General features: G+C 36.8%; 64 protein-coding genes, 3 tRNA genes and 4 pseudogenes. 50 read left to right on the top strand and 21 right to left on the bottom strand.

Annotated elements, in window-relative coordinates; genetic code table 11:
- The 13 genes and pseudogenes from ACFINF_RS05800 to ACFINF_RS05860 all read left to right on the top strand — a co-directional run.
- Positions 1-65 (top strand): annotated as a pseudogene (locus ACFINF_RS05800) (elongation factor Tu); the annotation flags it as partial.
- A gap of 47 nt (positions 66-112) precedes the next feature.
- Positions 113-188: transfer RNA gene (locus ACFINF_RS05805), tRNA-Trp, on the top strand.
- A 204-nt stretch (positions 189-392) separates the two neighbouring features.
- Positions 393-605: a preprotein translocase subunit SecE gene (gene secE, locus ACFINF_RS05810; RefSeq protein ID WP_273790652.1), complete on the top strand. Its 213-nt coding sequence runs from the start codon at positions 393-395 to the stop codon at positions 603-605.
- Between the two features lie 20 nt (positions 606-625).
- The gene (gene nusG / locus ACFINF_RS05815; RefSeq protein ID WP_375620054.1) at positions 626-1,156 is read left to right on the top strand and encodes a transcription termination/antitermination protein NusG; all 531 of its coding nucleotides are present in this window, start codon (positions 626-628) and stop codon (positions 1,154-1,156) included.
- 149 nt (positions 1,157-1,305) lie between these two features.
- Positions 1,306-1,734, top strand: a complete 429-nt coding sequence (gene rplK, locus ACFINF_RS05820; RefSeq protein ID WP_375620055.1) for a 50S ribosomal protein L11 — start codon at positions 1,306-1,308, stop codon at positions 1,732-1,734.
- 4 nt (positions 1,735-1,738) lie between these two features.
- Positions 1,739-2,443, top strand: a complete 705-nt coding sequence (rplA, locus tag ACFINF_RS05825) for a 50S ribosomal protein L1 (RefSeq protein ID WP_375620056.1) — start codon at positions 1,739-1,741, stop codon at positions 2,441-2,443.
- A gap of 357 nt (positions 2,444-2,800) precedes the next feature.
- A complete protein-coding gene (gene rplJ / locus ACFINF_RS05830) occupies positions 2,801-3,319 on the top strand; it encodes a 50S ribosomal protein L10 (protein ID WP_012755027.1) in 519 nt (172 codons plus the stop codon).
- A gap of 101 nt (positions 3,320-3,420) precedes the next feature.
- On the top strand, positions 3,421-3,792 hold the full coding sequence (gene rplL, locus ACFINF_RS05835) for a 50S ribosomal protein L7/L12 (RefSeq protein WP_012755028.1): 372 nt from the start codon (positions 3,421-3,423) through the stop codon (positions 3,790-3,792).
- 291 nt (positions 3,793-4,083) lie between these two features.
- Positions 4,084-8,232, top strand: coding sequence for a DNA-directed RNA polymerase subunit beta (rpoB, locus tag ACFINF_RS05840; RefSeq protein ID WP_375620057.1), 4,149 nt, complete (start codon positions 4,084-4,086; stop codon positions 8,230-8,232).
- 172 nt (positions 8,233-8,404) lie between these two features.
- Positions 8,405-12,616 (top strand): DNA-directed RNA polymerase subunit beta', encoded by a 4,212-nt coding sequence (gene rpoC / locus ACFINF_RS05845; protein ID WP_375620058.1) that lies wholly within the window; start codon positions 8,405-8,407, stop codon positions 12,614-12,616.
- A 544-nt stretch (positions 12,617-13,160) separates the two neighbouring features.
- Positions 13,161-13,448, top strand: a complete 288-nt coding sequence (locus tag ACFINF_RS05850) for a MerR family transcriptional regulator (protein WP_375620059.1) — start codon at positions 13,161-13,163, stop codon at positions 13,446-13,448.
- 302 nt (positions 13,449-13,750) lie between these two features.
- Positions 13,751-14,440 carry a nitroreductase gene (locus tag ACFINF_RS05855; protein WP_375620060.1) on the top strand — a complete coding sequence of 230 codons (690 nt, stop codon included), beginning with the start codon at positions 13,751-13,753 and terminating at the stop codon, positions 14,438-14,440.
- Between the two features lie 345 nt (positions 14,441-14,785).
- Entirely contained in the window at positions 14,786-16,177 is a 1,392-nt protein-coding gene (locus ACFINF_RS05860; protein ID WP_375620061.1) for an L-serine ammonia-lyase, read from the top strand.
- Between the two features lie 1,804 nt (positions 16,178-17,981).
- Here ACFINF_RS05860 and ACFINF_RS05865 read toward each other — a convergent pair.
- The gene (locus ACFINF_RS05865) at positions 17,982-18,260 is read right to left on the bottom strand and encodes a hypothetical protein (RefSeq protein WP_375620062.1); all 279 of its coding nucleotides are present in this window, start codon (positions 18,258-18,260) and stop codon (positions 17,982-17,984) included.
- 32 nt (positions 18,261-18,292) lie between these two features.
- On the bottom strand, positions 18,293-19,642 hold the full coding sequence (locus tag ACFINF_RS05870) for a D-alanyl-D-alanine carboxypeptidase (RefSeq protein WP_375620063.1): 1,350 nt from the start codon (positions 19,640-19,642) through the stop codon (positions 18,293-18,295).
- Positions 19,643-19,875: 233 nt separating this feature from the next.
- Here ACFINF_RS05870 and clpS point away from each other — a divergent pair, with 233 nt between their 5' ends.
- Together clpS and clpA are read left to right on the top strand one after the other, a co-directional pair.
- Positions 19,876-20,247 carry an ATP-dependent Clp protease adapter ClpS gene (gene clpS, locus ACFINF_RS05875; protein WP_375620064.1) on the top strand — a complete coding sequence of 124 codons (372 nt, stop codon included), beginning with the start codon at positions 19,876-19,878 and terminating at the stop codon, positions 20,245-20,247.
- Positions 20,248-20,253: 6 nt separating this feature from the next.
- The gene (clpA, locus tag ACFINF_RS05880) at positions 20,254-22,605 is read left to right on the top strand and encodes an ATP-dependent Clp protease ATP-binding subunit ClpA (RefSeq protein ID WP_375620065.1); all 2,352 of its coding nucleotides are present in this window, start codon (positions 20,254-20,256) and stop codon (positions 22,603-22,605) included.
- A 7-nt stretch (positions 22,606-22,612) separates the two neighbouring features.
- On the opposite strand, the gene ACFINF_RS05885 is transcribed toward clpA, so the two are convergent.
- Both ACFINF_RS05885 and ACFINF_RS05890 read right to left on the bottom strand, forming a co-directional pair.
- Positions 22,613-23,035: an HIT family protein gene (locus ACFINF_RS05885; protein WP_012755038.1), complete on the bottom strand. Its 423-nt coding sequence runs from the start codon at positions 23,033-23,035 to the stop codon at positions 22,613-22,615.
- A gap of 133 nt (positions 23,036-23,168) precedes the next feature.
- Positions 23,169-23,630, bottom strand: a complete 462-nt coding sequence (locus ACFINF_RS05890; protein WP_375620066.1) for a RidA family protein — start codon at positions 23,628-23,630, stop codon at positions 23,169-23,171.
- A gap of 145 nt (positions 23,631-23,775) precedes the next feature.
- Between ACFINF_RS05890 and ACFINF_RS05895 the strand changes: the two genes are divergently transcribed.
- The 13 genes from ACFINF_RS05895 to lpxB all read left to right on the top strand — a co-directional run bounded on the left by ACFINF_RS05895 (position 23,776) and on the right by lpxB (position 37,874).
- Positions 23,776-24,612, top strand: a complete 837-nt coding sequence (locus tag ACFINF_RS05895; protein ID WP_375620067.1) for an EipB family protein — start codon at positions 23,776-23,778, stop codon at positions 24,610-24,612.
- A 167-nt stretch (positions 24,613-24,779) separates the two neighbouring features.
- The gene (gene rpsB / locus ACFINF_RS05900) at positions 24,780-25,559 is read left to right on the top strand and encodes a 30S ribosomal protein S2 (RefSeq protein WP_273788135.1); all 780 of its coding nucleotides are present in this window, start codon (positions 24,780-24,782) and stop codon (positions 25,557-25,559) included.
- Positions 25,560-25,661: 102 nt separating this feature from the next.
- A complete protein-coding gene (gene tsf / locus ACFINF_RS05905; RefSeq protein WP_375620068.1) occupies positions 25,662-26,585 on the top strand; it encodes a translation elongation factor Ts in 924 nt (307 codons plus the stop codon).
- A gap of 157 nt (positions 26,586-26,742) precedes the next feature.
- On the top strand, positions 26,743-27,462 hold the full coding sequence (pyrH, locus tag ACFINF_RS05910; RefSeq protein ID WP_012755043.1) for a UMP kinase: 720 nt from the start codon (positions 26,743-26,745) through the stop codon (positions 27,460-27,462).
- A gap of 37 nt (positions 27,463-27,499) precedes the next feature.
- Complete coding sequence (frr, locus tag ACFINF_RS05915; RefSeq protein ID WP_375620069.1) at positions 27,500-28,060, top strand: ribosome recycling factor; 561 nt, start codon at positions 27,500-27,502, stop codon at positions 28,058-28,060.
- Positions 28,061-28,795: 735 nt separating this feature from the next.
- Positions 28,796-29,611: a phosphatidate cytidylyltransferase gene (locus ACFINF_RS05920; protein WP_375620070.1), complete on the top strand. Its 816-nt coding sequence runs from the start codon at positions 28,796-28,798 to the stop codon at positions 29,609-29,611.
- Positions 29,612-29,626: 15 nt separating this feature from the next.
- On the top strand, positions 29,627-30,775 hold the full coding sequence (locus ACFINF_RS05925) for an RIP metalloprotease (RefSeq protein ID WP_375620071.1): 1,149 nt from the start codon (positions 29,627-29,629) through the stop codon (positions 30,773-30,775).
- A gap of 203 nt (positions 30,776-30,978) precedes the next feature.
- On the top strand, positions 30,979-33,375 hold the full coding sequence (gene bamA / locus ACFINF_RS05930; protein ID WP_375620072.1) for an outer membrane protein assembly factor BamA: 2,397 nt from the start codon (positions 30,979-30,981) through the stop codon (positions 33,373-33,375).
- Between the two features lie 70 nt (positions 33,376-33,445).
- Complete coding sequence (gene lpxD / locus ACFINF_RS05935; RefSeq protein WP_375620073.1) at positions 33,446-34,492, top strand: UDP-3-O-(3-hydroxymyristoyl)glucosamine N-acyltransferase; 1,047 nt, start codon at positions 33,446-33,448, stop codon at positions 34,490-34,492.
- A gap of 1 nt (position 34,493) precedes the next feature.
- Positions 34,494-34,961: a 3-hydroxyacyl-ACP dehydratase FabZ gene (gene fabZ / locus ACFINF_RS05940; protein ID WP_012755049.1), complete on the top strand. Its 468-nt coding sequence runs from the start codon at positions 34,494-34,496 to the stop codon at positions 34,959-34,961.
- Between the two features lie 24 nt (positions 34,962-34,985).
- Positions 34,986-35,810 (top strand): acyl-ACP--UDP-N-acetylglucosamine O-acyltransferase, encoded by an 825-nt coding sequence (lpxA, locus tag ACFINF_RS05945; RefSeq protein ID WP_375620074.1) that lies wholly within the window; start codon positions 34,986-34,988, stop codon positions 35,808-35,810.
- A gap of 2 nt (positions 35,811-35,812) precedes the next feature.
- Positions 35,813-36,685, top strand: coding sequence for an LpxI family protein (locus ACFINF_RS05950; RefSeq protein ID WP_375620075.1), 873 nt, complete (start codon positions 35,813-35,815; stop codon positions 36,683-36,685).
- Entirely contained in the window at positions 36,678-37,874 is a 1,197-nt protein-coding gene (lpxB, locus tag ACFINF_RS05955) for a lipid-A-disaccharide synthase (RefSeq protein WP_375620076.1), read from the top strand. The genes ACFINF_RS05950 and lpxB overlap by 8 nt, the downstream gene beginning before the upstream one ends.
- Before the next feature lie 20 nt (positions 37,875-37,894).
- Here lpxB and ACFINF_RS05960 read toward each other — a convergent pair whose 3' ends face one another.
- The 7 genes from ACFINF_RS05960 to gltX (ACFINF_RS05990) form a co-directional block, all read right to left on the bottom strand.
- Positions 37,895-38,668 carry an amino acid ABC transporter ATP-binding protein gene (locus ACFINF_RS05960; RefSeq protein ID WP_012755053.1) on the bottom strand — a complete coding sequence of 258 codons (774 nt, stop codon included), beginning with the start codon at positions 38,666-38,668 and terminating at the stop codon, positions 37,895-37,897.
- A 78-nt stretch (positions 38,669-38,746) separates the two neighbouring features.
- Positions 38,747-39,454: an ABC transporter permease gene (locus ACFINF_RS05965; protein ID WP_375620077.1), complete on the bottom strand. Its 708-nt coding sequence runs from the start codon at positions 39,452-39,454 to the stop codon at positions 38,747-38,749.
- Positions 39,451-40,173, bottom strand: a complete 723-nt coding sequence (locus ACFINF_RS05970; RefSeq protein WP_375620078.1) for an ABC transporter permease — start codon at positions 40,171-40,173, stop codon at positions 39,451-39,453. Before ACFINF_RS05970 ends, ACFINF_RS05965 begins: the two co-directional genes overlap by 4 nt.
- Positions 40,174-40,252: 79 nt before the next feature.
- The gene (locus tag ACFINF_RS05975; protein ID WP_375620079.1) at positions 40,253-41,005 is read right to left on the bottom strand and encodes a transporter substrate-binding domain-containing protein; all 753 of its coding nucleotides are present in this window, start codon (positions 41,003-41,005) and stop codon (positions 40,253-40,255) included.
- 490 nt (positions 41,006-41,495) lie between these two features.
- The gene (locus tag ACFINF_RS05980; RefSeq protein WP_375620080.1) at positions 41,496-42,248 is read right to left on the bottom strand and encodes a transporter substrate-binding domain-containing protein; all 753 of its coding nucleotides are present in this window, start codon (positions 42,246-42,248) and stop codon (positions 41,496-41,498) included.
- 716 nt (positions 42,249-42,964) lie between these two features.
- Positions 42,965-44,260 carry a citrate synthase gene (gene gltA / locus ACFINF_RS05985; RefSeq protein ID WP_375620081.1) on the bottom strand — a complete coding sequence of 432 codons (1,296 nt, stop codon included), beginning with the start codon at positions 44,258-44,260 and terminating at the stop codon, positions 42,965-42,967.
- Positions 44,261-44,521: 261 nt separating this feature from the next.
- Entirely contained in the window at positions 44,522-45,952 is a 1,431-nt protein-coding gene (gltX, locus tag ACFINF_RS05990; protein ID WP_375620082.1) for a glutamate--tRNA ligase, read from the bottom strand.
- A 113-nt stretch (positions 45,953-46,065) separates the two neighbouring features.
- Between gltX (ACFINF_RS05990) and ACFINF_RS05995 the strand changes: the two genes are divergently transcribed.
- From ACFINF_RS05995 to gltX (ACFINF_RS06025), 7 genes are all read left to right on the top strand, one after another.
- Positions 46,066-48,330 (top strand): ComEC/Rec2 family competence protein, encoded by a 2,265-nt coding sequence (locus ACFINF_RS05995; protein ID WP_375620083.1) that lies wholly within the window; start codon positions 46,066-46,068, stop codon positions 48,328-48,330.
- Positions 48,331-48,801: 471 nt separating this feature from the next.
- The gene (gene rpiA / locus ACFINF_RS06000; RefSeq protein WP_273788125.1) at positions 48,802-49,506 is read left to right on the top strand and encodes a ribose-5-phosphate isomerase RpiA; all 705 of its coding nucleotides are present in this window, start codon (positions 48,802-48,804) and stop codon (positions 49,504-49,506) included.
- A 105-nt stretch (positions 49,507-49,611) separates the two neighbouring features.
- Complete coding sequence (locus ACFINF_RS06005; protein WP_375620084.1) at positions 49,612-50,181, top strand: DUF2059 domain-containing protein; 570 nt, start codon at positions 49,612-49,614, stop codon at positions 50,179-50,181.
- A gap of 205 nt (positions 50,182-50,386) precedes the next feature.
- Positions 50,387-51,778, top strand: coding sequence for a glutathione-disulfide reductase (gor, locus tag ACFINF_RS06010; protein ID WP_012755063.1), 1,392 nt, complete (start codon positions 50,387-50,389; stop codon positions 51,776-51,778).
- A 68-nt stretch (positions 51,779-51,846) separates the two neighbouring features.
- Positions 51,847-53,226, top strand: coding sequence for a class II 3-deoxy-7-phosphoheptulonate synthase (locus ACFINF_RS06015; protein WP_375620085.1), 1,380 nt, complete (start codon positions 51,847-51,849; stop codon positions 53,224-53,226).
- Between the two features lie 123 nt (positions 53,227-53,349).
- Positions 53,350-55,011, top strand: coding sequence for an NAD+ synthase (locus tag ACFINF_RS06020; protein ID WP_375620086.1), 1,662 nt, complete (start codon positions 53,350-53,352; stop codon positions 55,009-55,011).
- 10 nt (positions 55,012-55,021) lie between these two features.
- Complete coding sequence (gene gltX / locus ACFINF_RS06025) at positions 55,022-56,395, top strand: glutamate--tRNA ligase (RefSeq protein WP_375620087.1); 1,374 nt, start codon at positions 55,022-55,024, stop codon at positions 56,393-56,395.
- Positions 56,396-56,454: 59 nt separating this feature from the next.
- Here the strand turns inward: gltX (ACFINF_RS06025) and ACFINF_RS06030 are convergent, their stop codons facing one another.
- The gene (locus tag ACFINF_RS06030) at positions 56,455-57,858 is read right to left on the bottom strand and encodes a DEAD/DEAH box helicase (RefSeq protein ID WP_273788120.1); all 1,404 of its coding nucleotides are present in this window, start codon (positions 57,856-57,858) and stop codon (positions 56,455-56,457) included.
- Positions 57,859-58,004: 146 nt separating this feature from the next.
- Positions 58,005-58,778: an NAD kinase gene (locus ACFINF_RS06035; protein WP_012755068.1), complete on the bottom strand. Its 774-nt coding sequence runs from the start codon at positions 58,776-58,778 to the stop codon at positions 58,005-58,007.
- A gap of 263 nt (positions 58,779-59,041) precedes the next feature.
- Between ACFINF_RS06035 and ACFINF_RS06040 the strand changes: the two genes are divergently transcribed.
- The 6 genes and pseudogenes from ACFINF_RS06040 (at position 59,042) to ACFINF_RS06065 (ending at position 62,522) form a co-directional block, all read left to right on the top strand.
- A tRNA-Arg gene (locus ACFINF_RS06040) sits at positions 59,042-59,118 on the top strand.
- A 562-nt stretch (positions 59,119-59,680) separates the two neighbouring features.
- Positions 59,681-59,866, top strand: coding sequence for a hypothetical protein (locus ACFINF_RS06045; protein ID WP_375620088.1), 186 nt, complete (start codon positions 59,681-59,683; stop codon positions 59,864-59,866).
- Positions 59,867-59,898: 32 nt separating this feature from the next.
- The gene (locus tag ACFINF_RS06050; protein WP_375620089.1) at positions 59,899-60,087 is read left to right on the top strand and encodes a YbfB/YjiJ family MFS transporter; all 189 of its coding nucleotides are present in this window, start codon (positions 59,899-59,901) and stop codon (positions 60,085-60,087) included.
- Positions 60,088-60,210: 123 nt separating this feature from the next.
- Positions 60,211-60,774 (top strand): annotated as a pseudogene (locus ACFINF_RS06055) (hypothetical protein).
- A gap of 1,012 nt (positions 60,775-61,786) precedes the next feature.
- The gene (locus ACFINF_RS06060) at positions 61,787-62,032 is read left to right on the top strand and encodes a hypothetical protein (RefSeq protein ID WP_375620090.1); all 246 of its coding nucleotides are present in this window, start codon (positions 61,787-61,789) and stop codon (positions 62,030-62,032) included.
- A gap of 211 nt (positions 62,033-62,243) precedes the next feature.
- The gene (locus tag ACFINF_RS06065; RefSeq protein ID WP_375620104.1) at positions 62,244-62,522 is read left to right on the top strand and encodes a DUF6990 domain-containing protein; all 279 of its coding nucleotides are present in this window, start codon (positions 62,244-62,246) and stop codon (positions 62,520-62,522) included.
- Positions 62,523-62,956: 434 nt separating this feature from the next.
- Here the strand turns inward: ACFINF_RS06065 and ACFINF_RS06070 are convergent, their stop codons facing one another.
- On the bottom strand, positions 62,957-64,549 hold the full coding sequence (locus ACFINF_RS06070; protein ID WP_375620091.1) for a TerC family protein: 1,593 nt from the start codon (positions 64,547-64,549) through the stop codon (positions 62,957-62,959).
- A gap of 437 nt (positions 64,550-64,986) precedes the next feature.
- Here ACFINF_RS06070 and ACFINF_RS06075 point away from each other — a divergent pair.
- Positions 64,987-65,062, top strand: a tRNA-Lys gene (locus ACFINF_RS06075).
- 1,564 nt (positions 65,063-66,626) lie between these two features.
- Here the strand turns inward: ACFINF_RS06075 and ACFINF_RS06080 are convergent.
- The 4 genes from ACFINF_RS06080 to ACFINF_RS06095 form a co-directional block, all read right to left on the bottom strand.
- Positions 66,627-67,580, bottom strand: a complete 954-nt coding sequence (locus tag ACFINF_RS06080) for a YbhN family protein (protein WP_375620092.1) — start codon at positions 67,578-67,580, stop codon at positions 66,627-66,629.
- A 24-nt stretch (positions 67,581-67,604) separates the two neighbouring features.
- Positions 67,605-69,347, bottom strand: a complete 1,743-nt coding sequence (gene ybaL / locus ACFINF_RS06085; RefSeq protein ID WP_375620093.1) for a YbaL family putative K(+) efflux transporter — start codon at positions 69,345-69,347, stop codon at positions 67,605-67,607.
- A 99-nt stretch (positions 69,348-69,446) separates the two neighbouring features.
- Entirely contained in the window at positions 69,447-71,960 is a 2,514-nt protein-coding gene (secD, locus tag ACFINF_RS06090) for a protein translocase subunit SecD (protein WP_375620094.1), read from the bottom strand.
- Positions 71,961-72,052: 92 nt separating this feature from the next.
- Positions 72,053-72,430, bottom strand: a complete 378-nt coding sequence (locus ACFINF_RS06095; RefSeq protein ID WP_375620095.1) for a hypothetical protein — start codon at positions 72,428-72,430, stop codon at positions 72,053-72,055.
- Positions 72,431-72,611: 181 nt separating this feature from the next.
- Here ACFINF_RS06095 and ACFINF_RS06100 point away from each other — a divergent pair, with 181 nt between their 5' ends.
- The 8 genes and pseudogenes from ACFINF_RS06100 to ACFINF_RS06135 all read left to right on the top strand — a co-directional run bounded on the left by ACFINF_RS06100 (position 72,612) and on the right by ACFINF_RS06135 (position 81,733).
- Positions 72,612-74,987, top strand: coding sequence for a mechanosensitive ion channel family protein (locus tag ACFINF_RS06100; protein ID WP_375620096.1), 2,376 nt, complete (start codon positions 72,612-72,614; stop codon positions 74,985-74,987).
- Positions 74,981-75,253, top strand: a complete 273-nt coding sequence (locus tag ACFINF_RS06105; RefSeq protein ID WP_375620097.1) for a hypothetical protein — start codon at positions 74,981-74,983, stop codon at positions 75,251-75,253. The genes ACFINF_RS06100 and ACFINF_RS06105 overlap by 7 nt, the downstream gene beginning before the upstream one ends.
- 561 nt (positions 75,254-75,814) lie before the next feature.
- A complete protein-coding gene (locus ACFINF_RS06110) occupies positions 75,815-76,753 on the top strand; it encodes an outer membrane protein (protein ID WP_375620098.1) in 939 nt (312 codons plus the stop codon).
- Between the two features lie 681 nt (positions 76,754-77,434).
- Positions 77,435-77,572: pseudogene (locus tag ACFINF_RS06115) on the top strand (integrase); the annotation flags it as partial.
- Between the two features lie 165 nt (positions 77,573-77,737).
- Positions 77,738-78,391, top strand: coding sequence for a hypothetical protein (locus ACFINF_RS06120; RefSeq protein ID WP_375620099.1), 654 nt, complete (start codon positions 77,738-77,740; stop codon positions 78,389-78,391).
- Complete coding sequence (locus tag ACFINF_RS06125) at positions 78,384-80,168, top strand: MFS transporter (RefSeq protein ID WP_208433112.1); 1,785 nt, start codon at positions 78,384-78,386, stop codon at positions 80,166-80,168. The genes ACFINF_RS06120 and ACFINF_RS06125 overlap by 8 nt, the downstream gene beginning before the upstream one ends.
- Positions 80,158-80,772 (top strand): hypothetical protein, encoded by a 615-nt coding sequence (locus ACFINF_RS06130; RefSeq protein WP_375620100.1) that lies wholly within the window; start codon positions 80,158-80,160, stop codon positions 80,770-80,772. The genes ACFINF_RS06125 and ACFINF_RS06130 overlap by 11 nt, the downstream gene beginning before the upstream one ends.
- Complete coding sequence (locus ACFINF_RS06135) at positions 80,741-81,733, top strand: hypothetical protein (protein WP_375620101.1); 993 nt, start codon at positions 80,741-80,743, stop codon at positions 81,731-81,733. The genes ACFINF_RS06130 and ACFINF_RS06135 overlap by 32 nt, the downstream gene beginning before the upstream one ends.
- 897 nt (positions 81,734-82,630) lie before the next feature.
- On the opposite strand, the pseudogene ACFINF_RS06140 reads toward ACFINF_RS06135, so the two are convergent.
- The 3 genes and pseudogenes from ACFINF_RS06140 to ACFINF_RS06150 form a co-directional block, all read right to left on the bottom strand.
- Positions 82,631-84,133 (bottom strand): annotated as a pseudogene (locus tag ACFINF_RS06140) (YfjI family protein).
- A 16-nt stretch (positions 84,134-84,149) separates the two neighbouring features.
- Positions 84,150-85,037, bottom strand: coding sequence for a toprim domain-containing protein (locus ACFINF_RS06145; protein WP_375620102.1), 888 nt, complete (start codon positions 85,035-85,037; stop codon positions 84,150-84,152).
- A gap of 98 nt (positions 85,038-85,135) precedes the next feature.
- Positions 85,136-85,321: helix-turn-helix transcriptional regulator (locus ACFINF_RS06150; RefSeq protein WP_375620103.1), on the bottom strand; the 186-nt coding region annotated here is incomplete at its 5' end.

Here is an 85,321-nt window from a genome sequence, read left to right on the forward strand (position 1 = left end):
GTTTTGCTATTCGTGAAGGTGGTCGTACTGTTGGTGCCGGTATCGTCTCTAAGATCATCGAATAAATAATGCTTGTTTAAGGGGTGTTAAAAGTGTTTTAGTTTTGAGAGTTAGGGGTATAGCTCAGTTGGTAGAGCGGCGGTCTCCAAAACCGCAGGTCGCGGGTTCAAGTCCTGCTGCCCCTGCCAAAGGGGAATAGAATTTTACATATAAGGGAGTAGATTTTGCTGCCTTTTTCGCTTTTTTTGATATAGGGCTTGTTTTTTTGTGTATGAAACGGTATTGAATAGGAAATAAGGAAATTGCATAAGTCTGAAAGTTGGCTTTTGCATTTTTTTCTGTTTATTTTATTGTATAAAACACGATAGGGCTAGAGAGAGTATAGTGTGACGATGGCATCTAAAACCAATCCGATTACCTTTTTGAAGCAGGTTTATGCAGAGACAATTAAAGTGAAATGGCCTACACGTCGTGAGACGGTTATTTCTACTATTATGGTTTTGTTGGTAACTGCGTTGGCTTCAGCTTTCTTTTTTATTGTGGATCAGGTTATGCATTTTGGTGTTTGGCGGGTTATTGATCTTCTGAAATATCTTTTTAGTTGAGAATGTAAGGAAGTGTGACTGTGGCAGCTCGTTGGTATATTGTTCAGGCATATTCAAATTTTGAAAAGAAAGTAGCGGAGGCTATTGATAAGGAAGCAAAGCAAAAAGGACTTGATCATCTTTTTGAAAAGATTTTTGTTCCAACAGAGCGTGTTGTAGAGGTTCGTCGTGGACGCAAAGTTGATGCTGAGCGAAAATTTTTTCCTGGTTATGTTCTTGTTCATGCTGAGTTAACAGATGAAGTTTATCATCTTATTAAGAATACACCTAAAGTGACAGGTTTTTTAGGATCGGATGCGCGTCCTGTTCCCATTTCTGATCGAGAGGTTGAACAAATTCTCAAACAAGTTCAAGAAAGGGTTGAGTCTCCAAAGTCTTCTGTATTGTTTGAGGTTGGAGAGCAGGTTCGCGTTGCTGATGGTCCTTTTGTTTCGTTTAATGGTATTGTTCAAGAGGTTGAAGAAGAGCGCTCTCGTCTTAAGGTTGAAGTGCTTATTTTTGGGCGTCCTACGCCTGTTGATTTGGAATTTGGTCAGGTTGAAAAACTCTGATTAAACTTAGAGTAGTTTTAATTACTTTAAGGAAGGAGTGGGAGGTGATTTATGGCTTTTGTCGGCTTAATGATCCGAACCACGTAACTGCAGCGGGTAGCGGGCAAGATAAATTGTCAGTATACCAGTGAGATTAAAGGCAGATTGTTATGGCAAAAAAAAGTATAGGTCAGCTTAAGTTGCAGGTTCCTGCAGGGGCTGCTACTCCATCTCCACCGATTGGTCCAGCTCTTGGGCAACGCGGTATTAATATCATGGAATTTTGTAAGGCGTTTAATGCAGCTACACAAGAAATGGAAAAGGGAGCACCGATTCCAGTTGTTATTACGTATTACCAAGATAAGTCTTTCACATTCTCTCTCAAGACGCCTCCTGTATCATTCTTTTTAAAGAAGGAAGCAAACCTCAAATCTGGTTCAAAAGAGCCTGGTAAAGTGTCTATAGGAAGCATTTCTCGCGATAAAATTCGTTCGATTGCGGAATCAAAGATGAAAGATCTTAATGCGAATGACATTGAGGCAGCAATGCGTATGGTTGAAGGTTCTGCTCGCTCGATGGGCTTGGAAGTGGTGGGCTAATATTATGGCAAAAGTAGCAAAAAGAATAAGAAATATCCGAAAAGATATTAATTTTAATGAACTTTACGCTTTAAAAGATGCCGTTTCAATGGTTAAGGAGCGTGCAGTTGCTAAGTTTGATGAAACAATTGAAATTTCAATGAACTTGGGTGTTGATCCTCGTCATGCTGATCAAATGGTTCGAGGAGTTGCTCATTTGCCTAATGGAACAGGGAGAAATATTCGTGTTGCCGTTTTTGCTCGTGGGGATAAGGCTGAGGAAGCTAAGGCGGCAGGAGCTGATATTGTGGGGGCCGAAGATTTGTTTGAAAGCATTAATGGAGGGACTATAGACTTCGATCGTTGTATTGCAACACCAGACATGATGCCTCTTGTTGGTCGTCTTGGTAAGATTCTTGGTCCGCGGAGTTTGATGCCGAATCCGAAAGTTGGTACTGTAACACTTGATGTTGCCGGTGCTGTCAAAGCTTCTAAAGGTGGTGCTGTTGAGTTTCGTGTGGAAAAAGCTGGTATTGTGCATGCTGGTATTGGTAAGGCTTCTTTTGGTGTTGAAAAAATCGTAGAAAATATAAAGGCCTTTGCAAGTGCAGTTATTAAAGCCAAACCGCAAGGTGCAAAAGGTGAATATATTAAGCGCGTTACTGTTTCTTCGACTATGGGGATTGGTATTAAAGTTGATCCAGCAACAGTTCGTTCAGAGCTAATATAAGCTGATTTATAATTTTATTTTGAGGTGTGTGAATATCAAAATTGTATTTAAAATGCTGGTTTTGATCAGCATTTAGCTATCTAAGCTTTATAGGGCTTAGGTTATACCGGAAGAAATTCCGGAATATCCTGTCCGAGATTGTAGGTGATGCTTTTAAGTATCTTAATCAAAAAAACCTGCATGAGACTGGGGTAAAAACTGAGAGTTAAAAGACTTAAAGGGTTTGAGCCAAGGTTGCCTTTGAACGCTGTGCGTGAAAAAGGGGACAGGATCCTCATCGGTGACATGAAGTATTTTATGTTATCAAAGGTAACCAACAGGTTTGTTTTAAGTAAATCTGTTAAATGGAGAGAGACAGTGAATAGAGCGGAAAAACGCGAATTTGTTACATGGCTTAACGAGGCTTTTCGGAAGTCTGGTTCTGTTGTTGTTGCACATTATTCCGGTCTGACAGTTTCACAGATGAATGATCTACGTTCGAAAATGGGTGAAGCTGGCGGTGCCGTTAAAGTCGCCAAAAACCGTCTTGCTAAAATCGCTCTTCAGGGCACGGAATCTGAATCGATAGTGGGTTTGTTTACTGGACAAACACTTATTGCTTATTCAGAAGATCCAATCACAGCACCGAAAGTTGCTGTTGATTTTGCGAAAAGCAATGACAAATTTGTCATCCTTGGCGGTTCAATGGGTGCAACAAGTTTAACTGTAGATGCTGTGAAGTCATTGGCTTCATTGCCTTCATTAAACGAGTTGCGTGCAAAACTTGTGGGTATGATTTCTACCCCTGCGACCCGTATTGCACAGGTTGTTAATGCTCCTGCTGGTCAGGTTGCACGTGTCATTGGAGCATATGCTCAGGAGGATAAGGCGGCTTAAGGCTGTTTGTATTCACGTTTATGGAAGGGCTTTAATGCTTTTCTGTTTTTTTGGATAAGATTTAATAATGGTTCAAATCTTTTAATTGAAGGAATTTAAAAATGGCTGATCTAGAGAAGATCGTAGAAGACCTTTCTAATCTAACCCTTTTGGAAGCCGCTGAGCTTTCTAAGTTACTTGAAGAGAAGTGGGGAGTTTCGGCTGCTGCTCCTGTAGCTGTCGCTGCTGTTGCTGGTGCTGCTGCTCCAGCTGCTGAAGAAAAAACAGAATTTGATGTTATTCTTGTTGAAGGTGGCGCGCAAAAAATTAATGTTATTAAGGAAGTTCGTGCTCTTACTGGACTTGGTCTTAAAGAAGCTAAAGATCTGGTTGAAGGGGCACCTAAGCCTATTAAAGAGGGTGCTTCTAAAGAAGAAGCAGAAAAAATTAAATCTCAACTTGAAGCTGCTGGTGCTAAAGTGGAACTTAAGTAAATTTAATTTTATCGGCGGGCATTTATGTTCGCCGATTTTCTTTCTCTTAATACAAAGAGAAAAAATAATGAGTAAAAAAACCTTTTCCCAACGGTTTCGTAACAGTAACGGGATAGGTTGGCACTACCCGTCCCTTCATCATAGAGTCAAAAAGATAAATGGCTTATGTTGATGGGGAAAGTTAAAGATGCTCATTATTGAGTATCAAGTGAACTGGTCTGCATATGCAGGTTAATGATATAAGGCTTTCAAGGTTGGTCTACCTTGAAGAGTAAAGATCAAGGAGCGACGATGGCTCAGACTCACGCAATGATGTCTCAATTCAATGGTCGTAAGCGCGTACGCAAATTTTTTGGTAAGATTCCTGAAGTAGCAGAAATGCCGAATCTTATTGAGGTTCAAAAAGCGTCATACGATCAGTTTCTCATGGTTGAGGAACCGAAAGGTGGACGACCAGATGAAGGTTTGCAAGCTGTTTTTAAATCGGTTTTTCCTATTTCAGATTTTTCCGGTACAGCTATGCTTGAGTTTGTTGGTTATGAATTTGATTTACCAAAATTTGATGTTGAGGAGTGCCGTCAACGTGATTTAACTTATGCTGCCCCATTAAAGGTCATATTACGTTTGATTGTTTTTGATGTTGATGAGGATACTGGCTCCAAAGATATCAAAGACATTAAAGAGCAAGGCGTTTATATGGGCGATATGCCTTTAATGACGACGAATGGTACCTTTATTGTTAATGGTACGGAACGTGTTATTGTTTCGCAGATGCATCGTTCTCCTGGTGTCTTTTTTGACCATGATAAAGGAAAGTCCCATTCATCAGGAAAGCTTCTTTTTGCTGCTCGTGTTATTCCATATCGTGGTTCTTGGCTTGATATTGAGTTTGATGCTAAGGACATCATTTATGCGCGTATTGATCGACGGCGCAAGATTCCTGTTACTAGTCTTTTGATGGCACTGGGTATGGATGCGTCAGATATTTTATCGACGTTTTATGATAAAGTGACTTATGAGCGTGATGGAGAAGGATGGCGAGTTCCTTATTCTGTTGATCGCTTTAAAGGAATGAAGCTCATTTCTGACCTTATAGATGCAGATAGTGGTGAAGTTGTCGCGGAGGCTGGTAAAAAATTAACAGTTCGTACTGCGAAGTCTTTGGCAGAAAAAGGACTTAAAGCGGTTAAAGTTAGTGAAGATGATTTATTAGGTTGTTATCTAGCCGAAGATATCGTCAATTACGAAACAGGTGAAATTTACCTTGAAGCTGGTGATGAAATTGACGAAAAAGTATTAAAGGTTTTGCTTGATGTTAGTGCTGATCAAATCAATATCCTTGATATTGATCACATGAATATTGGCGCTTATATCCGCAATACTTTAAAGGTGGATAAAAATGAAAGTCGGCAGGATGCGTTATTTGATATTTACCGAGTGATGCGTCCAGGTGAGCCCCCAACAATCGATACAGCAGAAGCAATGTTCCATTCATTGTTTTTTGATCCAGAGCGTTATGATCTTTCAGCCGTTGGGCGTGTTAAGATGAATTTGCGTATGGATCTTGATTGTCCAGACACAGTTCGCATTTTACGCCAAGAGGATATTCTCGCTGTTGTTAAGATGTTGGTTGAATTGCGTGATGGTCGTGGCGAAATTGATGATATTGATAATCTTGGCAACCGTCGCGTTCGTTCCGTTGGGGAGTTAATGGAAAATCAATATCGCATTGGTCTTCTTCGTATGGAGCGTGCGATAAAAGAGCGTATGTCATCGGTTGAAATTGATACAGTTATGCCACAGGATTTGATCAATGCAAAGCCTGCTGCAGCAGCAGTTCGTGAGTTTTTTGGGTCTTCGCAATTGTCGCAGTTTATGGATCAAACTAATCCATTGTCGGAGATTACCCATAAGCGCCGTCTTTCTGCTCTTGGTCCAGGTGGTTTGACTCGTGAACGTGCGGGTTTTGAAGTCCGTGACGTACATCCTACGCATTATGGTCGTATTTGTCCGATTGAAACACCGGAAGGCCCCAATATTGGTCTCATTAACTCCTTAGCAACATTTGCGCGAGTTAACAAATATGGCTTTATTGAAAGCCCATATCGAAAAATTGTTGATGGAAAAGTCACAAAAGAAGTTATTTATCTTTCAGCGATGGAAGAAGCAAAGCATTATGTCGCTCAAGCTAATTCGTCATTAGATAGTGAAGGTCGTTTTACAGAAGAGTTTGTTGTTTGCCGTCATGCTGGTGAAGTTTTAATGGCGCCGCGTGATCATGTTGATTTGATGGATGTTTCACCAAAACAGTTGGTTTCAGTTGCAGCAGCGCTTATTCCTTTTTTGGAAAATGATGATGCGAATCGTGCGCTTATGGGATCGAACATGCAGCGTCAGGCAGTTCCTCTTGTACGTGCTGAAGCGCCATTTGTTGGGACGGGAATGGAAGCCATTGTTGCGCGCGATTCAGGAGCTGCTGTGAGTGCAAAACGTAGTGGTGTTGTTGATCAAGTCGATGCTACCCGTATTGTTATCCGTGCAACAGAAGATTTAGATCCTTCAAAATCAGGCGTTGATATTTACCGCCTACAGAAATTTCAGCGTTCTAATCAGTCCACTTGTATTAATCAGCGTCCTCTTGTACATGTCGGTGATAGGGTAGAGAAAGGTGATATCATTGCAGATGGCCCATCCACGGATCTTGGTGATTTAGCTCTTGGGCGGAATGTTCTCGTAGCCTTTATGCCTTGGAATGGATACAATTATGAAGATTCTATTTTGTTATCCGAGCGCATTGTTGCTGATGATGTTTTTACTTCAATTCATATTGAGGAATTTGAAGTTGCAGCACGCGATACAAAACTTGGGCCTGAGGAAATTACGCGCGACATTCCTAATGTTGCGGAAGAAGCGTTAAGAAATCTTGATGAAGCTGGCATTATTTATATTGGTGCTGAAGTTCAACCAGGTGATATTTTAGTTGGAAAGATTACCCCAAAAGGTGAAAGTCCCATGACGCCGGAAGAAAAGCTTCTGCGTGCAATTTTTGGGGAAAAGGCATCCGATGTTCGTGATACTTCTATGCGTATGCCTCCTGGAACTTTTGGTACTGTTGTTGAAGTTCGCGTTTTTAATCGCCATGGCGTGGAAAAAGATGAACGTGCGATGTCAATTGAGCGTGAAGAAATTGAGCGTTTAGCAAAAGACCGTGATGATGAGCAGTCTATTCTTGATCGCAATGTTTATGCGCGCCTTACTGATATGTTGACAGGTAAAGTTGCTGTAGAAGGTCCGAAAGGCTTTTCGGGAAGCAAAAAGCTTGATAGTACAGTAATGGGGCATTATCCACGATCCCAGTGGTGGCAATTTGCTGTTGAGGATGAAAAGCTTCAAAATGAAATTGAAGCTTTGCGCAAGCAATATGATGAATCAAAAGAAGCATTACAACGTCGCTTTATGGATAAAGTTGAAAAGGTCCAAAGAGGTGATGAAATGCCTCCTGGTGTCATGAAAATGGTGAAGGTTTTTGTGGCTGTGAAGCGCAAAATCCAACCAGGTGATAAGATGGCAGGACGTCACGGGAATAAGGGTGTTGTTTCACGTATTCTTCCCGTAGAAGATATGCCATTTCTTGAAGATGGGACTCATGCTGATATCGTCTTGAATCCGCTTGGTGTGCCTAGTCGTATGAATGTTGGACAAATTCTTGAGACGCATCTTGGTTGGGCATGTGCGGGGATGGGCAAGAAGATTGGTGATTTGTTAGAATTGTATCAAGAGACTGGAGATATATTGCCGTTGCGTCAGCGTATTGAAAATCTTATGCCTGATGATAATCAAAATGAACCAGTCCGTCAGTATGATAATGAAAGCCTTTACAAATTGGCATTACAGATGAAGAAAGGGGTTTCAATTGCAACGCCTGTTTTTGATGGAGCACATGAGTCTGATATTAACATGATGCTGGAGGACGCAGGCTTAGATAGTTCAGGGCAGGTTACGCTTTATGATGGTCGTACTGGAGAGCCTTTTGATCGTCCAGTAACGGTGGGATATATTTACATGTTGAAATTGCATCACCTTGTTGATGATAAGATTCATGCACGTTCTATTGGTCCCTATTCACTTGTTACGCAGCAGCCATTAGGAGGCAAGGCACAGTTTGGTGGTCAGCGTTTTGGTGAAATGGAGGTTTGGGCACTTGAAGCTTATGGTGCTGCATATACTTTGCAGGAGATGCTAACAGTAAAATCAGATGATGTGGCTGGTCGAACGAAAGTCTATGAGGCAATTGTGCGTGGTGATGATACATTTGAGGCGGGTATACCCGAAAGCTTTAATGTGTTGGTAAAAGAAATGCGCTCACTTGCTCTTAATGTGGAGCTTGATGATGCGCGTGAACTTATTGCACAGCGGGCATTGTCTGATACAGCAGAATAATAATTCAAGGAGCGCAGTAGAAAAAGGCTGCGCTCTGATTATTTTAAGAGGCTCAATAACCTTATTAAGGTTATACAGGTCATTTTTAAAAGTAAATGTATTTTAAAGAAGATCTGTTATAAAACAAATGAGATATTACAACAGGTTCTAAGAATCTTTGAAGGAGAACAGCATGAACCACGAGGTCATGAATCTTTTCAATCCTCAAGCGCCAGCGCAGACATTTGACTCTATTCGCATTTCTATTGCGAGTCCTGAGAAAATTTTGTCCTGGTCGTATGGTGAGATTAAGAAGCCTGAGACTATTAATTATAGGACTTTTAAACCAGAGCGTGATGGTCTTTTTTGTGCACGTATATTTGGCCCTATTAAAGACTATGAATGTCTATGTGGCAAATATAAACGCATGAAGTATAAGGGCATTATTTGTGAAAAATGCGGTGTAGAGGTTACTCTTTCGCGCGTACGTCGTGAGCGTATGGGGCATATTGAACTTGCGGCACCTGTTGCGCATATATGGTTTCTTAAATCATTACCAGGTCGTATTTCTACACTTTTAGATTTAACTTTAAAGGATATTGAGCGGGTTCTTTATTTTGAGAATTATATTGTAACCGAACCAGGATTGACATCTCTTAAGCTCCATCAGCTTCTTTCTGAAGAAGAATATATGCTTGCTATTGATGAGTTTGGAGAAGATCAGTTTACAGCTATGATTGGCGCTGAAGCTATTTACGAGCTTTTAGCTGGTATGGAGTTAAATAAAATCGCCAATGATTTGCGTCTCGAATTAGCTGAAACAACTTCAGAGTTAAAGCAGAAAAAATTGATTAAACGACTTAAAATCGTTGAAAATTTTCTTGAATCTGGAAATAAGCCAGAGTGGATGATTATGAAAACAATTCCGGTTATTCCACCGGATTTGCGTCCATTGGTTCCGCTTGATGGTGGGCGTTTTGCGACATCAGATCTGAATGATCTTTATCGGCGGGTTATTAATCGTAATAACCGCTTGAAACGGTTAATTGAATTGCGTGCTCCTGGAATTATCGTGCGCAATGAAAAGCGTATGGTACAAGAAGCTGTTGATGCATTGTTTGATAATGGACGGCGTGGGCGTGTGATTACTGGAGCCAATAAACGTCCTCTCAAGTCTTTATCAGATATGTTGAAGGGCAAGCAAGGACGTTTTCGTCAGAACTTACTTGGGAAGCGTGTTGATTACTCAGGGCGTTCTGTTATCGTGACTGGTCCTGAATTAAAATTGCATCAATGTGGTCTTCCCAAAAAAATGGCTCTTGAATTGTTTAAGCCTTTTATTTATGCGCGGCTTGATGCAAAAGGCTATTCATCAACGGTAAAGCAGGCAAAGAAGCTTGTTGAAAAAGAACATCCAGAAGTTTGGGATATCTTGGATGAGGTTATTCGTGAACACCCTGTTTTACTCAACCGTGCGCCAACATTGCACCGTTTGGGGATTCAGGCTTTTGAACCTATCTTAATTGAAGGCAAAGCTATTCAACTTCATCCACTGGTGTGTACTGCTTTTAATGCGGATTTTGATGGAGATCAGATGGCGGTTCACGTTCCGCTTTCTCTTGAAGCACAGCTTGAAGCCCGTGTTTTGATGATGTCGACCAATAATATTCTTCATCCGGCTAACGGTGCCCCAATTATTGTTCCCTCACAGGATATGGTTCTTGGTCTTTATTATCTTTCAATTGTTTCTGAAAAAGAACCAGGTGAAGGAATGGCTTTTTCTGATATAGGTGAGCTTCATTATGCCTTGGAAAATAAGGTTGTAACGCTTCATACGAAGATTAAAGGCCGCGTTAAGAATATGGGGAAGGATGGAAAAGAAGTTTCTAAACTTTATGATACGACACCTGGTCGTTTGATTATCGGTGAGCTTTTGCCAAGAAATGCGGATATCTCATTTGATATTGTCAATCAAGAAATGACGAAAAAGAATATTTCCAAAATGATTGATCATGTTTATCGGCACTGTGGACAAAAAGAGACGGTTATTTTTTGTGACCGTATTATGCAGCTTGGCTTTTCTTATGCTTGTCGTGCAGGAATTTCATTCGGTAAGGATGATATGGTTATTCCTGATAGTAAGTCGCGTTTAGTTGCAGAGACAGAAGCTTTGGCTAAGGAGTACGAACAGCAATATAATGATGGTTTGATTACACAAGGTGAAAAATACAATAAGGTTGTAGATGCTTGGGGTAAATGTACAGATCGCGTTGCAGATGAAATGATGAAACGTATTCAAGCCGTCGATTTTGATCCTAAAACAGGTCGTCAACGGCCGATGAATTCGATCTATATGATGTCACATTCTGGAGCACGTGGTTCTGCTAACCAGATGAGACAATTGGCCGGTATGCGTGGATTAATGGCAAAACCATCGGGTGAAATTATTGAAACCCCCATTATTTCAAATTTTAAAGAAGGTCTAACTGTTAATGAATACTTCAATTCCACGCATGGTGCACGTAAAGGACTTGCTGATACTGCGTTAAAGACGGCGAACTCTGGTTATTTAACACGGCGTCTTGTTGATGTTGCACAGGATGCTATTATTTCAGCAGTTGATTGTGGTACCGCAAAAGGGCTTACTATGCAGCCAATTGTTGATGCAGGACAAATTGTTGCCTCCCTTGGGCAAAGGATTCTTGGTCGTACAGCGCTTGTTGATATTCTACATCCTGTCTCTGGAGAGGTTATCCTTGAAGGTGGAGCGATGATTGAGGAAGCTGATGTCGCGAAGATTGAAGAAGCTGGGATTCAATCTGTTCAAATTCGTTCTGCTTTAACATGTGAAACACGTCTTGGTGTTTGTGCAAAATGCTATGGGCGTGATTTGGCGCGTGGAACACCTGTTAATCAGGGAGAAGCCGTTGGTGTTATTGCTGCTCAATCCATTGGTGAGCCGGGAACACAGCTTACTATGCGTACTTTCCACTTAGGAGGAACTGCGCAGGTTGTTGATTCATCTTATTTAGAGGCATCTTATGAAGGTAAGGTGGAGATTCGTAATCGTAATGTGGTTCGTAACTCTGAAGGACATTTGGTTGTGATGGGGCGTAATATGGCTATCCTTATCAAGGATGAGTTAGGAAAAGAACGCGTTGTACATCGTGTTAGCTATGGTGCTCATATTTTTGTTGATGATGGTGATATGGTTAAACGTGGCCAACGTATAGCAGAATGGGATCCTTACACACGTCCAATTTTAACGGAAGTTGAAGGCTATGTGGGTTTTGAAGATATGATTGATGGTTTATCTGTCACTGAAACAGCTGATGAATCTACGGGTATTACGAAGCGTTTGGTGATTGATTGGCGCGCTAATCCACGTGGTGCGGATCTTAAACCAGCCATTATTATCCATGCAGATAAAGAAGGTGAATCCATTGCTAAATTGTATAAGGGAGGTGAAGCCCGTTATATGATGTCAGTGGAAACTATTCTTTCTGTTGAGCTTGGTGCTCATGTTAAGGCTGGTGATGTTATTGCTCGTTTGCCAATGGAAAGTGCCAAGACGAAAGATATTACGGGTGGTTTACCACGTGTGGCTGAGCTTTTTGAAGCGCGTCGTCCAAAGGATCATGCGATTATTGCTGAAGTAAGTGGTACGATTCGATTCGGCCGTGGTTATAAGAATAAACGTCGTATCATTATTGAACCAAATGATGAAACTCTTGAGGCAGTAGAATATTTGATTCCAAAAGGTAAGTTGTTTCACTTCCAAGAAGGTGATCAAATTGAAAAGGGAGATTATATCCTTGATGGTAATCCAGCACCTCATGATATCTTGGCAATTAAGGGGGTTGAAGCTTTGGCATCTTATCTTGTTAATGAGATTCAGGAGGTTTATCGTTTGCAGGGAGTTCTTATTAATGACAAGCACATTGAAGTGATTGTTCGTCAAATGTTGCAAAAAGTTGAAATTACTGAATCTGGAGATTCTGGTTATATTCCAGGTGATAATGTTGATCGTATTGAGCTTGATGAAATCAATGATAATTTGATTGCAGAAGGGAAGAAACCTGCCTCTGGTAATCCCATTCTTCTTGGAATTACAAAAGCTTCTCTTCAAACGCCTTCTTTCATTTCGGCGGCATCGTTTCAGGAAACAACTCGTGTTCTTACTGAAGCAGCAGTTTCTGGTAAAATTGATACTTTGCAAGGACTTAAAGAGAACGTTATTGTCGGTCGTCTTATTCCAGCAGGTACGGGTGGTACGATTTCTCAAATCCGTCGTATTGCTGCCGTTCGTGATGATTTGATTGTAGATGAGCAGCGTAAGTCTAGTAATAACGAAGTGGCTAAGGCTATGTTGACAAATATGACAACTGGGGCAGTTGCTGAATAATTTAAATACAACATCACATACTAAAAAAGACGTCTGAATAGAAAGTTCAGACGTCTTTTTATCTCGAACTGCAGAAGTTACATATTTTCCTGAAAAATATCAAAAATTATAAGGCGATAGTTATTTTAAACATCTTTAGTAGCTTATTGTTTTGTAATGATGCTTATCTCTTTTGTTATTTTATTTTAAAGTTTCTTAATTGCTAAAAGCAGTATAGAATTTTTCCAAAATATGTGAAAATCAAAAGCCATATTTAAGGAAAAGAGTTGATTATCTACAAATCAAATAATGATTGATTTTGAATTTTAGGAAGATTGTTGATTGATATCTTCTATAAAGATTTAAAAGGACTTATAATGAAAGATTGATAGTCTTTTCTGTAATCTAAAAAATAATTAATTCTCTACTATACAATATTTGTATGACAAGAATGTATTTTCTTCTAAATTAGATGTAGGAGAGTAGAGATTAGGGTGCTCATAAGTGTTATAAAAAATAGACATATTTCTTATAACACTGTGATCTATGAAGACAGAATGAAAAAATGTACGAATATTATTCAATTGGAAAATTAACACGTGAGTTTTCAATGACAGCGTGGACTTTGCATTATTATGAAGAAGAGGAACTTCTTATTCCTTTTCTGTGTGGAAATACACGGCTTTATACACAAACGGATCGTCATAAGTTAAAACAAATACTGCGTGCTAAAAGAGTTAAATTTTCGTTGTCTGAAATATCTGATATGTTAACAATGCTTGGAAAACCACCTGATGATGAGAAAAAGCTTAAGAAATTAATTGCAGGAATTCATAAAAATGAGCTGATTTAAAGCAGATGTGGCATGATATTGATGATCTTCTACAGGATTTAGAACGAATTGAGAAGAGTTTTTTTGAGAGCCTAGTGGAGTTGGGGATTAATCATTGATTATAAAATTTATTTCATCTGCTTTTAGACAATTTTCTTTCTATTAAAAAAGATAGGTTATACTATCTCTAAGGGGAATTTTTAACACTACGTGAAATGTGTAAGTAATTTAAAGAAATAGTGTGTTCGAAAAAAGCTGCGAAGGTATTTTCGCAGTATATTGTTCTTGATAAGCAATTATTTTTCATAAAGAAAGTAAAAGCAATGGCAGTTTCTCCTATGAATGTTTTTCAATCTATTTTGTCACGAAAGTCAATTCGCGCTTTTACTGATCAGCCAGTTAGTTTGGAAACAATCAAAGAAATCTTAAAACTTGCAGCACGTGCACCATCTGGAACAAATATTCAGCCATGGCAAGTGATTGTGCTTACAGGAAGTGTATTACAGAAAGTAGGGCAAGAGCTTTCACAACTTGTGCTTTCAGGTGTAAAAGGAGAGCGTGAGTATAGTTATTATCCACGTCAGTGGCGTGAGCCTTATATTTCAAGGCGTCGAAAAGTTGGTTTGGATCTTTATCAGAGTCTTGGAATTCAAAAAGGTGATGAAGAAAAAATACTTCATCAAAAGGCGCGAAATTTTTTATTTTTTGATGCACCTGTAGGACTCTTATTTACAATGGATCACGACATGGAAATGGGGAGTTGGCTTGATTTGGGTATGTTTATGCAGACCATTATGTTAGCTGCACGTGGATTTGGATTAGATACCTGTCCTCAAGCTGCTTTTGCTGATTATCATAAACAGATTCGTACGCTTTTATCTATTCCTTCTGATCGCCATATTATCTGTGGTATGGCACTTGGTTATCGCGATATGAGTGCTCCAGAAAACAATTTTGAGACAGAACGAGAACCGTTAGAAAACTTTGTATGTTTCATTGAAACATACCCATAAAATATTTTATATAATTAAGCATACGTTTTGAAGAACTTGGTGCATTATGAAAAATATTTCCGATAAGAATTTCGCATCCTTATTGAATTTTAATATTGCATATTAACACTTATTTTACTACGTTTGAAATATTAAGAGCGGTGGCTCTAGGGGCATTGTCCGTTTTTTGAAGGTGAGTCTAATGGAAAACACTATAGAGAGAAAGTGTTGGGTGGTAGCAAGACGAGCGACATTCGTGTTTATTGCTGTCATTTTTTTAGTTTATCTCGCAATTTGATTTTAAACGGGACAAACGTTATGAAAAAGCATATATGCTCAAGCTGTACTATAGTTTTGAGGTGATACGTGTTTCTATCTGTTTTTGAACTTTTTAAAATTGGGATTGGTCCTTCTAGCTCACATACGATGGGACCGATGACAGCTGCTAATATGTTTTTGCAAAAGATAGGAGATTTTTCTCGGTCGTCTGATATTCAAGTTTCTCGTATACGTGTTTATCTTTATGGTTCTTTAGCTTTCACGGGTATTGGTCATGCAACAGATAGGGCTATCATATTAGGACTTTTAGGAGAAAAAGCTTCTACTGTTGATCCTGATAGCATGGGGGGATTGTTAGAAAAAGTTATACGTGAAAAAAAAGTGCAACCAGAAGGACATCCCGCTTATCAGTTTGATGTGCAGCATGATCTTATTTTTGAACGAAAGAAAATCCTCCCAGGACATACAAATGGACTAGCCTTTGAAGGACTTAATACTGATGGGAATGTTCTGTTGCGGCAGATTTATTATTCTATCGGTGGTGGCTTTGTTGTGACTGAGGATGAGTTAAGCCATATGAATGATAATATACAACCAGAAACATTAGAGGTGCCATATCCATTTGATTCTGCTGGTGCAATGTTATCAATGGCAGAAAAATCAGGACTTTCAATTGCTGAAATGAAGCGCTTAAATGAAGAAACAAAGATAGAGCGTTCTTCTCTTGATACAGGGCTTGATGAAATTTTTTCAGCGATGACAAATTGCATTGATAGAGGTCTTTCACAAGAAGGTGAGTTGCCTGGTGGATTGCGTGTTCTAAGGCGTGCTAAAAAGCTGCATGAAACGCTTTTGGAAAATCAAAAGAAAAATCGCAATTATCCACTTTGGGCAAATGATTGGCTTTCGGTATATGCTATAGCAGTCAATGAGGAAAATGCAGCAGGTGGTCGTGTTGTTACAGCCCCAACAAATGGGGCAGCTGGTGTTGTCCCAGCAGTTTTGCGTTATTATCTTCAATTTAATGATGATTCAGATCGAGAGGGAATACATAATTTTCTATTAACGGCAGCAGCTATAGGCGGTGTTATCAAACATAATGCCTCTATTTCTGGTGCAGAAGTTGGGTGTCAAGGTGAAGTTGGAACGGCATCTTCAATGGCCGCAGCAGGGTTGACTGCAGCGTTAGGTGGAACGCCAGCTCAAATTGAAAATGCGGCAGAAATTGCGCTTGAACATCATTTGGGAATGACATGTGATCCTGTTGCAGGTCTTGTACAAGTTCCTTGTATTGAGCGTAATGCAATGGGAGCTGTTAAGGCGGTAACGGCTTCTTCTCTTGCATTATATGGTAATGGAGATCATTTTGTTTCTCTTGATGCTTGTATAGAAACAATGCACCAGACTGGTCATGATATGAGTGAACGCTATAAAGAGACAAGTAAAGGTGGTCTTGCAGTCAATACAATATCTTGTTAGGAGCTGAAACATTTTTCAATCCATAACTGGAATTTTTGGGAGGGGGATCGTATTTCCTGATAAAGCTTATGTTTTTTTGTTACTTATAAATCAAAATTCCACTTTAATGCAACAGCAGCTTGAAATAAATTTGAGATGATTCAGTGTTTTCTTAACGAATAGTAGTTTTGGCATGCAAGTTTGGAGGGGGAGTAGTATCAGTATCTATCTGATTTGTTTCTAAAATGGGAAAAAAGTCTAATTTAGAAAAAATAAAAAAGCGTAAAGTAAAATTAGTGATCAGTCTGCCATTATTTTTTAGCTGGGTTTTATGGCTTTTAAAAGTTTCCATAGCCATATCTTTTAAGTAATGGAAGATTATGCCTGAGTATCCAAGGAAAATTTGTGTTAAATCTGAATAATTATGATGAGGAGAGAGAATTTTAAAGATTTTAATTTTTAGAAGTGAAGATTTTTTGGTACCTAGTATGGTAAAAAAATACCTTGAAAAGAAACGCTAATTTACAATAATTAAGAGATATATTGGAAATATCTTTTTTATTTATAATTCTGTACCATCAAAAAAACTAAAATAAATAATAACGTATACATTAAAAAATATTTATCAAAATTCTTATGAGAATAGAATGCACACGATAGAACATTATCGTGTTACTCATTCATGAGTTTTTTTTAAAAGAAATATCTCTTAACGCTTCCAAACTCATTTCGCGATGGCATTTGTGAATGGTATAACGATAAATCCATTGAGCTATCCCCATCTTTATACTTAATAAAAAGAGTACGCCGGCACGATTACCAACTCTGCCAGCCCCCCTTTATGGGGATCAAAGCCTTTGGCATTTGAAACAGTTCATTATAGACATTTTGAATCTTTTTTGTACAGATTACTAATCTCGCTCATAACATGCAATAGAAGGGGTTTGATTGATTCAACATAAATAAATTTCAAATGAGAGAATCTTAAGATATTCGAGATTCTCATCTAACATAAAAAATAATGAACTATCTTTATAAATCAGTATTTTGCATATGAATAATACAATGTAAGTTTTCCATGAATGGTATAAAATCTATAGAGTATAAGCATCTTTATTTATAGACGGAAAAAACCAACACTATCATCCTTTTTTTCAACTTTCAATGTTACAAAAGATCCTAGAGTATTTGAAATGATTCATAAGAGATATTTTGATTTCTTTTTTAAATAGTTTATATGCCAATCTTGCTCGTGATGAGCAAGCGAACGACTTTGACTGATTCAATAAAAGAAAATAAGAGAATTTTACGAAAACCTCTTATTCAATATACAAAAAATAAATTATAAATTAAAATCTTATGGAAATCGTTATCACGATATTTAATCTGATAATTTCTTTTACGTTTTTTCATCGATGTATTTGTATTTTCCAATTTGCTTTGTCTGTTGAAAGAAATAAAAGTAAGAGGAATTAGATTATTTTTTACAGCGTTTATGTTGTAGAGGCACCATTATTAAGAGGGACTTCCTTTATTGAACTTTTACAATAATCCCTAAAATGATAAGCTTTCATCCAATGAAACTATTCATTTTTTCCAAAAAGATATCAAGGATAATTTTTATATTAAATCCAGAAGTGGAAAAATATTGGGTGTTTTTTATGTCTTTAATAATGGTTTTATTGAAAGCTTGGAGGCATTAGATAGTTGGAAAAGCTGTCAGCACATTCCATAATTTAAGAAAAAAGTATGTTTATCAAAGGGCTTCCTAAGGCTGTAGATAATGGTTAGTAATAAAATAATTTTTTAGAGATGGTCTGTAGAATTAGATATTTGTTGCTCCTAGACGGATTTTAATAGGCACATTACCAGTTTGGCTAGCAACGCGTAAGTGAATGCGTACAGGAGGCATTATGAGACGACGGTTGCGTATTGTTTGGCAAATGAGAAGGTTAACAAGAGATTGTGTATCTAATGCAGTCGAATTACATTTTAAACCAGTAAGTTTTGCGGCAGCATCGTGAAGAGAACGCAATGAAAGGAGGGATGATTGCTTCAATAAAATTTCTTTTTTATGGAATGAAGCAAAAGCATTATCTGTCATAATACTATCCTTAACGCAGAATTCAAAAATTTTTAGTAGGCTACAGTATAGCAGTTAAAATTTGCTTTCTTTAATGTAGAGCAAGCATCAAATGCAGCTTTTTTTGATTGAAACCCTGTAAAGCGGGCTCGGTAATAACGCTGCCCACTTTTTTCAAACAGTTGCATGTGTGAAGATGCGCGCTTTAAAGTAGAAAAAGCTATATTTTTTGCTTTTAAAAGTAAAGTTTTTGCTTGTTCCTCACTAGGAAGAGAACCAATCTGGATAGCCCATCCGGCATTTGTGGACAAAGAGGCTGTTACAATTTTATGAGTCTCAACCGGTATAGTTTTTTGAGGGTTTGGTATTGGTATAATTACCTTGTTTACAGCCGTTATTGCGATATTGGAGTTTTTAGGTTGTTCTGCAAATGCTGTCAACATAGTTGCAATTTCATCGTCAAAATTACTTGAATCAGCTTTAATGGTCGGTATAGGAGTATTGGCGCCAGTCGGTAAGTGGTAGCGTACAGAAGCCATTAAACGTTCACCACTTTTCATTTGGCTTGCTTTGGGTAAATATTGATTCAATAGGCTAGCCATATGCTCGTCACGTGCAGTAGATGATTTACCTCCCATAACAACAGCGACAACAGAGCGCCCATCAAGACGCATTGAAGTTGCTAAATTAGAACCTGACATTTGTGTGTATCCTGTTTTAATTCCATCGACACCTTTCATTATTTTAACGAGTTTATTGTGGCTGTTAATTTTATGTCCACGGAAATTAAAACTTTTTGTTTTGAACAATTTATATTGTTTTGGAAAATGTTTACGTAAAGCTAATGACAAAGTCGCTATATCTCGTGCTGTAGAATAATTGTGCACATCCGGAAGTCCTGAAGCATTTGCGAAATGTGTATGTTTCATGCCAAGTTTACGAGCTTTTATAGTCATCATTTGAGCGAATTTTTTTTCACTACCTCCAAGATATTCTGCAATGGCAGCAGCAACATCATTTGCGGATCTTGTAATGAGTGCTTTAGCTGCTGATTCTGCAGAAATTGTTTGGCCTGCTTTAAACCCAATTTTTGTCGGTGGACGCATTGCTGCATAATGTGAAACAGGAATTGGTGTATTTGGTGTCACACGACGCATCTGCATAGCTTCAAAGAGTAAGTACAATGTCATCATTTTTGTTAAAGAAGCAGGATAACGTTTCAGTGTTGCATTGGCTTGAAATAGAGTTTTTCCCGTAGTAGCATCTATAACAATAGCCGCATACTTATCAGGATAGGCTCCTTGAGGTGTGGCTGATGCCCAACAGTAAGAAAAAGCTAACACAACAAAAGAAATTGCTATTGTTTTACAGTAGCGCATAATTTTTTGATAATTAATATACACTTGCAGTATCCTATTTCTCCATTTATCCAGAAAAACTTCTATAAAGCTTCCTTTTCTGTAATTTGTTGATGCAGTTTAGACGAATGGTATTACTAATTTGTTTACAGAAGTTATTTTATGAGTGAGGGATTGAAGTCTAACCATAGAGGGAATCTTTTCCTAATACATACAGGTATTGCAATAGCTATGAAAGAATTTAAAATTAATAAAAATGTGCTGCATGGAGAACGGTAATGGGACAGACGCTCATAATAAACTCTATAGCTCATATTATGCATAATGAAAAGGGCAAGAATTGGGATGAAGTTAGGCATGGTGCGGTTATAATGCCTAAGGCTAGAGCAAAACTCGAAAAACCTAAATTATGTCGAGTTTTTTTGCTTAATGATGATTACACACCTATGGATTTTGTTGTTTTCGTTTTGAAGAACTTTTTTAAAAAAAGTTTCGAAGAGGCAACGCAAATAATGTTAAATGTTCATCACAGTGGGATAGGAGAATGTGGAACTTATACTTATGAAGTTGCTGAAATGAAAATATTACAAGTGAGGGAGTGTGCGCGTCAAAATGAACATCCGTTACAATGTGTAATGGAATGGAAGTGAGGAATTATGCCATCTTTTACACCTAGTCTTGAAGAGGTTTTGCATCGTGCATTAACAATTGCTACTCAAGCACGGCATGAATACGCAACATTAGAGCATCTTCTACTTGCGCTATTAGATGATGCCGATGCAAATTCTGTTATTCAGGCTTGCCAGGTAGATGTGGAGGAATTGCGAGAGCGCTTAACCAATTATCTTCGCTCAGAGTTAGATGAACAGATTAGAACTGATGAGGATACGAAGCCTACAGCTTTTTTCCAGCGTGTTATCCAACGTGCGGTGATTCATGCACAATCAGCTGGAAAAGATGAAGTATCGGGGGCAAATGTTCTTGTTGCAATTTTTTCTGAACGTGAAAGCCATGCAGCATATTTTCTTCAAGAAATGGGAATGACACGCTATGATGCTGTACGTTTTATTTCGCATGGTATCACACGTGATGATGGGTTATCCATGTTACTTGAAGGACTTGAAGAGCAATTAGATCAGCAGATTTCGGATAATGGTGAAAGAGGAACAAGTGCTTTAACGAATTATTGTGTTGATCTCAATTGTAAAGCGCTTAATGGAAAAATTGATTTATTAATTGGCCGTGAAGTAGAAATTTCACGCATGATTCAGATTTTATGTCGAAGGTCAAAAAACAATCCGCTTTTGGTTGGTGATCCTGGAGTGGGGAAAACCGCTATAATTGAGGGATTGGCAAAGCGCATTGTTGATGGGCAAGTGCCTGAAGTTTTATCAAATGCAACAATATTTTCTCTTGATATGGGGGGGCTTGTTGCTGGTACACGTTATCGCGGTGATTTTGAAGAACGCTTAAAGCAAGTTATTAAAGAGTTTGAGCTGTATCCAGATGCTATTTTATTTATTGATGAAATTCATACCTTAATTGGAGCAGGAGCGACATTAGGAGGAAATATGGATGCAGCAAATCTTTTAAAACCTGTATTATCTTCTGGAACTATGCGATGTATTGGTTCGACGACTTACAGAGAATATCGCAAATTCTTTGAACAGGATCGTGCTTTAGAGCGTCGTTTTCAGAAGATTGATATTAATGAACCTTCTGTTACAGATGCGATTAAGATTTTGCAGGGAATGAAGCCTTACTTTGAAGATTTTCATCAGATTAAATATACAGATCAGGCGATGAAGGCATCGGTAGAATTATCTTCGCGTTATATAATTGACCGTAGGTTACCTGACAAAGCAATTGATATTATTGATGAAAGTGGCGCAGCGCAAAAGCTTTTGCCACAAAAACAACGCAAGAAGAGTATAGGTGTTAAAGAAATTGAAGCAACTGTTGCTACAATTGCAAGAATTCCACCAAAAACAGTTTCTCGGAATGATCAGAAGATACTGAGTAAGCTTGAAAGAGAACTCAAACATGTTGTTTATGGGCAAGATCAGGCAATTTCCGTCTTAGTTTCATCCATAAAATTGGCGCGAGCAGGTTTACGCGAACCGGATAAACCAATAGGAAGTTATTTATTTTCAGGACCAACAGGTGTAGGAAAAACTGAAGTTGCGAAACAGCTTGCATCATATTTAGGCATTGAATTATTGCGTTTTGATATGTCAGAATATATGGAACGGCATACGGTAGCACGTTTAATCGGAGCTCCTCCAGGTTATATAGGGTTTGATCAAGGAGGTCTCCTTACAGATGCTGTTGATCAGAAGCCTCACGCAGTCCTATTGCTAGATGAGATTGAGAAAGCACATCCAGAGTTATTTAATATTTTATTGCAGGTAATGGATTATGGTAGATTAACAGACCATAATGGTAAGAAAATTGATTTCCGCAATGTTATTTTGATTATGACAACCAATGCTGGTGCTTCAGATATGGCAAAATCAGCTATTGGATTTGGGAAAGTACATCGTGATGGTGAGGATATAGAAGCAATCAATCGGTTATTTCCACCAGAGTTTCGTAATCGGTTAGATGCAATTATTCCGTTTGCACCTTTATCTCATTTAATCATCAATCAGATAGTGCAAAAATTTATTTTTCAGCTTGAAGCACAATTAGCTGATCGGGGAATTTGTTTTGAATTAAGCCCTTCTGCAACTTTATGGCTTTCCAATAAGGGATACGATTCTCAGATGGGAGCACGCCCATTAGGGCGTGTTATACAAGAATATATTAAAAAGCCATTAGCTGATGAAATTTTATTTGGAAAGTTACGCAACGGTGGCATTGTTCGCGTATTGACACAAAAATCAAATGGCAAAAAAGAAAGCTTACAGTTAGAAATTTCATCTTCCGATATATCTGCAAGTTCAAAGAAAAGTAAAATGGAAAATTTTACAAAAAAACGTGTAGGAAAAAAAAGCACAACAACTTAAGAGTGTGTTATAAGGCTGCACGGATTTTCTTTGCATTCTCTTCAAGTATTTCTGTAGGCGTTATTATATTATTATGAGGGGTAAGTTCTATTCCCTCCATACGTGGTATAATATGGAAATGGAGGTGATAAACGGTTTGTTGACTAGCTGCTTCATTAAATTGCATGACAGTTATGCCATCTGCTTGAAAGGCTTTTTTGACGGCATTTGCAATTTTTTGAACAGCTTTAATAACAGGAAATAATGTTTCAGTATCTGCATCAAGTAAGTTTCTAGAGCCTTTTTTAGGAATGACCAGCGTATGACCTGGTGCCTGTGGCATGATATCCATAAATCCAATAACATCATCATCTTCGTAGACACGAACAGAAGGGATTTCATTGCGAATCAATTTAGCAAAAATATTGTTATTGTCATAAGCTTGTTTCATACAAATATTTCCTTTTATTGTAAGTTTAAGATTTTAATTAAAAACGAAAAAATACAAAGTTTATCAGAGTTTAAGACAAAGAAGTATTTTGACTTTAGTTATATTTAGGATGGTGCACTGTCTTAATGAAGGCTTAGATTTCTATGATGGCTTCAACTTCTACAGGAACATCCATAGGAAGAGAGGCAACACCAATAGCAGAACGGGCATGTTTTCCAATTTCACCAAGGATATTGACGAATAAATTAGAAGCTCCATTGGCAACAAAAGGAATATCGGTAAAATGAGAATCTACAGCCACAAAAACAGTAATTTTTACCACACGTTTTATTTTATTTAAGTCACCTAGAGTTGCCTTGAGTTGAGCGAGAATATTGATAGCGCAAGCTTCTGATGCTTTTTGGGCTTGTTCGGTATTCACAGTTTCACCAACTTTACCGATGGCTATTGGTTTTCCATTAATAAGAGGGAGTTGTCCAGAAATAAAGAGTTGATTGCCACTTTGTGAAGTGGTGATGTAATTGGCAAGGGGGGGGATTACTTCAGGAAGAGTGATTCCGAAATTCTCTAAGTTTTTTTCAATCATATTGGTCATAATTTAAACTCCATAGCTACTCTATAATACATTCATTGTATAATCTATTTTTTGATTTAAGGAAATGTGTGGTTAATTGAGAAATTAGCCTTTTTTGCCTTATTGTATGATGTTATGCAACGGGGATAAAGTTCGGAATTTGGGAATGATTAGATCATTATTTATAATAATTTTATATATTGTTTTTTTATGTACAGCGAGAGCTGAAGAGCCTATTTTTATTGTGCCTCATCGAGCAATTTATGATTTTCATCTTGATAGCGTTTCTCATGACATGACAATTTCTGCGATGTCAGGGCGAATGGTTTACGAGCTTACTGGTTCGGCATGCCAAGGCTATAGCACACGTTTTCGTTTTATTAGCCGTGTTCACATTGAAGATATGCCGGTACGTTTAACGGATCAACAGACGACGAGTTATGAAACAGGAGACAGCCGTACATTTCGTTTTAATATTACAGATCAGGAGGGAGAAGAGGTTGCGCATCGTGCTGAGGGGGTCGCGGAGCGTACTCAAGATGGTATTACAGTTACTTTAAAAAAGCCAAAGGAAAAAAAGTATAAGCTTGCAATGGCTGAATTTCCAATGATGCAACTAAAAAATATTATCCGCCATGCAAAAGCAGGACATCATTTTTATAATGTTACTGTATTTGATGGGACAAATAAAGCAGATAAAGTTATAAAAGAAAGTATCGTCATAGGGGAAAAGAAGGCGCTTTTATCTGATAGCGAAACGGAAAAAGTGAGAAAATTGGATGAAGACAAATATTGGCCTGTGACAATTTCTTATTTTGATGATGGAGAAAATAAAGATGGTTTGCCGGTTTATCGTAGCAGTTTTCTCTTACATGAGAATGGTATCATGCGTGATCTTCATATAGATTATGGAACTTTTTCAGTGCGTGCAAAATTGAACAGTCTTGAATTCTTGGAGCTTGGAAAAGATCTTAATCAATGTGAAAATGCAAATATTAAATGATTAAAGAAAATGACTTGAAAAAGAATCAAATATTAGTATGTTTGCGCTATTCCACACGCGGAGTTTGGGTGTTTGAAAATAATTTGTGAGAAAATTCTAGCAAGCATCCGCCGGTAGTAGGTTTTCCTGCTTTTTCCGCGGAGGTTGAACCGGAAAGGATAAAATTTATGGCACTACCCGATTTTACTATGCACCAGCTTTTAGAAGCAGGTGTGCATTTTGGTCACCAGACTCATCGTTGGAATCCCAAAATGACTCCTTATATTTATGGTCAGCGTAATAATATCCATATTATTGACCTTGCTCAGACCGTTCCGCTTTTACACCAAGCGCTTAAACTTGTTTCAGATACTGTTGCGCGTGGTGGTCGTATTCTCTTTGTTGGTACGAAACGGCAAGCATCTGATATTATCGCTGACGCAGCGAATCGTTCTGCCCAGTATTACGTTAATGCACGTTGGCTTGGCGGCATGCTCACAAACTGGAAAACGATTTCCAATTCAATACATCGTTTGCGAAAGCTTGACAAAATTCTTGCTGCTGAGGCGCAAGGTTTTACTAAAAAAGAACGTTTAAATCTTGAACGTGACCGTGAAAAGCTTAATCGTGCGCTTGGTGGTATTAAAGATATGGGATCTGTTCCAGATCTTATATTTGTCATCGATACGAATAAAGAAAATATTGCTCTTCAGGAAGCAAAACGTTTAGGCATTCCTGTTATTGCTATTATTGATACCAATTGCGATCCTGATGACGTAACGCATCCGATACCAGGTAATGATGATGCTTCACGTGCAATTTCTCTTTATTGCGATCTTTTTGCTCGTGCCGCCCTTGATGGTATTGCACGTCAGCAAGGAGCAATGGGTATTGATTTAGGAGCTCAAGTTGATGCGCCTGTTGAGCCTATTTTGGAAGAAAATGCGGTTTCAGAAGTTTCTGAATAATATAAAACGCCTAATTAAGGTACTTTTATTATCTAGAGAAGAAGTTATAGGCGTGCAGAGGGGTTTTGCACGCTTTCACTATTACAAAATAAAGAGGCAAATATGAGCATTACTGCTGCACAAGTAAAAGAACTTCGAGAACTATCTGGCGCTGGTATGATGGACTGTAAAGCCGCTCTAGCTGAAACCAGTGGTGATATAGAAGCTGCTGTTGATTGGCTTCGTAAAAAAGGAATAGCTAAAGCAGATAAAAAGGCTGGTCGTACAGCGGCTGAAGGATTAATCGGAGTCGTATCAAAAGATTTAAATGCGGTTTTGGTTGAGATTAATTCTGAAACAGATTTTGTTGCACGCAATGCCGGATTCCAAGACATCGTGCGAAATGTAGCAACTGCTGCTTTAGATACGCCAGGTGATGTTGAATCTGTTTCTGTTTCTCTTTATCCTGGTTCTGAGAAGACTGTAGAGCTTACGATTAAAGATGCAATTGGTACAATTGGCGAAAATATGACATTTCGTCGTTCCGCTAAATTGTCTGTTGAGAATGGTGTTGTTGCGACTTATATACACAATAGTGTAGCTGATGGTCTTGGTAAGCTTGGTGTTTTGGTTGCGATTGAAACAACAGGAAATAAAGAGGCTGCTCTTGCTTTTGGTCGGCAGGTTGCGATGCATATTGCAGCAACCAATCCCTTAGCGCTTACAGCACAAGATGTTGATGCTGCTGCTGTTGAACGTGAAAAAGCAATTTTTTCAGATCAAGCACGTCAGTCTGGAAAGCCTGAAAATATCATTGAAAAAATGGTAGAAGGACGTATGCGTAAGTTTTTTGAAGAGGTTGTTTTGCTTTCTCAAGCTTTCGTTATGAATCCTGATATGACTGTTGAGGCAGCTTTAAAGGATGCTGAAAAATCAATTGGCGCACCAGCAAAAATTACAGGCTTTATTCGTTTTGCATTGGGTGAAGGTGTGGAAAAAGAGGAGTCTGATTTTGCTGCAGAGGTTGCTGCTGCTGTAAAAGGCTAGTTATTGCAAACTCTTGATTAGAGATTTAAAGTCATATCGTTGGTTGTAGAATCTCTGATGGGGATGATGTAATTGTTGAGAGGGCGTCACGTGAAAAAAGTGGTGCCCTTAGTGATGTCAAAAGCAAAAAGTAAATGTGCTTTTGGGGAGATTATTAATGGCATTAGCACTTCCGTATAAACGTATTCTTTTAAAGGCTTCTGGTGAAGCTCTTATGGGGGGGCAAAGTTTTGGCATTGATGTTTCTGTTGTAGATCGTATTGCCGCTGATATTGCAGAAGTGCGCACAATGGGGATAGAAGTTGCGGTTGTTATCGGTGGGGGAAATATTTTTCGTGGCGTTGCTGTTGCTTCACATGGTGGAGACCGAGTGACAGGTGATCATATGGGAATGCTTGCAACTGCTATCAACTCTTTAGCATTGCGAACATCTTTGACAAAATTAGGGGTTGAAACTGTTGTACTCTCTGCGATTGCTATGCCACAAATTTGTGAAAGTTTTTCGCAACGTAAAGCAATAGCTTATATGAATCAGGGAAAAGTTGTTATTTTTGCGGGTGGTACAGGAAATCCATTTTTTACCACTGATTCTGCTGCTACTTTGCGTGCAGCTGAGATTGGTGCGGATGTCCTTCTTAAAGGAACACAAGTTGATGGTATTTATTCAGCAGATCCAAAGATAGACCCTACGGCTAAGCGTTTTGACCAATTAACACATGTTGAAGTGTTACAATGGGGATTATCTGTTATGGATTCAACGGCGGTCACTTTAGCACGTGAGAACAATGTACCGATTATTGTGTATTCCATTCATGAAAAAGGCGGTTTGGCTAAGGTCTTGAATGGAACAGGACGCTTTACAATAGTATCAGAATAAGGGTAAGCTTCAAAGGACAATTGAAGGAGACAGAAATATGAATGTTACATCAATTATGGATGATCTGAAACGTCGCATGGATGGTGCTATTACGGCTTTTAAACATGAATTAGGTGGTTTGCGGACTGGACGTGCATCGGCCAGTTTATTAGAGCCGTTGACCGTTGAATCTTATGGTTCTGTTGTGCACATAAATCAGGTTGCTAATATTTCTGTTCCCGAGCCTCGGATGCTTTCTGTTTCTGTATGGGATAAAACGATGGTAGGAGCTGTAGAGCGCGCTATTCGCGATTCTGGTCTTGGTTTAAATCCCATAACTGAGGGTACGAATTTACGTATTCCTTTGCCTGAGTTGAATGAAGAGCGCCGTAAAGAACTTGTAAAAATTGCGCATCACTATGCAGAGCAAGCGCGTGTTGCTACACGTCATGTTCGTCGGGATGGTATGGACAATTTGAAAAAGTTAGAAAAAGATGGTGAAATTGGACAAGATGAAGCCCATAGTTTGTCTGAAAAAGTTCAAAAACTCACAGATGAAACGATTGCTGATATTGATAAAATTTTAGCCGTAAAAGAATCTGAAATTATGCACGTTTAAGACGATTTTGTTGTTAGAAAAGGATGTTTACTCCCAGCCTGTAAATTATTATCTATAGATAAGGGAAGTGGTGTGCTCTGTGATAACAAGGTGTGATGCAGGAAGGTATTTTATCATTTTGATATGGGAGAGATTGATTTGAAAGGGCAGATGTTTTAATTTTTTAATCTGCGTGGTAAATCATGTCCTTTGCTGGAAGACGCTATTGAGCAGCGTGGTGAGGGCTTTCAGTTTAGCATGTCTTTGTTAAACAGCATAATGAAAGCATTCTTAGAAATTATTTAAATATTCTAAGATGAGGGTTGGGGAAAGAATATAACACAAAAAAACAAACCTAACCTTTCTCTTATTTTCCATTATAAAACATGTGAGTATAATCGATGAAGCAGATGCTATATGGTGTAATTCGTTTTTTTACGACGAATATTTGATAGAGAAGTGTTTTTATATGAAACCTATATTAGTTAATTTATATGGGGCATAGGTAGCTGCTTTTTCATTTTATATTTGAGAAAATATTAAAAAAAAATACTTTAGGATCAATCTTGACGGAGATTTTCGAAGCTGTTTTCATTGATTATTTGTCTCATAAGCGCTATCTTGGTAAACTAAATTGTTTATGATAAATTATAAGGGAAATTTATACAAGTATGAAATAAAAATATTGCGTAGGGAGGTTTTTCTTACGTCAATTTTAGAGCTTGTATTTTCTATTTTTATTGTTTGGATGTTGTTTTGTCTAATTTGGTTTATCGTGTTCTGACAGCTTTTGTGTTTGGTTTTATTGCATTGTATCTAACATGGTTGGGAGGAATCTCCTTTTTTTTATTTGTATGGTGTATTGGCGGTTTTGTTCTTTATGAGTGGATGAGTATTACTAAAGAGAAATGGTGTATTTTACAAAAAATATTAGCAGGTACCTTTTATTTGATCTTTGGCTTTTTTTTAGTGTTGAGTGTATCTGCTTCATTGATTTTTTGTGTTTTAATCGTTTTGGCTGCGGTGTTGGCTATTATATCTATAAAAAAGAGTGGTTGGGTTTTTTGTGGTTTTTTATATGCATCTTTTCCTGTTGTTGCTTTATGCTTTCTACGGGATCATGAAATGTTGGGGTTCCAAGTTGTTATTTTCTTATTTACGATAGTGTGGGGAACAGATATTGGTGGGTATTTTATCGGACGTGCATTAGGGGGACCTAAATTAGCACCACAATTTTCTCCTAATAAAACATGGTCAGGAGCACTTGGTGGTACATTTGTCGGAGTTTTCGGTGGTATATGGGTTGCTTTTGGATTTTTTGATATAAATTTAGCAAGTTTTTTTGTGCCACTCCTTACACTTGTTTTGTCAATTGTTTCACAATTGAGTGATTTAGGACAATCATGGCTCAAAAGACGGTTTTCTGTTAAAGATTCTAGTTCTTTATTGCCTGGACATGGTGGTTTTATGGATCGTATAGATGGATTGGTAGGGGCAGCTTTTCTTCTTTATTTAATTGGTTCATTTATGTCTGATATGGATGCACCTTTTAATCTTTTTAGTATGATCTAATTGGGAGAAGGTAGTTTGGGACTTTTAAATTATATCGTCACTATGGGTGATTTTCTTTTAAGAAGTTTGAGTATTCTTTTCATCATTATGATTATCATTTTTGTGCACGAATTTGGGCATTATCTCATTGGTCGGTGGTGTGGTATTAAGGCGTTAGTTTTTTCGCTTGGATTTGGGCCAGAAATAGCGAGTTATAAAGATAAGCATGGCACGAAGTGGCGCTTAGCACTTATCCCCGTAGGAGGGTATGTAAAGTTTGTTGGGGATGAGAAAAAAAATGATACGGTATCATCCCAATCATCTCTGATTGTTGACGGTTCATTTGCTAGTGCGCATGCTTGGAAAAAAGCAGCAACTGTTTTTGCCGGTCCTTTTTTCAATGCCCTTTTTACTGTTGTTATTCTAACATTTTTTTTCTTTATCTATGGTCGTGTAGCTATTGAGCCCGTTGTTGGTTCTTTGGTAAAAGATAGCCCTGCTCTTCAGTCTGGTTTGGAGTTAGGTGATCGTTTTGTTGAAATGGATGGACGACGGGTTGAAAGTTTTGAAGATTTGATGAATTATGTGGCTTTTCACGGAAGAGAACCCATAGAGTTTAAAATAGAACGCATGGGGCGATTCTTTACAACGGTGATTACTCCGAAAATCGTTGAGCGAGATGATGGATTTGGTAATCGAACACGAAGTGCTATGATAGGTGTAGGTGTTCCTATTGATTTAAATAATCCTGCACATTTAGATCCAACTTATATAAAACATATTCGCTATGGTTTTGTAACAGCTGTAAGAGAAGCGTCAGACCGTACTGTGTTTATCGTCACTCAAACCGTTCTTTTTATGAGTCGTTTAATAGGAGGAAAAGAGGACCGTTGTCGGCTAAGTGGACCTTCTAAAACCGTTAAAATTGCTTGGAAAGTGAGCGAGACAGGTTTTGTCTCTTTGTTGAATTTGGCAGCTTTTCTTTCAATAAGTGTTGGGCTTATTAACCTTTTTCCGATTCTACCGCTTGATGGTGGGCATCTTTTATTGCATGTCATTGAGGTCATTACTGGGAGGGAAATATCTGCTAAAATCCAAGGAATTATTTTTCGTTTAGGTTTTTCCATTCTTCTCCTTTTTATGATCTTTGTCTTTTTTAACGATTATTTTTGTTGGTTTAGCTAATTAAATTATGGAAAACGCTTTATAAATTGAGTAATAATAGCGAAAACAAATTGAAGGTTGTTTACCATGTCTGCAAAATGTTGTGGCGTCGTACATTATAATGAGTAATTAAGGAATGAAAAGTCTCGCTGTAAAAAGGTTGTTATGGCAGTTAGCTTTTTAAGGCATCATGTCCAAGGAACAAGAGTAAGGTAAAAAAGCCAATGACTACAAATTCAAAGTTTTTAAATGCAGCATCTGTATTGGTGTTAAAAATGGGGATGATTACCCCAGCAACGGTTTTTATGTCAATTGCTGCGGTTGGAGAAATACAAGCATCTGTAGTCCGTTCTATTGAGGTTCGTGGGAATAAGTTTGTAAGTTCTCAGGCGATTCGAGACAATATGGGGATTAAGGCTGGACAAGGGGTTTCCAGTGCTGATGTTGATAATGCTGTGAAGAATCTTTTCGAATTGGGTTTATTTTATGATGTTAAAATAAATCCGGTAGGTGATAAATTGGTTGTATTCGTAAAAGAATATGAGGTTGTCAATCAGATATTGTTTCAGGGAAATAAATCTTTTAAAGACCCAGATCTTAAGCGGTTTATTTCTTTAAAACCGAATGAGCCTTTTAATTCTGCTAAGCTTTCTGCTGATATAAATACAATTCGTGAAGCTTATAAAACTCTTGGTCGTAATAATATCACTGTCAACGTTCAAACGATTAACCTTGGAAAAGGGCGGGTTAATGTGGTATTTAATGTTGTTGAAGGGCAAAAAACAAAGATTGGTGATATCACTTTCAAGGGAAATAGTGTCTTTGGAAGTCGCCGTTTGCGTGATGTGATTTCAACAAAAACTTCAGGAATTTTTTCGAAGTTGTTGGGAGGTGATGTTTACAGTGAAGAGCGTCTCGCTGCTGATGAAGAAGCTTTACGTCGCTTTTATTATAATCGTGGTTATGCAGATTTTCGCGTAGTTTCTTCTAAAGCGACTTTTGATGCAGCAAGCAATACGTATAAAATTTCTTTCGTTCTTGATGAGGGTGTGCGCTATAAAATTAGTGATATTCAGGTTGAAAGTGATGTTGATGGAATTGACGTTCAATCTGTGAAAAGGGTGCTTAAAACCCAGCCAGGTGATGTCTATAGTGCAGAAGATATTGAACAGTCTGTTGCAATTATTAATAACAAGGTTGCTGATTCGGGATATGCTTTTGCTAAAGTTGAACCGCGGGGAAATCGTAATTTAGCAAATCATACAATTTCAATTTTATATAATATTGAACAGGGGACACGTGCTTATATTCAGCGTATTGATATACGTGGCAATGAGAAAACGCGTGATTACGTCATTCGCCGTGAGATTGATTTAAACGAAGGGGATGCTTACAATCAAACTTTATTACAGCGGGCAAAACGTCGTCTAGAAAGTTTAGGTTTCTTCAAAGCCGTTAATATTTCAATGGTTCCCACAGATCAATCTGACCAAGTTATTTTGGTAATAGATGTCGTTGAAGCTTCAACAGGAGATCTCTCTCTTTCTGGAGGGTATACAACAGGGGGAACAAGTCCTGGTATGTCACTTGAAGTTTCTGTTACTGAACGTAATCTTGGGGGACGTGGTCAATATGTTCGTTTAGGATTAGGTGCGGGGCAAGAAAAATCTCGTAATTATAATTTATCATTTGTTGATCCTTATTTCTTAGGTTATCGTTTATCTGCTGGCGTTGATGTTTTTCGTAGTACTTATCGTGCTGATAAGGCCTATGATGTACGACAGACAGGTGGATCGCTGCGGTTTTCGTTACCTATTAATAATCAATTATCTGCTAATGTAGCTTATTCTTATGTGCAAGAAGAATATGATTTTGGTGGAGAGTATGATTTTGACAAAGAGAGTGACGTAATAGAATTATATGGGAAATATTCTGGTGCGATTGTTCAAGCTGCAAAACAAAGTCCTTGGAAACGTTCATCAATTAGTTATGGTTTCACCTATAATACGATTGATGATATGAGATCCCCCCATGATGGGTGGTACGTGCACCTTCTTCAGGAATATGCAGGGCTTGGTGGAAGTGCAAAGTTTTTGAAGACCACGGGTAAGGCGATGGTGTACAAGACCCTTTCTGACCAGAAAGATATTGTTGGTTTGCTTTCCTTTGGGGGTGGTTATATCCACGGAATGGGCCGAGATGGTGTTCGTATTTTCGATATGTTTAAAGCGAATACTGATATGATTCGAGGGTTCAAATATAATGGAATAGGTCCGCGTCAGGTTTCCAGTAAAGGTGAGGTTTATTTCTTGGGGGGAACGACATATATGAATGCGACTGCTGAAGTACAGTTTCCTATCCCTGTTGTGCCTGAAGGGTTCGGGTTGCGCGGTGCTTTATTTGCGGATATTGCCACGCTTTATGGCAATAATTATAAAGCTGTTTTTAAGGGTGAACCGTCTGTTACCAATACCAAAAGTGCTTGGCGTTCATCTGCAGGTGTGAGTTTGATGTGGGATTCTCCGTTTGGTCCTTTGCGTTTTGATTATGCTTGGCCAATAACGAAGCAGGAAGGTGATCGTTTGCAACAATTGAATTTTGGTATTTCTACGAAGTTCTGATTTGAGCGATTTTAAGAAGGAAAAACTTGAAGAGAAGAGAATAGCTTAAGCTGGGAGAGAAAGTGTTTTGATGGCGGATACATTTTTTTTTACGCCGTCCCGGCAATTGACAGTTGCAAATGTTGCTGAGTTGACGGGTGCAAAGCTTCTTAATCCAGAGTTTTCTCATAAAGTTATCAATACTCTTTCTTCACTTGAGAGTGCTGTGGAAGGTTCTCTTGTTTTTGTAGAGCATCGGAAGTTTTCTGATGCTTTACTGGACAGTTCCGCTGTTGCTGTTTTTTGTACGAATGAGATTGTTTTTAAAGTTCCCAAAACTATGGCAATTTTGGTAACATCCACACCACAGCGTGACTTTGCTCAGATTGGTCGTATTTTGTTTCCAGATTCTGTCAAGCCAATGCCGTGGTTAGGATCGAAGGGGGTTTCATCGCATGCGCATATTCATCCAACGGCTAAGTTAGCACATGATGTGTGTATTGAAGCGGGAGCTGTTATTGGTAGAAATGTTGAGATTGGTGCAGGAACTCTTATTTCATCCACAGCTGTTATCGGTGAAAATTGCCGTATTGGATGTGACTGCTATATTGCTCCTAAGGTAACAGTTCAGTGTTCTATAATAGGTGATAAGGTTCAGCTTTATCCTGGTGTTTGCATTGGGCAAGATGGTTTTGGTTATGTTGGGGGCGTTTCTGGAATCGAGAAAATTCCACAGCTTGGTCGCGTTATTATTGAGGATGGTGTAGAAGTTGGTGCGAACACGACAATTGATCGTGGGACATTTCAAGATACTGTTATTGGTGAAGGAAGCAAGATTGATAATCTTGTACAAATTGCCCACAATGTAAAAATTGGCCGCTATTGTCTTATTGCCGCTCAATGTGGCATTGCGGGAAGTACATCGATAGGAGATATGTCTCAGCTTGGCGGAGGTGTTGGAGTAGCCGATCACATCATAATAGGTAAATGTGTTCAGATTGCTGCTCGTAGTGGTGTTATGAATGACATTCCGGATGGCGAAAAATGGGGAGGTAGTCCAGCGCGACCATTTAAACAATGGTTTCGTGAAGTAGCGACGTTGCGCAGTATGGGAAAAGTTAAAAAGGAGAAACGCTGATATGATCAGCAGTGAAAAGACTAAAAACTTAGAGGCTGTCGATATTGAAAAACTATTATCAATATTACCGCACCGTTATCCATTTTTATTAATCGATCGTATCGTTGATATTGATGGTGAGCAAGAAGCGATTGGTATTAAAAATATAACGATTAATGAGCCGCATTTTACGGGACATTTTCCCGCGAAGCCTGTTATGCCTGGAGTTTTGATTTTAGAAGCTATGGCACAAACAGCAGGAGCAATAGCACTTTTAAATTTAGGTAATAAGCAAACAAATTTAGTTTACCTTATGACGGTTGATAATGCAAAATTTCGTAAGCCGGTTATGCCTGGTGATCAGCTCAAGATTCATGTTCAGCTCTTGAAAAAAAGATCTGGTATGAGACGTTTTTCGTGCGTTGCAAAAGTAGAAGATGTCCGCGTCGCTGAAGCAGAAATTGCTGCGATGATTGTCGAACAAGAATAAAAGATATTTGATGGGAATTTAAAAATGTCCGGTACGAAAATCCATCCAACTGCTCTTGTGGAGAATGGAGCGCAGCTTGGTGAGAATGTACAAGTTGGACCGTTTTGTCATATTAGTTCAGATGCTGTTATTGGTGATGGATGCAGTTTGATGAGTCATGTTGTGATAATGGGGAAGACAACGTTAGGAGCCAAGAGTAAAGTATTTTCTCATGCAGTTTTGGGAGCAGATCCGCAAAATAATAAACATAAGGGAGGGGCTACGACTCTTTCGATTGGTAAAAACTGCACGATTCGTGAAGGCGTAACAATGCATAGGGGTTCCGATTCGAGTGTAGGAATGACAGTTGTTGGTGATAATTGCCAATTTTTTTGTTATGCGCATATTGCTCATGATTGCCATGTAGGGAATCATGTAACATTCGCAAATAATGTGATGATAGCTGGTCATGTTATTATTGGTGATTATGTGATTATTGGTGGGGGTGCTGCTGTGCATCAATTTGTTCGTGTTGGGCATCATGCATTTATTGGTGGTGTATCGGCATTGGTTGGTGATCTCATTCCCTATGGAACAGCTGTTGGGGTACAGGCAAAACTTGCTGGCCTCAATATTATCGGCATGAAGCGTGCAGGACTTGAGCGTCAAGATATTCATGCACTCCGTCATGCGGTTGCCATGCTTTTTGATCATAGCAAACCATTTAAAGAGCGTGTCAGTGATGTTGCTTCTTTCTATTCTTCTTCTCAGTCTGTTCTTGATATAGTTAATTTTATTAAGGAAGAAGGAAAACGTTTTTATTGTACACCAAAATTTGAAGGTGATAGAGTAAAAGAACGTAAGGATTAAAAATGCCTATGTGGGGAGCCAGAAGTTTTCTTTCCGGCCGTACTGCTATTATAGCAGGAAATGGTGTTCTACCGATTACTGTTGCGCAGGCTCTTGAGAAGAATGGAGAGAATCCTTTTCTTGTTCTTTTGCGTGGTGAGGCAGATTCTGTTCTTTATCGCTATGAGCATTGCGAGCTATCAATTGTGGAGTTAGCGCGACTCGTTAAAATCTTAAAAGAGGCTGGAGTTTATAATGTTGTTTTGGCAGGTGGTGTGAAAAAGCGCCCACTTCTTAAACAATTGCGACTGGACTGGACAACATTTTTAGCTCTCCCTAAGTTAATCGGAGCTTTGAAGAGAGGGGATGATGCGTTATTAAAAACTTTTATACGGATTATTGAAACGTATGGTTTTCGTGTTGTTGGTGCTCACGAGATAGTCGCAGATCTTTTAGCTCCCGTAGAGTTTGATTTAACAGTGCGGCGTGCTACGCGAAAAGAAAAAAAAGATATTTTTTTAGCAGCAGAAGCAGCAAAGCTGTTAGGTCAATTAGATATCGGGCAAGCCGTTGTCGTTGTCCAAGGAAGGGTGGTTGCACTGGAGGGCGCTGAGGGAACTGATAATATGTTGTGGCGTGTTTGTGAAATGCGAGAAAGAGGGCAAATTCCCCTTAAAGGTGGCGTTCTTGTAAAATGTGCAAAACCACAACAGGATAATCGCGTTGATTTACCATCAATTGGGCCCGCGACAATAATGAATATTGCAAAGAGTGGTTTATCTGGTGTTGCGGTGGAGGCAAATAGAAGTCTAATATTATCGGTGAAAACAACAATAGAAAAAGCCAACAAATATTCTCTATTTATAGAGACATTTGAAAAGTTTGGTCATGAATAATTGTTTTTTAAAGATTGCTGTGATTTCAGGGGAGGAATCTGGTGATTTACTTGCGTCCGATTTAATTTCTTGTTTATCACAACAAACAGGATGCAATATTCATTTGATTGGTGTTGGGGGGAGGCATTTAAAGGCATTAGGTTTAAAAAGCTTTTTTGATTCCCATGATATTGCTTTAATAGGTTTAAAGGAGGTATTGAAAAAACTACCATTATTGTTGCTACATATTCGCAATTTATCCAAATTTATTGCACAAGAACAACCTGATTGCCTCATTATTATTGATAGTCCTGATTTCACGCATCGTGTTGCAAAAAAGGTGCGCGTTTTAGCGCCTTCTATTCCTATCATTAAATATGTTGCACCAACCGTTTGGGCATGGCGTCCAGAGCGCGCTAAAGCTATGCGCAAGTTTGTTGACCATGTTTTAGCGGTTTTTCCTTTTGAAGAAAAGATTATGCAAGATTTGGGTGGTCCTCCCACGACTTATGTTGGACATCGTCTTTTGACATATCCTTCCCTTTTGATAGTTCAGTCAGAAAAAAAATGCCAATTAGAACAAAGAAATTTGATTGATACACAAACATCATCGCCTACATTAGTTATTTTACCAGGATCACGCAATTTAGAAATTCGTTCTTTAATGCCTATTTTTCGAGAAACAGTAGAGATTCTTGTAAAACGTATTCCTCATTTACGTATTATTTTACCAACCTTACCACGTTTAGCGGATAAAATTCGTGATTTTGTACAAGGCTGGAAAAGCAAAGTGGAAATTGTAGTTGGTGAAGATGCAAAATGGCGTGCTTTTGCACAAGCAGATGTTGCACTTGCAGCATCTGGAACGGTTTCACTTGAATTAGCATTAGCTAAAATTCCAACGGTCCTTTGCTATAAACTTGATCGTTTTTCTAAATTCTTTATTTTCCCTAAAATAATTTTATGGAGTGCAGCTCTTCCCAATATTATTTCTGATAAGCCTATTGTACCGGAATATTTTGATGAATTTCTACGCCCAGGCATGTTAGCAAGACAAGTAGAACAACTTTTGTTTAATCCTTTAATACGACAGGCACAACTCGATGCCTTTGAGATGGTAGAACAGAAAATGAAAACTGAAGTACCATCGAGAGTTGTTGGCGCACAAACAATTATCACTCTTTTAAAAAGCAGGAATAAAATTGTATAAATAAAGCAATATATTAATAATTAATATTTAATTTTAGCAAGAAAATTACAAGCACGTTGGCTTTTAGGATTAGTAAAAAATTCTTCAGAGGCTGTATCTTCAATAATTTTTCCATTTTCTAGAAAGAGTATTCTTTCTGAGACTTTACGTGCGAAGCCCATTTCATGGGTAACACAAAGCATTGTGATCCCTGTATCGGCCAATCGAGCCATCACGTCTAAAACTTCTCCCACACTTTCTGGATCAAGAGCAGAGGTTGGTTCATCAAAAAGCATGACTTCAGGTTCCATACAAAGTGCACGGGCAATCGCAACACGTTGCTGTTGCCCACCAGAAAGTTGTAAAGGATATTTTTCACAGTGTTTTTCAATACCAACATGCGTTAAGTAACGAATTGCCCGTTCTTGTGCTTGTTGTTTGGAAAGTCCTTGAACTGTCATAGGTGCTAAAATACAATTTTGTATAACGCTCATGTGGGGAAATAAATTAAAATTCTGAAAGACCATTCCTATCTTACGAAGAACATTTTTTTGCTGTTGTATAGGAGCGGTATGGATATCAACATTATGGATACAGATTGAACCTTTTTGTGCTTGTTCTAATTGATTAATACAACGGATTAACGTTGATTTTCCTGATCCCGATGGTCCACAAATAACGATATGTTCACCAGCTTGAACATTAAAGTTGATATCATGTAGGACCTGAAAGTTTCCATACCATTTATTTAGATTTCGAATAGAGATCACAGGGTTTTTACAGGGAGAGATCGATTTATTATTTTTCAAATTCATCTTATTTTATTCTTTCATTGATGAATAACTTGATTAATTTAATATTTTTGTTTGTAAAGTTTTTTATGATCATTTTATTTACCGTAAATATCGAGTGAGGCGCTGTTCGATAAAAACAATAAAACGATGAATGAGTTCAACGATAAAGAGATAGATAAGAGCAGCCCAAACGTAAACTTGAAAATCGAAAGTCCGTGAATAAGTGAGTTTAGCAACCCCCATTAAATCATAAACAGTAATAAGTGAGGCAAGAGCACTGGATTTAATCATTAAAATCAACTCATTTCCTAGGGGGCGTAATGCTACAATCATTGCTTGTGGAAGAATAACTCTAAAAAATGTGACAGAGTTACTTAGACCTAAAGCTTTTGATGCTTCACGTTGCCCAGTTGTTACGGATAGAAAACTTCCTTTAAAGATCTCAGATTGATAGGCAGCAGAATTGAGAGTAAAAATAAAAAGACAACAATACCACGCGTTTTGAAAAAACCACCACAAACCAACCTGCTGCCAGAAGTCATTCATTGAACCAAGTCCATAATAAAAAAGGAAGAGTTGAGCTAATAAAGGAGAGCCACGGAAAAAATAGACATAAGCGTTTGCACAATACTGTAAAAATGTATTTTTTGATAGACGTGCAAAAGCAATAAGCATACCAAGAAAAAAACCAAGAGAACAAGAAATAGAAACAAGCTCAACAGTAACAATAAAGCCATTAATAAATTTTGGTCCATAATGGCTTAAAAGATCAGGATTGAAAAGGAAATAAAGCCACTCAGGAATCATTGACGTAGCACCTTTTTATCGCCTATTTGAGTGTATGTTTCCAAATGGCGTAAGATTGCAGTAAAAACCGCTGAAAATAACAAATAGAGTAAGCATGCTACAAGATAAAATAGCATGGGTTTATTGGTAGCAGCGACAGCTAAGTTCGTTTGTCGCATGAGGTCAACAAGTGCGATGGTTGAAACAAGGGATGTATCTTTCAGTAAAGTAAGCCAATTATTAGAAAGTCCTGGCAAGGCATTTCGGATGAGCTGAGGGAAGACAATACGAAAAAATGTGGTTGATCGTGAAAAACCTAAAGCTTTAGCCGCTTCGTATTGGCCTTTATCAAAAATATTAAATGCTCCAAGCCAAACTTCACAAGAAAAAGCTGCAAGAACCATACTAAGCGCAAGAACACCAGCAACAAAAGCATTGATACTGAACATGACTTCAAAATTAAAATAGTCAAAGACATTTTGAATAAGGCTTTGTAACCCGTAGTAAACTAAAAACAAAGTTAAAAGCTCTGGTAGCCCACGAAATACCGTTGAAAAGAGGCGTGCCATCGCTTTGGCAATCTTAATATTGGATCGAATCATCACTGCATTTAGAAGACCTAGAGGAAGTCCTAGAAGTCCACAACATAATGCCAATGACAATGTCATTCCTGCACTAGAAAGTATAACCGCTCCCCATCCACCATTGCTAAATGATAGCAATGCTAAATTTTCAATCATTCTTGTGTTCCTCATGAAAGAGTTAGATAATATTTTTCAGAAATAACTAGCGGGTTTCATTTAAACATCATATTGATATTTAATAGATATCACTTGTAAAATATTTTTTCATAATTTTCTCATAAGTTCCATCTAAACGGATTTCTTTTAGCGCCTTATTGAACTTATTTTTAAGATCATTATTATTTTGACGCAGTGCAATTGCAACAGGAAATTTTGTTTCTTCTAGAGTTCCTAGGAGGAGACAACAATCTTTTCCTTCATTTTTAAGCCAATTTAATGCTTGTAATTTATCAACAATAATCACATCAAGTCGATGATTTAAAAGGTCACGATTCACTTCTATTGTGGAAGGGTAGAGTTTGATTTTCACCTCTTCAGAAGCATAATGATCTTCTGCATAGAAAGCTTGTGTTGTATTTGATTGTACACCAAGATTTTTACCTCTAAAGTCTTGTGTTGAGATTTTTTTAATTCCCGAATCTTTGGTAACAATAACAGCCAGTGCTGTATCGTAGTAAGGATCTGTGAAGTCAATTTTTTGTAAGCGCTCTTGTGTGAGAGAGAGGGAGGCAATGATAGCATCATATTTTTTTGCAATAAGTCCAGGGATCATTCCCTCGAAGTCTTGTGTGACAACAGTACACTCAACATTCATTTTTTTACAAAGTGCATAAGATATATCAATATCAAGTCCCTGCAATTTATTATTTGAGTCAATATAACTAAAGGGAGGGTAGGTGCCTTCACTCGCAATTTTTAATGTTTTTGCATCAGCCAATTGGGTGAATAGTGCGGCGCTTATTATAAGAGCTCCTGCTAATAGTTTCATGATGTTCTCCTATTGGATAAGCGGCAAATATGAAATCACTATGTTCTTATAATCTGTAAGCTTTTTTGGAGCAATTCAAAAATTTATTGATGTTTATTTTAGATCATTATGCTGGACATTATTATCAAAAAATTATCTTTTTATTGATAAAAAAAGAATAAATATCTTATTGCTTGTATGATAGCTTAATTTTCACAAAATGATTGATTTGAATCATTTCATGAGTAAAAATTAAGGATTTTTCTTGAAAATAAGGCTATTCAATTTGAACATAAAGAAAAAATTAGATTTTGATACGATAAAAATACAACCTTATAGGTTTCATTATATTCTATAAAATGTTTAGATATCGAAGAACAATTAAAAGTTATTTTGATAAATGTAAATTTTCTTACAAAAATGCCGAAATTCCAATTATATTTCCATGTCCCATAAAGAGTTTAAAAATACTCCTTAAATATAAAGCCTGAATTTTAATTCATAGTGATATCTAATCGGTATCGAAAGTAAAATATTTTTTCATAATTTTTTCATAGGTTCCATCGGCGCGAATTTCTTTTATTGCTTTATTAAAACTGTTTTTAAGATCATTATTATTTTTACGGAGTGCAATTGCAACAGGAAAATTTGTTTCTTCTAGAGTTCCTAGGAGGATGCAGCAATCTTTTCCTTCATTTTCAAGCCAATTTAATGCTTTTAATTTATCAAATATAATGATATCAAGCCGATGGCTTAAAAGATCACGATTAGCTTCTGTTGCTGTAGGATAAAGTTTGATATTCACTCCTTCAGAGGCGTAATGATCTTCGGCATATGTAGCTTGTGTTGTATTCGATTGTACTCCAAGATTTTTACCTCTAAAATCTTGTGTTGAGATTTCATTAATTCCCGAATTTTTGGTAACGATAACAGCGAGTACAGTATTGTAGTAGGGATCTGTAAAATCAATTTTTTGTAAGCGCTCTTTTGTAGGAGAAAGGGAAGAAACGATAGCATCGTATTTTTTGGCAAGAAGACCGGGAATCATTCCTTCGAAGTCTTGTGTGACAATAGTACATTCAACATTCATTTTTTTACAAAGCGCATAAGATATATCAATATCAAACCCTTGAAGCTTGTTATTTGAGTCAATATAACTAAATGGCGGATAAGAAGCATCGCTTGCAATTTTCAGCGTTTGAGAATTAGCCGATAGGGTAAACAGTGTTGCGCTTATTATAAGAGCTCCTGCTAATAATTTCATTATGTTCTCCTATTAGATAAGCTGGCAAATATGAAACCATCATGCGTTTTTATAATCTGTAAGCTCTTTTGGAGCAATGTAAAAAATTTATCTATGTTTATTATGCTAGATATCATTATAAAAAAATGATTTATTCTTATCAAGTATGGGAATAAAAAATACAGGAAAGAAGTACACTTCTTGTTGATTATATGATGATTTTTAATAATTTTATTTAAAAATCAATAAATTATTTTTAAGAGGAAAACTATTAACTTAAATACAAAGAAAATTTAAGCTCTTAACAGGATAAAATGTAAAGTATTTTTATTCTAATCTACTTGGGGAGGGATAAGAAGTTTTTGGCATTTTAAAGAAGCAATTAATGTAAGCCTTTTGCAATTTTATCTAGAGAAGATAGAAAGTAAAATTCTGACATTGCTAGATTTTAGTATATAATAAGGTTTTTAAACATGAGGCAATGACAGGGAATACACTTCCCTTAAAGATAATGAGAATTATAAAGTAAAATTTTCAATTTCTTTTTGCTAAATGTTTGGCTAATTTGCAGAAGGATGTTCTCAATTGAAAACTTAGAATTTTTTAGTAAATTTTTATGATGAGATTACCTCTGTAGAAAGAGTTTTTAAATCACGTTTTATAAAAATTCTTAAAGGATGTTTTTGGATTATTCTCAATAAAGCTTCAGTTTACTGAAGCTTTATTGATTTCTTTTTTTAATTTGCACGTTCATCTATAGGAACATAGTCACGCATAGCATAACCTGTGTAGAGTTGTCGAGGACGACCAATTTTTTGTGCAGGGTCTTCAATCATTTCTTTCCATTGTGCTACCCACCCGACACTGCGCGCCAATGCAAAAAGAACAGTAAACATTTCAGTTGGAAAACCTAGAGCTTTTAATGTAATACCGGAATAGAAATCAACATTGGGATAAAGCTTTTTTTCAATAAAATATTCATCACTTAAGGCAATTTTTTCAAGTTCTATTGCAATATCAAGAAGCGGGTCATCTTGAATGTTGAGTTCTTTTAAAACTTCATGACAGGTTTTTTGCATGATTTTTGCACGTGGGTCATAATTTTTATAGACACGGTGCCCAAAGCCCATAAGGCGGAAAGGATCATTTTTATCTTTTGCACGTGCAATAAATTCAGGAATTCTTTCAATAGAACCTATTTCTTGTAGCATTTTTAGACATGCTTCATTGGCACCACCATGTGCTGGTCCCCAAAGGCATGCAACGCCTGCTGCAATACAGGCAAACGGATTAGCACCCGAGGATCCAGCAAGACGTACCGTAGATGTAGAAGCATTTTGTTCATGATCTGCATGAAGGATAAAGATTTGATCCATCGCTCGAGCAAGTACAGGGGGTATTTTATATTCTTCACAAGGAACAGCAAAGCACATACGAAGGAAATTTGCAGCATAACTAAGATCATTACGTGGATAAACAAATGCTTGTCCGATACTGTATTTATAGGCCATAGCAGCAAGCGTTGGAACTTTTGAGATAAGACGAACAGAAGCAATCATTCTCTGGTGAGGATCTGTAATATCAATAGAGTCGTGATAGAACGCAGACATAGCGCCAAGGCAGGCAACCATGACGGCCATAGGATGAGAATCACGGCGGAAGCCATGGAAAAAGCGTGCAAACTGTTCGTGTACCATGGTATGCTGCATAATACATCGATCAAATTCATTTTTTTCTTGCTGTGTTGGGAGTTCACCATAAAGTAAAAGATAACAACTTTCGAGAAAGTCTCCTTTTTCAGCTAATTGATCAATAGGATAACCACGATAAAGTAATATGCCTTTATCACCGTCGATATAAGTAATTTTTGATTCACAAGAAGCTGTTGAAGTAAAACCAGGATCATAAGTAAAAATATCGGCTTTTTTGTAGAGAGAAGCAATTTCAATGACTTCAGGTCCACTCGTGCCTTTACGCAAGGGAAGCTCTACTTTTTTATCATTCACAATAATATATGCGTTATTCTCAGACATTCGGTATTCCTTTCAGATCCTTCACTTCTAAAAATTAAGACTCTGCTTCATCAGAGTGGGGGATGTATAACTGAAGCTTTTCTTACTTATATTTAAAGGTAGATTGCCTCTAAAAGTGGGCACATGCAATCTAAAATATTTCCTTATTGATCATTATTACTCAATAAAAAATGTATTTCAATGATATAACATAAAAACTCTTCTAGGGCACGTTGAGATATCTGTATAGATCCCTATTTGAGAAAATATACTCAGTACACATCATGAACATATTGTTGTGATAAGTTGGTCCTTGATGCGATTAAGGGATTCATCGCGTCCTAATAAAATAAGAACATCCAAAACACCTGGTGATGTTACACATCCTGTAAGAGCTGCGCGCAGTGGTTGGGCGATAGATCCAAATTTGAGATTCTGTGTTTGTACACAAGAGCGCAGTGTTTCATTTAGGGTTTTTGTATCCCAAGAGGGGCAAGCTTTCAAGGCAAGATAAAGATCATTTAAAATGGTTCGTCCATTTTTATCTAAGAGCATTTGTGCCTTTTCATCAAGTTGTAAAGGTCGTTGCGTAAAAATGAAGGAGGCATTGTCAATCAGTTCGCACAGTGTTTTTGAACGTTCTTTTAAATGCGGGATTGCTTTTAAAAATTGAACACGGCGTTTTTCATCAAGTCTTTCAATAATTTGTGCTCCCCTATCGGTTTCTGGTAGAATATTAAGAGCGGCATCAAAAAGTTCTTGATCATTACTCATGCGCATATAGTGTCCGTTGATGGAATCGAGCTTTTTGAGATCAAAACGAGCAGCACCTTTGTTAATATCCTCAATGTCAAACCAAGAAATCATATCTTTAAGCGACATCAGTTCGTCATCACCATGACTCCAACCTAAACGGACAAGGTAATTACGCAAAGCAGCAGGAAGATATCCCATTGTTCGGTAGGCATCAACACCGAGTGCACCATGTCGCTTTGATAATTTTGCACCGTTTTCACCATGAATAAGAGGAATATGTGCCATAACAGGAATGTCCCATCCCATTGCCTTAAAGATGATCATTTGTCGGGCAGCATTGGTAAGATGATCATCACCACGTATAATATGTGTAATGCCCATATCATGATCATCAACGACAACAGCATGCATATAGGTAGGCGAACCATCAGAACGCAAAATAATAAAGTCATCGAGATCTTTATTAGGAAAACGAACATCACCTTGAACACGATCATGTACAATCGTTTCTCCATCTTCAGGGGCTTTGATGCGAATAACAGGCTTAATACCTTTAGGAGCTTCAGAACGATCACGGTTCCGCCAACGTCCATCATAACGTGGTGGGCGCCCTTCTGCACGGGCTTTTTCACGCATTTCAGCTAACTCCTCAGGTGAAGCATAACAATAATATGCTTTGTCATTTTCGACCAACTGTTTGGCGATTTGGCGGTGACGTTCAGCACGTTCAAATTGCGAAATAGGGGCGCCATCATAACTAAGCCCCATCCAGTGCAAGCCATCTATAATAGCTTTTACAGCTGCTGCTGTTGAGCGCTCTCGGTCCGTATCTTCAATTCGTAAAAGCATTTTTCCACCGGTATGTTTTGCATAAAGCCAATTAAAAAGAGCAGTACGAGCGCCACCAATATGAAGGAAGCCAGTGGGTGAAGGGGCAAAACGAGTAATAACAGACACGAAATATTTTCCTTTAAACTGAGATATTACTTATAGAACTTTATAGAAAAATCATGTTAGCATAGGTGATGGGGTGTGCAATAGCCATTATTGCGAGTTAAAGTGGGGGGCGGATGTTTTATCAAAGTAAAGTTAAAGAGGGTTTATCCGAAAAATCTGTTACAGAAAGAAAAAAGCCATGTCAAATAGGGCAGAGTATTTTTTCTAGATATGATGATGCAAAGAACGGTAGTTATAACCAACAAAAACTTTTTTTATTGACACTCTCAAAAGAAGTAATCATTCGTTTTCGCAAATGGCTAGAAGATTGTATCAATAAAGAAGTTTCTTTTGGTATCCTTTTTTCGCTGATTTTAGTCTTTTTTGCCCTAGGAATCATTTTTTATTTTCATTTAGAGTGGGAGCCAAGTTGGGGACAATTGGGGGCGTTGGTCAGTATTTTTCTGGGAATATTCTATGTTGCACGTTTTTATCGAAAAATATGGATTCCCGTGGGATTTTTGTTTTGTATTATATTGGGTGCTTTGGCGGCAAAAATAGAAACGTGGCGTATTGCAACACCCATGTTAAGCAGTGACATCGTCACCACATTGACGGGAAGAATTGTTTCTATTGAGTCAGGCACCAAAGGGGGATTTCGTTTAGTTTTGGATGTTTTGAGTACAGAAAAGCCCATATTATGCCATAGTCTTCATCGTATTCGTTTATCGGCAAGATATTTGCCATCTGGCTTAGCAATTGGTGATGGACTATATGGGAAAGTTAAGATTCGTGCATTTTCTGGGCCAGTGCGTCCAGGAGGCTACGATTTTAGTTTTCATAATTATTTTAAAAGAATTGGGGCACAAGGCGTTTATTTAGGAAAACCAAGAAAAATATCGGTTTCGCAGCCTGATGGAATATTCGCTATCATTCTACAGAAAATTGAAAATTTACGCACGAAGATGACACAAAGAATCCGTATAGCCCTTGAAGGAGAAAAGGGGAGTGTTGCTGCTGCTCTCATAACAGGGCAGCGTGCTGGCATTTCAAATGAGACAAATGAAGCATTACGTACGGCTGGATTAGCCCATATTTTATCAATATCAGGTTTACATATGGCGTTGTTAAGCGGCATAGTTCTTTTGAGTATCCGTAGTTTTTTAGCATTTTTTCCAGTTTTTTCTTCCTATTATTCCAGTAAAAAATTTGCTGCTATCGTTGCGTTTATGATAACAGCTTTTTATTTGTTATTGTCGGGCTTAGCAATATCAGCACAAAGAAGTTTTGTGATGATTGCTGTTATGTTGTTTGCTATATTGTGTAATTGCTCTGCTATAACAATGCGTAATTTTTCTATTGCAGGGTTGATAACCCTGGCGATGACACCCCATGAAATATTAGGTCCTAGCTTTCAAATGTCCTTTTCTGCGACTGCTGCTTTGATCGCTTTTTTTGATTGGTGGAGTGGAAGATCATTTTTTCGTAAAAGAAAAACAACTCCCTCTTATGTTGGAGGAGGAGTGATAAATTTTGCTTTCTTATCGATGCTTTCAACATGTGCTTCTTCCCTTGTTGCAGGGAGTGCAAGTGGAATTTATGCTGCTTATCATTTTTCTAATACGGCATCTTTGAGCATTATCAGTAATGCTTTTGCTTTGCCTGTCATTTCAATTTTCGTCATTCCTTTTGGATTAATTGCAGTCCTCGCAATGTTAGGAGGATTCGAATGGCTTCCCCTTCAAATTATGGGGTTTGGTGTTGATCTTGTGATAAAGATTGCGCATGCTATCAAGGCTATTTCTCCTGATTTGAATCCTGGTTTTATGCCGTTATCTGCGTTGGTTTTATTGAGTATAGGCTTGGTTGGACTGACTTTTTGCAAAACACCCATCCGGCTCTTTTTTAGTTTGTTTATTTTGGCTGGTATTTCTATTTGTGTAATGCATTCACCTGTACAACTGATTATAGCAGATAATATGCGTCTCGTGGGCGTTATCCATGATAAAAAATTATATATTGATCGTTACCATATTTCTAAGTTCACGACATCCATATGGAAAAAGTCATTTCGTGTGAATGAAACGATTAAACCAACAAAATATGGTCCTTCATTGCACGGACAATTTATTTGTGATTATCATGTATGTACGTCATTATTAGAGAATGGATTAAAAGTGGTTGTTTTACAGAGAGAAACAGATCAATGTGTAGAGGCAGATATTCTCATTCAGACATTTGTAATGCGTAATCCAACATGTTATAAGAAGGCAAAAATAATATTTACGCCTCAACAATTGTTATCACGAGGAAGCGTTATGATGACCAAAGGTGGAGATATTATTTGGTCTTCGCTAGGGTTTCATAGACCATGGAATATGCACAGACAGCATTCATAAAAAATATAATCTATCATATTTTGCTTCACATTTGGATAATGATAAAACAAAAAATAATAGAAGACTTTTCTGATAAAATTTTGCGGTATTTAAATTAGTAAGTTTATCAAAGTCATTGAAACGAGATAATAACCTACAGTTTTCTAGAAATAGATGATTTTTATATCTGATCATTTTAAATTTTTCAAAAAAAATCAATATGTGCATCCTATTGATAGCACAAGATAAATCAAAAATTTTTATTGAATGAGAAAAATGCTAACAAATTTTCTCAAAGAAATAAAAAAGATAATTGTTGATTATTCTATTTTATTCTTATCATATATTTCTATAACGAGTAACATCTCTTCAAGCAAAAGATGATGGTAAATTTAAATAGATTGCGTCAAGAGGTTATCTTTTATTATCATTATTATCGGTGGTAATAGGGGTGATAAATGCTGCTTATACGGATAAAAGGCAAAGTCATTCATGGATGTTCAGCAGTTAAAAAAAATGGCAGCTATTAAAGCGCTTGAATTTATTGAAGATGATATGCGGCTTGGTATTGGATCTGGTTCGACAGTCAATGAATTTATCCGTCTTCTTGGTGAGCGTGTTTCGGATGGTTTGCGAGTGACTGGTGTTGCTACTTCACGATATTCTGAACAACTCTGTCGTAAGTTTGGAGTGCCTGTTAGCACTTTAGAACAAATACCTGAACTGGATCTTGATATTGACGGAGCAGATGAAATTGGTCCTGAGATGATGCTCATTAAAGGTGGAGGGGGAGCATTGTTGTATGAAAAAATTGTAGCATCGGCATCCCGTGCAATGCTTGTCATTGCTGATGAAACAAAGGTGGTAAAACGACTTGGTGCTTTTGCACTACCAATTGAAGTTAATCCATTTGGTATCCATACAACACGCAGAGCCATCGAAAAAGTCGCTGATGACTTAGGGCTTTCTGGAGAAATTGTATTGCGAATGAATGGAAAAAATCCTTTTGAAACAGATGGTGGTCATTTTATTCTTGATGCATTTTGGGGCTGCATTTTGGAACCAAAACCATTATCGGACGCACTTCTTGCCATTCCTGGTGTTGTTGAGCATGGCCTTTTTTTGGGATTGGCTTCACGTGCAATTGTAGCTATGGCCGATGGTCAAACAAAAATTTTAGAATCTTTTGATTTTTAGAGAAGACAGTTTCATGACGATATGTTAGCACAGTAAAAAAAGATCTTAAAGATTTTAGATAGAAAACGAATTAAAATTATAATTAGCGATCGGGGTAATCATTAAATGAGAATAATATTTTCTTTTCAGCGTTTTGTCGTATATTTTGGTGCAATTGCTATTTTTACTGTGAATATTGGAATGGCTTATGCACAAGGTGTGAGCGATCAACATTTAGCTTCAGCTAGAAAAGCTATAAGTGCCATTCACGCAACAGATCAGTTTGATAGTTTTTTACCAAATGCGGTAGATGATCTTAAAACTGCACTGATGAGGGATGATCCAAATTTGGCAGAGGCTATTTCTGATATTGTTGATAAGCAGGCGCTTGCTTTAATTAAAAGGCGCTCTGATCTAGAAAAAGAGATTGCTCATGTATATGCAAAATATTTTACTCAAAAAGAGCTTGATGCAATAACAGCATTCTACAGTTCTGATACCGGTAAAAAGTTTTTGACAGAAGTTCCCAATATCGCACGTGATTCTTATTCAGCATTTGATGTATGGCGTTCTGCGCTTATGCGGGATTTTGTAGAAAATGTGAAAAAAGAGATGTCTGAAATACTTAATTTGAATAATTCTACTATGCCTACAAATATACCTATAAAATCAGAATCTTCAGAAAATAAAAAATAGCTTGATTGATATCATGACAACCACTGGGCAATTTCTGACTTTTTAAATAGCGGCGGTTTTCCCGCCGTTTTTAATATTTTAATGAGAGTAGGTCTTTTTAGAATACGGCTTTATAAAAAAATGCTTCTTCAAAAGAAAAAAAGACTTTCATTTGATAATAAATGATCTTAGCCTATTCTTGCAGATACATAAGAAGGAATAATTCGTGGGCTCTTTTGACTTTGATTTATTTGTTATTGGAAGTGGTTCTGGTGGAGTGCGTGCAGCACGGCTTGCTGGAGGACTTGGTAAGCGAGTTGCTATAGCAGAAGAATATCGGATAGGGGGCACTTGTGTTATTCGTGGTTGTGTTCCCAAAAAACTTTATGTTTATGCATCACAATATGTAAAAGAATTTAAGAAAAGTGTTGGTTTTGGGTGGAAATATGCGGATCCAATTTTTAGTTGGGAAAAGTTGGTTGCAGCTAAAAATAAAGAAATATCAAGGTTAGAAGGGCTGTATCGTAAGGGATTAGAGAATAACAATGTGCATATTTATGAAAGTCGTGCTACTTTTGTAGATGATCACACATTAGAGCTTTCTGCCACGGGTGAGCGGGTAAGTGCAGAAAAAATTTTGATTGCAACAGGGGCAAAAGTTGCACCAAATACTTCCATAGAAGGCGGTGGATTTTGCCTCACTTCTAATGAGATTTTTGACCTTGATCAACTCCCAAAATCAATAGTCATTGTTGGTGGAGGGTATATTGGTGTTGAATTTGCTAATATTTTTCATGAATTAGGTGTAAAAACAACGCTGCTCCATCGTGGTGATTTAATCCTTCGTGGTTTTGATCATGATTTGCGTCAATTGCTCAGCGATGAAATGACTGAAAAAGGGATTTCTATTCTCTATGGTGTAACAATTTCTAAAGTGCAGGCTGCAGAAAATTGTTATGAAGTTATTTTATCAAATGGGCAAACGATTAGTGCCGATCAGATTATGTTGGCTACGGGGCGTGTACCAAATACAACAGGTTTAAGACTTGAGCGAGCAGGTGTTCAAGTGGATGAATTTGGTGCAGTTGTTGTTGATGAAAGAATGACAACGAATGTACCCCACATTTGGGCTGTTGGTGATGTAACAGGTCATATTCAATTAACACCTGTTGCGATTCATGATGCAATGTGTTTCGTGAAGACTGCGTTTGAGAATATTCCCACGACACCTGATTATGATTTAATTACGACGGCAGTTTTTTCTCAGCCAGAGATTGGAACAGTTGGTCTTTCAGAAGAAGATGCGGTACGTCGTTATAAGCGTCTTGAAATTTATCGTACAGTTTTTCGTCCTATGCGTAATGTTCTTTCTGATAGTTCAGAGAAAATGCTTATGAAACTCATTGTTGATGGTGAAAGCCGTATTGTTGTGGGCGCTCATATTTTAGGGGAAAACGCTGGTGAGATGGCACAGCTTATTGGGATAGCTCTCAAAGGAAAGCTGACGAAGGATATCTTTGATGAAACGATGGCAGTGCATCCAACGATGGCAGAAGAATTGGTAACGATGTATAAACCAAGTTATATATATGAAAATGGGAAGAAAATAGAAAGTTAAACAGCATATATTGCGGTAAAAAGCTTTTGATATGCCAATCTGTAAGATTAATCTTTAGAGAGAGTGTAATGATAAAAGAATGGGCACCTGACTCTTGGAGAACAAGGCCAATTAAACAAGTTCCGACTTATCCGGATAAGTCTATGTTAGAAGATGTTGAACGAAAACTGAGAAGTTATCCTCCTTTAGTTTTTGCTGGTGAAGCACGTGATTTAAAAAATGAATTAGCAGCTGTTGCAAAAGGACAAGCTTTTTTATTGCAAGGTGGTGATTGTGCCGAAAGCTTTGCAGAACATGAAGCTGATAATATCCGTGATTTTTTTCGTGTATTTTTGCAAATGGCGATTGTTTTAACCTTTGGTAGTTCTAAACCGGTTGTTAAAATTGGTCGTATTGCTGGTCAATTTGCAAAGCCCCGCTCTTCTGATATCGAAAGCAAAGAGGGAGTTGAATTTCCTGCTTATCGGGGGGATATTATTAATGGCATTGAGTTTGAAGCCGATTCTCGTATTCCAGATCCGCAACGGATGTCTATGGCTTATCGCCAATCTGCGGCAACACTTAATCTATTGCGTGCTTTTTCACAAGGTGGCTATGCTAATTTAGAAAATGTACACACATGGATGTTGAGTTTTGTTTCTAACAGTCCGCAGGGGGAACGTTATGAATTATTGGCAGAGCGTATTTCTGAAGCAATTGATTTTATGCGTTCTATAGGGATTACATCCAAAACACATTCTTCATTGCGTGAAACATCTTTTTATACCAGTCATGAAGCACTTTTGCTTGGTTATGAAGAGGCTTTGACTCGGATTGATTCAACTTCAGGAAATTGGTATGCAACATCCGGTCATATGGTATGGATTGGTGACCGTACACGTCAGATTGACCATGCTCACGTTGAATATTGTCGCGGCATTAAAAATCCTATAGGATTAAAATGTGGTCCTTCCATTGAGTCTGATGAGCTTTTAAAATTAATTGATATTTTAAATCCAGAAAACGAGCTGGGGCGGCTTACTCTCATTACGCGTTTTGGGTATGATAAAGTTGAAAGTTATCTGCCTAAACTCATCCGTGCCGTTGAACGTGAGAAGCGTGCGGTTATATGGTCATGTGATCCAATGCATGGCAATACGATTACTGCCAATGGTTATAAGACGCGTCCCTTTGATTATGTTTTAAAAGAAGTAGAGAATTTTTTTGCAGTACATCATGGAGAGGGAACTTATCCAGGAGGCATCCATATTGAGATGACAGGTCGTGATGTTACTGAATGTACAGGAGGGGCGCATGCTATTTCTGTAGACGATTTATCTGATCGTTATCATACGCAATGTGATCCACGGTTAAATGCAGATCAAGCGTTAGAATTGGCTTTTCTTGTTGCTGAACTCCTTAAAAAAAATCGTGTGACTGATTCGTTAGGAATTGCTGCTGGTGGGTAGGAAAAAATTTCCTAATATACTTTTAGGTCATTATGGCAGAAGAGAATTTTTAAAAAAGTGATATTTCCTGATGATGAAGAATAAAGTTGTGGTTGCTAAACTGATGAAATGATACAAAGGCTTATGAAAAATGATTTTCGGGTATCAATTGCCCAATTAAATCCTATAGTTGGTGATATTGAGGGGAATTTTTCTTTGGCTGTCATGGCACATCAAAAGGCCAAAGAAGAGGGGGCTGATCTTGTTTTATTCACGGAACTTTTTATAAGCGCTTATCCGCCGGAAGATCTTGTTCTAAAACCTGCTTTTACAAAAACATGTGAAGAGACTGTTAAGAAATTAGCAAAGATAACCGTAGGCGGACCAGGAATTGTCATTGGTCTTCCATTAAGACGCAATGGCAATATTTACAACGGTGTCATGCTTCTTGATGAAGGGCGAGTCATTGCCGAAAGTTTGAAGTTTGATCTACCTAATTATGCTGAATTTGATGAAAAGCGTTTATTTTCTTCAGGCCCACGACCTGAGCCTCTTATCTATCGTGGGGTAGGACTAGGAATAGTGATTTGTGAAGATATTTGGAATGATTCTTCACTTTGTGCGGAGCTTGGTAATAAAGGAGCGGAAATTATTCTTGTCCTTAACGGATCTCCCTACTATCGTAATAAAATCTTAAAACGTATAGATGTTGTTCATACGCAAGCTCTACGATCTGGGGTACCAATTATTTATGCTAATCAAGTTGGTGGTCAAGATGAGCTCGTTTTTGATGGTGGGTCTTTTGCCTTGAATGGAGAAGGAAAAAAGATATTTCAAATGAAGCACTTTGATAGCCATATTGCTTTAAGCCATTGGCAAAAAATAACGACGGGATGGCACTGTATTTCAGGTCCTAATGAAAGTCTTCTCAATGGATTAGCGGCCGATTATCAAGCTTGTGTTTTAGGTTTGAGAGATTACGTTAATAAAAATCGCTTTAAGGATGTTATTCTTGGTCTTTCAGGAGGAATTGATTCAGCCCTGTGTACGGCAATGGCGGTGGATGCTCTTGGCTCTGAGAGAGTTCGCACCATTATGATGCCTTATCACTATACTTCACAAGAATCGTTAAAAGATGCTAAAGAATGTGCACAACTTCTAGGATGTCATTATGAAATAATACCGATTGAGCAACCTGTTGAAGCTTTTTTTAAGACAATGACGCCAGTTTTTCTAGGCTTACCCCCTGATATAACAGAAGAAAATCTTCAAAGTCGTATACGCGGTACACTTTTAATGGCTCTTTCAAATAAATTCGGTTCATTGGTGGTAACGACAGGCAATAAGTCAGAAATGGCTGTAGGATATGCGACACTGTATGGTGATATGAATGGCGGGTTTAATCCTCTTAAAGATATTTATAAAATGCAGGTTTATGCATTAGCTGAGTGGCGCAATAAAAATCACTTGCACAATTTGAGAGGACCAGAAGGGATTGTCATTCCATCCAATATTATAGAAAAAGCGCCTTCTGCAGAGCTGCGGGAAAATCAAAAAGATGAAGATTCTCTTCCGCCTTATCCTATTCTAGATGATATCTTGCAATCTCTTGTAGAAAATGACATGAGTATTTGTGATATTATTAAACGTGGGCATTCACGGGAAACTGTTGAGAAAGTTGAACAGCTTCTTTATGGTGCCGAATATAAAAGACGACAATCTGCACTCGGTGTAAAAATCAGTTACAAGAGTTTCGGACGCGATCGTCGCTATCCCATAGTCAATCATTTTCGCGATAAAAATTGAGTATTATTTTATGGTTAAAGTTCGTTTTGCTCCCTCTCCAACAGGTTATATTCATATTGGCAATATCCGTAGTGCGCTTTTCAATTGGCTTTATGCGCAAGCGTATAAGGGAGAATTTATTTTGCGCTATGATGATACAGATGTTGAACGTTCTAAACAAGAATATATCGATGCTATTGCTGTTGACCTTGAATGGCTTGGTATTCAACCAGATTCAATTTATTATCAATCTAAGCGATTTAATCGATATGATGAAGTTGCGGAAACTCTCAAACAACGCGGGCTTCTTTATCCCTGTTATGAGACTGCAGAAGAATTAGAGCGGCGTCGTAAAATCCAGCTTTCACGTAAATTGCCTCCTATTTATAACCGTGCAGCATTAAAATTGACAGCAGAAGAGAAAAAAAACTTTGAATCTCAAGGTCGTAAACCCCATTGGCGATTTCTTCTTCCTAATTTTGAAAGTGATCCTTTGCAAACAAAGCGAACAGAAGTTTGCTGGAATGATGCAATAAAGGGAAAGCAGACGATTGATTTGGCTTCTCTTTCAGATCCTGTTCTTATTCGTGAAGATGGAAGCTACCTTTATACATTGCCGTCTATCGTTGATGATGTAGATATGGCTATTACGCATATTATTCGTGGGGATGATCATATTACAAATACAGGCGCTCAAATTGCTCTTTTTAAAGCTCTTAATGCAGAATTACCGGTTTTTGCTCATACCAATTTATTGGCGACAGTTTTAGGAAAAGGATTTTCAAAACGTAACAATGATCTTTCTATTCGTTCTCTACGGGAAGAAGGATTTGAATCTATAGCGGTTCAATGCCTTGCCGTTTTGATTGGGACATCGCAAAATGTGCATCCCTATCCTAATCAAGCAGCGCTTTTAGAGCATTTTAATCTCCAAGATACGTCAAGATCCGTTGCAAAATTTGATATTGCTGATCTTCTTGCTTTGAATAGTCATCTTGTCCATGAGTTAACCTATGAGGAAGTAAAAATGCGCCTTAAAAAACTTTCTATTGAGGGAGATAAGGCGGAATATTTCTGGAACGCGATAAGAAGCAATATTAATAAAGTCAATGATGCTGTTTTGTGGTGGAAAATCATTCATGATGAACAGAATTTTGATACAGTGACACTAGAGGATCGTGCTTTTGTGCGCCAATCACTCGATTTCTTACCTGAAGGTGCTTTGAAGGAGGAAAGTTGGAAAATTTGGACAACAGCATTAAAAGAAAAAACAGGTCGAAAAGGAAAAGCTTTATTTATGCCATTACGTCAGGCACTTACAGGCATGGATCATGGACCTGAAATGGGAAAAATTTTGCAGCTTTTAGGGCGTGAAAAGATAGCAGAAAGACTCTCTAGGAAATAAGAGCGGCTTTTTTTAAAGCATTTCGTTCATTTCACTCTTCAAGAGAGTAAAGAACGGATTTATTTACACGTTTTTATAAGCATGAAAGCAGGAATATCATCACCAAATCCAAGGGGCGTGTAATTCTTATTTTTTCGTGGGCGTTGGTGCTCAGAGGGTTTCTCTTTATTATTTGCATTTTTGATATATTCTGTTTTATTCTCTTCTACAGATTTTTTAGTGTGAGCAACAGGCTCTTTGGGAGCAGTTTTCTTTGATGATTTTGAAGATTTTTTCTTTACAACAATATCTTCTGTTTGATCATCGACTATTAAAGTTGAGAGATCTCCATTGAGCCATTCAATTTTTTCATTACTCATTTCCTCAATGGCATTGATATATTTTTGATCAGCTTTTGTGACAATTGTAAAAGCTTTTCCGCTACGATTTGCACGCCCTGTACGACCAATTCGATGGATATAGTCTTCAGCATGTGTAGGAACATCATAGTTAAAGACATGACTTACAGCTGGAATATCGAGTCCACGGGCAGCAACATCAGAAGCAACAAGAAGTGTAAGTTTATTATTTTTAAAATCAGCTAGGGTGTTCATGCGCGAATATTGGTCCATATCTCCATGAAGTGCCCCTACATTAAAGTTATGTTTGATGAGCGATCTAAAAAGTTCAGAGATATCTCTCTTTCGATTACAGAAAATGATTGCATTTTGAAGCTCTGCACCTTCATTATGAATAAGTTCTCGCAAAACAGCTCTTTTATCCCATGACTTACTTCCAGATTTGACGAGCCTCTGTGTAATTGTGGTTGCGGTTGAGGATGCTTTTGTAACTTCAACAGATACAGGAGAATGTAAAAATTGTTTCGTTAATTTTGTAATTTCTGGTGCCATTGTTGCAGAAAAGAACAAAGTTTGACGCGTAAAAGGAGTTAGCTTACAGATGCGTTCAATATCAGGAATAAAGCCCATATCCAACATGCGATCAGCTTCATCAATAACAAGGATTTCAACGCCCATCAGGAGCAGTTTACCGCGCTCGCAATGATCAAGAAGGCGTCCTGGCGTTGCGATAAGAACATCAGCTCCCCGTTCAAGTTTGCGATCTTGGAGTTCAAAAGAAACTCCACCAATCAAAAGAGCAACATTTAAACGATGATTTATTCCGTATTTATCGAAATTTTCTTCAACTTGAGCTGCAATTTCTCGTGTTGGTTCTAAGATGAGCGTACGGGGCATTCGTGCTCTTGCACGACCTTTTTCAAGGAGAGTGAGCATAGGCAATACGAAAGAAGCGGTTTTACCTGTTCCCGTTTGGGCGATTCCTAAAACATCTTTTCTTTGAAGGACATGCGGAATTGTTTCACTTTGAATAGGTGTTGGAGTTGTATATCCCGCTGATTTCACCGCATTAATAACCTTTGCGGAAAGACCTAAATCATCAAAACTGTTTAAAGATGGTATCATTTTTTTATCAATTGCTCTGTGATTTTAACTGCGCTATCTAAATGATGATTATAACCAATATTCTACACTCTTAAAAAGTGTTAAGATGTTTTCACAAAAAAACTAACTATAACAATCATATACATATAAAACGCATAATACAATCATTAATAGCGAAATTGTTCTGATAAAATGCGCTCATCCCATGAATGATTTGAGTCAAAAAGGATTGAAGCTGTTACTTCTGTTGCCATTGAAATAGTAACTGAATGAACAGATTTAACTTCAATATTATCTGCAGCAGCGTTGACAGGGCGTTTGTCAGGTTCAAGCATATCAAAGCGCACTATTACTGTATTGGGAAGCAAAGCTCCATGCCAACGCCGAGGGCGAAAAGGACTAACGGGAGTGAGGGCCATAAGGGGGGCCATAAGAGGTAAGATAGGTCCTTGTGCTGATAAATTATAGGCGGTCGATCCAGCTGGTGTAGCGACGAGGACACCATCACAACTTAATTGTTCCATGCGTACGTTGTTATCAATGGTGATGCGAATTTTTGCGGCTTGATAAGATTGCCGAAAGAGGGATACTTCATTAATTGCAAGCGCCTCGATAGAATCTTGACATTCAGATTTTGCAATCATGCGCAGGGGATGAATTTCTTTTTTATGTGCGACAGCAATACGATTGGGTAATTTTTTTTCATGAAATTCATTCATAAGAAATCCTACAGAACCTTGATTCATACCATAAATAGGTTTGCCTGTGTTCATGACGTCTCGTACGGTTTGTAACATTGTCCCATCACCACCGATTGCAACAACAATATCAGTTTCTTCCAGAGAAGAATGACCATAAACGGAAATTAATTTATGGGTAGCTTTGATAGCGTCCTCAGTTTCTGCGGAAATAAAATGAAAGCGACTTGGTAATGTAGTCATTAAAAAATTATCCTGATACTTATTAATGTATGTTGTAACTTATTTTTGAGAGTTTTGAAGTTGTAACAAAAGCTCTTTTTATAATAAAAAGAGCATTGAATAAAGAGAAGTTATTTCAAGGTAAAGTATCATTGAAAAGTAAGAGGAGTGTGTTGTTAGATAAGCTACAAACAAGTAATTTTTTATTAAAATGATAATTTAGCATTGAAGCTAAGAGTATGATTGGTTAAAAGACCATAACTGATTTTAATAATCAGTTTGAAGCACCCGTAGCTCAGCTGGATAGAGCGCTGCCCTCCGAAGGCAGAGGTCACAGATTCGAATTCTGTCGGGTGCACCAAATTCTTCAACTTCATATTATCCTAAATAACAATATTACCTAAAAAGAAGCCAATTTCCTCTTTTATGAAAATGGTCATTTGAGTTGTTTACTAAGTTTTATAGCGAATAAGAAAATGATTTTAAGAGAAGTAAAATTTACGGCTGCGTATATAACTTTTCGGTTAGTCATTTTGAATATCGAGATAAAAAAGCAAAATTATCTAAATATGCTTTCAATTTAATTATAACATATATAACATAAAAATACATATTAATTCAATATGTTATTGTATAATTGATCTGGCAATTTTGACAGTAGATCGCTAAATATATTGTTTTGAGCATTAAAATAGATAGCTAAATTTGCTTTTATTCTATTTTGGGAGCTAAAGGCTGTTATGGTGAAATGGAACGCGGATGAGGAATATCACCAGTTAAAGGAATAATAATAGGGATAAAAATAATCGTCAAGATTTGAATTATTTCAAAACGCTGTATTCGGTATGGTTCTTATGGTTTTGAGAATGGGTATCGGGTGATTTCTCTATACACCAATATTGCCGGTTATATTGGATGAGGGATTGTTTACCTTTAATCAACCTTTTTATATAGCTAGCGCTAATTATGGTGGTTATTTAGTTGGGAGTATGTTCTTTACGTTTGGCAGAATTGGGAATATATCTCTTGCTCCTCACATGCCTATCTTGTGCAGCTATAGTAATGAGTGCACTTATTATTTCCATGGCGTTAACACTTGGTCCTTTTGATCTGATTTGCTTCTGGTGTTGCGAGTGCAGCAATGATGGTTTTGGGTTCTATTATGGTCATGCAGCATAGCCATAATGGGCGGATTATTGCTTCGCTTTATGCAGGTGTAGGAGTTGGTATTCTACTAGGTAATGAATATGTTATTATTAGTTTGAATAGGGCGCTTGATGCGACAAACATTTGGTTTGAAGTCGGCTTAATGTCTGTTCAAAACTTTTAAAAACATACAGGTTTAATTATAACAACGATAGCAAAAAACACCCCCGTTATTTCTTCCATTGCAAATGAAATCGCTTCTGTTAATAAGAAAAAACCATCCAAAAAATATAAATTGACCAATCAAATGAATTTCGTGACTGGCCATATATTATATCGCATTCGTGCTTTAAAAGATTTTGGTGATGTAAAAAAGTGATCTAGATGGTTTTATTGAAAATGAAAGCAACCATCTTTCATGATGGCAATTGCTGAGTTGCTGATATGCCTGTGTTGTAAAATCTGGTCGTGTTTATGAAAATGCAAGGGGCAATGGCTATGCTGCCATTGGTGGCTATGTGTATGGCAATGCCCTTATATGTGATAAAACTCGCGTGTATTTTGGTGCTCATGTTTATGACAATGCTCATCTTTCTTATAAGGTTTGAGTTTATCATTATGCACGGGTTTATGGAAATGCAAAATTATCCGGTAGTGTAGCTATTCATAGCAATGCCGAGGTTTATGATCATGCTGTTGTTAATATGGCAAGATTTATGGCAATGCCAAGATCTCTGGTTATTTCGTGATTAGAGGTAATGTATATGGCAATGCAAGAATAAAAAGACATAGCGATTTATATTCGGTTCCCATAAAATTTGAGGTTTATGAAAGTGATAACGTTGTCAAGATTGATAAACAGAATAAATGACAGGCGTGGGGAGCGCCTTTTTGATGGCTATAAACCCATCATAAAAGAGAAAATTCATAAAAGAAAGTCGTGCCAATTGATATGACGCGGCTTTTAAATAAAGGTTCTACAGATCATACAAAAGAAATCTATAATGAATGCATATATACAACGTATCATATTGCAAGCGCTCTATTTTATTGATTAAAACTTATCAAAAGGAACGTAAATGACAGGTATGATTTTTAATCACTCATTTGAATTACAGAACCTATAAACACTTTATTTATGGCTATAAAACGTATCAAGAATAACACCTTCATTTTTGAGGGGGGCATTTGAAACAAAGCACATTATCAAAATGCCTCTTTTAAAATGTTTTTTACTTGTTTGCTTGCGTTATATCATTAAAAGACTTTTGATTTCATAAGACATAATATTATCAATATAATACCTGTTTATTACCTGTTGTGATGATAGTATCTATATAATACCTGCTTGTCATTTACTAACTTTTTAGTAAGCGGTGCTTTAAAATCGACTTGTCTTTAAATCCTTTTATGTGTTTTTAATGAATTAAAATCTATCTTATAATAGCTTCAAATGATTATTTCTTTTAAGGTTTTGCTCAAAAAAAGAAAAACCCATACTATATTCTTTAAGCGTATGCGATTTATGTGTGATAAAAACGTATCATAAAATTTATGAACTGTTATGAATGATAGCTGCTTTTCACTTCATTTGAATGTGGACATGTCTTATAAGATTTGCATCATAATTTGCTTTTTATAGTCTATTCATACATGGCAATTGTTTATAAAAAATGGTCAATTGAATCACGTATAAAGTGTGAATTCTAAATGGAATTCATATAAAATAATTTCACACAAACTATTGACTTTGTTGTGTATTTTTTATGATAAGATTATTCTCTTATACGGCATTATCAATTTTATTTGCAAAAATCTGCTTCGCTTTTGACTTTTGATATGAATACAACCTCTTTTGAGGTAGAGCAAAGAATTTTTTAGCCATGGAGAGTGCAACAGCACTCTTCAAAAATCTTGATTGGTCTGTTGAAAAAATTCAAGAGGTAGATAATTATTCAGTACGTTATCAACTACCAGATCGTGAAGTACAAGTTCTTTATAATGACGCAATTATCAAAGGTTATCCGCAATTTGATGTTGGATTTTCGATTAATACTGGTATTTTAGCTGCTGCCTGCATGGTAATTGATCCCTATCAATTCTCAGCATTTACAAGATCTAAAACTTGACTTTGATAAAAAGTGGTTGAGAGTTTGTGAAGAAGAAATATATGCGGATTGGTTGGAATTAGAGCTTGATTATGTCTTGAAATGGGCGATGGAAAAAATTGATCTTCATAAATGCTTTTATTCCAGATATGGAGCACTACCTTAGCAAAAGAGTGAAGTTGAGGCACATAAGGTTATCAAGATAGATGATGCAGGTTATAGCTTACTTTATATTGGTGCACTGGCTTTATTGGGTGATGTTGCAACCTTACAATCTTATTATCAAAGTTTCAGTGCAGGGGATCATTTAGGCTTTGATGAAAATACCCAACAGATTCATCTTGAACGTGCATTGGCTTTAGCCAAAGAAGTAGTGAAATCTAAGCAACTCAGCTACACTTTAATTGCAAAAGTAGCAAAAAATATGAGTTCATCTGAAAGAAAAACAAAGTTCTTAATAAGAGCTTTCCAGAGAGGTGGAGCTTCATTCTTGGAAGGAAAAAATAGCTAAATTTATCGAAACAAAAGATAACAAATATTAAGAAGATCTCAAAAGATTATAGGAGCCAGAGTCTAGTTTAACGCTGCCATTATAAGTTGAGTGAACCCAACAATGGCGGAGTTCTATCCATTGGCGGAAATCTGATGTTTGAAAGATGGTTTCTTGATGTGAAGATAATATTATAATAAATAATTATTATAAATCAAAATATTTTATATATTCATTATTTTTGAGATTAATGACCATTGACAAATAATCTTGCATCATTTTCTTTCTTACAGCTTTTTGTAAATCATCAATGAAACTTTTTGTAATGGAAAGTTTATTGATAACATAACTTTTGTATGTTCATTACTTTACGCTTAAAAAAATATAAAAATAATGAAATGCAATTAAGTCATCAACTTCTTATTCTTTTCAATTTTTAATCATAAAAAATCCTTTTATTCATCTTGCTTATAAAAAGAATTAGTTTTTTCTGGTAAGACAATTGGAGAAATAAGGATTTTAGATATGTTTCGGCGTTCCATTTCAATTACTTTAAAGTGTAAACCATCAGTTTCAAAACTTTCTCCCTCATTTGGTAAATGACCAAACTGCCAAAGCATAAAGCCTGCCAGAGTCGTATAACGATCTGCTTCATCCACAAGGTTACGCCCAAGATAACCACTTAAACGGCGGATATCAGCATATCCCTCAACAAGAAGACTGCCATTTTCAAGTTGTTCTGCGATCATGAGTTCTTCATCGTCATCAGGAAAGTCTCCTGCAATAGCTTCAAGAATATCGGTTGGTGTTGCGATTCCTTCAAAAGATCCATGCTCATCAACAATAATTGCAAGCTGAATCGAAGAATGACGTAATTGCTCCATCAATCGTAAAACACTTGTATTTTCATGAACAACGAGGGGTTCTCGCATAGCTTTTTTCCAATTAATCTTTTTCCCCTCAGCCAAATTCAAAAGAAGATCTTTTGTCAACGCAACGCCAACAAATTCATCTACTTTTTCACGCGCAAGAATTAAGCGGCTATGTTTAACCTTTTGTAATTCCTCACGCATTTCATTTTCATCAGCATTTAAATCTAACCACTCAATCTCATTACGCGGCGACATGATAGAGCGAACAGGGCGATCAGCTAAATCGAGAACACCACGAATCATCTCCTTTTCTTCTGGTCTAAACAACTCAGAAGCTGCAGCCTGTTCAGCAATAACATCTACAGTCTCAGCAAGATGACTATCTTTACTTCCTCCTCCTAAGAGCCTCAAAACAGCATCAGCTGTTCTACTGCGTAGATCATTTGTTTTAATCATTTTTTCACGGTTACGACGTCCAATTTGATTAAAAGCTTCGATGAGAACAGAAAAACCAATAGCAGCATACAAATACCCTTTGGGAATATGAAAACCAAATCCTTCAACAATGAGAGTGAAACCAATCATCATCAAAAAACCAAGACAGAGAATTACAATAGTGGGATGACGATTAATAAAACGCATAAGAACACCAGATCCGCACATCATTACTCCCATAGCAGCTATGACTGCGATATACATAACTGTTGCCTGCTCTTTTGCAATCATACCTGTTGCGGTAATAATACTGTCTAGTGAAAAAACGGCATCCAGCACCACGATTTGAACAATTACTTGCCAAAAAACAGCATAAGCAACGCCTGTTTTTCTTTCATGTGATACGCCTTCTAACCTTTCATGTAATTCTAGCGTTCCCTTTGCTAGTAAAAAGGCTCCACCACCGATTAAAATAAAGCTATGCCAACTAAAGATAAAAGATGAAAGTGAAAGAATTACCCTATCGAGTCTCATAACCCATCCTATAACTGTAAGAAGGAAGAGCCGCATAATTAATGCTAAAGTAAGACCTAGAAAGCGTGCGCGGTCACGCAAATGCAGTGGTAATTTTTCAGCTAAAATTGCAATAAAGATAAGGTTATCTATTCCTAAAACAATTTCGAGAAAAACTAGCGTGATCAAACCAAACCACGCATGGGGATCAGTGATCCATTCCATCATTCCTCACCTTTTAGAAGCTTAAAAGCGCGCGATTGACAAAAAAAATTCATAGGCTTTTATTCGTATATTGGATCATGAACATTGAATGTAAAAAAATTTATATTCAACGAAAAAAACAGCAAAATATTGCTTGAATGCATGTGATTATTGATAAAACAAAATGACGCCCCATCCCGCTTACAACCACAAGAAGGTTCCTCTAAATTTTGCTCGGGCATTATGCTCGATAATCCTCCAACTGTAGGTTCTGTATAACAATCAGAACATTTATTTATAAAGCTTCCTATAATGGGTTTATTTTTATATAAGATCAAGTGGTGAATATCATATTTTTAACCTTACAGACAATGAGTCTATATAACAAACAACAAAATATCTGGACATCCATCCTTAGGAGCGTTATAGAAACGCTCATTCTCATCTTTCGGGAAGCTTATGGGTGATTAGCTCAGTCGGTAGAGCAGCTGACTCTTAATCAGCGGGTCGTGGGTTCGATCCCCTCATCACCCACCATTTGATTTGATACCATAAATAACGTATTGATTGCGTAAATTTTTTTAAGATACGAGTTGCTAAATAAAATTGGGAAGTAGGATTTTCCCATATGCGTTTGTGTAAAAGTAAAGATTGTTGATATAGCTTAGTCATCAGGTTTTGTACTTTTAGGGGGCTTAAAGATCTTTTAATGCGTATTGTTTCTTTTTTTTAAATCGCAATTGGTAAGGAGAAGTTTCTTACCGACAATTGTGTTATTTAAAGGGGTATAAAAATCAACAATTTTCACTTCTTTTAATATGAATTGACTAAATTTTTTTTGGATTTTTGGCATATGATTTAAAGATAGAAGAAACGTTACATTTTAGTTGTGTCAGCAGCGTGGATATTTTTTGATAACTCTCCCGCTTAAACAAAAAATCTCTGTAATAATCATCAGTATTCGAAGAGGGTGAATCAAGATAAAACAAAGTAATTAGCTGGAAATAACAGAAATAAAATTAGATCAGTTTAATGGTTTAAAGCTAATACCTGCTAAACGATAGAAAATAAGCTTTAATAAGGATTCAAGTTCTAAAATATTAAACCGTGCAGTTACGTTATGCTGTTTTCCCGTTAGCTTAACCGCTAAAAAGATAAACATTAAGAAAGCTGCTCAGAACCATTATAATATATTTATTTATAATAATTAATTACTATTTTTTAAAAAACTTTATTGTCATAAACTTCTTTTGTTTCAATCCCTCTTATAATGAATTAATTAAAATTATTACTTTTGCGTTATAAATGAGATTAACGTGTGGATAAAGACTATTGAAGAAAAGCATAAAAATGATTCTTATTAACGTTCTTAAGCGTCAAAAGTTATCACAACATTGGAAAAATAGTATAATGGTGCAGGCTTGCTCTTTTATTAAGTATAAAGATGATGGTGCAACAATGGCTTTACTATTATACCATTTACGGGTGTTATTGTGTAATGGGGAAGAGCACTGAGAGAGGTTTCTTAAAAAAGGTATGTAAATTGGCAACACGATGGTGTTCTGTTCTTTGAGAGGCTTGATTCTATTAAAGAACGTGACAAACAAAAGCGTGACACAAGACACAATATGTACACACATTATTCCTATATTTTTGAGAGATGAAAGTTTCGTAAAGTTTTTCCTTGTATTTTTATATGATCGTTTAGGAAAAACTCTTTTATTAAAAGTATTATTTAAGTATTCTTGATTTATATACATTTTATTATTCTAAATAATAAAATGAAGTTATTTTCAGATAGAGTTTTTTAATTTTGAGCATTTGTTTTTTGCAATGATGTGCTTTATCCAACATAAAAATCGATTACACAATGAAATAGTACTTTTAATATTCAAGTTTATAGGAGTTTTTTTGAAGGAAAATAGATAAATATTCCTATGTTTTTCGTAAAGTAAGATTCTTATAAAAGAGGACCTTCAAGTTTCAATATAAAAAAGATGAATACAAATAATGATTGTATTAATTTACATATACAATCGAATTGAGTACGGATTATAATCTTTATAGGCACACAAAAAAGAAGTCGTTGATAGCCTTTTATTTATTCAGGTGGTGTTTTGGGGGCTCTTTTCCAGTATTGATGCGCTTCAAAAATGGCGACCACAAATAATGAAATGATGAGCGGTATAATCAAATAAAACATTCTAAAGACAATAAGTGCTGCAATAACGTCGGTTGGATTTATATTAGGCATGCCTGTTATGAAGAGAGCTTCAAGAACTCCTACTCCTCCTGCTGGAGCATTGGACAGAAGAGTTATCGTAAAAGATGCTAGGAAAACACCAAGAACAGAGATAAAATGAATATCTGCGTTGTGTGGGAGGACAGCATATATAATTCCTGCTGCTCCTAAAAGCTCTAGAGGGCTAATGAGAAGCTGTTGAATAACAATTTTCAACCGTGGATAGGAAAGTTTAATTTTCTTACCCAAGCGTAAGGGTTTTAATTGCAGCCAGCTGCCAAACGTATAAAGTGCTATACAGCTGAGTAAAATTGCTCCACTCGTTGTCCCTAGCCATTCAGGAAGTTCTTTATGAATGAGGGTGATAATTTCGGGTTGCAGCACCAAAACGATTCCCAAAAGTAAGATTGTGCCGATTACAAAAGTAAAAGAGCAAAAACCTACTAATATTGCGATTTCTGTTCCGCTTAATCCTTTCATTTTATAGGCGCGATAGCGCACAACGGCACCAGAAAAAACTGAAGCACCGATATTGTGTGAAAGAGCGTAGGTTGTAAATGAACATATAGCGATAAAAATCCAAGAAATTTTATGGCCTAGATGTTGTAGGGCAATTCGATCATATCCAGCAAGAGCAGCATAAGCTAGGAGGGAACATAAACAGGCTAGTAACCAGTGCTGTGCATTTAAATCGCTCAAGCGCTCCAATACATCCCCAAATGAAATGGCAGAGAGTTTCATATAAAGAATCCGAATAGATATCAGCATTGCTAAGATACCAATCAAGGGCCATATAAATTGCTTTATTTTCACGATTCTTTATCCATTTTATGTTTTCTATAAATTTTCATGATTGAGCACATTCTGTACAGATCTTCGTTCCGTTATATACTCCATAATGCCATTGGCAACTTCTTCATCATCCGTTACTACAACATCAGCACCTAAATCAATGAGATATGCTGTTTCTGTGTCGGATAATGCATGTGTGATTATCTGGATATCTTTCTTCATATCACGTATATTCACGATACATTCTCCTACTTCAATGGTGCTTCGCATTGTAATAACAACTTTATGTGCATTATTTATATTTGCTGCGTTCATTATTTCTTGTTGAATGATATTACCGCAAATAGCCTCAAAGCCATCTGCAATCGCTTTATCAGAGAGGCGTTTTGATTCTTCTACGATCACTACAGGGTTACCTCTATTTATTAAAGATAATGCAACACATTTACCAATACGACCATAGCCAATAATTACGATATGGTTATTTTTTAAGGTCATCGGTAAAAAATCTTGGTCAGGATCTTGTGGATCAATATCAATAATTGTTTGGGTATTTTGTGAAGATGCAGAATTTTTTTCTAGACGTTTTTTAATTTTATTACAGGCAATGAAAACAAGAGGATTGAGCAAAATAGAAAAAATTGCTCCTCCAAGAATTAAATCATGAGCGTCATTGTTTAAAAGTCCTAAGCTTAAACTTAAACCAGCAAGGATAAAGGAAAATTCTCCGATTTGGGCAAGGCTTGCAGAAATAGTCAAAGCTGTTGCATTAGAATAGCGAAAAGCCTTAACGATGAAAAAGGCAACAGCAGATTTTCCGATTACGATAATGAATAAGGTTGCCAAGAGAGGAAAAAAATGAGTTAAGAGTTTCTCTGGGTCAAATAACATGCCTACAGAAACAAAAAAGAGAACAGAAAAGGCATCGCGCAGTGGTAAAGATTCTTCCGCGGCACGGTGGCTTAATTCTGATTCGCTCATGACCATACCAGCAAAAAAAGCACCAAGAGAAAGAGAAACACCAAATAAATGAGCAGCTCCGAAAGCTACTCCTAATGCAATAGCAAAAACGCTAAGACGAAATAATTCACGTGATCCCGATTGTGCGCTCATTTTTAAAAGCCATGGGATAACGCGTCTCCCAATGATGAGCATAAGTGCAATAAATACGATCACTTTCAGGATGGTGAGACCAAAAATACCCCAAATACTTAAATCCAACCATTGAACAAGAGGATCCAACGCTTCTTTTTTGGTATTGCTGAGGGCACTTGCCAAGGAAGGAATGAGGACAAGTATAAGGACCATTGCTAAATCCTCAATAATCAACCATCCAACGGCAATGCGTCCTTTTTCTGTTTCAATAAGATGACGCTCTTGCAAAGCACGTAGTAGGATAACAGTACTTGCTATGGATAAAGCAAGGCCGAAGATCAAACTACCACTGAAGCCCCATCCCATAATCAAACCAAGGCACAAACCTAGAAAAGTAGAAAATGCCATTTGTGCAATAGCAGCGGGGACAGCAATAGCTTTGACAGATAAAAGATCTTTTAATGAAAAGTGGAGTCCAACACCAAACATCAGCAAAATAATACCAATTTCAGCAAGTTGATTAATGATAACGGAATCTATTTTAAATCCGCCTGTATTGGGTCCCACAATAACACCGGCTAACAAATAGCCTACAAGTGGTGAAATCCGTAAACGGCTAGCAATCATTCCTAAGAGAAATGCTAAACATAAACCTGCAACAATAGTTGTGATAAGTGGTGTGTCGTGGAGCATGGATTATTTACTATTCTTGATCAAAAAGCGAATGAATGAAAATGACTATATTTCTATGAGAAGAGAAGCGAAATGTATCATACGTATTAAAGGGCATTTTTATTTCACTTTGGTATTCGCACGATTATTTCGCTCACGCCACCAATTTCCTAGCAGGAGTAAAATAGGAGCAGCAATAAAGATAGAGGATGATGTTGCAATAATAATCCCAAAGACCATGGGCAATGCAAAATTATGAACAGCACTTCCACCCCATATCGCCATGGGGAGCATAGCAAGAATTGTTGTGGCTGATGTAAAAAAACAACGTACCAGAACCTGATTAATTGACAGATCAATCAGCTCGCGCAACGGCATTTTTTTATAAAGACGCATATTTTCGCGCATCCTATCATAGACGACAACTTTATCATTTATAGAATATCCAACAATTGTTAAGAGTGCAGCGATAGCCGTTAAATTAAAATCAAATTGAAATAAAGCAAAAAAGCCAATCATTTTTGTGGTGTCTAGAATGAGAGTGATAATTGCTCCAATAGCAAAGAACCATTCGAAGCGTAACCATATATAGAGAGACATGGCAATAGCCGCAAGAATAACAGCAGTAAAAGCAGCTGTGGCAAGCTCGCCTGAAATTTTGGGACCAACAACTTCTATTTGATCGAATGTGGTATCGGGATAGATATTTTGTACAGCTGTTTTAACTTTATCGATGGCGATGGTTTGTTGTGCTTCGCTACCGCTTTGTTTCTGCATGCGAATTAATACGGTGTTTTCGTTATCAATATTTTGCAAGGTAACTTCACCAATATTAAGAGTAGAAAGCTTGGAACGCAGAGTTGCTAGATCTGCAGGTGCTTTCGTGGTAATACTCATTTGGCTTCCGCCAATGAAATCAATTCCGAAGTTCAATCCAGGCTTAAAAAAGAGAAAAACTGAAGCCATTGATAAAACAATTGAGACGCCAATACCAATGAAGCGTGCTTTCATAAAGTGGAAAGTTGTGTTTTGTGGCATGATGTTGAAAGCAGAGTGAATATGTAATTTTTTAATTTTCCATTTACGAACGATCCAAATCATGATGATGCGTACAATGGTGATATTTGTAAACATGGAGATGATAATACCAAGCAACATTGTTACGGCAAAACCACGAACCGGACCGGTACCAAACCAAAATAGTAAGACAGTCGCTATAATTGCCGTAACATTTGCATCAACAATGGTTGCAAAAGCGTGTTTAAATCCACGATCTAGGGCTGCAAAAGCACTGACACCTTTTCGACTTTCTTCACGGATACGTTCATTGATGAGAATATTAGCATCAACGGCAATACCGATGCCTAAAATAATACCAGCAATACCAGGTAGCGTAAGCGTAGCTCCCAAAAGACTGAGTGCAGCAAATGTTAAAATCGTGTGCAGAGCTAGTGCTATATTGGCAATTAATCCCCAAATACGGTAGAGAAGAAAAATAAAAATTGCAACAAGAATAAAGCCAATTATGCCGGTGTAAAGTCCCATTTGGATGGCATCAGCACCAAGATTTGGACCTACGGTTCTCTCTTCAATAACCGTGAGTGGTGCGGGGAGGGAACCAGCACGAAGCAGAGCAGCCAGAGTTGAGGCTTCTTTGGGGTCAAAGTTTCCTGTAATTTGACCTTGTCCATTGGGAATGACACTATTGATGGTAGGAGCGGTTAAAACCTTATTATCCAGAACAATGGCAAAAGGACGGTTAATATTTTGTCGTGTTATATCGGCAAATATTTTTGCACCAGCGGAATCTAGAGTAAATGAAATAATGGAACGTCCTGGTATTTGGGGGTCAAAACCTGCACGGGCATCTTTCAGGACATTTCCATCTAAAGCGATTTGATCATAAATTGCATAATGTTGTGTTGCATCAGTATATCCAGGAAGAATAGAAACACCTATAGGGGGATTATTGGGGTCCACATTAGAAGGAACAAGATGAAAACTCATTTTAGCGGTTGTTCCTAAAAGATCACGTAGTTGTTTTGGATCTTGTAGGCCGGGCAATTGGACCATAATACGATCATTTCCGACCTTTTGGATGGCTGGTTCTGAAACACCAACTTGATCTATACGGCGACGGATGATTTCTAAGCTTTGTTCAATAGCATTGCTTACACGGTCTTTTATACCAGCTTCTGTTAATGTGATGCGGAGAGTTTCATTTTGAGCATTGATCGTGATGTTATGTTCTGTTGTACCAAAGCTACTGTGTATGGGGGTTATTAATGTTTTCAAAGCAGAAAGTGCTTTTTCAGTTTGCGATGGATCAGAAATAAGGACAATAACGCTATCTTCAACGATACGCACACTTGAGGTGCGGATTTGTTTTTCACGCAATATATTGCGTATACTGCCTAAAACTATATGTAACTGATCGCGTTTTAACGTTTTGCTATCAACCTCGAGCAGGAGAGAAGAGCCTCCTTGAAGGTCAAGGCCAAGTGCTACACGGGTGTCAGGTAAGAATTTGGAGTTTTTAACTTGTTCGTATGAAAATAAATTGGGTAAGGCAACATAAATGCTGCTTAAAAGAATAAAACAATAAAGGGTAGTTAACCAACCAGGTGTACGCATGATATATTCCGCTAATAGGCAATCTAACAGTTATTCAAAGTTAAAAGCACAAGTAAAATAAGATGATCGTTTTATAATTCAAGGAAGAGAATTTAAGTGTGTTCATTAGGAGGAGCGCGTTTATTTGAGAAATATTGCGTTTTAACGCTACGAAATCGTGTATCAATAGCTGGAATCTTTATTAAAAAGAAATTCAGTGTTAGGATTTTTTGAAAGGTTCTTGTAACAATAGATTCTGTATGGAGTGTTACAAGTTTTTTGTTTTCAGTTGTGGTAACATTCAACTGATCACACTTATTGTGTAAATCAAATTTATTCCTTTTAATGATATTATTGGTGTGTGATTGTTTGATTAAATAAGCACGCGTTCCCAGGTTGCTCGTCAAGAATACACCTAAACTGGATAAAAAAATCCAAGTTGTCAAAGGAAGAAAATTTTCTTTTTTGCAATAGAGGTGCAAAAAACACATGCTAGAGTGCCTTCTTTAATCTTATTGAGTTCAGCTTATTTATTATCCTTTTCTCTTATTATCAGTATTATAGGATAAGGGAAAGCTTTTATAAGATTATTCTACAAAAGTTGAAAATATCTGCTTTATACCATATTAAAGAGGGGGGAGATAAAATCCTTTTTGTGCGCATAAGGTAGATATGTATTCATTTTGTAGAGAAAACATCCACATACTTTTCCTTCTTTTGGGGATTATCTTTGTATTTAATTCTGGTGCATGGGGGAATAGGGGTGCACAAAATACAATTGTCGAACAAACAATAGCTTCTTATTCAGTTGATGAAATTATTCAACAACAACAGTTGATTATTAAGACTCTTGAAGAAAATACTGAAACTTTAAAAAGAGATTTTGATAGAAAGTCAGAAGATGAGCGTGCTTTAGAAGAATTGCGGTTACGTGCACAAGATATTAGTGAACGTGCTATTGAGGCAGCATTTGTTTTGCGTCCTCATCTTAATGAGATTAATACACTTCTTGATCAATTAACGGAGCTCCATCGTGACGTAAAAAGACAGAAAAGCTCAGTGAAGGAATATCCTTACTTGATAGAGCAAAAAGCTAAAATTAATAGTATCATGCTTCGTTTTGAAGAAATTTTCTTAGCGGCAAATGGAATAGCTGAACTTTCTATTTCTCAGTCTCGGGAGCTTTTTAAACGCACGCTTACGTATAGGCTTGAGTTTTCGATTCCAATGGTTAAACAGCTCGCCCAAAAAACAAAAGAGGCTTCATCAGATTTTCTTTTGTTGTTAAATTTTTGGTGGAATTTTATATTTTATTTCAAGTTATTACAACTATTTCTTTCCTTTTTAATTCCACTTTTTATTACTTTTGGTCTTTCGTATTTTTCTAGAAAAGTTCTTGTTCATGTGTATTGCCACTTTAGGAAGTCTAATGAGGAAATATCTTATTTACAACGCTTATTAATCGCCTTTATTTCAGTTCTCTTACCTTCGCTTGTATGTACTTTTTGCGTTTATCTTGTGTTGTTTTTGTTTCGTAGTTTTAACTTAGAACTAGGTAAGCTTACAACAGTTTTTGATATGATAGGTTGTCAAATTATTTTAGTGTTTTTAATCAATCGCTTAGCAATTGTTCTTTTATCTTCGAATATGCCCCATGTACGTCTTCTCAGTATTGCACCATCGTCTGCTTATCAATTAGTGATTTTACTCACTTCTTTAGGGGGTGTTTTGGCATTTGACGCTGTTCTTGATAGTATTTATCAGATCATTTCAGCGCCTCTATCTTTGACAATTGCTACAAGTTTTATTGCTGTTTTTCTTGTAGCGATATTGCTGTTTATAATATCATTTGTACCTTTGCGATCTAGACGTAAGCGTTTTCAAGGAGAAAAAAAAGAGCCATACTTTTGGCCATTTTATATACGCATTCCTCTTATTGGCTTGGGGGTACTGCTCTTTGTGTTAAGTTTTTTAGGTTATGTTGGTCTTGCACGTTTTATTATGCAGCAAATTATGATTGGTGGAGCATTTTTAATTCTCATGTATTTAGGAATACAAAGCGCTCAAGCACTTGGGACTAAAGGCCAGTTTATGAAAACAACGGTTGGTCATCTTTTGATGCAGAGGTTTCATTTAGAAGAAAAAACGATGAATCAATTGGGAGTTTTTGTGAGTGTTTTTCTCAATTTATTTGTTGTTGTATTTTGTGCAATGCCAATTGCTGTACAGTTTGGATTTTCCTATTCTGATTTGAAAGCAGTATTGTGGCAATTGGTTACTGGTTTTCAGATTGGAAATATTACTCTTTCTTTGATTTCTATTGTAACAGGAATTATTTCTTTTTGTGTTTGCTGGTTTCTTATTCGCCGATTTATTGGTTGGTTAGATAGTGTGGTGTTGGTTCATGGAGAGTTTGATTCTGGTATACGTAATTCTGTCAAAACAGTGATAAGTTATGGAGGCGTTGTTGTGTCTGCTTTGACGGGATTGTCAATGGCAGGTTTGGATCTTAGAAATTTCGCTCTTATTGCAGGAGGACTTTCACTTGGTATAGGTTTTGGTTTACAGAATATTGTCCAAAACTTTGTCTCTGGACTTATTATTTTAGTTGGAAGACCATTTAAAATAGGAGACTATATAGAATCTGGATCAGTAGGTGGTGTTGTTAAGCGTATTAGTGTGCGTGCAACGGAACTTGAGACCATTCAGCGTAAGACAATTATTATTCCCAATTCAAGCCTTATTAATAACAATGTTAGTAATTGGACTAGACGTAATAAAGTAGGACGAATTGATATACCAGTTACTGTATCATCTAAGGTTGCTCCAGAGCATGTTGCTGAAATTTTGTTGGAGATTGCTTTTGCGACAGAAGGCGTTTTAAAAAATCCTACCCCGCAGGTGAGTTTTACAGCATTTGATCATAAGAGTTTTTCCTTTAATTTAGCGATTTATGTGCCTAATATTACCTCACCTTCTCATGTAACCAATGCTCTTCGATTTGTCTTATATAAGCGTTTTGCTGAGGAAGGAATCTTAGAATGCTGAAATATATTTATGCTTTAATTACAGTTATTCTGTTGAATATTTTTACCATAACAGCTTTTGCCGCAACAGTGAAGAATACAGATTTAAAGGTACAATCTCTCGTTGTTGTCGAGGGAAGTATACCTTCAAAAGTTTCTTTAAATACTCATCAAACAATTACAATTTGTATGAAGGGATGTTTTATAACTTTTCCTAATAAAGACCGTTTTGCAATAAAGGCAGATGATAATATAGAAATCAGTAGGGGAAGAGCAATTTTTAAATAAAATGATTGAGAATTTTTATTTTGAGACAAGATTTAGAAAGATAATGATATTGTCGTGTTAATAATCTCATTCTTTAGAAGAAGGTAGAAAAAAGGTATGATTTTATTATAAAATAAATGTATTTTTTTATACTATGTAGAATCTACATTATGCATTTTGGATATAAATATTGAGGTATTTATAATATTTTTAATGAATATCTATTTTTAAAAAATAGTACATCGTTTTTAGAATTTTTCTCACGAAAAAAAGGCGTAAAATATACTATTTTGTGATTTTTTTGCGTTTGTTTTAATACAAAATGTTTTATATTTCTTCATTTAAAAAAATATAATAGGTATTTTTATTAAATATTTATTATTTGAAGTATTCATTATTTTAATGTTTTAAAATTTATTTGATAATATTAAATTTTGATGTAATGATATATTAATCTAGTGATAGATTTAAATGTAACTATAAAGGAGTAAATGCGATTTTGCGGCATAAGATTTTATAAAACTTTGTTTTTCTAAATGTGATTTTTGATTATATTTAAATTTAGCAATGGGGTATGATTTTATGAATACAAAATTTATAACAGCATCTGTTTTTTCCTTGATTTCACCTTCTATAGTACAGGCTGCAGATGTGGTGGCTCATGAAGAGCCAGTACATGTTGCCTCAGAAGTTGTTGCTTCTTCACCTTTTTCTTGGGGAGGTATTTATTTTGGGGGGCAAGTTGGTGGCTTTTCAGGTAAGACTTCTGCAATAACGCGTGATGTTGATATTCCTCTCTATCCTGATGAGGAGAGTAAAAGTAAACCATGGATACCTGTCGAGAAACAGTATATGCCTGAGCTTTCTGGATTTATAGGTGGTTTTTATGCGGGTGTTAATTTTGATCTCGGTAATAATTTTATTGTGGGGATTGATACGGATATGCTTTTAACGGAAAAAAAGGATACAAAAACAAGATTTCAGACTGATGAATCGAGTGCTGGTGGTCCTGGCACTGAAGGATCGGGCACTGAAGGATCGGGTACTGAAGGATTGGGTACTGATACTGAGAAATTAGGTACAGAAGAAAAAAGTCGAAAAAAGGCAAAACTTGTCAGGAAACAGGGTAGAGGCTTGTCTCGCTCTGTTGCAGAGGATAAAGACAGTTTAACTTTTAATCATACGTTAAAACAAAAATGGACAGGTGCTACACGGGTGCGTGTTGGGTTTTCTGCGGGGCGTGTGATGCCTTATATTGCTGGTGGTGTTGCTTATGGACAGTTTCAAGATATTTTGTCGATAGTAATTACGGGAGGTGAGCCCTTTAATAGGACATCGGATGCAACAAAAACGATGATTGGTTATACTCTCGGTGGTGGTGTTGATTTTGCAATGACAGATCATCTTGTTGTGCGTGCGGAATATCGTTATTCAGATTTTGGTAAAAAGAAATTTAAAGACGAGATTGAAGTTAAATATAAGACGAATGATTTTCGCGCAGGAATAGCTTACAAATTCTAGTTTTGTAGGATAAAGGAGCTTAAATTTAAGAGGTCCTATCTCTTTGATAGGGCCTTTATTTTTTAATGTTATGCATTGTAAAGGCTATTTTATGGTGAAGAAAGGAGCTTTGACTTTGAGTGATGATGAGGAGATAAGAAAGAATTATTTAAATTCTTAATTGTTAAGAATGAAAATTCTTTGGTTCACAAGGTGTAGCTAAAATATTTATTTGCAAAGATGGAATGATTCGTTTTTTATATTATCACGTTATCATATGATAATATCATTATAGCGTAAAAAAAAAGTAAACTGAAAGATAGTTTTTCTATCTAAACAATTAGAAGATAAAGAAAATTCACATAGAGTGGTGCGGATGGCGTGCACGTTTATGCACCAATTTTTTCCCTTAGAATTCTCTACAATATCACCTGATAGCGCGGTTTATCTTTTTTCTATTTAATAACTAATTGTTTTTATTTTATTTATTAAATTTTTTTTATATAATCTTGGTATCAGATGAAAGTGCTCCAAGCGCGATTCAAAAGGTGGCTTTTAAAAGGTGGCTTTTAAAAGGTGGTTCGAAAAATAAGAACATGTGATAGGCTATTAGTCTTATCTGTAAAAAATCTATCTAAAGGCAAATATGCTAACAGAGCTGGTTTATGGCTTATAAAAACTGCATCAGATCAAGGATGATGGATTTTTAGGTTTGACCTCAATAAAAGACGACGAGAAACGGGATTAGGCTTTTGTAGCAATGTATCTTTAAAAGAAGCACGGTTCAAGGCTTCAGCTTGTTATGACTTTTGGGATCAAGGAATTAATCCAATTCACCAAAAACAAAAAGAAAATTTGCGTCGGGCAAGGGGGGGTATTTCTTTACGAGAAATTGCCTCCAGCACTGTTTGTATGTCTATAACCTATTGTCCACACCCCAATGGCATCTTATTGCATAAAAATTTATGGATTTCACAGTATGACATAAAAGAAATTGTTATTTCTATGGATTCGACTAGTGTCCAAGGATATTATGATATACGGGGGGCGAATAAATTTGATCGTGTGTGGAAAAACATTGAAACAGTTAAGAATCTTCAACCTCTGCAAACTATAGGAATAAGAGCGACAGTTACTAAAGAGATTCTAGAAAATATTATTAATTTTATCGATTTTTGTATAAGCAAAGATGTCGATTATATCGGATTCAGCCCGCTCGATACGTCGTCATTTAGTTTTTCTAGAAAAAATAATACAAAGGATCGATCTAAGGCTTTAAGAAACAAAATTCTTCCGCCAAACGCCTCACTTTTTCATTTGAGAGATGAATTATCAAGGAAAGAATCCCCCCTCCAGATTTATATAGATAAAAAGTTCCAAGAAAGGAAAATCTCATGGACGTCACAAAATTTTGTAAATTGTATTAATTATTACTTAGGCGAAAATTCTACGTACGTTTCGTCGCCGTTAATGTGTTTATTTCCATTTTCATCCTTGGTATTGGACTATAATGGAGATTTAAAAAATTGCTTTTATTCAGAAGCTTTTGGGAATCTACAAAATTATGAGGCAATAGATTGGTCTGCTCAAAGCGTTTTAAAATCTTTGAAAGAATCTGGCGCATGTAGCGGATGTCGTGGGAAGGTATTTTGTGGATAAGGTTAAGCAATTTAAGATTTATAGTGTTAGCAAGTCTACTGCTCTAGTGGTTGCTGTTTTACCACTTTTTTTGTCGGAAAAATTGCATTTGTCGCAAGCGGATATTGTTTTAATCGGTAGTTATTTTTTATTGCTTCCTTTGATCTTAGAAGTCCCCTTGGGTTTATTATCAGATGTTTATGGAAGTAAGCGCGTTATTTATACTGGGCTGTTTTTCTTTCTTTGCGGTTTTTTAGCTCTTTTTATGAATTATGCATATTTTGCTTACGCCACTTATTTGTTGTGTATTACATTAGCAGCCGCTTGTTTCTCAGGTGCGGAAGATAGTTTACTCTTTTCTGTAGTACCAAAGCATCGCACACTGTTTTCCGTTAAGTCCGAAGTGGCTGCTGTTACCTATAGTGTGACAACGGTACTTATTTTTTTAGGGGGAATACTTTATTATGTGCATCCTGCATTGCCTGTGATTTTTCAAGTCCTTTCATTAATTTTTGCTATTTTTATGTTTTCAAAACTGACGAAGGGATTAGATAGTTTTCATATCAACGCTCATCCGAGTATTTTCACAGTTATGTGCGCCAGCCGTAAAGAAGTCAAAAATCCTTATCGCTTCACTCTTATTTTTTTAAGTGCAGTTTCAGCTTTTGCTATTTTGGTTAATAATCGAACTGTTTCTATCGCATTTTCTGATTTTTTGCCATTTCAACCTGCTATTTTGGTTTCAATTATTTTTATCATTGGGAATTTTTTTTCAGCAAGTTCCAATATATTGTTTCAGAAGTATTTTTCAAAGTTTCAAAATCCTATTTTTCCCGTCTTAATGATTGGTTGTATGGTAACCATTGCTTTTTTTCTCATGTCATTTCAAATCATTGCGGCTCTTATATTAGGATTTTTACTTCTATGTGTTTTTAAATCTGCTTATCGATCTTATCTGTCGTCTCTTCTTATAAATTCACTGATTGATCCCAAAGCTATCGCGACTGTTTTATCATTTACAGCCATTATTACAGCTGTTGTATCCTTTGCATTCAGTTTTTTATACGGTCATGTTTTTTCAACATTCTGGCAAGCTAATTTGTGGTTGGCAGTGATTATGGCTGTGATTTTTGGGGTGTCTGCTTTAATTATTTTTGTCAGAAAACAAGAAATCATTTGGTTACAGCCTGAAAATGCACAATCGTCAAAACAACATTTCTTGAAACGCAAGCATCAAGAGTTTTGCTATGGGCAAATTTATCCGGAAGCATCGTGCATTAATGAAAACATCAAGGATGGCTCTTTTCGACAAAGTCTCTATCCTGCACCAAATTTGATAACACTTTGCGATGAAGTAATCGAATGGGAGTTTATCCGGGGTACTGTATTGAGCCAAATGGACTTGCTACATCAAAAGGCGATTATTGATCAAATCAATAAGATCTTTCAAGATCGATTAAGCAAGAATATAATCTTATCACATGGAGATTTACATCCTGATAATATCATTGTTACTCCTGATAGTTCTTTTATGGTAGTGGATTGGGATTTATGTCAAGAAGCCAGTCCGGAATTGGATATCTTAACATTTTTCACCAGTCCAAGATTATCTCTCAATTTAGAAGAACGGATAGACTATATTTCTCATTTGCTGTCTATATCAAAGGATGAAGCTTTACCAATGATAAAAGCGTTTGTGGCTAAAAAAATTTCTGATCTTTGTCTATACCAAAATATTTTCATGAAACAATTAGTATTGGATTATATGAACTTGAATAAGAAAATTCATGGGCGATAATATTGTAATTTGTAATAAAAATTGCAGTGCGGGATGCAATCATTGTCCGTATTCGATGGAATGTATGGTGAGAGATGACGCGTTGCCTGAATCTTTATATACAATAAATGACATAAAATCTGATTTTATTATTCTTTCTGGTGGAGAGCCTTTTGAGCTCGATAATGATTTACTTCATAAATATACTTGTATGTGTCTCATTTGTAAAAAATATTTTCGGATTGCAACAGGGGGGCATATCTATATTCAACCATATTTGAAGCTATTAAAGAGTAATCCGTTCTTTTTAGGGATACAAATAGGCACAGATGTTATTTCAGAGATAAGAAATCTAGACAGTAAAAAATATAAACAAAAGTGGGTGCGTAACATAGAATGTATGAAAAAATATAGCGTACCATATAGTGTGACGATTACTTTATCGGAGAGATTCGATTTGGCAGAAGTGTTAGCTCTAATATGTATCGCTACTCCCGAGTTCATTTTAGTTAATTTTGAAAATAGAAAAAAGTACGAGAATACATTTCAGTTAAATATGATACGGGATTTTTTTTCTGGCTGTGAGATAAAATATGGATATACGCATCAGAGTTTACACCAATAAATATAAATTATCGGATTCTTTTCACAGTTTTTCTGGTGTGTTAGTTGAAAAAACAGAACTGATAATTTTATTTACTGTTCGGGATAAAGTTATTTCGCCCTTTGCTATGGAGTTGCCATTGTCACCTAGTCACGGAGAAATGCCGGACGATTTTATAAAATCTGTAAATGAAAGATCAATAAATAAAAGTAAACACTTTTCAAATTCTTTAAGCTATTTCTTTGGGTTGGAAGATTTTTTTAAAAAAGTTGAAATGGCTAAAATTATTAATTCTGGATTAATAAAATCTATTAAAACGATAGGAATAGGTGAAATTATTGATGATGAGATACGTAATTACGATTTGATAAAATTGAAATCATCGAATCAGTATTTGGATGATACAATTGCAATTGTTAATGAAAACAAAAATGTAAAATTTATTATTGATTTCAATGCAAGTATTAATTTTGAGCAGTGGAATTATCCTATTGATAGGATAGATAAGAATAATTTGTTTGGAATAGAACAGCCTATGAAATTTCCTTCAAAAATTCCAGATTTTGGTTTCTTAAATATCGCTGATGAGACATTCGTGAAATGTGGTTATGAAAAAATTCACGAATATGGCTATAATGCTTTTGTCTATAAGCCATTTGCAAGTAATATTAAAGAATTATATAAGTGTTTTGAGAATAAAAATAACTACGTTGGTATGGTTGGAAGTAATGTTTCTGGCCCTTTAGATTGTAGTTTTTGTAACATCATAAATCATTATATGCCTACCAAATTAGCAGGAAATCGTGCAAGTAATTTTGAAGCGCATCCGTTAAATAATAAAACTGAGGATTTAATGAGAATTCGAGAAAAAAAGATATATCTCTCTGATGAATTGTTTATTTATCTTGATAAATTTTGCCGAAAGGTATCGGATTTGTATTTTGATATGAATAAATTAAAAGAAATTGCTACAAATATATAGTGTTTCCCACTCTGAAGCAGCTATGTTTCGTGAATAGATATAGGGCATACCGATGGAAGAACGATATGGTGCTTGTCTCATGTATCGGAATCTTATATACTAAAAGTGTCAAAGATGGTGGCAAAATTGGCTTTGATTTTTTTGATATTAGCAGTAATTTAAACAGCAACTTGCCTTTTTTATTCAAGATTTTTGATGAGAAAGAATTATAGGTATTTCAGCTTGATGTTTATTATAAAGCTGAGCTCAACCCCAATCAGAACAGTATAGCAGGTGGCCTTTCTTACTTAAAGGGGGCTAGCTAAGAAGCATACGCTTGTTATTATATCGAATGTTCTCAATTTGCATTCGATTAAACTTACAAATTAAGATGGCGTTTATTCTAATACCATCAATACTGGGCTTATAGATTAAACATTCAAGTCCAATAGTTCGCAGAACAAATGAGCCATGCATCCAAAATGCCAATTACGAGTAATATAAATCCAGATGATATTGTAGCTGATATTCACGTAATACCATCAATACTCCCAAATGACTTCTATTATCGTAAGTTTTTCTTTTCTCTAGAGATAATCACCAATGTCATAAAAATATATTTTACCATACTGTTGCACGTTTGGACTTTTTACAAAAATAGAAATTTCCATAGAGTAGCTCGAGATCCTAAACAAAAATATTAAAATATAATGTTTTTTATTATTTAAAAAATAACATAAACATTGGAATAACTCTCCAAAAGCAACAAAACTCTTTGTAAGAAGAACTCTGATCATTTTCTTTGAAAAAAGAGCAATGAAGAGAATATCACTAAAAAGAGCTTTGAGCGATTGGCTTGAAAAACTCTCAAAAGAGATTTCTCTATTGTGTGGTCCTATGATTTTTCACCAAGGTGGGCTATTCATAGCGTTTTGTAGGCCGACTGCCTTTTGGGTTTTTTGTCTTCATAAATTTCACGAAGATAGTTGCAACAGCATAAAAGCTCTAAAGTTTGTTGAATAATTCCTTTATCCTTTAAAAGCTTCCAATCACGCTTATAAACATCTCGTGCAGCTAAAACCATCTGGTAAATGATCACAAGGCTCTACAATGAGTTTTGCATGACTTAACAAATAGGGTGATCAACACAATGTCATAGGGAGTGAAGGCAAGCCTATTTCAAAACGCCCTCCTTCAACAAGTTCAAAAATCAATGCAAGGGTTGGTATGGTTTTATTCATTTTCAAAAGATGCGCTTGTAAACTTGATGAGAAATGACCTCCTTTGATTGTTCTTTGAAAATTTTCCCACCATACACGAAACATTTCTTGAGCTTCAGTAGAAAAGCGTATGGTAATGGGGTGTTTTGGTGATCCTAAAGGTTTATCATAAAGAGAACGAAAAATTCTTTGATAACTTTCCCATGCTTTTTGATTGGGAGGTCTATCAACCCATAACCGCTCTTGTCGTTCATCGGGCCACACCAGCATTTGAAATCGTTGCAATAAGCCGTCATTATTTGTTCCATGGTGTATTGCTTGAATAATGGGAATAATCCGTGAAGGTTGAATGCCCCCAATAATGGAAATGGTTGCATTGGGAATAAAAATGGTTCCACGTCCTATACGGTCATAGGTGTATGATTTTTTGCCATTAAAAGCTGTTAGATAAAAAGAACGGTCTGTTTGATATTCTCTTCGTTCCAGATTGGCTAAAAAGCCAGACAATTCATCACGCACCATTAAGAGACCGCGGGGGGGCTTGTAAGAGTTCCCCAAGCTTTTCAACAGTGATATCATTGACAATAAAACGAGAGACATCATAATCATTGTCTTTAGAGAGGGTTTCAGACAAAAGAGCACGGGCTGTTTCAAGATCTCCTTTTTGTATTGCTTTATGGGCTTGTTTTTGCTTTTCGGATTTGTCTAAAGTCTCAAGTATCTCTTCAATTTCTTGTCTCTCTTTCTGCTTTAGCCACTCTTTATACCATTTCTTTTGAAGGCAAGTGATAGGAGCTAAAGCGGCTTGCATGGTAGGTGTTTTCATCGTTGAAGGTTGACCAATAAGAGCGCCCCAGAGATTAGGGACAATCTTCCAATCATCATGCTGTTTTGGAGCAACCCGCACGTCATTGCCAATGAGAGCAGCCAAGCCACACACAGCAGCGACAGCCACAAAATCGAGAGGAGCTTGTTGACGATCAGCAACGTCATAAACATAGCGACTTAAAGTTAAAGGCATTTGCGTAACATGAAAAGGCTCAACGGGTAAGAGAGTATATTCAAGTGGTTTTAATCCCCTCCCCCAACCGTTTTGTTGCAAGGCTTGTTCATAAGGAATTGCTTCTAAACAAGTATTATCATTTAAAGAAACATTATCGTTATCATTGAATGAAACATTTTGATTGTTGGTATCTACAATATTATTTTATTCTCTCTCATTTATTTATACCTTTCAGTATCAAAAAATCATTGAAATCTAGACCGTAGGGGGCTTGCATGATAAAGACCTCAAAGCCTTGGCTATAAGCACGCTTTGCAAGGGTAAAACCTGCTTTACGACCCGCATCATCGCCGTCCATTGCAATTGTCAGACGTCCTTTTGTATGGGGTAAATTCACACGCATCATGCCACTGGTTGAAAGGGACGCCCATAAATTAACGGGCTCTGATAACAACCCAGACAGCAGAACCAGACCGGTTTCAATGCCCTCACAAATGACCAGATGTTTTGGATTGGTTTGACTTAAATGCACTGCGCCACCCGTTACAGATCCCAACATGGCTTTTTCTGTTTTTTGGTCTGTTTTGCAGCCATTGGCTTGTAAAAAGGTCCTATGAATAGCAAAGGAGCCAGCACCCTTAACAAGAGCCACCAACGCGGGTAGTGTCATTCCTAATGGGTGCGGCGGACAGTTGTCGTGAAAGCGTAAATCAGCAGGCAAATCACATGTAATACCCCGCATGCGTAAATAGGTTTCTGCTAAAGTATTTTTGATTGGTTGGTTTTGTTGCCAAATTGCTTTTGCTCTCTCTGCTTTCTTTTTTGCTCGTTTGAAATCAGCACAAAACTGTTTAGATAAAGAAGGGGCGTGATCATAAGCTTGTTTTCCAAGCAAGCCAATTCTAATGAGCGCTTGTATGATCTCTCTAAAAGAGCAGCCAGCATAACAAGTGAGTAAAAGACGCCCATCATATCCATTGGCAAGGGATAAGCTAGGCAGCCTATCATCATGAGCAGGGCAACGGGCTGTTCCATAACGCCCATGCCAACCCCCGGCACAGCACCGTGTAATACCCTGCGCATTCTTAAAAGAACACATCATTTTAAATCCTATAACGTTGCGTCATAGGACGGATTGTGCACTCTTTAGATTGATGAGTTTGAGAAAGCCTTGTCCGTCCTTATGTGACAAGGTTTTTTTTATGCCGCGTCACTTTGACGTTGCTGTTTTGCTTGCTCGATTACATTGATAAGATCTGATTGTAACCAACGCGATAAAAAACCAAATTTTAAAGGTTTTGGTAAAGAGCCATTGGTAACATGACGGCGGAATGTTGAGACACTCATATGAAGCAGTTTTGCACTTTCACGGTCTGTCAAAAGAAT

Source organism: Bartonella sp. TS25HLJMH (assembly GCF_042193505.1).
Classification (GTDB): Bacteria; Pseudomonadota; Alphaproteobacteria; order Rhizobiales; family Rhizobiaceae; genus Bartonella; species Bartonella grahamii.

Coding starts and splice junctions, on each gene's coding strand:
- ybaL (WP_375620093.1), bottom strand. CDS start 69,347: ATGCTCCACGACACACCACTTATCACAACTATTGTTGCAGGTTTATGT.
- lpxB (WP_375620076.1), top strand. CDS start 36,678: ATGAATAATTGTTTTTTAAAGATTGCTGTGATTTCAGGGGAGGAATCT.
- ACFINF_RS05890 (WP_375620066.1), bottom strand. CDS start 23,630: ATGACCAATATGATTGAAAAAAACTTAGAGAATTTCGGAATCACTCTT.
- ACFINF_RS05950 (WP_375620075.1), top strand. CDS start 35,813: ATGCCTATGTGGGGAGCCAGAAGTTTTCTTTCCGGCCGTACTGCTATT.
- ACFINF_RS06030 (WP_273788120.1), bottom strand. CDS start 57,858: ATGATACCATCTTTAAACAGTTTTGATGATTTAGGTCTTTCCGCAAAG.
- clpS (WP_375620064.1), top strand. CDS start 19,876: ATGGGACAGACGCTCATAATAAACTCTATAGCTCATATTATGCATAAT.
- ACFINF_RS05855 (WP_375620060.1), top strand. CDS start 13,751: ATGGCAGTTTCTCCTATGAATGTTTTTCAATCTATTTTGTCACGAAAG.
- rpoB (WP_375620057.1), top strand. CDS start 4,084: ATGGCTCAGACTCACGCAATGATGTCTCAATTCAATGGTCGTAAGCGC.
- ACFINF_RS06015 (WP_375620085.1), top strand. CDS start 51,847: ATGATAAAAGAATGGGCACCTGACTCTTGGAGAACAAGGCCAATTAAA.
- clpA (WP_375620065.1), top strand. CDS start 20,254: ATGCCATCTTTTACACCTAGTCTTGAAGAGGTTTTGCATCGTGCATTA.
- gltA (WP_375620081.1), bottom strand. CDS start 44,260: ATGTCTGAGAATAACGCATATATTATTGTGAATGATAAAAAAGTAGAG.
- frr (WP_375620069.1), top strand. CDS start 27,500: ATGAATGTTACATCAATTATGGATGATCTGAAACGTCGCATGGATGGT.
- ACFINF_RS06145 (WP_375620102.1), bottom strand. CDS start 85,037: ATGATGTGTTCTTTTAAGAATGCGCAGGGTATTACACGGTGCTGTGCC.
- fabZ (WP_012755049.1), top strand. CDS start 34,494: ATGATCAGCAGTGAAAAGACTAAAAACTTAGAGGCTGTCGATATTGAA.
- ACFINF_RS06005 (WP_375620084.1), top strand. CDS start 49,612: ATGAGAATAATATTTTCTTTTCAGCGTTTTGTCGTATATTTTGGTGCA.
- ACFINF_RS05975 (WP_375620079.1), bottom strand. CDS start 41,005: ATGAAACTATTAGCAGGAGCTCTTATAATAAGCGCCGCACTATTCACC.
- secD (WP_375620094.1), bottom strand. CDS start 71,960: ATGCGTACACCTGGTTGGTTAACTACCCTTTATTGTTTTATTCTTTTA.
- ACFINF_RS06035 (WP_012755068.1), bottom strand. CDS start 58,778: ATGACTACATTACCAAGTCGCTTTCATTTTATTTCCGCAGAAACTGAG.
- ACFINF_RS05980 (WP_375620080.1), bottom strand. CDS start 42,248: ATGAAATTATTAGCAGGAGCTCTTATAATAAGCGCAACACTGTTTACC.
- ACFINF_RS06105 (WP_375620097.1), top strand. CDS start 74,981: ATGCTGAAATATATTTATGCTTTAATTACAGTTATTCTGTTGAATATT.
- bamA (WP_375620072.1), top strand. CDS start 30,979: ATGACTACAAATTCAAAGTTTTTAAATGCAGCATCTGTATTGGTGTTA.
- ACFINF_RS06120 (WP_375620099.1), top strand. CDS start 77,738: ATGGATTCGACTAGTGTCCAAGGATATTATGATATACGGGGGGCGAAT.
- gltX (WP_375620087.1), top strand. CDS start 55,022: ATGGTTAAAGTTCGTTTTGCTCCCTCTCCAACAGGTTATATTCATATT.
- rplL (WP_012755028.1), top strand. CDS start 3,421: ATGGCTGATCTAGAGAAGATCGTAGAAGACCTTTCTAATCTAACCCTT.
- ACFINF_RS06110 (WP_375620098.1), top strand. CDS start 75,815: ATGAATACAAAATTTATAACAGCATCTGTTTTTTCCTTGATTTCACCT.
- ACFINF_RS06100 (WP_375620096.1), top strand. CDS start 72,612: ATGTATTCATTTTGTAGAGAAAACATCCACATACTTTTCCTTCTTTTG.
- lpxD (WP_375620073.1), top strand. CDS start 33,446: ATGGCGGATACATTTTTTTTTACGCCGTCCCGGCAATTGACAGTTGCA.
- ACFINF_RS05970 (WP_375620078.1), bottom strand. CDS start 40,173: ATGATTGAAAATTTAGCATTGCTATCATTTAGCAATGGTGGATGGGGA.
- ACFINF_RS06050 (WP_375620089.1), top strand. CDS start 59,899: ATGATGGTTTTGGGTTCTATTATGGTCATGCAGCATAGCCATAATGGG.
- ACFINF_RS05850 (WP_375620059.1), top strand. CDS start 13,161: ATGTACGAATATTATTCAATTGGAAAATTAACACGTGAGTTTTCAATG.
- ACFINF_RS05965 (WP_375620077.1), bottom strand. CDS start 39,454: ATGATTCCTGAGTGGCTTTATTTCCTTTTCAATCCTGATCTTTTAAGC.
- ACFINF_RS06020 (WP_375620086.1), top strand. CDS start 53,350: ATGAAAAATGATTTTCGGGTATCAATTGCCCAATTAAATCCTATAGTT.
- rpiA (WP_273788125.1), top strand. CDS start 48,802: ATGGATGTTCAGCAGTTAAAAAAAATGGCAGCTATTAAAGCGCTTGAA.
- ACFINF_RS06060 (WP_375620090.1), top strand. CDS start 61,787: ATGGAGAGTGCAACAGCACTCTTCAAAAATCTTGATTGGTCTGTTGAA.
- tsf (WP_375620068.1), top strand. CDS start 25,662: ATGAGCATTACTGCTGCACAAGTAAAAGAACTTCGAGAACTATCTGGC.
- rplA (WP_375620056.1), top strand. CDS start 1,739: ATGGCAAAAGTAGCAAAAAGAATAAGAAATATCCGAAAAGATATTAAT.
- lpxA (WP_375620074.1), top strand. CDS start 34,986: ATGTCCGGTACGAAAATCCATCCAACTGCTCTTGTGGAGAATGGAGCG.
- ACFINF_RS06130 (WP_375620100.1), top strand. CDS start 80,158: ATGGGCGATAATATTGTAATTTGTAATAAAAATTGCAGTGCGGGATGC.
- ACFINF_RS06135 (WP_375620101.1), top strand. CDS start 80,741: ATGGATATACGCATCAGAGTTTACACCAATAAATATAAATTATCGGAT.
- secE (WP_273790652.1), top strand. CDS start 393: ATGGCATCTAAAACCAATCCGATTACCTTTTTGAAGCAGGTTTATGCA.
- ACFINF_RS05895 (WP_375620067.1), top strand. CDS start 23,776: ATGATTAGATCATTATTTATAATAATTTTATATATTGTTTTTTTATGT.
- rplK (WP_375620055.1), top strand. CDS start 1,306: ATGGCAAAAAAAAGTATAGGTCAGCTTAAGTTGCAGGTTCCTGCAGGG.
- ACFINF_RS05885 (WP_012755038.1), bottom strand. CDS start 23,035: ATGAAACAAGCTTATGACAATAACAATATTTTTGCTAAATTGATTCGC.
- rpsB (WP_273788135.1), top strand. CDS start 24,780: ATGGCACTACCCGATTTTACTATGCACCAGCTTTTAGAAGCAGGTGTG.
- ACFINF_RS05995 (WP_375620083.1), top strand. CDS start 46,066: ATGTTTTATCAAAGTAAAGTTAAAGAGGGTTTATCCGAAAAATCTGTT.
- rpoC (WP_375620058.1), top strand. CDS start 8,405: ATGAACCACGAGGTCATGAATCTTTTCAATCCTCAAGCGCCAGCGCAG.
- ACFINF_RS05960 (WP_012755053.1), bottom strand. CDS start 38,668: ATGAATTTGAAAAATAATAAATCGATCTCTCCCTGTAAAAACCCTGTG.
- ACFINF_RS05865 (WP_375620062.1), bottom strand. CDS start 18,260: ATGACAGATAATGCTTTTGCTTCATTCCATAAAAAAGAAATTTTATTG.
- pyrH (WP_012755043.1), top strand. CDS start 26,743: ATGGCATTAGCACTTCCGTATAAACGTATTCTTTTAAAGGCTTCTGGT.
- ACFINF_RS06070 (WP_375620091.1), bottom strand. CDS start 64,549: ATGATGGAATGGATCACTGATCCCCATGCGTGGTTTGGTTTGATCACG.
- ACFINF_RS06095 (WP_375620095.1), bottom strand. CDS start 72,430: ATGTGTTTTTTGCACCTCTATTGCAAAAAAGAAAATTTTCTTCCTTTG.